We start from the raw sequence: 115,343 nt of genomic DNA on the forward strand, positions 1-115,343 counted from the left end.
CGGTTTGTGTTAGTTGCCAATGAAGGTGAACCCAACAACTACAATGCCGGCAACATCGATCCTGAGGGCTCTGTGAGCATCATTGAAATTCCAAGTGCGGGGGCGCAAGCTATTACGCAAGCAAACGTGCGTACTGTAGATTTCCGATCACTCAACGGACAAGAAACGGCACTGCGCGCTCGTGGCGTACGCATCTTTGGACCACGTGCGACCGTTGCGCAAGACTTAGAGCCTGAATACATCACCGTGCAAGGTGACACGGCTTATGTGGTCTGCCAAGAAAATAATGCTATCGCACTGGTGCGCATCAGCACAGCGTCGCTTATTGGTATTCGTGGTTTAGGCTTGAAGAACCATAACTTAGCAGGCTTTGGTCTCGACCCTAGCGACCGTGATGGCGCAGGCGGTACAGGTGCAATCAACATCGCACCGCGTCCTGTGTTCGGCATCTATCAACCTGATGGTATTGCATCCTATGTGGTCGGTGGACAAACCTTTGTTGTAACGGCAAATGAAGGTGATGCGCGCGATGGATACGCAGGTACAAATGAACCAGAGATACGTGGCGGTGCGGCAAGTGTCCGTTTAGACCCTGCAGTGTTTGGTGACACCTCACGCACGACAGGCATTCGCCGTGATTCACTGTTAGGGCGATTGCAGATTTCTATTGCTTTGCCTGACACTACGCCAGCAGGACTCTACCGCAGCCTGCAATGCTTTGGTGGACGCTCATTTTCTATCTTCCGCGTCGAGCGTGATTCACTGGTGCGCGTCTATGACAGCGGCGATGACTTTGAGCGCATCACCGCAGCGCGTTTCCCAGCGAACTTCAATGCTACAAACACCAGCAATGCACTCGACAACCGTAGTGATGACAAAGGACCAGAGCCTGAAGATGTCAAAATTGCACGCATTGGCGATAGCACCTATGCGTTCATTGGCTTGGAGCGTATCGGCGGTGTGATGATTTACAACATTACATCACCAACAGCGCCGCGCTTTGTTGCCTACATCAATAATCGCAATTTCAGTGTAACGCCGGGGGCAAGCACAGTGCTCTCGGGTGCAGTCGCAGGTCCAGTAGCAGCTGATCGTGTCGGTGATTTGGGCGCAGAAGGCTTGCTCATCATTCCGGGCAATCTTAGTCCAAACAGCCGGCCGCTGCTCGTGGTCGCAAATGAAGTGAGCGGTACAGTAACAACCATTCAACTAAGTGCAACAGCATCGGTGGAACAGCTTGCAGAGGTGATGCCGAAAGGTTTCGCGCTGGAACAAAACTATCCCAATCCTTTCAACCCAACGACAACGATTAGGTATTCCTTGCCACAAGCGGCACAAGTGAGTTTGAAAGTCTATGACATTCTCGGTCGAGAAGTAGCCCAGCTGGTAAATATGCGTCAAGCTGCAGGGGTCTATGTTGCGCAGTTTAATGCTGCAAATTTACCCAGTGGAATGTATTTCTACCGCTTAGAAGCAGGTTCATACAGAGAGACGCGAAAGATGATGCTCGTGAAGTAGCTCAAAATGCGCAGAATGCCCTGTTTGTTTGTCATTTGCGATAAGCATCGTATTGCTGTTTGAGCTCGCTGGCATTGGCGCCGAAGATGTAGCGCGCAACAAGGTAGGCATTGAAGAGTTGCTGCGAAAAAAATCCATTTTTCTTGAATCGACGTGCAGAGGTAGTAAGCGAAGCGGTTTTGATAAGCGTAGGTTCGGCAAGTGTGCGTGCGCGAAAGAGAAACTCGAGGTCTTCCATCAACTCTTGCTCTGGAAATTTGCCTAATGCCTCAAAAAAAGTCCGACGCGCAAAAATGCCAGAGTCGCCGTAGTGTGTCAGAATTGAGTTGATGCGTGTAGCAGCGCTGTAGAGTCGTGCAAGTGGATGCGCATCGTCGAAGTCCATTGCAAAGTAGCCATACTGAACACTTGGATTTTGCAGTGCGCGTGCAAGTTCAGCCAAAGCATTTTGAGACAGCACAGTATCGGCGTGAAGAAAAAGCAAAGCCTCACCCGTAGCAAAATTCGCCCCGCAATTGAGTTGAAAGGCTCTACCTGTGATGCTGCGGAATATACGCACAGGCAAAGTGTCGTTGGTGTCAAAAAATCTGGTGATCACTTCAACTGTCGCATCACAGCTGCCCCCATCGACAATAAGCAATTCGAAGGAGACGTCGCTCGGCAAGTCTTGCGCTGCAAGGCTTTGTAAGGTCTTGGCAATGAAGCGCTCTTCGTTCAGTGTGGGAATAACAACAGAGAGTTTCACAGTCGATGCGCAAATTAGAATGAAACGATGTTTTCGAAGATAATGTCAAGCAAGCCACGATTGTTCCACGCAAAATCCACGCGAGCTGCTAAACGATATCCACCCACCAGTACAAGTCCAGCACCATAGCCATACTGTGTGTTTTTCCAGTCAAATGTCGTTGGACGGTTGCCGAAAAAAGAGGTATGTGAGTTATACCAGATATTGCCTGCATCAAAGAAGAGTGTAGCGTAAAGCGCCCACTGCATTACTTTGAACTGCTCAATAGGTATAAAGTCAAAGCGCAGCGTACTAAGTGGCACAATAGGGTAGCGCAGTTCTGCTGTATTGAGTTGCAAATTGTCACCTTCAAAGATATCGCGTGTATAGCCACGTACTACGACGCGAGTGTAGCCAAAGAAAAGCCGTTCATGATTTGGTACGGGAGTATTGAGCGAAATTGCAGTGTAGTTGCGCAGTGCAAGTGACAGTTCGCCAAGGATTTTTCATAGAAGCGAATGTCAAAAATGCCACGCGTGATATTGATTTTATCTGTCCATGTCGGTAAGCCCATCTGGTACAGATTTAGCGAGAGAAACCAGCCTTTGGTTGGACATTGGTTCAAGTCGACTTGCGAGTAGATATAGTTGAGATGCAGCCAAGGATAGTAGTCGCGTCCATCAGCAGCGACGGTGGCGCTTGGATAAGCGGCTTTGATATCTTCAAACACAGAGACACGATTAAACCCAAAGTTAATATTCAGAAAGGCAAATGGTGAAAGCCGCTGACTAATTGCGCCTGAGATAATAAAAGTTTTTTGGATGTAACGAGGAATGACATCGGTCTTGGTGTCGTAAGCGAGATTGTTGAGGTCTCGCCAGGTAAGGGCAAAGCCTGCGCCGGTGCGTGAGGTGCCCAGCAAATACGGTGTGTAATACGACAGGCGAATGTAGGGATCGAAGCCAACGCCGAAGGCAAATGAGAACGGATCACTCAGACCCGTCAGATTTTGGTGCGTGGTAATCACGCCGATGTTAAGGTTAGCGATAGTTGGGTTGCGTATCCAGTTTGCTAAACTCATCCCGCGCAAATCGAAACGTGGCTGTGGGAAAAGATACCAGCGCTCATGAACTGAAATCAAGACAACGGTTAAAGGGGCTTGACGTGCATGAGCTTCTTCATAGCACTGCTGTGAGAATGCCGCAAAAAGTGAATCTTGTTCATCATTGATACTAATAGGCTCTGGCAACTGATCGGGCATAAATCGCTTGGCGGAGACAAAGACGACATTAAAAAGCTGCAGGTTGTAAATAAGCTGTTGTGCCGTCTGCAGGTCTTGCATCCTGAGTGTATCGCCTTCAGCAAATGGCAGTTCTTGACGCATCACAAACGGCTTCGTGGTGTAATTGCCTGTAATGATAATTTTATCGACAATAGTGCCACAAGCCTCCTCAGTTTCTTTAAGCGAAAACGCAAAACCATAGCGACGGTCAGGCTTATCTTCGTCAAGCGCCATCGCATACACTGGTAGCATAGACAAGCTAAGCGTCAGCAGTATCAATTTGATGTCAGGCACAAATCTTGGAGTCTTCATGGAATAGAAGCGTATGACTGCAAGTCCTCTAAGAGATTAAGCTAAATAAAGTCTGTGGTCAACCGCAATGCAATGATTTTGAACAACAATCAAGCCAGCAGCTTCAGCTTTTTGGCGTGCAGCTTCGTTAGTGATGCCCAGTTGCATCCAGATAACTTTTGCACCAATTGCAATTGCCTCATCAACAATAGGCTGTACACTGTCAGGTTTGCGAAAAATATTGACAATCTCAATTGTGTGTTGTATCTCGCTTGGCAAATCTAAGAGGCTCGGGTAACACGGTTGGTTGAACACTTTTGTCAAATTTGGATTGATAGGCACCACGCGGTAGCCGTGCGCAAGCATATAGCGCGAAACGGAATAACTGGGCCTATCAGGCTTGTCAGACTGCCCAACTACAGCAAGGGTCTTATATGCCTTGAGAATTTCCGGGATTGTCATCTCTTGGAGAGCAAATTTAGGTATTTCAAAACAACTCTAAAATGTACGAGAAAATTTTCTTGATTGATTCAGGTGCAAAGCGCGGACACTTCCAGATGTGGCTGGATGAGACACTGGCGATAAACTTCGACAGCCTTACGCATACTTTTGGGGAAAACGTGGCACTGCTGCGTTTCTATGCATGGCAGCCGTTTTGCATCTCACTTGGCTATCACCAAAAGGAAGAGATGTTTGACCGCGCACGACTGGCACAAGATGGTATTGAACTTGTGCGCCGACCTACAGGTGGCAGGGCAGTTTTTCATGCTGAAGAACTGACTTATGCGATAGTCGCCAATACAGAAGCATCTAATGCAACATGCTATGCGCAGATTGCCCGAGCATTACAAGCGGGACTAGCGGTCTTAGGGATTGAAGCAAATTTTCAGCGTCAGCAACCTGACTTTCGCAACCGATACACCCGTGCAGAAAGTCTGCCGTGTTTTACCGCATCGGCAAGAGATGAATTAGAAGTGCAGGGCAAAAAGATCATTGGTTCTGCGCAGCGGCGCTATGGCAAGACACTGTTGCAGCATGGTTCAATCTTGCTTTCTCCAAAACACCGTGAGATGACACGCTATCTATCTACCACCGACGATGTCAAGGCGCGCATTGCAAAAGATTTGGAAGAAAAAACCACATCAATCTCAGAAGTGATAGGCAAAACGATTCGCTATGATGAGGTGACACAAGCGTTTCGCAAGGGCTTTGAGCAAGCCTGGCAGCGTGTGCTTGAACCACTCTGCGAAACCGATTTGCTAGCTCTGCTGCCTGATTATAGCAGCACTGTAGCTTTAGACACCGCACCACATCAGTAGGAAAGTCCCTCACCAAACTTAAAGAGCGGTTCCGTTTTACCTTCCCCAACATTAATTGGGATTTGTTCCAAAGTGCGCGGGAAAGAGTGTGAGAGCTTTGCGGTAGGCTTAGCTTCACCAAAAAGCAGGTCCACAATACCGCGAATTTCTGTGCCCGGTAGCCACGCCACTAAGAACGCGCTGGACTTTGCAAGTGCTTCTCCTAAGACTAACGGTCTACCTGTTAGCAGCACGACGACAACGGGCACTTTTGCACTAGCAATGTTGCGAATAGGAATGAGGTCTTCTTCGCTGATGACAGGATTCGGTGAATCGCCATCCGTTTCAGTGTAGGGCGTTTCACCAATGACGACAATGCCCACTGATGCGCCGGCAGCACCAGAACCATCTGGCGAGTAGCTCAACATAGTATTTTTCCCAATCGTCCGACGCAGCGCTTGATAGAAAGTCTCACCAAAGGCTATACTATCTGGTGTTTTGGTAAAGTCATTGAAATCTACGGTCCAGCCACCGCATTGATTTGCTAAGCTGTTTGCACTTTTCCCAGCAAGGTGAATACGTGTAAGTGTATTAGGCAGAGGCAAAAGTTTGTCATCGTTTTTGAGCAAGACGGCGGTCTTTTGAACAATACTCCGAGCTATGTTACGGTGTGTTTCGCTACCAACTTTCTCTAAGAGGTCTGCTCTGGCGTAGGGCTTCTCAAACAAGCCTAAGGCGAGTTTCGCACGTAGCACACGTCTGACTGCGTCATCAATGCGCTGAGGCGGAATTTTTTGCTGACGCACTAGCGTGCGTAAAATTGTCATGAACTCCTTGTAATTTGCAGGCAGCATGATAACATCAATCCCAGCGGTAACTGCTCTTTCAATGCAGTCAATTGTATCGCCAGCGATATCATAGATTCCGCCCCAATCCGAGAGCACGATTCCCTCAAATTTCAACTCGTTCTTGAGCACAGATTGAATTAAGTATTTTTGACCATGGATTTTCTCTCCGTTGAAGCGGCTGTATGAGAGCATCACGGAGCCTACACCAGATTGCACAGCGGCAATGTAGGGCGGAAAGTGAATTGCACGCAGGGTTTTCCCATCAATTTCGATGTCGCCTTCGTTGATACCCTTGAGTGTTGCGCCATCGCCGACAAAATGCTTAGCACAGGCTAACACACCATCCTCACTAAGACGATCACCTTGATAGCCCTTGATAGCAGCCGACACACATTTTGCAACCAGTTCAGGAAACTCGGAATACGACTCATAGGTTCTGCCCCAGCGCTCATCGCGGGCGACAGCTGCACAAGGTGCTAAGTTCCATGTAAAGCCAGCCGCACGCATTTCCACCTTCGTGATTTCTGCAGCTTGACGAATGGCGCTTTCATCAGTACTGCAGCCCATTCCAATGTTGTGCGGCAACACCACAGAGCCAAAGACCAAGGCATTGCCATGCACGGCATCAATAGCAGAAAGGAGCGGGATTTTTAGACGGGTGCGCAAGGCATAACTTTGCAACGTATCGTTCAGTGCAGCCCAACTGCGTGCATCACTCGAGTTGGGTTTGGGGTAAAAGCCTACGCTGGCTACCACACTACCAATGAAATACTTCTGAATATCTTCAGGGCTTTCCAAATACTGAACACCCACCATCATCATCTGCCCGATTTTTTCATCGAGCGTCATCTTTGACATGATTGCCGTAACACGCTCATTGAGGGTTGGCGCATTGCCCTGACACGAAAAGCAAGACACAGAAGCTAAAAACGCAAGGAAAAGAAAACGCTGGCAGCGATATTGCATAGTGGTTTTTGTGCGGACGATTAAAAATGCCCTGAACGCTTCTTGCAAAGGCGTCATTAAAAATAGCAAAGAATTTTCTAAGTTAAAGAAACTGGATTTTTCAACGCAGAATGCAACTTGGCATTGATATTGTCGAAATCCCGCGCATCGAGACAGCGGTCGCACGATATGGTGAGAAATTTTTGCGCCGCATTTTGACAGAAAAAGAAATTCAGTACTGCTACTCCAAAGCTAATCCATTTGAGAGTATTGCCGTGCGTTTTGCTTGCAAAGAAGCGATTGCAAAAGCGCTGGGCAGCGGCATCTCCAAGAAATTTCATTGGCAATCCGTAGAAATTTTGCGCGATAAGCACGGCAAACCAAAAGTCAAACTTTGCCAAAAAGTGAAGGGACTATCAGCAAAAAAGATATCCGTCTCCATGTCGCACACCCATCACCACGCGGTTGCAATTGCTATCATCTCCCCCTAAAGCTATCATGACGCACGCTGAAAAAGTCGCCGCTGCCAGAGCATTTCTTGCTCAGAAAACTTCTGGTGTGCCTGAAGTTGCAATTGTCTTGGGCTCTGGGCTTGGCGATTTTGCCGACCACATCAGCATTCATCACACCATTGATGCCAATGATATTCCGCATTATCCTGTGCCGGGCGTGGCAGGGCATCATGGCAAAGTAATTTTAGGTAGCAGCGCAGGTAAATCGCTGGTGCTCATCAAAGGACGTGTGCACTGCTATGAAGGCTACTTGCCTGACGAGGTTACCTTTTATGTACATCTTCTTGCTGCATTAGGCACAAAAACGCTGATTCTAACCAATGCTGCTGGCGGCGTCAACTTCAATTTTGAGCCCGGCGACCTGTGCCTTATCACCGATCAGCTAAATTTCACACATGCACGACTCTCAGCTAATGCGACAACTGCCCGAAAGCGAGAAATCTATGACGCTGAACTGATTCGTCTTATCAAGAAAGTCGCACTGCAAAAAGGTATAGCCTTGCATCAGGGCGTGTATGCAGGTGTATTGGGACCGAGCTACGAAACACGCGCTGAAATCAGAATGCTGGCACGATTAGGCGCAGATGCAGTGGGAATGTCAACAGTTATAGAAGCCTGCGCCGCTGTATCGCTTGGACTGCGCGTTGCTGCAATTTCACTCATCACGAACAAAGCAGCTGGACTTGGTGCAGAGAAACTTTCTCACGATGAAGTTCAACGGATAGCAAATCAATCCAAAGAAAGATTTTCCACACTAATGTCAGCTATCATAGATGCGCTCTAAGTCAACCACTCAAGGCACTCCGAAAAAATTAAAGACAATGCGCACACCAGCACTGAACCACAAAGGCAATCGTGTTTGTCCGCCGATGCCATTGCCAATCGTGCCATCGATTTGCAAATCATCGCTAAAAAAAGTGCCGAAAGCCTACTTGATACGACACACCAGAACCGGGCACATACGGATCGCCAGAGAAAATTTCGCCCACAAGATGAAACCCACCAATCGTGCGAATCTGCGTACCAAGACCCCATGTGCTAATCAGTTCATCTCTGCTGCCAACGTGCAGGTAATTTGCTCCGATATTGCCATGAATTAAAACTGCATCACCTTCGCCGAAAGATTGCGAGACAATGAAAAACCCAAATGTACCATAGCCCGGCGGTTGCAAAACGCCACGACCATACGGCAAAAAATGTGCCAACGACCACACTCACGCCGGGCAGTGCATTGGCTTCATAGCCTTTGAAGAGAATCTTGGCTTGCACAAGCGGCAGACCAAATGCAAAGCCTTTCGTAGATTCATCAACAAACGGAAATTCCTCGAGTTCGCCGGCAACTAATCCAACCCCAAACACGCCGCCTAAAGTGAGTTCTAACCACTCCGTAGGTCCATAAGCAGCTAAAAACCACTGTTGAAGGGTCTCTTTATCCTGACGATACCACGACTCTAATTGTGCCAAGCGGTTGCCTACGACACGCGCATCATCGGTGATGAAGGGACGCACATGTTGTGTTGTACTTGAAAGCGCACTTTGCGCAAAACCTTGCGTAGATGCATCCAGCAGGAAAAGACCTAAACTTACAATTGCAGTCAAGCAAAATAGAGCACCGTCTTTCTTCAAGCCCAAAGACATCAAGATGTTGCTGTTATGTCTGTTGTCTATGACTTTTTATCCAGCTCAATGTTGCAAACAAAATTGACGTCTTCGCCGACGAGCAGACCGCCATTGTCCAGAGTTTTGTTCCACTTCAAGCCAAAGTCTGTGCGATTGATTTTGCCCACGACTTTGAAGCCGGCTTTTATGACCCCACTGGGTGATTTTGCCATGCCGTTGTAGATGACATCTAATGCAACTTCTTTTGTAACGCCATGCATCGTCAGGTCGCCAATGAGTTTGTAGTTCTTCTCATCAATTTTCTTGAAGGATTTGCTCTTGAAAGTGATTTTCGGATACTTTTCTACATCGAAGAAATCTGGGGATTTGAGGTGTCCATCGCGCTTTTCATCTTCAGTGTTGATGCTGCTGGCGTCAATAGTAAACTCAATCTCGCTGTCGACAAAGTCATCGCTTTTGGCGATAATTTTCCCATCAAAGAACTTGAATTTCCCTGCTGTTTCTGAAACCACCATATGCGAGACAGTAAAGTTGATATTTGAGTGGCTTTTGTCGATCTGCCATGTGGTTTGTGCAAGGGCATGTGAGCTGAAAACAAGAAGCGCCAGAAAGGATGCGAAGAGTTTCATGGTATTTATGGTTTAAGAGATTGCTTAGGATTTAGGATGGGTCTGCGATACGATGCATGCAAATATATGTTACAGCGCTAATTCTGCAAAACATGGTGAGCGCTAGGGAAAGCGCAGTGATGGAGAAAGCCAACGATCGAGGCGCAAGCCACGTTTGAGCAGCAAGAGCCAATTTCTAGGATTTTGTCGCAGCTCAGGGCTATGGTAAAGCGCGCGAAGTGAAAGGTGCCAGCCGTGCCACAGATCGCCATGGCGTAGGGCGGCACTGCCGATTTCAAAGTCAAAAAATGGTTGATAGTGTCGTGGAATTTTTGCGCGATAGGTCTCCAATATGCGCAGCGAGGCGTGGTAGTATCTCGGGTTTGCGGTGCTGCTGCGCCTGTGATGCTCACGCACGCGGACAGTATCGCTGTCGCAAGGTGCAATTTTTAGATCAGAGAGAAAGGCACGTAGCACCAGCTCCCAATCTTCTCGGAAACGAAAGGCGTCATCGTATTGCAAAAACTTTTCCTTTCTAAATGCAACGCCGGGTGTGCCACCGATGAGTGCAGAACACGCTAAGATACCAACGTCATCAGGCAGCACTTTGCGTGAGGTGTAAATAAGTTTCCCAGTTGTATCGACTTTTGAGCGCAAAATTGCGCAAACCATATCGGCTTGTGTGCGTTGAAAGGTGCGGAGCATAGTGGCAATATGGTCAGGAGTCCAAAGGTCATCGTGGTCAAGAAAAAAGAGATATTCAGCGCGGGCACAACTTGCGCCACGATTGCGTGAATGACAGCGTTCGAGATTGGTTTCATTGCGTAAATAGACAGCAGGAATTGGTGCAGCTTGTAAGAGTTTTTGCACAAGCTCTGGTGTCTGATCGGTAGAAGCATCATCGACTACAATGAGCTCAAGATCCTGTTCTGTTTGAGCAAAAACAGAATGCACCGCATCGGTAATAAACGCTGCGCCATTATGTGCAGCAATGATAACACTGGCTTTTGGCATAGTGTGAAAATACGAAGATGGGCTTGGTGAAAGTCAAATCGCTGTGTGAAGGCTTGAGGCGCATTGATTTTCTGCAAGTTCCTAAAAACAGTCTCATGATTTGCCATGCCTCAATGCCACAGATGCTTGACAGCGATGCCTGATGCACATGTTATATCTCTGCGGCTTGGCTATATTTACTATTTTATACAACTGTAAGCCATGTTTATTGACAGCGCAAAAATTTTCGTCAAAGCGGGCGATGGCGGTAATGGCGTAGTAAGTTTTCGGCGAGAAAAGTACGTGCCCAAAGGCGGTCCAGATGGCGGTGATGGTGGGAATGGTGGCAGTATTATTCTTCAAGCTGATCGTAACCTGAGTACACTCTTGGACTTTCGCTATAGAGCACACTACAAAGCGGAACGCGGGCGGCACGGGCAAGGGGCACGCAAGACAGGTTTGTCGGGAAAAGATGTCATCATCAAGGTGCCCTGCGGTACAATCGTCAAAGATGCGGAGACGAATCATGTACTGGGCGATTTAACACAACACGGCGAGACACTCGTTGTCGCAAAAGGTGGGCGAGGTGGACGAGGTAATCAGCATTTTGCAACGCCTACTAACCGCGCACCACGATACGCTGAACCAGGTCAAAGTGGTGAAGCACGCACCTTGATTTTGGAACTCAAACTGCTGGCGGATGTGGGACTGGTCGGTTTTCCAAATGCGGGGAAGTCAACGCTGATTTCTGTCATTAGCGCTGCAAAGCCGAAAATCGCTGATTATCCATTCACCACGCTGGAGCCAAACTTGGGCATTGTGCCGTATCGTGACTATCAGTCGTTTGTGGTGGCTGATATTCCCGGCATCATTGAAGGTGCCTCAGAAGGCAAAGGATTAGGACTGCGATTTCTCAAGCATATTGAACGCACGAAAGTCTTGGCGATTCTCATTCCGTGCACTTCGCCCGATATCAAACGCGAATATCAGATTTTAACGAATGAACTGAGGAAATTCAGCGAAGGGCTTGCAACCAAGCCCAAAGTGATTGTGATTTCCAAGATGGATCTAGCGCCTGAGGATTTTACGGTGCCGCGTTTTCGCGGTCTGAAGGTCGTGCCGATTTCTGCTGCAACAGGTGAAAACATCGAAGCACTCAAGGATGCACTTTGGGAGCACTTGCAAGCTGCTCTGCCAGAAGAAGTTTGATGCTGACCGCTGGATATGATTGAAAAAGAAGTCATTATCAAAAACAAAGCAGGACTGCACACGCGTCCAGCAGCCGCTATTGTCAAACTTGCTGCAAAATTCAAATCCGATTTTTTCATTGAAAAAGACGGTATTGAAATCAATGCAAAGTCTATCATTAGCGTGATGATGTTAGCTGCCCCAAAAGGCTCAAAATTGAAACTCAAATTCAAGGGTAGTGATGAAGTGCAAGCAGCAGAAGCGATGGTGCAACTGTTTGAAGAGGGCTTCGGCGAGGTCTGAGAGAGGATGACTAAGAAATGAAAATACTCATTGGAGGCTTTTGCTGAAAACTTTGAGCAGCGTGCATGTAAACCTTATGCCATCAACGACCTGAGCTGCATTGAAAAGTAGCGTCTGCAGCAGCAGAGACACGGTTTTTATTCAAAGTTCGTGCCGAAGTAGGTTTGCACTTTGCCAAGTAGCCAGCCATGAATTTTACCGTTGGTAGCGATAATGTTGCCAGATTTGAGATAATCGTTATCGCCTTTGAAGTCTGTAACAATACCACCTGCCTCCTTGACGATGAGCGCGCCAGCTGCGATATCCCACGCATTGAGTCCATATTCCCAGAAGCCATCGAAGCGTCCGCAAGCCGTGTAGGCAAGGTCGATTGCGGCAGAGCCGGGGCGACGAATGCCAGCTGTGCTAACTAGCACATCTTTGAAAAGCGCAAGGTAGGCATCCAGATGCTCATAGACTTTGTAGGGGAAGCCTGTCGCCAGCAGCAGCCGCTCGCTGCGAAAATTGCGTGTTACACGAATGCGACGATTGTTCAAATAAGCCCCATGCCCACGTTCGGCAGTAAAAAGCTCTTTGGTCATCGGTTGGTAAATTGCGCCGACAAGCAATTCACCTTTTTCATCAATCAAGCCAATGCTAATGCAGAAAATGGCAAGTGAGTGAATGAAATTGAGTGTGCCGTCGAGCGGGTCAATAATCCAGCGTCGCCCCGATGAGCCTTTTTCCAGTGTGCCTTCTTCGCCGACAATTTCGTCGTAAGGAAAGCGTTTGCGAATAACAGCGGCAGCTAAGGCTTCGGATTCTTTATCAACCTTCGTAACAAAGTCGTTGCGGTCTTTGAGACTAATATGCGCAGTTGAGAGTTGACCGAAATTTTTTCGCGCAAATTTGCCCGACGCTTTAACAGCGCTAATTGCCGTGATAAGTTCTCTAGTCATAGTGTTTCAATGGGTTTTTTGTGGAACAAACGGCATTGCAGAAATGTTCAAGCAAAAGTTACCACGGTTGTCGCATATCAAGAGCAAAAGTCTTAAAACCAGAAATCTTAAACTACTTTTACGCGGTATTGCCTGTGTCGAGTTCTGAGAAACCGCTCATTGAGGTTCGGAGCGTCAGTCGTATCTACAATCCGAATGCATTGCCTGTAACTGCGCTACGGAGCGTGAGTTTTAGAGTTGCAAAAGGCGAGTTTGTTGCTATTGTGGGCAAATCAGGGAGCGGCAAATCTACACTGCTCAATCTGATTGGCGGTATGGATCGTCCGACATCAGGTGAAATCGTTGTAGCAGGCAAAATCATTTCGCAGATGAGCCGCGATGAACTGGCGCGCTATCGGCGTAATGCGGTCGGCATGATTTTTCAGGCGTTTAATCTTATTCCCTCAATGACGGCATGGGAAAATGTCGCAATGCCAATGCTCTTTGCTGGCAAATCGGAGTCGGAGCGGCAGGCGCATGCAAAAAAGTTGCTTGCGTGCGTAGGGCTAGCACACCGATACAACCATCGACCTGTCGAACTCTCTGGTGGTGAGCAGCAGCGAGTGGCAATTGCACGTGCGCTGGTCAATGAGCCTTACTTTTTGCTAGCCGATGAGCCAACGGGTAACTTGGACTCGCGCACATCGGAAGAAATTATTAGCCTGCTACAAGACATCCACGCGCAAGGCAAGACAGTGCTGATGATTACGCACGATCTCTGGCTAGCAGAGCGCCTCTCTACGCGCATCATTGCACTCAAAGATGGTGAAATTGTGCGCGACGACTTACATAAACCTGCCTCAACGAGTGTGCAACAATGACATTCAGCGACCTTATCCAGTTCGCATTAGGCAACTTACGACGCGAAAAACTGCGCTCATTGCTCACAGTGCTCGGTGTCTCCATCGGTGTGGCAGCCCTGATGGCGATGGTCTCTTTCGGCAGTGGTCTGCAAAAGATCTTCTCTGATGAGTTCAACGACCTTGAGTTGTTTAACACCGTGCGCATTACGCCAACACGCGTAGATCTCTCCACGATTTTCTCGCTCTCCAAACGCAGTGTTAAAAATCTGGCACAGCCCGAGACAAAAAATCCAATCGTCTTAACAGACTCGGTCTTACAAGAGATCAAAAAAACAGTACGCGCAATTTCACCAAACGCACTGATTTATCCGGAAGTGATCTTCCCGACGCGAGTAACAATTGACACAATGGAGACGATTGTGATGACCGAAGCCTTGCCAGCTGCCATTGCCAACGTAGCGGGCTATAGAGAGATTCATGTCGGCAAATTCTTTGAGAGCGATAGCAGTCATGAAGTGGTAGTCTCTGAGATTTTGCTCACACGCATTGGCATTTGCAAGCCTGAAGAGGCACTTGGTAAGCAAATTAAAGTAGCTACGATTTCGCTAGACCCCGAGAAAATGATGCGATTAGCAGCACTGCCTCAAATAGGCTTCGGATTGCCGATTGCTGAAAAGAGTTATGACTTTCGCATTGTAGGTGTATTGAGTAGCGATATTCAGAAACTCTCTAGTGGCTTTCGGCTAATTATGCCAATTGAAACCTCTGAAAAAATTAGCCGCCTGAATTTTCTCTCGACCATTGAGCTTTTGCGCAAGAATGAGCAAAGTGAAGGTTATCAAGCTATTATCGTGCGTGCAAATAGTCAAAAAGAATGCGAAGCTATCAAATCAGCAATGGATGCAGTAGGATTGAATGCCACGAGTTTTACCGATCAATTTGAGGAGTTCAAAAAATTGTTCATTGTCTTTGAGTTTGCGCTTGCTGTGATTGGTGCAGTGGCGCTTGTGGTTGCCACGTTAGGCATTACGAACACCATGGTGATGTCGATCATGGAGCGCTACCGTGAAATCGGGATTATGAAAGCCACAGGGGCAAGCGACAGCGATGTGCGCAAAATTTTCTTTGTTGAGAGTGCAGTGATTGGATTTTTGGGTGGGATGGGTGGTATTGCACTGGGGAAAGTGGCAACAGCAGGGATCAATGCACTCGTGAATCTTTACATTGTCTCACAAACTGGTGCGCGCATTGATTTCTTTCATTTTCCGCTTTGGCTTGTGCTCAGTGCAGTGGCTTTCTCAATTGTGGTCAGCCTCATTGCAGGATTTTATCCAGCCAACCGTGCTGCACAAATTGACCCTGTGGAAGCCTTGCGCTACCAATAGTTGGAATGATAGTTATGAACTTATTATTTTACATTTTACGAAATGCTACAACAAAACCAACAAAACAACAATAAACTATGACACGCAACTTTTTGCTCATTATGCTGTGTGCATTGCTGCTGGCATCGTGCGGTGGCAGCACACAACAAGGTGGTACTACGGCAACTGCACCAACACAAACATATCGCTGGAAACTTGTAACCTCTTGGGCGCCAAAATTCCCCGTCTTAGGCGAAGGAGTAGAGCGCTTTGCACAGTATGTCGATAGTGCATCCAATGGCAGAATGAAGATTCAAGTCTACGGTGCAGGAGAACTTGTCCCCGGTCTGGAAGTCTTTAATGCGGTCAGTCAAGGTACTGCTGAAATGGGGCACAGTGCAGCGTACTACTGGGTAGGAAAAGTGCCAGCGGCGCCGATGTTTGCATCTATTCCTTTCGGGATGAATGCACAACAATTTAATGCCTGGTATTATTCAGGCGGTGGAAAAGAGCTCTGGGAAGAAGCCTATGCACCGCAGGGTGTCGTGCCGTTTCTATGTGGCAACACAGGCGTACAAATGGCAGGGTGGTTCAACAAAGAAATCAAATCTATGGCTGACCTCAAAGGCCTGAAGATGCGCATTCCGGGTTGGGGCGGCAAAGTCATCACCAAAGCTGGCGGCTCATCGGTAACCTTAGCTGCAAATGAGATCTACACAAGTCTGGAGCGCGGCGTAATCGATGCAGCTGAATGGATTGGACCATACCACGATTACAAACTTGGTTTGCACAAAGCAGCAAAATACTACTACTATCCTGGCTGGCATGAACCTGGCACCGCTTTTGAGCTGATTGTCAACAAGAAAGCCTATGATGCTTTGCCAAATGACCTCAAGCAAATTATCAGTGATGCCGCAGCACATGTGAATATAAGCATACTCTCAGAGTTCGAGGCGCAGAACAATTCCTACCTGCAAAAGCTCATCAATGAGGAAAAAGTACAACTGCGCGAATTGCCAAAAGATGTGCTTGCCGAACTGAAAAAACTTGCCAAAGAAGTTGCCGAAGAAGAAACTGCAAAAGACACGATGGCAAAGCGTGTGTATGAGAGCATGATGGCGTTCAAGAAGAACATTTTGGAGTGGAATAAAAAGTCTGAGGACGCAATTCGCCCATACTTGGACGTGCAATAGCATTAGGTCCTTTCCTACGGTGGATGATGAAACCTATATTCATTTGGTTAGGCGATTAAATGAAGCTATAGGCAAGTTTGCTGCTCTGCTGAACGTATTGCTGATTGCGCTCGTCTGCTTCGATGTGCTGGTACGCTATGTATTCAAGCAAACGAGCGCATTTTTTTATGAAATGGAGTGGCATCTTTTTTCAGCAGTATTCTTGCTAGCAGCTGGCTGGACACTGCTCAATGACAGACATGTGCGCGTCGATATCTTTTACGCTCGCCTCTCTGAGCGCAATAGGGCTATAGCAGATATCATCGGTACTCTGGTCTTTCTGTTACCGTTTTGCATCGTAATTCTTGCCACAGCAATACCCTACACGCTCAATGCCTTCACCTCAGGTGAAGGCTCTCCAGATGCAGGTGGTTTACCATATCGCTGGATTATTAAATCTACCATAGTGATAGGAGCGTTGCTCTTGCTGCTGCAAGGCATTGCACTGATGATGGAGAAGTTGATGTTAATCGTAAACAAAAAACTTGAAGAGTGATGTCAAGCGAAGCGCTTACGTTGATACTGTTTCTCCTGCTGTTTTCAATGTTGCTCACAGGCTTCCCTGTTGCCTTCACGCTCGGTGGACTTTCAATTCTATTTGGTCTCATCGCCTTCGGCTTTGATTTTTTTAATCTCTTGCCGCTGCGCATCTACGGCATCATGAATAACTATGTGCTCATTGCAGTACCCCTGTTTGTGTTTATGGGCGTGATGCTCGAAAAGTCAGGGATTGCCGAGCGGCTCCTTGACACAATGTCGTTGCTCTTAGGGCGATTGAAAGGCGGACTGGCACTCTCTGTTGTTATTGTAGGCGCACTATTGGGTGCAACCACAGGCGTGGTTGGGGCAACTGTAACCACGATGGGATTGCTAAGCTTGCCGACCATGTTACGACGTGGGTTCAGTAAAAGTTTGGCGACAGGCACAATTGCCGCAGCAGGCACCTTAGGGCAACTTGTGCCACCAAGCGTGGTGATGGTCTTACTTGGTAGTGTGATGAACATTTCAGTAGGCGACCTCTTTGCCGCTGCGCTGATTCCAAGTGCAATACTGGTAGCAGGCTATTTAATCTACATTTTTATAGTCGCACTCTTCAATCCAAAACAAGCCCCACCGATTGCCACTGAAGAACTGCGTACATTTTGGAGCGAAGGCGTTGCTATGCGTGTCTTACGCGCCTTCGTATTGCCGGCATTGCTCGTGCTAGCAGTCTTGGGCTCTATCTATGCCGGGATTGCAACCCCAACTGAAGCGGCTGCGGTGGGCGCTGCTGTGGCAATGCTGCTCACAGCGCTCGAAGGCAAACTGACTTGGGAGGTCATCTTTGATACCTGCAAACAGACGACCTTTCTTACTTCAATGGTCTTTATCATCTTAGTCGGTGCAACCGCCTTCGGATTAGTGTTCAGAGGCATCGGCGGCGACACGGTGATGATCAACCTCATTGAACATGCCAAACTCAGTCCCATGCTCTTTCTAGCGTTTGTCTTAACGGGCATTTTCATCGCAGGCTGTTTTATTGACTTCATTGAAATCATTTTCATCTTTATCCCTGTGATTACACCGCTGCTAGTAAAGTACGAAATGAATTTGGTCTGGGTAGCCATTCTTATTACAGTGATGCTGCAAACCTCCTTTTTAACACCACCTTTCGGCTTTACACTATTTTATCTCAAAGGTGTTACCCCACCAGAGGTTCAAACAGTGGACATCTACAAAGGTGTGGTGCCTTTTATCGTGATTCAAGTCGTGGTGATTGCGGTGATTTTCGCTGTGCCTGAGTTAGGCACATTTGTGCCGAAAGCGACACGTGCTGCCTTGCCATAAGCAAGCAATACGCTAACTTCACGAACCACTGCAACACAGTGCAGCAAATGCAACCCAACTGACTCAATGGGGTTTTCATTTAGTGTAACAAACTTTTGGCTTTTTCTGCTCTTTGCAGCCTTAGCACTTGCGCTAGCAATTTTTACTTATCGCAGTTCAAACCTGTCGTCTCCCCTAAAATAGCGCTGACTGCACTGCGCGCACTCAGCGTCTTTCTGACGCTCTCTTTGTTTATTGAGCCTGCTTTCACACGCACCGACACACGCTCTGAACGCCCAACGCTGGCTGTCATCATCGATAACTCCGAAAGCATGACAATTCAAGATGGAGCAGTAAAGCGCGACAGTGCCGTCAAAATCATACTCGGACAATATGCTGATGAACTGCGTGCAATCGGTAACATCAAATTCTATCGCTTCGGCGCAGCGCTCAAAGCCTCGCTGCCTGAATCGCTTACCTTTGCAGAAAAGCAGACCAATCTCTCACAAGCCATTGAAGAGATTTCGCGCCTAAAATCTATTGAGAAATTCAGTGCAGCACTCATCATCTCTGATGGACAATTTAACGCAGGCGAAACACCTACCTACGCTGCTGAACGTGCGCCATTGCCAATTTACACAGCGCTCGTCGGCGATACTGCAATCAAGCGAGATATCGCCCTACGGCGCGTGATTGCCCCTGAAATGACCGTTGTCGGTGCAAAGACCCCGATTTCCGCCGTGATCACGCAAGAAGGCTTTCGCGGTGCCTCGTTGGTAGCAACACTGCGCAGCGATAAAGAGGTGCTGGAGCGAAAAACACTCACGCTCACTTCACCTGAACAAACGCTCGCCTTCGAACTTGTGCCAAAGCAAGTCGGAGAGACAAAATTTCAACTCACACTCTCTACACTTGCAGGGGAATTTTCTACACGCAATAACACGCAAAGTTTTTTCATCAAAGTTCAAAAACAGAAAAAAAAGGTCATAGTTATTGCAGGATTGCCAGATCCAGAAATCTCTGCCGTCCGCAATGCACTTGCAACCAGCAATGCCATAGAGACGGTGTTTTTTACGCAGCGCGGCAGTAGCGACTTCATTGAAGGGGCACTGAACTTAGAACAGCACAAAGATGCGGATGCGCTCGTGCTGATTGGATTTCCAAATGCCATCGTGAGTGAAGGAAGTGTGGCACGCCTCAAAACTTTTTTGGAAAGCACAAAACTGCCTGTGCTCTCACTCATGACCTTTCAAAGTTCAGCATTGCGCCTGAAAGCCTTTGAGCCCTTTCTTGCCGTAAGAATCGGACGAACAACAGGTGAGCTGTTAGATAATCTGGCGACAATAAAGCTGACAGCGCAAGCAATGCAGTCCTCTATTTTCCGACCGCTTGCTGCAACACTTGAAAATAGTGTGCGTCTTGCACCGCCCATAAGTTACCTTGATTTCGACTTCCAACTCAAAGCAAATGCGACACCACTCTGGACACTGGGCATTCAAACGCGAGCGACCGACAAAATTCTCTTGGCAATTGCTAAATCCACAGAACGCAAGACCGCAACAGTGACGGCTATTCAACTCTGGAAACTCTGGCTCTCACCCGAGAGCGATGTGCGCGAACTCTATCGACAAACCTTGCTCGGTATAATTGAATGGCTCACGGCAAACGAGGACTTGCGGCGCTTTCGTGTAGAACCTGCATCAAAACTCTTCGATGAAGCAGAACGCATACTTTTTTCGGCAACACTGCAAGATGAAGCGTTGCAGCCTATTTCTTCAGCTGCAATTATACTCAATGTCAAAAATAAAGCCACTCAGGAGACATACTCGACCGTCTTTGAACCCGGCAGTGAAGCAGGTCTCTACAATGCAGGCTTTGACCGATTACCTGCTGGCGACTATACTTTTTTTGCCGAGGCACGCGAAGGTGAACGTAGCCTTGGCACAGCCACCGGCAGTTTCTCAGTAGCACAAACTGGTGCGGAGTTTCGAACCTTACATGCTGATGCAGCAACGATGCGCAGTATCGCCGCTCAAAGCGGAGGTAAATTTTACATGATCAATGATTTTGCCGCTCTGCTTGCTGACCTAAAACGCGATGCAGCATTCCAGCCACTTGAAACACAGATTGTACAGAGCTTTGAACTGGCAAATCTTGCGCCAACCTTGATTCTGATTATTCTTTTGCTTTCTACCGAATGGCTCATCCGTAAACTCCACGCCTTGCCGTAGCCATAAGAGATAAACAATTGATGACTTACACGGCTGGCCTCTTACTGCTTGCAAGCAATGTGTTTCTTATTTTTCGCACTGTTCAGTGTAGCACACTGTTTGTCGTGCAGAGTGTGCAATAACGCACAGGCTGATCCAGTGCACTGGATTATGTTCGCCCAAATTCTTACCACAAGCACAGCTATGGAAAACAACACTGACCAAAAACACGTGCAAGAGAACGTGTTTTATCGCATCTATCACTCGCCTATTTTCGAGCGCTTTATGATCGGCATAATTTTGCTTGCCGGCATAATTGTAGGCTTAGAGACTTCGCCGACTTTGGAGAAAGACTATGGCACATGGCTACACCTGCTCGATAAAATTGTCTTAGCTGCCTTTATCACCGAACTCATCTTGGGCATTGGCAGTTATGGCAGAGCGGCACTTAACTTTTTCAAAGACGGCTGGAATATCTTCGACACCGTGATTGTCATAGCGTGTGCGCTGCCATACATTTTACCAGAGAATGCTATGCATGCGCACTTCTTTGCAGTCTTGCGCCTTGTGCGCGTACTGCGCATTCTGAAACTTGCTGAACAACTGCAAGAGCTACAAATCATCATCAATGCACTGTTTAATAGCCTGCCAAGTCTTTTCTACGTGTTCCTGCTAATTTTCATATACTTTTACATCTATGCCGTCATCGGCACGGATTTTTTCAGAGAAGATGGCGAAGAGTTTGAGTCAATCCCTACTGCGCTGCTGACGCTCTTTCGCATTGTAACCTTCGATGATTGGGCGGTCTTGATGAAAGACTTGATGAAGCACCATAACGCAATTGGCGTGGCATTCTACTTTGTGAGCTTCATCTTTTTTGGCGCGATGATCTTCCTCAATCTGTTCATCGGCATTATTACAAGCGAACTAGCTGAACTACGCAAGGCGCGCGCAGTTGCTGAACTCAAAAAGCATACTAGGACATCCGCTGGTGCTACCGACAAAGAAATTCGCACAATAGAAGAAGAGCTTGCTAAGCAGTTGATGCAGACACAACTGATGCAGATGCAACTTGCCCAGCTACGCGCCAAATTGCACTATGAAAGTTCAGCTACATCTGAGACTGTGCGACAAGAATCGAATTATCAGAAAGTGTAGACAATGCCAACGCCAAGCACGCTTTTAAATTGTGTAGCGGGTCCTGTTGTGCCATCGTTGCGCAAGACTTCAACACGGTCATCATAGAAAATCTGCGCATCCCATGTTACATTGATATACTTGTTGACTTTCAAGACAAGCAAATTTTCCCATGAGACAACCATTCTATCCAGTTCACGGTAGGGTGCAAAGACCCCTAAGCGCGATTGATAGGTTACATTTTCAAGGAGTTCTTTTTTGAAGGCGATGTTAAGTGCCACGCCAAGATCGAATCGAGCCCGCTCATTTTGTGCTACACCGAACGCACCTGCGCCAGAGAGCTGTTCATCGAGCACGAGAATGGTTCTACCTGAAAGCGGTGCAAAAAACAGCGAAAAGAACTCAACGGGATGGTAGTCCAAGCCAAGCGATGTGACAAGGTAGCCCGGAGCAAAAGCCCGCGAAATAATTGGAAAGTTGCCGTTTGGCAAGCGCTTCTCAAAGTTGAAGCCGTCCAAAAATTGCGTGCGAAAGTCTACCAAAAAGGCGTAACTCAGCACGGAACTTGCGTTGAGCCCGAGCTTAGAGACAAAAATGATTTTATCGTCGCTTTTACGGAAGTCTGGCGATGTTTGTCCCGAAACACTGATTGCACCTAAGCCAAGTTCCAGCGAGGTGTTCCAAAAGAAATTGTCTTGTGTGAAATCCGCAAACCCATTGAAGATACCGACAATAGAGAGTGAGTTTTGTCCTCCGCCTGCCCAATTAGAGAGTGCTGTTTGAGAGAAATTGAGTCCTGCCGTCCCACCAAATTTCCAGCCTTTGAGTGAATCAGGCAGTGAAGTGTTGGCGCCAACGGGGTTTTGCATAGCAGGTTGCGCAAAGAGCAGTGAAGCAAAGACAAGCAGCATCACCGTCAAGAAAACAAAAGAGCGTAGCATGTTAGGCATAATCGGGTAGATTGATGTGAAAAAGAAGACCGCAGCAGAATGTGCGCGTCTAACTATGATTTGGCTTGTGATTTGAGCAGGTCGCGAATCTCCATCAAGAGTTGCTCTTGTGTAGAGAGCTTAGGAGGTGCAGCAGGCATAGCTGCAATGTCTTGCTGCTGTTTGCGCTTGAAGGCATTGACGGCTTTGACAATCAAGAACACGACAAATCCAATGATGAGAAAATCAACCACGGTTTGAATAAATTTTCCGTAGTCAATTGTAACTGCAGCTTTGCCATCCAACGGTTGCATAGAGATACTTAATTCGCTAAACTCTATTCCGCCCAAAATGAAACCAATTGGGGGCATGATAATATCTTGCACGAGCGATGAGGTGTTTTACCAAACGCACTGCCCATGATAACCCCAATGGCTAAATCAATCACATTGCCACGTTGAATAAACTCGCGGTATTCGTCAAAGAATTTTTTGAACATAAGTGGTATGCGCTTCAGAGTTTTTAGTAAAAGCTACAGCTGGATGATAGTTGAGATATAAAAGAAGATAATACACACAGGCGTTATGGTACAAACTTGATTATCTAGATGGTATGCGCATTTTGGAATCGGAATCGCTCTAAGGCAGATACCAAAAGAGAAGGCAAAGTCAAGTGCATTGTGTGTGTGCGCTCGTATGACGCGTGGCTAAGTTGCGCGATGTTTAGTTGCAAAGCGATGTTGGCATTGCAGCGGTGATGTATTAGATTCGCTTCTCTTTAACACAACCAATTCAACTATGCTCATTGAGAAGCACGAGATTGAACTTGCCGCAAAACGCATTGAGCTTTACCTTTTGCCCACGCCTGTAATTTCCTCACGATATTTCACAGCCAAACTTCATGCGAACCTTTATCTCAAACTCGAGACACTTCAGCCAACGAACTCGTTCAAAGTACGCGGTGCGACAAATGCCATTCTATCACTTTCGGAAACACAGCGCAAAAAGGCGTCGTCTCAGCATCAGCAGGCAATCACGGTATGGCTGTTGCCTTAGCGGCAATGAAATTGGGAATTCCAGCTATCATCTATCTGCCTGAAAAACGCCGAAGGTTAAGCTCGAGCGCATTGCTCGCTTGGGTGCAAAAATTGTCTTGCACGGCGATTCATGGGACGACGCCAACGAGCTTGCCATGCAAGTGGCTCAGAACGAAGGACGCGCCTACATTCCAGCTTTCGATCATCTGCAAGTCATGGCAGGACAAGGCACGATGGTCTTGGAACTTATTAAGCAACTGCCACGCGTTGACGCAATTGTGGTCTCAATTGGCGGCGGTGGGTTAATTTCAGGTATTATCTCGGCAGTCAAGCATTTTTCACCAGCAACGAGAGTCTATGGCGTAGAAACTGAAGGTGCCAATAGATTGTATTTGAGCCGCGCTGCAAACAAAATTGTTGAGTTACCAGCTATTACATCCGTGGCCGAAAGTTTGGGTGCAAAAAAAACAGGCATAAGGCAGTTTGAAATTATCACGAAGTATGTCGATGATCTGGTCGTCGTCTCAGATGATGAAGCCATTCAGGCGCTTTTAGAACTGCTGCAAGAGGAAAAGTTGCTTGTCGAACCTGCAGCATCGTGTTGCATTGCGGCTTTGACCACAGGAAAAATTCCAGTAGCTAAGAATGAGACCATTGTAGCGATTATGTGTGGTGCAAATGTGGCATTGGAGCGTGTTGTAGAATGGTATGAGGCAGAGAAATGTAAAGTCTCTTAACTAAAAACAGTGTTCAGATGTCGTCGTGTTCCGTGCAAGCGTTGGGTCAAGCTGCAGAGTCGCAGTTTGAGCGTAGGTGTCCCACTTGTGGCTTTAAGGTGGTTAATCCATTCATTACAAAATGCCCACGCTGCGCAACAAAACTCTCACTTGCAGAGTTATGCAGAGGGTGCTTCCAAAACAGTGCATGTCATGGCGAAAGCCACGAGACAGACAAGAAAACGACTGTGGTGCCACTGACGCTGCCTGCAACAGACTTGTAAGCGCGAGATTTTAGTGTATATTTGCAGTCCTAAGCAGTAAGCCCAGCGGGCTTTTTCGGAGGAATCGCCTAATGGTATGGCAGCAGTCTTGAAAACTGCCGGGCGCAAGCCTGTGGGGGTTCGAGTCCCTCTTCCTCCGCTACTCTTGCCAGTGTGCCTCTACCTACTGTGTAACTGCTCTTGCTGCAAAACCTTCAAAATTCGCTTGAAAATGCCGATTTTTATCCCCATCAATCCTGTGCTACTAAGTGCAAGGCACTTGTGAAAGAAAATCGTCATATACCGATGCCTGCCAAAAGTCGTCCAGAAATGCCAGTGAAAACACTGACAGTGAAAGTCGTGCCGAATGCCAAGAAAGAAAGCGTAATTGAAGAGGCAGGACGGCTAAAAATCTATGTGCATGCGCCAGCCTTAGATGGCAAAGCAAATAAAGCGGTAATTGAAATCCTAGCGAAACATTTGGGCGTCAAAAAAAGCAAAGTGCGTATTGTGCGCGGTGAGACCTCGCGAGAAAAAGTCGTTGAGATTCTTTCTCTGGAGGATTAAGAAAGGCAGAAGAAGTAGCAAAATGAACACACCGTTGCGCGCATGTGTCAGCGCGCGTGTGTGGTAACGGTAGCTAAGCGAAGCAGAAAGAGCAGAACAGGGTTGCTACTACCTTTACTATCTTTTGCCACGAAAGAACTAAGGAGACATTTCAATGCAAGCCAGTCTGCAGCAAATGTTGAAGTCATTGCGCAAATCCAAGACGGCCTTGATTGCCGTGATTGCCACAGGAGGTTTTGTGCTTGCTACGCTGCTACAACTGTCGGGTGCACTTGAAGTAGTGGAGTTAAAACTCTTGGATGTGCGATTTCTCAACAGCTATAACGCGCATCGAAAAGATAGCACTGTTGTCATTGTCGCCATTGACCAAAGTAGCCTAAGCTATTTCCAAAAACAAGGACAGAGTTGGCCTTGGCCAAGAGAGTTTTATGCTGTGCTGACACGCTACCTTACACAGGCGGGTGCAAAAGTAATTGCCTTTGACATTGAATTTTCGCAACCTGATTTTGACCGCCTTAGTGTTGATGGGGTAGAATCAGACAGCGCGTTTGCAAAAGCTCTCAAAGAAAGCCAAAGAAGCGTGCTGGCAATATATCTCTCAGAAGGCGATAGCACATCAAGCGAACAGGGCGTGATGCCAAAACACTTTTTGCCAACTATCCACGCCCCTCATCTCTATGTTCCAACTTATCGACAGACAGAAGCCCCAATCCCTATGTTTCAAGACGCAGCTACAAGGCTCGGCGTCGTGAATTTTCAGAGTGACCAAGACGGTATTGCGCGCCGCGTCCCACTCCTATGCAAGCTCGGTGAGAGAGCCCTACCTTACTTTGGGCTAAGCTGTTTTCTTATCTCAAAAGGCATTGAAAACATAGATTCACTTCTGCAGGCTGTGCCCACTTCAAACGATGGTAATTTTTTGCTCTACTGGTATGGCAAAGGTGGATCACAAGGTGCGTTCAAATACTATCCTGCGGCGGCATTAATTACTTCTGCAATCCAACTCGAGCAGGGTGAGACGCCCGACATTTCGCCCAATGAATTTCAAGGCAAACATGTCATCATCGGCGCTTCAGCAGCAGGTCTGTTAGATTTCAAACCAACACCGTTCACCACGCTGGAGCCTTATCCCGGAATGGAAATTCACGCCACGATGCTGGCGAACTTGCTCAATGAAGACTTTCTGCGTGAACCACCACGCTGGGTCGATTACGTGATGGCGTTTTTGCTGGCTGTTATGGCAGGCACAAGTTTTTTCCGCTTGAATCGTGTAAGCCTTGGTGTGGCACTCATCAGTTTTTTGGTAATCCTCTATCTTGCAGGAGCGTATTTTGCTTTTGCGAGCTTGCGCTGGTGGATACCTGTAGCATTTCCTCTGACAGTGCTACTGATAACATTTGCTTTGGCAGCCGTGGTCAGTTACGCCACAGAAGGCAGAGAAAAGCGCGAGTTGCGAAAAGTCTTCAACCGCTACCTTAGTCCACGCGTCATTGATAGCATTGTGGAAAACCCTGATGAAATTGAACTCGGTGGCAAGGAAGTTGAGGCCACCGTCTTTTTCTCTGACATCGAGGGCTTTACAAGCATTTCCGAAAAACTGACGCCAAAAGAATTAGTGATATTTCTCAATGAATACTTCACGCTAGCAAGCCGCATCATTTTAGATCATGACGCCATGGTCGATAAATACATCGGCGATGCAATTATGGCGATTTTCGGTGCACCAATTCCGAAAGACATGCATGCAGCATCGGCATGTCTGACCGCACTTGAGATTCACCGTCAACTCAAAGCATTTTATGAAAAGAAAAGTGCAGAACTGCCGCACTTTCAAACTCGAATTGGACTCAACACCGGCAAAATGGTTATCGGCAACATCGGTTCAGATATGCATATGGATTACACCGTCATTGGCGATGCAGTCAATTTGGCTTCACGCTTAGAAGGCGTAAATAAGGAATACGGTACAAACATCATCATCAGCGAAAGCACGTATCAGCAAGCCAAGGACTTTATTGAAGCGCGCGAGCTTGATTATCTGCGCGTCAAAGGGAAAGCGATTCCGATTCGTATCTATGAAGTGCTTGCCGAAAAAGGAGGACTTTCCGCAATGGAGCGTGAAAAAGTAGAACGCTTTGCAGAAGCCCTTGCACTTTACCGCCGGCAAGATTGGGCCGGCGCAATCCGCCACTTCGAAGAAATTCTGAAACTCTCGCCCAACGATGGACCAACCAAAACGTATATTCGCCGCTGTCAGATGCTCGCAGAAGAAGTACTTCCCGAAAATTGGGACGGGGTTTATGTGATGAAAACAAAATAGCTGATACCTTGCCAAAAAGCACCTTTTGAGCAAAACAGTCGAGCAGATAAACTTGCAAACGCCCACGCTTGTATCGGCAAAAAGAAACATCATGCGCAAGACCGCAAGCCGTGCATTACAAATCAGCGTATTATTAAGGTAATAACGATTAGACCTGAAATATGAGCCTTACGATGACAGCAATCATGCACAGCACTAACTTTTTTCAAACTGACATCAAGTTTCTCAAAGGCGTTGGACCACAGCGTGCCGATGCGCTCTACCGCGCCGGTGTGCGCACGTTTGAGGATTTTCTCAATTTTTTCCCACGCCGCCATCTTGATAGGACACTTATCAAAAGCATTGCAGCGCTGCGTGAAGGCGAAATTGCAACGGTTGTGGGTGAAATCAAATCTGTGCGCCTTGAAGGTACAAGTTGGAAAAACCGGCGACTCGTGGTACAGCTCTTCGACAGAACAGGGCAACTGGAGTTGACCTGGTTTCAAGGAGCACAGTATCTGCTAAAAGTCTTCAAAGCAGGCGAAGTGCTTGCAGTATCGGGCAAGGTGGGTTTCTTCGGCATGCGTGCGCAAATGCTGCACCCCGATTTTGATAAACTCTCTGCGCCTGAATCTACAGACCCCGAAGCCAATGACGAGCAAAGCGATTACGAGCGTTTCAACACAGGCAAAATCATTTCGCTCTACCCTGCAACCGAAGCGATGAAAAAAGTGGGACTGAGCACACGAACCCTGCGCCGCTTGATGCGCGAGTTGCTGCACAAAGCCAAGCCGTACATCGTGGAAAATTTGCCGCTATCAATACGCTCACAATATGGCTTGATGCCACTGCAAGAAGCCTACGAGCAAATTCATTTTCCCGACTCTCTTGAAGCGTTAGAGCGCGCCAAGTTTCGTTTGAAGTGGACTGAACTTTTTTTCATGCAATTGCTCTTTGCGCTACGCAAAGAAGAAACTGCAAGCACAATTCATGCAACGCCATTTGAGAAAGTGGGCGACTACACCCATCGGCTCTATCACTCTCTACCTTACGAAATGACCAATGCGCAAAAGCGTGTCATCAAAGAAATTCGTGCAGATATGCACAGTGGTAGTCAGATGAACCGCTTGGTGCAAGGTGATGTAGGCAGTGGCAAAACACTGGTCGCAATGTTTGCCATGATGATAGCACTCGATAACGGTGCGCAGTGTGCGTTTATGGCACCGACAGAAATTTTGGCAACGCAGCATTATCTGACGCTTAAGTCCATGCTCTCAGCACTGGGCATCACAATTGAGTTGCTTGTAGGCAAACAGCGCAAAAAACTGCGCGAAGAGTTGCTTGAAGCGATTGCGACAGGCAAAACGCAAATCGTGGTGGGTACGCATGCTATCATTCAAGAAAAAGTGCAGTTTCATAATCTTGGCTTGGCAATCATTGATGAGCAACACCGTTTCGGAGTTTTGCAGCGCAAGGCATTGCAGGACAAAGCACTCAATCCACACATTCTTTTGATGACCGCCACACCCATTCCACGCACTCTTTCTATGACGCTCTACGGCGATTTAGATGTTTCCATCATTGATGAAATGCCCAAGCATCGTAAGCCGATTATCACGTATTTGCGCCATGAATCGGAGCGTGAGAAAGTCTATGAAGCGGTCAAAGAAGAAATCCGTAAAGGTCGACAAGCCTACATTGTCTATCCGCTGGTCGAAGAATCAGAGAAAGTTGATTTAGCGGCTGCGGTGGAAAGCTATGAGCATTTGAAGAACGAAGTTTTTACCGAGTGCCGCGTAGGACTAATTCATGGGCGAATGTTTCCTTACGAAAAAGAGGAAGAGATGGAAATGTTCCGCGTGGGCAAAACACGTGTGCTGGTAGGCACAACAGTGATTGAAGTAGGCGTGGATGTGCCGAATGCCACGATTATGGTAATTGAACACGCTGAACGCTTTGGGCTTGCACAGTTGCATCAGTTGCGCGGACGTGTAGGCAGAGGAACGGAACAGTCGTATTGTTATCTGATTTACGGCAAAATGAGCGTTGATGCAAAGACGCGCCTTTACACCATGGAAGAAACCAACGATGGGTTCAAGATTGCCGAAGTCGATGCACAATTGCGTGGCACAGGTAACATTATGGGCACAGAGCAATCAGGCAATATCACGAATCTCAAAATTGCAAATCTGAGTGAAGACGGTGAAATTTTACAATCTGCTCGCGAAGCAGCGTTTGCTCTTGTTGCAAAGGACCCGCACTTGCGCCAAGCTGAACATCAAGCTACGCGCGATTACTACATTCGGCACTTCCGTCATAAGTATGGGCTTTCGGATGTCGGATAAAGTCGAAACAGGTCAGAGCGGTAAGCATAAGCTGAACGAGATGAGCGTGCAGTATTGAAAAAAGTCAAGCAGCAAAGTCTTGATAAGCTGCTTTAAGCACGGGTAAAATTTTGGCGTATTGCTCAATGCGTGCAAAGTCTCTGGGCGTGGGCTGCGCAATGCGTTCAAGTCGCATATTGTCTGTAATGTCCGCAATTTTGACGCGTAAAGCTAAGCGGTTCGACATCACACGTGCAAGATAACTTTCTGTGCTCTCACCAGCACGCTTGCTAATGGCGTCAATTGCAGCAAGAATATCATCGGGGAAGCCTTCGCGTTCAAGATCGGCAAGTGTCAGCGGAGTGTCTTCTATCGCATCGTGCAGCACCGCCACAATTTTCTCCGCTACGGTCTCCACTTGATTCATCACGCTGATAGGGTGAGTGATATACGGCGCACCGGCTTTGTCAAGCTGGCCATCATGCATCTTGGTTGCAATCTCAATTGCTCTTTGCAGTAAATCTGTCATGGTGTCCTAAGCCCTGTCATGTTGTTCAAATCTTTAGTCAACTTTACGGAGCGTGCGCAAAATCAACAAATTCCCAGCAAATTCTTTGTATGTTTGTGTCGGATAGAAATCTATCCGCCTCAACTTAAACTTGACAAAGTATGCCCAAAAAGATCGTTCTCTTTGCCGCTCTATTCTGCATCTTCAGTGTGTTTTACAGTTGCAGCAACTCGTCAGGACCAAGTGTTACCCGTGCCAAAGTGATTGCCACGCATGCTTCTCCAAATGCACCTGCAGTGAATCTGGTCGTTGATAACGATGTGGTGGGCGGCAGCACCCCAACACGATTGACTTTCACGCAAAGCGTCAGAGTAGAAGTAGAACCGGGTACGCGCCGAGTACGCATTCGTCTCGATAACGTCAGTCCTCCTGTTGATCTCATTGACATTCCAAGCGTAACTTTCAGCGATGGCGGCAATTTTTCCTTCTTCGTGATTGACACACTGCGAGGAACAAGTAATCTCAAAACGCTGCTCATCACTGATAATCTTGCGGCACCACCTTCTGGACAAGCCGGTGTGCGTTTTCTGCATCTTTCGCCAGATGCACCTGCTGTGGATATCGTAACCTTCACAGGCACGCCCGGACTGCCGCAAAACGTGCAAGTGCTAAGCAACGGCGCAAATCGTACATTCAATACAAACGTTGCGGCGGCACAGTCGGCATTTGTCAATGTGCCTGCTAATACACAACTCGGCGTGAGACTTGCGGGCACAACAGGATCGCTGATTGGCGCATTCCCAATGCCGGGCGGTGGCAGTACAGTCGCCGCAGGACGTCTCTATACACTGTGCGTGATGGGATTAGCGCGCGCCGATGCACCGCAAGGACAAGGTCTGGTGCTGGTAACCATACCAAATAATTGACACGACTGAAAAAAGATGGAAGAGTTAGTGTGAGCAATTACCAAAGGGATACGACGATATACAGCCGAGAGATGATGACAAAATATAGCGCCGACAAAGGGTTGCGCAGAACAGTGCAGGTCATACTTTCTGTGTGCACAATAGCCATGGCAGGTACGCTGGCAATGCTGTGCAGTTGCACTGTCAATCCGTTTGCGCCACGCTTGGAGCTGTCTGAACGCAGCGGGATAGGGCTGGGCGACCAAAGAACGATTGATGGCTTCTTTCGCAATTTTGAATTTGCTTACCTGACCAAAGATACGGCTTTATACAGCCAACTGCTAGCAGAGCGATTCACGTTTGTCTATCGTGATTTCGATAACGGCATAGATGTTACATGGCCTCGCGATGTAGAGCTGGTAACGACACTGGGGCTATTTCGTAGCGCAGAAATTTTAGACCTACGCTGGAATACAATTGTCTTTCAAGATGGCGATGCTTTTCAGAAGCAGGTAGTAAGAAGTTTTCGTTTGCGTGTCGGATTTCGCATCAATGAAGTCGTGGAAATTACGGGCAATGCCAACTTTACACTGGCAAGAGATGACACAAGTGCAGTATGGAAAATGAGTCGCTGGCGCGACGAATCAAATTTTTAGACGGCAGCGGGCGCAATTTGACGATGCGCCTCAATGATGCCCTCTAAGGTGCGCTTGGCACGACCGCTTTCAAGTTCTGCACGAGCGCGCAAGATACCTTGTTCAAGCGAGCTTTCTACGCCGCTGACATAAATGGCAAAGCCACCAGCGTAGATTGCGGCATCACGCTTGGCTTCAGGGGCAACACCATCGAGAATCTGCCAAATCAGTTGTGCATTTTCCTCTACCGTGCCGCCGCGCAAATCGTCGAGGGAACGGCGTTTGATACCAAAATCTTCTGGATAGACCGTGTAATTAGAAATCGTGCCATTTTTGAGTTCGGAGATAAATGTAGCCCCGCAGACACTGGGTTCATCTAAAGCAAGACCTTCTTTGGTTTCTCCGTAGACGACAAGGCAATGCTCTGCGCCCTGTTGGCGCAAAACTTGTGCAAACATGCCCGTCAGTTCACGATCATAGACACCAACGACTTGACGCAAGATACCAGCAGGATTGACCAGGGGACCAAGCATATTGAAAATGGTGCGCACGCCCAAATCACGGCGCACACTGGCAACACGCTTGACCGCTTTGTGATAGAGTGGCGCATAAAGAAATGCAAATCGGGTTTGATTGAAAATCTCAATCGTCTTTTCCTTGGGCAATTCAATGTGTAGACCGAGAACTTCCAACACGTCCGCACTGCCACATTTGCTGGAGACAGAGCGGTTGCCGTGTTTGGCAATTTTTGCGCCAGCACTGCAGGCAAGAATTGCAGCCATCGTGGAGATGTTAAATGTGCCTGCAGCATCGCCGCCAGTGCCACAGGTATCAATGGCTTGCGGGTCAAGAGAAATTTTGTCTACAAACTTCATGATCGCCTGCACCGCACCATAGATTTCTTCAATGGTTTCACCTTTCTGACGCAGCAGCACCAGCAGAGCGGCAATAACAGCGTCAGGTATGTCGCCTTGCATGACAGCACTAACAACACTCTGCATATTAGCAGCAGAAAGTGAGGCACCAGACAAAAGCGCGATGATGGCTTCTCTCGGGGTCATAGTTGGATCTGTTTTTTTTGAAGAATCGTTTTGAGTGTGCTCATGAAAAATTCAAGCTCCTCAATGGTGTTGTAAAAATGCGGTGAGATGCGCAACAAGCCTTCTCGCGTAGAGACTTCAATCTTTGCCTGCAGCAATTGCTTTTGAATTTCTGACGGATGAGGCAAGCCTTTGATTGAGACAATGCCAGAGCAATTTTCTTTGCCTGCTACGAACGCTGGCGTGAAACCTTCCTCACACAAGCGCTCACAAAGGTAAGAAGAGAGTGCAAGCAGTTTTTCAGCAATCGTCTCAGAGCCAAGTTCGTGAAAGATAGCGAAGGCTTCGTTTAAGCCAACAAGACCAATCCAGTTTTGTGTGCCAAGTTCATGCCGACGTGCGTCATCGAGCAAGTCTTGTTCGTAATTAAAAAAATCCCAACCATCTTCCACGCTAAGCCAGCCAACAAACGGTGCACCAATCTCATCAAGCAGGGCGTCGGTCATCACCATAATCCCAATGCCCATAGGCGACATAGCCCACTTGTGGCAGCCAGCTGCAAGAAAATCAATGCCGGAGCCTTTGAAATCAATCGGCATAGCGCCTAAGCCTTGAATAGCATCGATCGAAACAAGCGTTCCATTCTGGTGACAAAGTTCTGCAAGTGCAGCAAGATCAATGCGAAAGCCCGTGAGAAATTGCACATAGCTCATTGAGACAAGACGCGTGCGCGCTGTAAGTTTGGCGGCAATATCATCAAGCAAAATTTGACCGTCTCGTGAGGAGACAAAATCAATTTCAACGCCGTGCTTCTTGAGATTGAGAAAAGGATAGACATTTGAAGGAAATTCTTGGTCGTAGAGCAAAATGCGATCGCCGCTGTGCCACTTTAAGCCTTGAGCAAGGATATTAAATGCGTAGCTCGTGTTTGGCACAAACGCCAATTGATGTAAATCGCAGTCAATAAATGATGCAACACGCCGTCGAGCAGATTCCAACGTCGGTATTAAGCGAGACCAATAATTTTCAATGTCATGCTCGCTGCGCTCCGAGAGATAATTCTCAATTGCCTGCACAACGCGTAGAGAGAGTGGACTGACTGCAGCATGATTCAAGTAAAGTTGATGCTGAAGGTGCGGAAAAATCGTGCGATACGATTCCGTTTTTGAAAAAGCGAGCGTGGCGCTATAGTTTGGTTTTTCCATTGAGCTTTAACTTCGTTTGAGCCGTAGCTGGTTTGAACTTTCTGCTGAACTTGGAGCCGTCAGAGCGCCTATGCACTCTGCCTGTGCTCAATAAACCTTAAAGCAAAAGTGATGTGGAGATGCTAAATAAACATCTTAAGACATGATTTTCAAAGCTACAGCAACAGAAAATAAATTTTTGCACTTCGTCAAAAACTGTGCCGTTTTTTAGAGAAAAACCGTGGTGCTGACGGGTATCAAATTGCATTAAAAGAATTTTCTGCATATTCTACTCTTTGGTAAAAAAGAGCGTATCTCCAAATAACGCATCACAATTTTTTATGAGAAAGGCAGCTGTTAAACCGAGTCAAAAGGCTGAAAAGATACAAGTGTATGACCTTGTAGGATTACCCGTTGTGGTTGTCCAAGATGGACTCAAAATAATGCAGCCGATTTACGACTACCACTCTACAGTTCATAGTCGGGCTATCATTGAGCATGCTAACATTTTACCAGATGAGGATGTGGTGTTGTTGTCCGATGCAGCTACAGCACACCGCACCAAACGCATTCTCGAAAAGTACGCAAAACGTCGATTTGCCATCGTAGTGATTGCAACACAGGAAGAACTTGCAAATCTGCCCAATCCAACTGAACTGCTCGACCCGACTATTATCGATATCATTGAGACGCCGATAAGTTCGACACAGTTTGCCATCTTGTTGCGTCGTGTACAGTTCTTTTTCGAGAACTGCAATAAGTTTGATTTGCTCAAGCATGAGCTCCAAGAACAGCATGATGAATTGCGTAAGCTCAACGACATTGGCATTGCCCTCTCCAGCGAAAGAGATGTAACGAAACTCTTGGAGATGATTCTTGCCATTTGCATGGACATTACGGGTGCCGATGCAGGCAGTGTCTATGTGGTGGAAGATAAGCCCGGTGTGCCAGCTGATCCCTCAAACTACTTTGCCAACAAACAACTACGGTTTCGGCATACCAAAAACTTCTCGAAGCGCATTCCCTTCAAAGAATTCACGATGCCGATTAGTCGCAGCAGTATTGTGGGTGCTGCAACGCTTTCGGGAGTGCCGCTCAATATCCCTGATGTCTACGAAATTCCGCCAGGAGCAACATACAGTTTCAATCGAGGCTTCGATATGACAAGCGGCTACCGCACGAAATCCATGCTAACCGTACCGATGTTAAACCGCAACAAAGAAACCATTGGTGCCATTCAGCTGCTAAACAAAAAGACTGTCCCCACAGCACTGCTCACAAACGAAGAAGCCACAACAAAGTATGTTATTGCATTTGACAAGAACGACGAAGATTTTATTTATTCCTTAGCTTCGCAAGCGGCAGTGGCTCTCGAAAATCAAATTCTCTTTGAGGCGCATCGCAAGTTGCTGGAAGCCTTTATCCGTCTTATTGCTGAAGCCATTGATAGAAAATCGCCTTACACGGGCGGGCATTGCAACCGCGTGCCTGTGCTGACGGAAATGCTGGCTAAAGCGGCTTGCGAGTCGCAAGATGAGCCGTTCCAAGATTTCAACCTAACTGATGAACAGTGGTATGAATTGCATATTGCGGCGTGGTTGCACGATTGCGGTAAAATCGTTACCCCGGTCAATGTGATGGACAAAGCTACGAAACTGGAAAAAATCTATGACCGCATTGAGACGATTAAGACACGCTTTGAAATTTTGCGACGCGATCTTGAGCTGGAGTATCTGCGCGCACGAACGGCGCCTAACGCAAAACCGCTTGATGAACTCGAAGCTGACTACCAGCGCAAACTGGCTGAACTTGACGACGAACAAAAATTCATTGAGAAAGTCAACATCGGCGGCGAATACTTAGACGATGCAAGTGTTGAGCGTATCAAGCGCATAGGTAATCGCAAACTTAGAATAAATGGCGAAGAGACACGTTTGCTCACGGACGAGGAAATCTACAACCTAAGTATCCGACGTGGCACACTCACTGCAGAAGAGCGCAAAATTATCAACGATCATATTGTCATTACGATTGAGATGCTTGAGAAATTGCCGTTCCCACGCAACCTGATGCGTGTGCCTGAATACGCTGGTGGTCATCACGAGAAAATGGATGGCACAGGATATCCAAAAGGGCTAACGCGTGAGCAAATGTCCATCCCAGCACGAATTATGGCAATTGCTGATGTGTTTGAAGCCCTCACAGCAGTTGATAGACCTTACAAGCGCGGCAAAACGCTCAGCGAAGCCATGGCAATTATGGGAAAGATGAAGGCTGAACATCATCTTGACCCTGACCTCTTTGATTTATTTGTCAAGTCAGGCGTCTATAAAGAGTATGCCAAAATGTACATGAGCCCCAATTTAATCGACGAAGTCGATGAAGAAGCGCTGCTTCAGATTCAGCCGCGCCCCAAAGGACCTATTGAAGTGACAACGCCCGTTGCGGCAATGGCGAGTGCATCATCATAGCCCAGTGTGTGCTCACGCATTGACCTCGATATAGCTGGAGCGATATCGAGGGCGTGGGATTGGAAGCCCATCTTTGGCAAGCCAATAGAGATGAGTTTGGATAGCATGCTGCATATTGCGTTTGGCTTCATCGGGTGTGGCACCAAGGGCAGTGCAGCCGTCTAAGTCGGGCGAGAACGCTAGGTAACCGTGCTTTGTGCGTTCAATGAGAATCAAATACTTTTTCAAATTGGCTTTCATATCTGCGCGTGTTTTCTTGTCTTTCTTCTGAACATGGTCTTATGCAGGTGTCGGCTCCCTGAACGCGTCAATTGCGCGTCTCTTTTCAATACGCCGGAGCGTGACAACTCAAGCCTCAAAGTAAAGAAACGTGAGTACCCCAAATTGTCCTAAGCGCATAGATTGCTCAATGCAGACGGCATCGCGCAGCGTGGAATCGCGTAGTGCTGGAAACCAAGTGCGAGCAGTTGTTTGGGCAGCAAAAAATCCTTGAGCAGGTGGTTTTGCATTCATGAGTGCCCAGAGTGTCGGTGAGTTTTCAGGCAGTTGTGTGGCTGTAGAAATTGGCGATGGGAAGTGAGCGATAAAGTTGTCTTCAGAGGCGCGTTTCCAGAGCAAGCCCCGCTGCAAATCCCATTTCATGACAAGGCAGGAGACAAGCCCGATTTGAGCGTAGCGTAAAGCGGTGCTCGTGATAGAAGTCTGAAAGTAGCGTTGCAGCGACAAAATGCCAGACATACCAAGCGGAAAATCTTTAGCGCGCTGTAAAAAATAGGTGCGTGGCATCAAAAGATTTGAGGCAAACCAATCAGCTTCGCGCTCGACGAGATTATCCGATTCATATTCGCAGATAGAAAGATGCGCAGGGGCAAAACCAGATTGCAGGGCATTACGATGTTCGTCAATAAAGTAGTGCCCTAACTCATGAGCGAGCGTAAAGCGTGCACGTGGAGAATCATGGCGCTCGACACGGCTGAGATTGCAATAGATGTGAAAGCGTTTGTCATAATACTCGAGCATACCATCAAAGGCATTTTTGTAGTAGCCGAAGCTGTACGTAATATTTTTTTGCGCACAATGCTCAGGGGCTCGACTCTGCCATTGCTGCCGTATTCTTCGGCGATAAATTCTGCAAGATCTGCGATTTCATCAGCACGTGAAAGCGCACTATCAACTAAAGAGATCTTCATAGTCTTTTCCCTTTTGGTGTCTAGTCTCAGCGGCTTGGCGGTCGCGCCGCATTTTTTCTTCGACATCGGGTGGAATGACACCACCTTCACGTGCAGCGCGTGCCATCTGCTCCTGAATGGCGCTATCAAGCGATATCGCTCTGTCTTGGCGCTCGTTCAGTTTAGCAAAAATCGCATCAGGCGATTCCAGTGTTTTCGGCAGATGCAAGTGACCTGATGCTAAGGCTCGCTCAACTTCTACCTCAATGGCTTGCAGCGATGCCTCATCAAGCGGCTCAATCCACCCAAGCGAGAGCATCGTGTGCCATATCTGTGCATCAAGCAAGTCATCGAGTCGCAAGCGAGAACGATGTTGGCTCATAGCTCTGAGAGTTAAGTTTAAGTTCTAGATGCAAAGTGCATTTTGAGAGCCGTTTCAATTTTCTCAATAGCGCAGTGTGCAATTTCTACAATCTCTTCTGGCGTAATTTGATATTCCGCCACGAGTGCGTCTGCGACAGAGTCTGGCAAAGCGTTGTTTTGCTCACAGAAACAATACCATGCAAAGAGAATCCTTTGCTCACGTTTCGGCAGACTCTGCAGCATGCGAATAAAAGCCTGCACTTTAGAGCGTATCTTATCGAGAAAATCTTTCATATCCGCAGCTTCGACCTGATGCTGCATAGCCAGCTGCTGAATTGCCGTATCAGAAAGCTCGCCGTGAGACTCACAAAGCAAATGCGCATCGCAGAAAGTAGTGCGCTCGGGTTCTGATAACCACATCAAAGCAACAATTGTATGCTCGATTTTTTTGCGTGCGCGGCTCAAAATTTTCCTAATGTTCTCACGCGTCGTCTGATGCTGTGCGGTCAGATCATCGATCACGGAAGAAGGCAATTTTTTACTAGGCTCATACCACTGATAGATGACACGCAAAATGTCTTGCTCGCGCTCTGGGAGCAACTGCAAGGCGACTTTCACAAGGCGCATGCGAATAGAGTTTGGCAAGGACGCATCGCTTAACTCACTAGCAACACTACTTGCATCAACGAGCTGTGCTTCCTCGCCTTCGGAAAATCGCTCCGCGTTCAGACTTATGTTACGGCGCAAGCGATCTTTGAAGAGGTTTTCAGCAATACGGTAGAGCCAAGCACGCGTTTGCTTGTGGTGTGCCTCACACGCTGAGGCAGCAGCATCTGAGACATCATCAACAAACGTATGCGCTTTTTCAAATACGCGCAGAAAAGTCTCTTGCACAAGGTCAGTAATACTTTCTTCCAGGTCTGTGCTAGCAAGTGCAGGGTTTGTAAAGCGACTCTTGCAGAAATAAAACACATGATGAATATGCCGCTCATAAAATACTTTGAATGCAGCGTCAGCAAGAGAAGCGTTATGCTTGCGCTGTGCAACGAGTGCAAGCAATTCGCCATCAGTTTTGTGGCTCAAATCTAGGTGCAGGTTTGGCATCGCCAGCAGCTCTATCTTCAAAAGTTTTGAGAGACGGATGTACGCACTCCCTTTCGCTTTCAGTCCTAACACACGCAAAGATATATTTCGTTGCCATGAATTGATGCATGGTGCTGGCATATGCTCAATCTGGATAACGGCGTGATACATAACTTTATAGCGATATAATGTCATAAGCCCCCTTTGACGCCACATCTCGGTATCGCCATCACCCTTTGACTTACAGTTTGCTTGCCCAAAGGTAATGAGCGTGGAGCTATTGGCTTTACTTAAAGCAGTACGCCAAAGCGTGACGAAACACGACACAAGCGCAGTGCTACTGCAGCAAAAGTATGGAATCAGGCATGTTGGAAGGTCTGGTGCGGCGCAGAAAAAGTAGCCGCAAGGGCTTTATCCATCTCGAGTTGGGCTTTGAGTGCATCGAGACTGGGGAACTTTTGCTCATCACGCAGACGCGAAAGCAGTTGTATTGTCAGCAACTGTCCGTAAAGATTACCGCTGAAATTCAAAATGTGCGCTTCAATGCTGAGGTGCGTGCCAGTTGAGACCGTTGGACGATAGCCGATATTAACCATGGCGCGATACTTGGCATTGTTCATCAGAGCATCGGCAACATAGACGCCTGGACTTGGCACAAGTTTGAGTGGGTCGAGCAGGTCTAAATTAGCCGTTGGAAAGCCAATCAGGCGACCGCGCTGCTCACCTTCAACAACCTTGCCAGTCAGCCGATAGGGGCTACCTAAGAGCGTATTGGCGTCACGAAGTTGCCCGCTGCTTAAAAGCGAGCGAATTTGTGTGCTAGAAACAGCTCGTCCATTGAGCATAAATTCTTCTACCACCTCAACCGAGAACGAGTGTTTCACTGAAAGCTGGCTTAAGGTTTGCAGTGTGCCACTGCGATCTCTGCCAAAGCCATGGTCGTACCCAATGACCATCGCAGCTAACCCAAACTCCTTGAGTAAAATTTGCTCGACAAAATCCTCAGGCGAAAGTGCTGCGAAGGCTTTCGTAAATTCGATGACAATAACGCTATCCAAGCCAAGTTCAGACAGCAGGGCGAGCTTTTCTTCTGTTGTGGTCAAAAGACGCACAGGCGCAGCATCTTTCTTGCTGACAACTGTGCGTGGATGAGGTGCAAAGGTCAAAAGGGTACTGCGCAATCCTGTTGTGTGCGCCTTAGCAAGAAGAGCGGCAATAATTTTGCGATGACCAAGATGCACGCCATCAAATGTACCCAGTGTGATGACGCCTGTGCGCGGAGCAAAGGGCAGAGCAGGTTCGCCGTGGGGCGTAAGAAGTTGAGAATGCTTATAGTAAAAAATCTGCATCGTTAAGACTCATTGGATTGCGCAAGGGCGATACCCTGTTTAGCAATGTCGCTGAGGATCTCTTCAAGGCGCTTGGCATCAGCAACGTCGAAGTTGCCAATGCGCTCACGCCGAAGCGCGTAAAGATAAGCACCGACACCTAAGGCTTCGCCAAAGTCATGCGCCAAAGTACGAATATAAGTACCTTTGGAGACACGACTGCAAAACCACACAAACGGTAACTCAATGCGCATAATTGTAAACTCAAAAATTTCTACTTCGCGCCGTGCTCTATCGGCAATGACTTTTCCAGCACGTGCAAAATCGTAGAGACGCTTACCATGGTACCAGACTGCAGAATGCATCGGGGGCTGTTGCAACAGTTTTCCCCTAAAGCGCATCGCGGTCTCCAAAATGTCTTGATGAGAAAGATTGGTAAGCGGTTTAAGGTCATATTCTTCTGTCTCGCTGTCGTAACTTGGCGTTTTAGCGCCAAGTTTCATGCAGCCAGAATAGGTTTTGTCTAGAGTTTCGAGATAGGCGAGCTCTTTGGTTTTTTGCCAACGGCAAGCAGCAAGAGACCTGTGGCTTTGGGGTCAAGTGTGCCGCTGTGCCCGACTTTGCAGCGAAAGCCTGCACGCGTGTAAGCATTGCGTACTTTGGCAACCACGTCGAAAGAGGTCCAATCAAGTGGCTTATCAATCAGCAAAAGCTGGGAAGGGCACTCGCGCAAGGCAATATGCTTCTTTGCAAACCACATGTATGAAAGACTACACGATGGGTTTATTTGTGCCTTGGTTAGCTTCTCTGATAAGGCTCTCCAAGCGAGCTGCTTTTTCGGCAACTTCATCTAAGTGAAATTCCAATTCAGGCATGCGACGAAACTGGTTGCGAATGCGCGATGACAATTCTTTGCGGAAAAACTTGCTTTCCTTGCGGATATGTGCCAAGACTGATTGCGCCATTTCTTTACTGCCAAGCACTGAAATATAGACATGCGCAATGCTCAAGTCCGGTGAGATTTTCACACCTTGAATAGTTGTAAGGACACCATTGCGTGGGAGCTCTTTCTGAAAGATGGTGCTCAGTTCGCGTTGCAGCAGCTCAGCGACTCGTTCCGTTCTAAGCGACATGATAAGATTCCTTCCTTAGTTATCGAGTTTGAAAAAGCACATCAGAATTGACCGCATGGTGCAAGGGAATACAAAGAGGCAATAGATTAGCCATGATTAACTGCCTTGAAGTTAAGGCTGATTTTGTGTGCAAATCTACTGCAGCTTTTATTCTGCTGTAAGTTTGCGTTTGGTTTCTACAGTTTCATAAGACTCAATGACATCGCCGACTTTGATATCGTCGTAGCCAGCTAGTGTAAGACCGCAGTCAAAGCCACTATCGACTTCCTTGACATCATCTTTGAAGCGTTTGAGTGAAGAAAGCTCGCCTTCGTAGATTTGTACACCATCGCGTAGCAGGCGCACTTTGGCATCACGGCGAATTTTGCCTTCAATGACATGACAGCCTGCAACATTGCCAACTTTTGAAATGCGGAAGACTTCGCGTACTTCAGCGGTGCCGATAGTATTCTCGGAGAGCGTAGGCGAGAGCATGCCTTCGAGCGCATCTTTGATTTCCTCGAGTGCGTGGTAGATGACGCTGTAGAAGCGAATATCGATATTTTCTTTTTCAGCAAGCCGTTTCGCATTGATATTCGGGCGGACACGAAAGCCGATGATAATCGCATCAGAAGCTGCAGCCAGCAAGACATCACTTTCAGTAATTTGTCCCACGCCCTTATGGATAATATCAACCTTGACTTCATTGGTACTCGTTTTCATGAGCCCATCAGCAAGCGCTTCAATAGAGCCACCGACATCCGCTTTAAGCACAATGCGCAGTTCTTTAATTGCGCCGCTTTGAGCTTGTTTGGAGATTTCATTGAGTTTGACGCGTGCAGTCTGGCGCATCATCTGCTCGCGTCGGATAAGTTGACGGCGGAGAGCTACTTCTCGTGCTTCACGGTCGGAAGGCATCACATTAAACACATCGCCGGCTTCGGGCAAGGCTTCAAAGCCAAGAACGCGCACAGGTTGCGAAGGATGCGCTTCTTCAACGCGCCGACCTCGTTCATCAAGCATGGCGCGTACACGACCGTAAGCAATCCCCGCCACGAAAGGCGCACCGACTCTCAACAGCCCAGTTTGAACAAGAACGGTAGCAACTGCACCTTTGCCTTTGTCGAGTTCTGCTTCAATGATAATCCCTTTCGGTAAACGCTTCGGATTGTAATTGGCAGTCAAGTTCATCAAATCAGCTTGTGCAAGCACTTTATCCAAAAGTTGGCGCACCCCAAGACCTTTCTTTGCGGAAATTTCTTGACACTGCACATCGCCGCCCCACTCCTCAACCGTAACACCATTCTCGGCAAGTTGGGCACGAATCTTATCAGGATTGGCTTCAGGCTTATCGATTTTATTGATGGCAACGACAATTGGCACACCGGCAGCTTTGGCATGATTGATCGCTTCAATCGTTTGAGGCATCACACTATCGTCGGCTGCAACAACGAGAATGACGATATCAGTAACTTGGACACCACGGGCGCGCATCGCTGTGAAAGCCTCGTGTCCGGGCGTGTCCAAAAAGGTGATTTTCTCTCCATTTTCCAGCGTAACTTCATAGGCACCAATATGCTGCGTAATACCACCCGCTTCGCCAGCCACAACATTACTACGCCGAATGTAATCCAAGAGCGAGGTCTTGCCATGATCGACATGCCCCATAATCGTTACGACAGGTGGACGCTTGGCTAAGTCTTCGGGATTATCCTCTTCAGTTTGAATTTGCGTGGCTTCCACATCGGAGATGAACTGAATTTCACGACCGAATTCCAACGCCAAAAGCTCCATGGTTTCACGGTCAAGGCGCTGGTTGATGGTAATGAACTTGCCCATTCGGAAGCACTTTTCAATGACTTCTTTTGGCGTGATGCCCATGAGGTCGGCAAACTCATGGGTGGTAGCAAACTCTGTAATCTTGATGATTTTGTCTTCAGCTTCGCGCTGCGCCGCAGCCAGTTCCATTTTTTCTTCACGCTCGCGCTTACGTTGCTTACGAAACTTCTGTCGAGAAGAAACTTCACCAAGTTCGCTTAGCATCGTTTCGCGAATGTTACGCTCAATAATTTTTTCATCAATTTCGTGTCGCTTACTTTTTTTCTTTGCTTTACTGCTCTGTCTACTGCCTTCTACTTTGTCATCGAGAGCCTCTTTCTTGGTTGAGGTCTCTGGCTCTGTCGTGAAGAACTCTTGCTTAGGCGATTCCACAGCAGGTTGAGCCTTTTTTGCTTCAGTGGCTTGAGGCTGTACCTGCGGCACTTTAGGTGATGCAGGTGCAGCATGACGCTCTGTGGTAGCTTGTTCGGTAAGGTCGCGCGCTTGTTCGCCGAACCGCTTTTTCTTTTCTTTCTTCTTTTTCTTCTTGAAAAGATCAATCTCGCCCAGCACACGCAAGCCACCGACATTCTCGGAAGTGTTAAACTTGCTGGAAATTTCAGCTTGCTGACGCTCGATTTCGCGCTGCAGATCGGTCTTTTCTTCGACGGGCTCAACACGGTCAAGCGCCACTTTTGCTTCCTCTGCAGATGTAGGCGCAACTTCATCAGGAGGAGAAATCGGCGGGGCTTGAGCCGCCACATTGTCAAATGAAACCTCATCAGAGGCTAAAGTCGAAGTCACATCTGGCGCAAGAGCAGGTTCTAATTCCTCAGCAACACTGCTGGATTCATCAGTGGGCGGGTGCGAGTGTGTCTCTGAAAGAAGTGAATCATCGGACTGACTTGACGCAGCGGGTGTGTCCGTTGCTGGTGCAGGTTCGGGCAAGGTAACTTCAAGATCCTGAACAAGATCTTGAGTTTCAGCCTCAAGTTCTGCGACCTCAGGCTGATAGGGGGTGCTTTGAAGTACAGGTGTTGTAGCAACAAAAGGTGCTGGTTCAACAGACAGGGAAGTCGCAGCAGCTTCGCTCGCAACGGCATTAGCAGCTATCGCAACATCGGAGCCAGAATGTTCTTCTTTGCTTGGAGAACTAAGACGCTTGGGTTTTGTGGCTTTGAGCGTCGGTTCTGCTTTGGTATCAAGGGCTTTCTTTTTGCGCTCTTTTTCGGCTTTGAGTTTGCGATGAATATCGCTGAGTTTCTTGGCATCACTGAAGTTTTCGAAAATCATCTCGCGCACACTTTCTGCGACCTTCGTGGAAGGTGAGGCAACCTTTACATTGTTTTCGCGCAGAAAGTCAAGCAGGTCTTTAGCAGAAACAGCTAATTCTTCTGCGATGTCCGCAATCTTATACTTCTTTTCTTCGCTCATGTCAATCCTTCCTTTCAGCGATGGCAGTTATGATACTCAGACTGTGGCGTCATCTGGTTTTGGTTGTGCTTGACTGGATGCAGTGTCCGCAGCAGTCGTTTCAGTTTCAGTCTCAGAATCGGTTGTTGCGTGATGCGCTGTCTCCGCTCTCTCTTGATGTTGCTCAAGATGTGCGTCGCCGGCTTCATGCTCAAATTCATCTTTAAGCGTTTTGTAGATGTTCTCCGCAATGCGTCGCCAATACTTACGCTCTTCTTCGCTAATGATGCGGGTATTGGCTTTTGTACGCTTTGAGTCAGCGAAAAGATCATCACGCTTCGGAGAAAGAAGCAAGGCACGCTCAATAGCATCAACACCAGCCTCGAGGGCTTTGCGAGCGGTATCCAAATTATTGTCTAACAGTTGATAAATCATGTCATCGCCAAATTCTTCTCGGAATGCAATAATATCAATATCGTCAGAATCTTGAAGTGCCTTATCGAGTTCGCGGTAAATTTCTATCTCAAAACCCGTGAGTTTCTCTGCAAGATGTATATTATTGCCGTTTTTACCAATCGCATACTTAATCTGGTCGGGCTTGAGCATCACGCGCGCCTTTTTGTTTTTGAAATCTGCAAAGACACTCATCGGGTCAATTTTGGCAGGCTGCAGCGCACGTGCAATATAAATTTGTGGTTCATCGCTATAGCTGACAACATCGATATTTTCATTGCCAAGCTCACGCACAATGTTTTGAATGCGCTTGCCTTTGTGCCCCACACAGGCGCCTACGGGGTCAATGCGGTTGCTGGTGGATTCAACAGCAACCTTAGCGCGCTCGCCGGGGACGCGCGCAATGCCTTTGATGATAATAAGCCCTTCGGAAATCTCTGGCACTTCAGCTCGAAGAGTCTGCGCAAGAAATTATCATCGGTGCGTGAGACGATAACACGGATGGGACCATCTTCGCGCTCTTTCTCAATTTCTGTGCCATCAGGCTGACGCACACGGATTTTTTCGCGCTCTACTTTCTTGACATAGAGTTTCATTCTCGGGGTCTTGCGCGGATTGTCCTTCGGCATCTTCTCACTCATCGGCAAGATGAGATCGACCTTCTGGTTCTTTGAGGTGTTGTAAGTGAAGATGATTTCTTTCGGACGAATTTGATAAACTTCTGCCGAGACGATCTTGCCGACCTTTTCACGGCATTCTTCAAAAATTGCATCACGCTCCGCATCACGCACTTTTTTCTGAACCGCCTGCTTGATGATTTGGATGGATTTGCGTGTCAGGTATTTCTTCAAATCAATTGGACCCTCTTCGTAAAAGTCTCCCAACTCAAGTGAATCATCGATTTGGCGTGCCTCTTCATAACTAATCTGAATCGTAGGCAAATCCACTTCTTCGACCACTTCACGCATGATATAGACCTCAAAGTCGCCTCGCTCTGGATTAACAATGACACGCGCATTGACTTCAGGGTCATAATCTTTACGAAGCTGTTTCTGAATCACCTCCTTGAGCAAATCTGCAATATCCATCTTCATACTGCTGACTTCTGCAGCCTTGCGGTCGCGCAGCTTATCGGATTCCTCAATGGCATTGAACGCCGATTTAATCTGCGTCTTTCTATCCTCAACAGTAGGCTCTTGTTTGCGTTTTGGCATAGCTATTTAAGTTTTCAGATGCAAGAGTTTTACAGAGCGCGCTAAAAGTCTACTTGCACGATAGCTCTTTGACTGAGGTAAGAGGCAAAACTAATCGTGTGTGCGTTGCAGCTTCTTCATTGCGTTTCTTTGCATCATGCGTTTTTACTTTTGATGATTTCTTGGATGCAATCTCAAGCTCAATTTCAGTAGTACCGTTGTCCAGAGTTCTTACAGCTAAAAGCGTACCTTCAACGACTTGCATCATAGATGAGGCATCGACAAATTGAATGCGCAAGCGTCGTCCGATGTTCTTCTTATACTGACGCGCTAAGACAAGCGGGCGCGAGATACCGGGCGAGGAAATTTCTAATCGCAAATTCTTACCAAAAATTTCCCGTGCCTCTGTGTCCGTCTCCAGCGCCTCTAACATTGCCCGTGTGAGTCGAGCACAGTCATCTATTGTGATACCTGTGTCTGTGTCTACATAAAGCTCCACGATTTCGCGTCCGTTGACATTACGCATCACAAACTCCACGAGATACACTTCCGCAAGCAACTGATTGGCAGAAGCTCTCAGAAACGCTTCAACCCATGCCTCGGCTCGCTTTCGACGCTGCTCTGATATCACGCCAGTCTTTTGCTGTTTATGAAGACCATAAAGATGAAGAACAAAAAAAGTGGGATGGTGCCCACTTTTCGTTAAGCCATAAAGAAAACAAAATATAATGCTTTGTTCGCCTTTTTCAAAGAAGCACTTGGTGTACGCAAAAAACAAGTAAAGTTAAAAAGAAAAACTCTATGTCTATTTAGTGCTGCTGTCGTAGCATAGCGCTACTGCAGTTTTGAAAACCCCAATTTCACTCGTATATTTGCATTCAACTTGACAGACGACAAATTCGTAACTTCAAGCCAAAAACAACTTGCTCTTAACCAAAACAACTCTTAATCAAAATAACCAACCTAATCGGAGAAATCCACATATGAAAAAAAATTCTGTTTGCTCTCATCGCTCTTGTTACAGTAACTGCTGTGGGCTGCGGTCCAAGTAAAGAAGAGTTAGCCAAGAAAGCTGAGAAGGCGCGGCAAGATTCAATTGCAAGAGCAGATTCTATTGCAAAAGCCGAAGCAGAGAAGAAAGCTGCCGAAGAAGCAGCAAAGAAAAAGAATATCGTGGAAACAGCCGCTGCAGCGGGTTCTTTCACCAAACTGGTGGAAGCTGTCAAAGCGGCAGGTTTAGATAGCACGCTTGCAGCAGGTGGTCCTTTCACGGTGTTTGCGCCAACAGATGAAGCCTTCTCAAAGGTAAAAGACCTTGACAAAATTTTGAAAGATAAGAAAAAGCTGACCGAGATTCTCACCTATCATGTTGTATCTGGCAAAGTAATGGCAGCGGATGTCAAGCCAGGTAAGGTAGAAACACTCGCAAAGAAAGCCTTTGAAGTGAAAGTAGCGGATGGCAAAGTGTCAGTCGATAATGCGAATGTGATCCAAACAGATATCGAGTGCACGAATGGTGTCATCCATGTTATCGATGCGGTCATTGTACCAAAGAAGTAATCTCAATGAGCAATCGATTTTAGACTTTAGAAAGCCCTGACACAATCAGGGCTTTTTTGTTTGTCAGGGTTTGTAAGCAGTGCAGAGAGACGGCGTCAATCAATGAAAAACAGTTTCTTCACGGTGTGGACCAACGGAAATGAACGTGATTTTAGTTTGCAGCATATCTTCAATAAACTCGATGTATGCTCGCGTATTAGGATGCAGGTCAGAGAAGGTTTTGGCATGACGGTTTGAGCATTGCCAGCCTTTAAGGGTTTCGTACTGAGGCTCGACCTTGCTCAGCGTATGATGATCAGTAGGAAAATCTTTTAGGACTTTATTGCCGACTTTATATGCAGTGCAAACCTTGATTTCCTCAAAGGTATCCAGCACATCAAGTTTGGTGAGAGCCAGTTCGCTGACGCCATTGATGAGATTAGAGTAGCGCAGCAAAACTAAATCAAGCCAGCCACAGCGTCGTGGTCTGCCCGTTGTGGCGCCAAATTCGTGTCCAAGCTCACGCATGCGCTCACCTGTGGCGTCGTGCAACTCTGTTGGAAAAGCCCCATTGCCCACACGCGTCATGTATGCTTTGGCAACACCAATAACCTTGCCAATACGTGTCGGGGAGAGCCCCGACCCTGTGCAGGCGCCACCTGCTGTCGGATTAGAAGACGTAACAAACGGATAGGTGCCATGATCGACATCTAAAAGGCTACCTTGCGCACCTTCAAGCAAGATGCGCTTGCCTTGTGCAAGTTGCTCATTGAGATAGACTTGCGTGTTCTTCACAAAGCTATCAATTGTGCGGTCGAACGCTGTGTAGTGGCGCACAAGTTCTTCCACATTAAATTCCTCTTTGTCGTAGATTTTTTTGAGCAGGGCATTTTTTTGCTCGAGATTCATTCTCAGCTTTTCTTCCAAAATTTCAGGCGAGAGCAGATCAACAAGGCGAATACCAATGCGGCTAAATTTGTCGACATAGCTTGGTCCAATGCCGCGCATGGTGGTGCCGATACGCTCGCCACGTGTCTGCTCAGAGAGCGCATCAAGCAGTTTATGATACGGCATAATCAAATGGGCGGTGTGGCTAATAAAAAGGCGGTTCTGCACGCTAAAACCTAATTCTTGTATGGTCTGAATTTCTTTCATCAAGGCATCGGGATCGATGACCACACCATTGCCGATAACACAGACACAGTTTTCATGAAAAATGCCTGACGGAATCAGATGTAAGACCACGGTTTTATTGTCGAAGCAAATCGTATGTCCAGCGTTTGCACCGCCTTGATAGCGCACCACAATATCATACTGCGCAGACAGGTAATCGACGAGTTTGCCTTTGCCTTCATCGCCGAATTGAGACCCGACTAGTACTGTGGCTGTTTTTTGCTCGGCATGTGTCATAGTGGAATACTTAAAAGTTAAGCTTCAAGATAAGGTTTAAGTTTAGCAAGCAATTCTTGCTGACCGATGCGTTTTGTGGCGGAGACATCAGCCGTAAAGTCGTAGTCAGAGAAAAAGATTCAGATGCGCAGCGTGCCGCATCAAGTTCAGCTTTGCTAAGTTTATCCACTTTGGTTCGAATTAGAGCGTAGCGTCGTCCGTAGAACGCTAAAAATTCTTGCATTTGCTTGTCAATCGCCATGGTCGTATGGCGTGCATCAATCAAGAGCAGTACGAGTTTGAGTTGCGTGCGTGCTCTCAGATACCACTCCAAAAGTACTTTCCACTCTTCTTGCAGCGATTTCTGCACTTTGGCGTAGCCATATCCCGGTAAATCTACAAAATAAAATTTGCGATTAATGAGAAAGAAATTGAGTTCGCGCGTTTTGCCCGGTGTGGCGCTGGTGCGTGCAAGTTTGCGCCCCATGAGCAGGTTAAGTAGCGAGGATTTGCCGACATTAGAGCGCCCAACAAAGGCAATTTCAGGTAAGCCATCCTTAGGCAGGGCATCAGGTGAGCTGACACTTTTGATGAACTCAGCGGAACGAATTTTCATGATTACACAAGGGAACTGCGTTCTCCGAAGATAGCTGTGCCCACGCGCACCATCGTGGCGCCTGCTGCAATAGCATCTTCAAAGTCGCCGCTCATCCCCATTGAAAGTTCGCTAAATGTCTCTGGGCAGGGCGAGAGGCGTTTTAATTCTTCAAAGAGTACTTTCATGGCTTTGAATTCATCTCTTGCTTTCTCGTGATCGGCTGACCCAATCGTCATCAAGCCTCTTAGTTCAAGATACGGTAACTCAAAAATTTTTCTGGCTGCGCTGTATGCATCCTCTGGCTTGAAGCCGTGCTTGCTCTTTTCACCAGAGATGTTGATTTCAAGCAAAATCGGCACACGTTGTGCTGACTGGGCAGCTCGCCGTGAGAGTGCCTCTGCTAAGTGAAGACTGTCAAGGGTTTGAATCATCGCCACCTTGCCAACCACGTGTTTGACTTTGTTGGATTGCAAGTGTCCGATAAAATGCCATTCAATATCGAGCGCGCAGAGCAAGGGGTGCGACTGTTTGTCCAAAAGCTCTTGGACATAATTTTCGCCGAACACGCGCTGTCCTGCCTCATAGGCTTGCAAAATTTGTGCAGCAGACTGTGTTTTTGAGACTGCAACGAGCCTCACACTCTCTGGCGTGCGCCCGCTTTGCTTGCAAGCGCGCTGAATCTTCTGGCGAATTTGCCGTAAGTTTTCCAAAACACTCATGGGTACAAAAATGCAAAATTTGCTCGGATCGAGCGCAGCATCTGCCACAAGAATTTGGCGTAAGTTTGTATCTTATAGCAAACAAGTTTCATTCACCTAAACTTTTTTTGCTTTGAATAATACGATCACAATGCTCAGCGCCACCGAACAAGAAATGACGCTGACCTTAGAGCCCGCAGAATTTGTGCCCGTCTTTGATGAGCGCTTCAAAGAAGTTCAAGCTAATGCACAGATTAAAGGCTTTCGCAAAGGCAAGGTGCCCATGGAAATGGTGCGTCGCCTCATGGGCAAAGAAATTGAAGCCGAAGCCATTGAGTTTCTTGCTAGCAAATTTTTCAGCGAAGCAGCTGAAGAAAAAAAGTTGAAAATTGTCGGCAAGGCTCGCTTGCGGCATTTTGAATATGAGCCGAATCGAAAGCTGACGATGTATGTTCAGTATGAAGTCCAGCCTGAATTTGAACTCAAACCGTTTGAGGACTACACGTTTACGAAAATCAAATACGAAATTACTGAAGCCGATATTGAGGATGAAATAAAAGCGCTGCTTGCACAGCAGGGGGTTTGGGTTAGCAAGGACAGTGAAGCGACAGGCGAGGATTTGGTTATTGCCGATATGCAAAAATTAGATGAAGCAGGCATGGCAATCATCGGAGCACGCTATGAGCAACAGGAATTTCTGCTCAATGAACTGGCTGACGACAGCACACTCAAAAAGGCTTTGCTCGGTGTCAAAGCTGGCGATGAGCGGCTGGTGGATGTAGAGTTGCGCAAAGACAACGGTGCGGTAGAACTGACGCGCTTTCGTGTGTCGGTCAAAGAAGTCAAGCAACTCGATCTGCCTGAACTGAGCGATGAACTTGCCAAAGAATTTTCAGAAGGCAAATGTCAGACCGTGCAGGAATTGCGTGAGGATATTCGTGTAACGCTGGAAAAATACTACGAAATGAAAGCTGAAGATGATTTGCTTGAAGAGATTGCACAGCGCTTTGTGAAAGACAACCCGATTGAAGTGCCAAGTTCTATGACACGGCTGTTTGAAAATCTGCTTGTCGATAATGCGCGTCAGCGCATCGGTGGCAATTTCCCACGCGGGTTTAATGAAGAAGCCTTTCGGCGCGAGATTCGTCCAAGCGCAGAGCAGCAAGCCCGCTGGATGCTGATTCGCAACAAAATTGCCGATATGCACGGCATCAAGGTAGAAGAAGCGGATATTTTCGCTGAAGCTGAAAAGGAAGCAAAAGCAACAGGTTTAGATCCAAATCAACTCAAACAAGCCTATTTGAGTGATCAGGTACGCGACTATGTGGTTGACCGCATCATACGTCAGAAGGTGTATGATCTGCTCAAAAGCAAAGTGAAAATCAACATAGAAACAAAGCCAGTGCCAAGCCGACGCCAGGTGCAGCGTTCTGCTTAAAATCGTGCGCGCAGACCAAGACTAAGTGTGCTGGGGCTATTGCTTGGAAATTGTTCATTGCCGCTGCCAATTGTAGCTACATCAGCACGAAACACGTTGGCATAACGCGCAGCAAGTTCTACCTGTGGAAAAATCTGATAACGTAGATTGATAAACACACGCTGACCCTTGCCATTGTGGGCATAAATCGTGAAGGTCAGAGGTAAGTCGTTTTCAAACGCATAGACGGCTGCGTCAAATGAATCTGTCTGAAAAAAAGCAAGTCTGGCATCAAGAGAAAGGCGCGCCTCAAAGAGATCAAGATTTACATCTTGCGCAATAAGCCAGCCTAAATTACGCTGCGTCTCATTGACAAGCTCGCGTGTAAAATGTCGTGCTTCTACGCGCGTGCGCAGTCGTAAGCGTGCAGAGAGTTGGTAGATGAAATCCGTGCGTATGCGTTCTGTGCGCTGCGGTGTGGCAATCCGATATTCTCGACCTAAGACATCGAGTTGTGTGAGTGCTTCTTCACGCGTTTTGAGTTGCAGCAGTGTTTCAATAAGCAGGTCACGGCGAGGCTTGTAAGAGATTTGAAGCAGCATGTCATTGCCCGATGAGGGCAGAACTGTGTTTGAGGCAATAAAAGGAAACTCGTAGTAATCGTAATACGCGCGCACTTTCAGGGTAGGCGAAAGTCGAATGTCCGCCCCGAGATAAACCCCGCGCTCATTGCGACCCTGTGCGCCACCGCTGGTTTCAGAAAATGCATTCGCTCTTGGCGAAAAGTAGGATGGCGAATAATTGCGCACATGAATCACACCTCTGATGCCTCTTGCAAATTCAGTCTGTACCCCGAAAAGCCATGAGAGGGCATGTTGCTCCACTGAGTATGCCGCTTCACCAAAGAAGTTGAATTGATAGAACAAGTAGTCAAAATCCAATGCTGCAATATTGGCAACATCGCCACGAAAGCGATTGCGGTTGAATAAATCATCTCTGGGAATAAATGGTCTGTCGTATCGTGTTTGGTAGAATGTGCCGCCAAGACTGAAGAGATTGTCAAAAAGTTCCGTGTTGAGTTGTGTGCGTGCGCCGAAAGCAAGTTCATCAATGTTGCGCTGGCGGGCAATTTCAGACGCTGTACGGAAAAGCCCATCAAAGTTTAAGCTCGAAAATGCGGTGTCGTTAATTGTTCCACTAATCAAATTGCGTGAATAAAATCCGATAAAGGTCAGCGCGCCAAATTCGACTTCGGCAGCAAGCCCGCGAAAAAAGTTTTGCTCTGCTGTCGAGGTGTATGGACGCACTTGCCGAAGTGAGCGCTTGACAGTTGCAACTGCTTCTGGGCTTTTGAAGAAAGCGCGTCCAGTTTGCATTGCTAAGCCTTGACCGAAGGCAAGATTAAAATCGCCAATCACGAGAGATTTAAGGTTGTAAAGATCGCGTGCGTACAGCGTTGCCGATGTGAAATCAAAGAGAGAGACTTCACCGACGTCTTTTTCGGCAAGTGCAGAGATGAGGAAATTGTCGGACAAAAAACCTTGAACGCGATTATAGACGCGCGGCGCAGAGCCTTGATACGCTCCGTTTTGAAACCCTGCGCGCAAAGGCGTCTCGACAAGTGTGCGACCAATGTATTCAAGTGAGGCGCGCTGCCAGAGCACCCCGCGCTCTAAGTCATCTAGAAAAGAGGGTTTGGCGAGGTCTTGCGTTTTGATGCGTCCGACTGTAAGAAAATCTTCTATGAGATCATAAGTGTCTTCATCGATCAGCGCGCGCAGTTCTGCAACCGACTTGAAGCCATTTTTTTCTTTGCGATACTTTAAGATACGCTCGACATCGGGCGCAGTAAGAAAGGGAATAGAGAGTAACTTTGCAAAGCCAGAGGTGTTAATGTTGATTTTTTGCAAACGCAAAAGATTAAACTGCTCTAGAATTTCGCTGTTGCCACTTTGTTCATCGGAGAGATCAAGCAAACGATCTAAAGTCTGCCGGCGGAGTGTTTCCACACTGTCGGGTAGCGTGGAAAGAGAGTCGGTCTTTTGCGCCAAACCGAGCTTGTAGAACAACAGCAAGAGCATCATGCACAAAAGCCACTTCATCGGTCAAGCTGTTCATTCTTTGAGCAGTTTTCACAAACATACAAAATAGCTATAGTTTCTGGCAGGCAAAAGCGTATTAGAAAGTAACATGCTTTGTAGCGCGCCTGTTCCGTGCATAAAACGATAAACTATTCTCAGTATGCGATATACCTCACAAGCTATTGAAACCTTAGTAGAAGAATTTGCAAAGTTGCCGGGCATTGGTAGGAAAACTGCACAGCGACTTGCGCTGCATATTTTGCGAGAAAAAAAAGAAGAAGCGCAACTGCTGGCTAAGGCAATTCTCGATGCAAAAGAGCAAGTGATTTATTGCAGTATCTGTCAAAATATGACTGATGTGCATCAAGATCCTTGCCCAATTTGCACGAGCCCGAAACGTAACCGTACCATCATTTGCGTCGTGGAATCACCAAGTGATGTGATTGCCTTTGAGAAAACTAATCAGTACAATGGTCTCTATCATGTCTTGCACGGCGTGATTTCTCCGCTTGATGGTATTGGACCTGATGATCTTAAAATCAAAGAATTGCTTGTGCGCCTTCATGCAGAGGGCAAAGACGCCGTGCAAGAAGTTATTCTGGCGCTAAATCCGACCGTGGAGGGCGAAACAACTGTGCTCTATCTTGCCCGACTGCTCAAGCCACTTGGCATCAAAATCTCGCGAATTGCACGTGGCATTCCAGTAGGCAGCGAATTAGAATACACTGATGAAGCGACTTTGACACGCGCGCTGGAAGGACGCGCTACACTTTGAGCAAGCGTACAGATGAGCTTAGCCAGGGCTTGTTGAAAAAAATCCTGAAACTTTCTGCCATGTGTTGCGCATGTTTTACTTTGATCTTAACGCCTTCTTGACGAATATCTATGAAACGATTGTACCGCTCTTCACAGGATTGCCTTATTGCTGGTGTCGCATCCGGGCTCGGTGAATACTTCGATATCGACCCCGTCTTGATTCGTGTACTCTTTATTGCAGGTCTCTTTTTAAGCGGGATTAGCGCAGTGGTGTACCTGACACTGTGGATAACTATGCCGCAAAGAAAGCCTTCACTGCTGGCTAATGCGCCTGAAAGTGCGACAGCAATAACGCCAGAGTTTCAACAAGAAGACGCATATTCTACTCAAGCGCGCAAAAGACGCACGTTGTCATTTGTTGGTGTGGCGCTTATTGTGCTCGGTAGCATCATTTTGTTTGAGCAATTTTTTCCAGAATACACTATCAAGTACATCTGGAAGTACATCTGGCGATATATCTGGCAGTATGTCTTACCGCTTACACTTATCGGTGTTGGAGCATTTTTGATTTGGAAAATGCGGGCGCAGTCAGAGAGCAAAGCATAAAATTTCTGACACCATCTTGGTACAATATCCTGCCATGAATACCACGTAATTGCCGTTGCGATTTTAGAATGACTAATCTTTCATTTTCCAGATTTTGAACTCTAACGGCTCTAAGGTCAGTTTGAGATTGCCGTCTTTTGTCTGCAGTTGTTTTTCTGCGTTCCAAACCTCGATAAGGGTTTTGTTGGGTTCGGTTTTCACAAACCCGTTGAATGGGGTTTTGCTAAGATTTGCAGCAACAATCACGCGGCTATCTTGATGCTGGCGCTCGAAGGCGAAAACGGCTTCATCGTTAGAGGTCCGCAATTTCGTCATGGTGCCGCGTGTAAGGGCAGGCTCAGTTTGGCGTAGTGCAATGAGCCGTTTGTAGAACTGCTTCCACTCTCCTGCGTCTGGGGTATTCCAATCAATTGGGGTCTTTTCAAACAGGCTAATGCGTGTCGGGCTGCCAACTTCATCGCCATTGTAGAGCATGGGCACACTGCGAATTGTGCCATAACCGCCAAGAGTAAAAACCAGAGCAGCAGTCAGCTGAGCAGCTGTCTTGCTGCCAAAGTGTACCTGCGGAGTTCCATCATAAGCATTTTTATCGTGGTTCGTGTTGAAGCGCATGCGCAGTGAGTTTTTGGGAAAGACTTTTTCTTCTTTTTCTAAAAGGTCGTGCAACAAGAGAGCGTTGTCTTTGCCTTTGAGAATTTTAGTGAGGGCATCGTAAATCGTCCAAGAGTAAGTCAGATCGAAGCCGGCGACATGGTGTTCGGGCAAGGTGCCTTCGGAGAGCAGCATCAGCGAGGGCTTGACCCGACGCAATTCTCTCAAACTCTCGGTCCAAAATTCGGTTGGAATAAGTTCAGCAACATCGCAGCGAAAACCATCGACATCATATTCCAAAATCCAATAGAGCATCACATTTTTCATATACTGGCGCACTTCGGGATTATTGTAGTTAATATCAGCAACATCAGTCCAATCATCATTAGGTGAGACAATTTCCCCATTTTTATTGCGCCGATAAAAATCGGGGTGAGTGCTGATGAGTTCATTATCCCAAGCGGTGTGGTTGAGCACCATATCAAGAATAATTTTCATGCCTTGCGCATGAACTGCGGCTACAAGCGATTTGAAGTCTTCCTTTGTGCCATAGAGAGAATCAAGTGCAAGGTAGTCTTGAACGGAATAAGGGCTGCCGAAAGTGCCTTTGCGTTTGATCTTTCCGATGGGGTGAATGGGCATCAGCCAAATGACGGAAACGCCGAGGTCGCGCAGTTCGGGCAAGCGCGCTTCTAAGGCTTTGAATGTGCCTTCAGCGGAGAAATTACGAACAAAGACTTCGTAAATGATAGCGTCTTTGACCCAGTCAGGTGAAGGCAGTGCGGTTTCATTGGGCAACGCTTTGGGCAATTTGGCATAGCCGCGAATAAAGAACAGAATCGTGCCAATGAAAGCGACGGCAAGAATGAAGAGCACAAAGAAAAGTCGCATTTGAGGATGGTGAATTTTGTTAGCAGAGCGTTGGATGATGAATGGATGTTGCGGTAACGATAACATCACAATGCATATTCAAGAAATATAAGCGTAGAAATATAAGCGTACGATTAGTGTTTATGGTTCAACATAGCAAAGAGCGGATTGAGCCTTCAAGCCAACGCACATTGAAAAAACAGCTTTCACTTGAACAAAGGCTCTACTTTGTGAGGTAAATCCCAAAAGTGTTATTCGGGTTCGCCAAACGATGTTCCAACGGATCGGGCTGCACGAATCAGATCATGATCGAGCGGCACAAATTTGTTTTTGCCTGCAACTTCAGCGATGGGAACAGAGACGATTTCATTCCCACGCAAAGCGGACATGCGTGCAAATTCACCGCGCATGACCATGTGGGCAGCATGCACACCAAAGCGTGTAGAAAGCAAGCGGTCGAAGGCAATAGGCGAGCCGCCACGCTGTAAATGCCCAAGCACAGTTACGCGCACTTCAAGGTGCGGAATGAGTTGCTCAAGTTGGTTGGCAAGCCGCATACTGACTCCGCCCAAGCGAATTTGGTCAAAACTATCCTTGACAATTTTCTGAACAGTTAACTCACCGCCAATCGGCTTTGCCCCTTCCGCAATGACGATAATGGTAAAGCCTTTACCCTGCTGATTGCGTCGTCTGCACACTTTAGCAACGGTTTCAATTGAGTAAGGAATTTCAGGAATGAGAATGACATCAGCACCGCCAGCGACTCCTCCATAGAGTGCAATCCAGCCAGCATAGCGTCCCATAGCTTCAATGATCATCACGCGGTGATGCGACATTGCTGTCGTGTTGATGCGATCAATAGATTCACAGACAATTTGAACCGCTGAATGAAATCCGAACGTAAGGTCAGTTGCCATCAGGTCATTATCAATGGTCTTTGGAATCCCAACGGTGGGCAATCCCATATCGGTAAAGCGCGCCGCCATAGACATGGTGCCATCGCCACCGATAGCGACAAGTGCATCAATGCCAAGTTTTTTGGCATCGGCGATAACTTTCTTTGAGACATCTTTGAACTCGCCGGTCTTAGGCTGATACTGACGAAACGGATTGGCTTTGTTGGAGGTGCCTAAAATCGTGCCACCTTTATCGATAATGCCCGACACACTTTTGTAATCTAGCTCGACATAATCATTCTCAATCATGCCTCTAAATCCATCGCGGTAGCCAATCACTTTCACCCCGTAGTCATTGATTAGAGTTTTGACCAAAGCACGCAGTGTAGGATTTAAGCCAGAGCAATCGCCGCCGCTGGTGAGCACACCGACCGTTTTCACTTTCTTTGCAACACCATTAGAAGAGCGAGCGGAGCGTTTTGCGCTTGAGGGTGCAGAAGACGTTTCGGAAGACGCCGTTGATTTCATAGTTACTCCCCGATTAGATTATCAAATTATCATATCACGAATTATCAAGATACGAAAGAATGCGCTGTACTGAAAACAATCAAGCGCGTGTGAGTTGCAATTCAAATGCAATTGAACAAGATTGAATCATCAGAAGACTTGAAGAGAGAGCGTCAGAAACAAGCGCAAGAGCAGCATTTAGCGGTAGAGTTCGCCATATCGCCACTTGCCTTGTTCAACGAGTGTGAGTTCAATAACATCACGTACGCAGCCTTTACCGCCTTCGAAAGCGGAGACATAGCCGACATTGTAACGCAGGGCATCGATACCGTTAAGTGGTGTGGCTGAAAAGCCAACCTTTTTGAGAATCTCTAAGTCGTCGTAATCATCGCCGATGTAGAGACACTCTTCATCTTTCAACCCATAAAGTGTCTTGATTTCTTCGTAGGTTTCAATTTTGCTTCTGATGCCAAGATAAACATCGGTTACGCCGAGCTCGATCATTCGGCGCATAGTGGCTTTTGAAGGACGCGTGGAGATAACGATGATGCGTAAGCCTTGTGCAAGGGCTTCTTTGATTGCAAAGCCATCACGTGCAAAGAATGTGCGGATTTCGTCGCCTGATTCTGTGTAGTTGATTTGTCCATCGGTCAGCACGCCATCGACGGAGAGAATGATGACGCGAATGTGTTTGAGCGCTTCTTTATAGCGTTTGAAACGCTCTTCTTCGCTAATCGCGGAAGTTGGTATTCCCATGAAGTCCATTGACGTCAGTCAAGTTTGGTTTTGAAGGTGCTGGAAAGCTCGAAGAGTGCCTTGAGCTCACGTGCAAGTCGCTCAAAGTGCTTGAGCGGAACTTGCGTGGCGGCATCAGATTTAGCACGGCTTGGGTCGGGGTGCACTTCCATAAAGATGCCCGAGATGCCGACGGCAACAGCAGCACGTGCAAGCGCTGGGATGAAGCGGCGCTCGCCTGACGAGACCCCATTACCAGCACTTGGCAATTGAACACTATGCGTTGCATCGAAGACGACAGGCAGGCCTGTCTCTGACATAATAGGCAAAGCTCGATAATCCACCACGAGATTATGATACCCAAAACTTGTACCACGCTCAGTGAGCATCACTCTTGAATTGCCCGTCTCCAGAACCTTTGCGGCAGCTTTGCTCATATCGCTTGGCGCCATAAACTGCCCTTTCTTGATGTTGACGGCTTTACCGGTTTTGCCCGCAGCTTGCAAAAGTTCTGTTTGGCGTGAAAGAAAAGCAGGAATTTGCAGAACATCGACATACTCAGCTGCAAGTTCAGCTTCGACGGGCAAATGCACATCGGTGAGCACAGGCACATCAAGTCTCTCTTTGACTTCACGCAGAATTTTCAGCGCTCGCTCATCGCCGATGCCCGTAAAGGAGGCGGACGAAGTACGATTGGCTTTTTTGTAGGATGATTTGAAAATTAAGCCTACGCCGACACGCATGGCGGCGTGCTTGAGTTTTTCAGCAGTGCGTAACACCAGCTCGCGGCTTTCCACGACACACGGACCTGCAATGAAAAACAAGTGCTTTGGGTCGCCGACCTTTAGGGCGTCAATGTAAAACGGCGTGATTTTCACAGGCTAACTGCGTTCTCAAAACTGCAAAGATAACAATTTGCTTGTAAATCTCAATATGGAGATACTGTAAGCAAGAAGCCAATAGCACGAACAAAACAAGCTATTCAATCGCGCTCTGAGTAGTCACGCTCAATGATGGTATGCAAAGCAGGCAGGAGCGATGTCTTTTTGTCTTGATAGCGCTGCATTGATTCCAAAATGCGTTCCAGCATCTGAATAGTATCGAGAATGTGTGCGCCTTTATTGAGCATGACGCCTTCAGCGCGCTCTGCTAGCGCGACATCGGAAATTTCGGCGCGTGATGGACGCCCTTTCTTGGCTAGTGTCTCTAAGACCTGGGTTGCCCAGATGATGGGAATATGAGCTGCTTCACCTAAACGCAGCAACTCTTCTTGGATATGTGCCAAATTTTCCCAGCCAACTTCCAGCGCTAAATCGCCACGCGCAATCATCACGCCGATAGGGTAGTGGCGCATAGCCGTAAGCAAAATATCAGGAAAATGATGAAAGGCCTTTTGCGTCTCGATTTTCAAAATTAAGCCTAAGTGCAAGGCATTAAGACGAGCTAGCTCATCGAGCAAAAGTGAGACATCATGCGGTGTATTAATGAATGATGCACTAACTAAATCGGCATGTTCAGCAATAAAAGGCAAGTCAGCGAGGTCTTTGCTGGTAAGTCCGCTTAGATTCAAATCGGTCTGCGGCAAGTTGATGCCTTTATCGCTGCGCAATTTGCCAATCTCACTGGTCGTATGTGTAATCTCAATTGCCAGTTCTTCACAGGAAGCATGGCGAACGACACCTTCGATTGCACCGTCATCGAACAAGATGGGGTCGCCGATTTTTACATGTGAAAAGACTTGCGGCAGAGTGCAAGCAATGTGTGCCGCTTTAATGCATTCGCCATTGGCATTGTATTCAGCAGGCTCGCCCGGAATATCTGCTTTGTGCAAGAGGAGTGTATCGCCAACACGCAAGATGATTTTTTCTTCGCGTGGCGGTAGAGCAAGAACTGGTGAAGAAGCCTGCGTACGTTCTACGGTCAGCACCACGCCCGTAGCAAAATATGCGGAGTCATAACATTTGGCGCGCCAAAGGTGTTTTTCAAGCTGACGCTCCAGTTTAAGCATGCCATGTTTGCCGCGCGTATCGACAAAAGTGATTTTATCATCCTCATGCAATCCAGCAAGCCACTGCGCATCGACAGGCAAGGTATCGGGCGGTAAAATTGGTGTAGGTGCAGAAAGATAGACGACCGCAGGAGCAACAGCTCTGCCATAGAGGTCACGCTCTGGTGAAAGATGCAAAACTTGTTCACCTTGCTTCATTGCCCCAGTGCGAAGTTTAGGCCCTGCAAGGTCCATGCAAATTTTGCATGAAGTATCAAGTTCATGTGCTGCTGCGCGAATGTGCTTAATCATGTTTAGCCAAGTTTGTTCATCGTCATGCGCACAGTTAATTCGCGCGCAGGTCATGCCAGCAGCAATAAGGTTTCTAATCAGAACAGGATTATCTGCAGCATCGCTGGGCAGTGTAACCATCACAGCCACGTGGCTACCACGCTGCTTTTTGCCAAGCAGGGCAACCGTATGACGTTTGAGCAGCGTCTTGCCTTCCTTGACTGAAATTGGCGGGTGAATAGCTCGAGGTGTTTTGCCTAAAATAAGTGAGCGCAGCACAGTACGCAAGGTCAAGAGTGTCGCGCGCACATGCCGCTCAGACCGACCTAAGCTCGAAAGACCATACAGGCTCAAACGACTTTGTAGTGCGCGTACATCTGATTCACGCAGCGCAAGGTAATGCACCAAGTTTTTGCACTTGCTAAATTGCTCAAATGAACGTCTTCCAAAACAGACTTGTACTTTTTCTCTAGTGTTTTCGTTCGCTCCACAAGCGCTTCAATTTCTGAGAGCATCCATTTCAGGTCGCTTTTCTTGAACTTCATGATGCACTACAGGTTAGCTGAAGAAAAAGGATGCCGAAAAATACAGTTTTACGCAAAAAAGTAAATCCACACAGGGTAAGAAAAACCTCTGCATATTTTTCTTTCTTAAGAAAGAGTGTGAACTTTGTGCAATTTGCGCCAGCGCACAGACGTACTGTCGTCATTGTAACGATTGCACAGCAAGGTGCGAAAAAAAGTGTTGTCTCAACCTAAAAACTATGTTGTAAGGAGAAACTATGAAAGGATTTACTGTACCACTTGTGCTCCTACTGCTGTTCGTAGTAGTAGGTCGTGCAGTGTATGCGCAAGTACCTAAATCGCAAGAGGCGACGTTCGTGGAAAGCTACTCACCGACGGAAGTGACACTCAAAGCCAAAGGTATTGGCTTCAATGTAGATGAAGCTGAACGTGATGCACGCAAATGTGCAGTCTATTTCCTGCTCTACTCTGCCAACGATGCCATTTTGCAAACTCCCGCTGAAAAAGAAGCCTTCAAAGCCATTGAGCAGGAATTCTTCACCGACGCCAATATCAACAACTACATCACGTTCATGAGCAACTCGATTTTAAGCAAAGTAAAGTTGCAAGACGGGAGCGTCAAAGTAGAAAAGCTCATCCGAGTCAATCGTGAAAAGCTGAAAGAAGACCTGGTTGCCAAAGGTGCGATTGCAGGCACAAAAGACTTAGCGGCAATTGCAGGCAATCCGTTTATCATGGTTTTGCCTGAAGTGCCGAAGGGACAGAGTCCGATTGCAGCCTTACAGCGCGATCCCAACATCAAGAAAGGCGCCGAAGTGATTGAATCATATTTGACCGCGCGGCGCTACGAAGTCAGAGTACCTGAACAACAAGATGCAGTAAATGATCTGGTAAGCGCAAAAAAAGCTGTCGCTGGCATTCAAGACGATATTGCCTACAAACTGGCACTCTCAATTGGAGCAGATATTTACATCAGTTACAATGTGAAGATTGAGCAGGGTTCAATTGGCAAAAAAGCCTCAGTAGGGTGCCGTGCCTATGAGACTACCACTGCACGATTGCTCGGCACAGAAACAGGATACAGTCCCGAGCGCCCAGATGTGCCTGAGGCAGCATTGATTGAAGAAGCTATGAACTTTGCCATCGACCGCGTGCTTAGCCGCATCAATGCGTATTGGAAAGAAGATATTGCATCAGGGCGGCAGTATAAGGTCATTTTCCGCATCACCGGCAAGTTTGATGACCCCGACGACTTGACCGACGCACTTGAAGATGTGCTTAAAGAAGTAACAACAAAGCGCAAGAATAATGCAACGACAAAAGAAACTGTGGATTGGATCTTGTGGCAAAACAGCTACGAGAGTGAGCGCGATTTCTTCAAAGCCATAAGCAAAGCATTTGAAGCCAACAAAAACATCAAAAAGTTGGGTGCAAAACTCAAACGCGTCAATGTCAATCGCAAACTGATGTTGTTAGAAATTATCAATTCTTAGTTGAAAAGGAGAGTGAGTATGAAATTCATCATCAGTTATCTCGTGCTCTGGTGTGTTACGCTAAGCATTGCGCTGGCGCAAGCGCAGCCTACATGGGTCAGCACGGGCAAAAGTCCGAAGTATCCGCAAGAGCTGTATTGGGTAGGCGTAGGGCAAGGCATGGGAGCAAAAGCGCTGGACGAAGCCAAAGCCAAAGCCAAAGCAGAAATTGCTAAACAGTTCAAAGTGACGGTCTCGACCAAATCAAAACTCGTGCAGACAGAAAAAATCGTTGGAAGTAGTGCATTAATTACCAGCGACTTAACTGACCGCATTGAGACCGAAGTTGAAAAAATGCCGCTCATTGGGGTTGAAATTGCAGAAACCTTTGAGTCAAAAGTAACAGGCAAAGCATTCGCACTTGCTGTGCTGAACCGTGAAGAATTTACCAATACCTTGAAAACAGAACTTGATGGTGAGATTGCAAAGATTCGAGAAAAAATTGCCTCTGGTGCAGCGCTTTCAAGCAAAGGTGACATCGGCTCTGCAATTAACGCTTACATGGAAGCCTTGGCAATTGCAGAAGAAGTTGGTCCGAAGGTGGTTTTCTTCAACATTGTAGCAAAAGGTTATACGCTGCCCGAAGATGTTCGACCGGAGTTTATTGAGTCGCAGGTGCGCGATGAACTCTCCATGATTGTGCTAAAGAAAGCTGGCGGCGACAATCAAAAAGGCAAAATCGGTGATGTGTTGCCTGAACCTTTGACCGTGCAAGCCCTCTGCAATGGTCAACCCATTCGCGGTGTGCCGATTACCTTCAAAGCTGGCGATGAAGTCGTCGAAAAAGTTATCACAGGCGAAGATGGGCTTGCAAAGTTGAACTATGTTGTGCAAGCCTTAGGCATCAAAGGCAACAAAGCTAAAGTTACAGCGACGCTTGATCTTTCGCGCCTCTCAGCAACACTGCGCTCCGAACTGCGAAACATCACCACGCTGTCTTTTGATATTGCTGTGGAAGGTATTGGCAGTTTTGCCTGCGATGTGGAAGTTGCCGATAATGACATCACCGATGGACAAAACGCAATGCTTGCCAAAATGGTAGTGCAAGCCTTAGAAAAAAATGGTGTAACCGTGCAACGTAACGCGCCTATCGTTGCGCGTGGCTCTTTTACGGCAAAAGAGGCGGGTACGGTTCAAACGATGAATGGACCGCTCGTACTGCAAGACATTACATTTGAGGTCTTTTTCATCAATCGTAATACGCAAAGTGTGCTCAGTTCCGTTGCCGTCAATACAAAAGGTTTAGGGCGCGACAGCGAAGAAGCCTTACAAAAGGGACTGAACGCCTTGCGGTTGCCACCTGCAAAACTTTCGGAAGCAATTGGTAAAGCTCGATTAGCAAGCGCGGGTGGAGGTAGTGCAACGAAACGATAAGCCGCGTACCATCAGATAAATTCTGAAAGCAAAAGCCACGCTGAAGGCAATCAACGTGGCTTTTTTGATGTGGACGCCTAAAAACACAGTCAGATTAGAACAAGCCAACGATATTGCCATGCTCATCAATGTCAATGGTTTCAGCGGCAGGGACTTCAGGCAAGCCGGGCATACGCACCATTTCTCCTGTGATTGGCACAAGAAAACCTGCCCCAGAGGCAATTTCAATTTCACGCACACTAAGTGTAAAGCCTGTGGGTCTGCCAATAAGTGCGGGATTGTCGGAGAGCGACTTTTGCGTTTTAGCGATGCAAATTGGGAGCTTATCAAATCCAAGTGCTTCAATTGTTTTGAGGTCGTTTTGAGCCTGCGCTTGGAAGACGACTTTTTCGGCGCCATAAATTTTTGTTGCAATTGTCTCAATTTTTTTCTCAACGCCCCACGACCAATCATAAAGTGGTGTAAAACCTGTGCTGCTTTGTGTGGCTTGCAGCACATATTCTGCAAGTTCTAATGCGCCGCCACCGCCATGTGCCCACACTTCTGAAACGGCAGCCTTCACGCCGAGCGATGCACAATGCTTGACCACCAAGTCTAATTCTTCTTGTGTGTCTGTATAGAACTTATTGACCGCAACGACGGGCTGCAAGCCAAACTGCTTTGCATTTTCAAGATGCTTATCGAGGTTGGCAAGCCCCATGCTAAGTGCAGCAAGATTGGGGTGCTTGAGCGTATCGAGTGCTGCACCGCCGTGGTATTTCAGGGCACGCACGGTGGCGACAATAACAATCGCTTTGGGTGAGAAATTGCCATATCCGCACTTGATGTGAAGAAACTTTTCGCCCCCTAAATCAAAACCGAAGCCAGCTTCCGTGACGGCGTAATCAGCAAGCGATAAACCCATGCGTGTGGCAATGATGGTATTTGTGCCTTGAGCGATATTAGCAAATGGACCGGCATGAATAAGCGCGGGATTGCCTTCAAGGGTCTGTACAAGGTTGGGTTTGATAGCATCTTTCATTAGCGCAGCCATAGCACCATGTACTTTAAGGTCACGCGCAAAGACAGGTACTTTGTCGCGTGTGTAGCCCACGAAGATATTCCCAAGTTTTTCTTTAAGGTGGAAAAGATCGTTCGACATGCAAAGAATTGCCATGACTTCAGAAGCTGCAGTGATATCGAAGCCAGTTTCGCGTGGAATGCCGTAACCTTTGCCACCAAGTCCTACGATAATTTTGCGCAATGCACGGTCATTCATATCCATGACGCGCTTCCAGCGCACCGAGCGCGGCTCGAGGTTAATGGTATTCTTGCGGTTTTGAATGTTGTTATCAATGACCGCTGCAAGCAAGTTGTGTGCTTTTTCCACAGCAGGAAAGTCGCCTGTAAAATGCAAATTGATCTCATCCATAGGCACAACTTGTGAATAGCCACCACCTGTAGCACCGCCTTTGATACCGAAAACAGGACCAAGTGAAGGTTCACGCAGCACGGCAACGGCTTTCTTGCCCAAACGATTGAGCGCTTCGGTCAAGCCAATCGTGGTCGTGGTTTTACCTTCGCCAGCGGGTGTGGGTGTAATGGCGGAGACTAAAATCAGTGTGCTTTTCTGTGCTTTTGCCAGGTCAATGAGAGAAAGCGGCAGTTTAGCTTTGTATTTGCCATAAAGTTCAAGATGCTCGCCGTCGACACCGAGTTTTTCTGCGACTTCTACAATCGGGCGCAGTTTGGCTGCACGAGCAATTTCAAGATCAGTTTTCGGTGTGGAGGAAAGCGAGGTCGTTGCCATAGTAATGAATAATTTTGTTATTAATTGGAAAAAAGTTGCTGAAGTTAAGCTCTTTGCTTATTTGTACAAAGTAGCGCCGAATCAGATGCATGCCCACCAAGTGTAGTGACCATCACACGGAAGTTTGAGGATTTGCAGCAAAGGCTCTATCTTGAACGGATTTTTGAAATTGACCAATCCAATCACTATGGCTTCAAAATACGCCGCGAGCGACGATGCCTCTTCGTTCAGCGATGTTGGACTTAAGTTAGACCCGCAAAAAGAGCAAGAGTTTCGCGAGATTGTGCAAAAAAATACAATGGTGATTTGCACGCTGCCCTGCGCCAAGCTATTGAGTATTTTCTCATCTATGAAAAATCGCGTAACCTCAAGCAGGTCTCAGAGACGCTGCGCGAAATTCAAGGCAAAATTTCGCGCATTCGTGAAATGAGTTCGCAAATTTCCGATACGATGAAAGTAATCAATGAAACTAATGCACGCATTAAGGAAGCGCAAGAAGCAAGAGAAGCTAGAAACGGTGCTCCGCCTAAGTCGGCTAACACCTGAATCTAGTCGATTCGCTCATCAGAACTGGAAATAGATAAACGGCTGCATGTCGGCTGAGATGGCTTGATAGACCACAAACACGACCGCAGCAGTTGCTACGGCTTTAGCATATATCGGTGATTCCACAAACACAGCCTTGCCATATTCTTTCCAGGCAGCAGGCATCCACTGCCAGAAGAAGCCCAATGCCAAGATTGCAAACACACCAGCATATCCTGCAACAATGTTTGGAATGAGCGCAAGTTCAATGCCGCCAGAGAGTTTTTGAATCATTTCAAGAGCAAGGTCAAACGACTCTGCACGGAAAAAAATGCGCGTGAAGGTGATAAAAGAAAAAGTGATAAAGACAGAAGTCATCATAATCCACCAGCGTTGATCGTCTTTGAACGGGCTAACACGCCGCCAGTAGCGATAGAAGAGCAGAGCTAGACCGTTGAGCCCGCCCCAGATTACGAAATTCCAACTTGCCCCATGCCACAAGCCACCTAGGAGCATCGTTGCCATAATGTTGAAGTTGGTGCGCCACTCCCCATGGCGATTACCACCAAGTGGAATATAAAGATAATCGCGTAGCCAGTTGGAGAGCGAAATATGCCAGCGTCGCCAAAACTCAGCGACATTTTCGGCTTTGTGCGGTTCGTTAAAATTCGGTGCAAGCCTAAAGCCCATCATGAGCGAAAGTCCAATCGCAATATCGGTGTAGCCTGAAAAATCGCAATAGACTTGCAAGGAGTAGGCATAGCAAGCCATCAAGGCTTCAAAGCCAGTGTATGCGCTGGGATGCGCAAAAATGCGATCAACGAAATTGACGGAGATATAATCGGAAATCAGCATTTTTTTGAGCAGTCCTTTTAGCACAAGAAAAAGGGCGCTGCCAAACTCGGCTTCACTCAAACGATAGGGCTGATACATCTGCGGAATAAAAACTTGCGGCGCGCACAATAGGACCAGCAACAAGCTGCGGAAAGAACGTAACGAAGAAACCAAAATCCAAAAAGTTCTTAACAGGCTCAAGCTCTTTGCGATAAACATCAATCACATAACTCAATTTCTGGAACGTGTAGAAAGAAATACCTATCGGCAAGATGATGGTATCAATATCGAAGTGTGTACCAACAAAGCCGTTTGACCAGTGCGCCAGAAAGTTGAGCGGTTTCAGGTTGGTTTGAAAGAGCGCATTATACGACTCTGTAAAGAAGTACGCATACTTGAAATAGCCAAGTACGCCCAGATTTAGCGCAATACTTGTCCAGAGCCATGTTGCACGCACTTTACCTGCTGTGCGATGCATGACAAGACCGATGGCGTAATCAGCAACGGTAGAAAAGAGCAGAAGCAAGAAGAAAAGTCCAGCAGTCTTGTAGTAGAAAAAAACGCTGACAAGAAAGAGATAAGCGTTGCGCCAATTTGATTTGTCATAGACAAGGGTGTAGCCAGCGAGGACAACGGCAAAGAACCACCAGAATGCGCCACGCGTGAATATCATGGGCATGTCAGGGTTATAGGCAAAGATGGCGTAAAGCCACTCAAGCATCTCGGTCATTGCTTATTTGTCGCAAACTCTTCTTCGCGATACGTGTTGTAAGCCTCAATGAGTGCGTCAAAGAAAAGATCGCCAAGCAAGGTATAGCCACTGTGATTGAAATGCACTTTATCGCGCTTGGCAAGCTTGGCTTGTTGCCAATAGGCAAAAGATCTCAGTCCACCCATCACTTCGAACAAGTCCCAAACAGCAGCGTTATGCTTTTGAGCTAAGCGGAAAAGTACTTCGCGTGCGGCAAGTGTGTTAAGATTTGGCGCACGCGAGCGTCGGAGATTGTCGCTATTGGTAACAAAAAGAATCGCAGCGTTAGGTGCAACTGATTTGACCGTGCGCAAGAGATTTTCGTAATCCTCTTCGAATTTTTTAGCGTCAAAATATTTGCCACGTGTGTCATTGACGCCGATTGAAAACACGATTAAATCAGGGTTCAAAAGCGCAAGTTCTTTGCTCAGCAATTCGCAGCGCAGGTAAGAGCGTACGGTTGCGCCGTTGATACCGATAGCGCTGTAAGAAAATCCAGCGCCATTGCGCTCCAGAAGCAGACCGCGCAAGACAAACTCACTTTCAGCGGTGCCAACTTTGACAAACGAAAGTCGCACACTGCGTAAGGGGTGCTCAAACTCAAAAGCGGTATAGCCAGCGGCACGATTGATAAAGCATTGATGCGGCAGTGTCGTATCTGAAAGTCGTACAAGGTAGCCCTCGTCTTCGATATTGTGGAATACTTTTACTTGTGTGAAGGTGTATTGTGGATAAGGGTAGTCGAGCCAGCCATCGCCTGTAAGAATAATTTCTAGCTCAGCCAGACTGTCGTGTGTGGTAGCTGCCACGCCTGCAACACCAATAGGCAGTTCATCTTTACGTTTGACATTGCGATGGGCGCGCCAATGTCCATGATAATTTACCCTAAAGTTAGGCGAACCGTTTGAATGTGCCAGTTTTTGTGGGAAAATGAAACCGCGTTCGCCCTCACACTCGGGCTGCCATTCACGCAGCCGGCGCCGCACTTGTCCTGTCCATACATCAGCTTGCACATGTGAGCCGCCAAAGTGCACGATGCGCACTTTGCCTGACGCATGGTGTTTTAGGCTATCCATCTTCTCAAAAAATCTGCGAAAGGGCTCAGAGGTTTTGGCTTTGCCTAGAAAAGTCAGTTGATTGGCGCTGTATCGGATAAAGTCGTATCGTTTGCTCGCGGGCTTTCTTTTGAGCGCGGGTGTATAGTGCGTGCTGTTTACAGCTGGAACGCCGCTGAAAGTGAGAGCAGAGCGTAAAGCTAAGGCGTCGGCTCGCGCAGCAGGCAAGAGGAAAAGAAAGAAAAAAAGCACTAGCCAGAGCTTAGTTTTGCAAAAAGGCACGATCACCCGGTTTTGCATCGGCAGTGTAAGTTTTGCGTTGCATAACTTGCTGATACTCACTGTAATCTTTCAGAAAAGATTGGATAAACATTTGCGCAACTTTTTCTGCGCCGTTTCGGGTGAAGTGGGTATAATCTTCAATTGCTAACTTTTGCTTAACCCATTTCGGCATGGAATTTTTTCCGCCCATCGCTGCATACATATCCCAATAGACGCCCTCAAAAGAGTGCGTCAAGCGAAGCATCATATCACGCAATTCAGGTAAATAAGCATAAGTTACAAATTTGTCTTTCCATTTCGTCGACATATCTGATGGACCAATCACAATCAAGTGCAGGCCAAGAGATTTGAAGAGACGAAATTGCTTTGTCAGATGTGTCTCATACCACTCGAGTTCTTTTTGACTTTTGATGTAAGGCACTGCGTTGCCGCCAAATTGAAAAATCACTGCCTTGACATTCATCGCCTTAATGTTTTCTGCAAAAAGTGCTGAATCCATCTTAACGAATTCAACGCCTGAGGAGCCACGAATAGGAATATTGTCCACGGCAACACCATTTTTGCCATCGAGCGCGATAGCATACACTTCTGGACTCTGACCAGTAAATCTCAATCGCAAGGGTTCTTCAGGTTGAGCAAGTGTCCATTCCAGTTTGGCAAGTCGTTTGCCTTTTTGGAGTGTTTTTTCGCCGTGTGATGTCGTGCCACTTAGACTAACCTTTGTACCTGCTTTGGCATTGCCGTATAGCATGCTGATACGCGTTGCTCCAAGCATGGGCGAAGCAGAAGTCTTTTTCTTGAAAGAAAGCAGGGCTTGTGTCTCTTGATAGTCGCAGTAAGCCGCCATAATGCCAAATCGGTTATGCTTGGGCTTTGAACTGTCTCCAAACACAGCGTAGCGCTGCCAATTCTCTGACCAACTGTGTGAAAGCGATAGGGAATTAGTAAGTGGTTTCGGCGAGATAAGACCGACGCCTGAACCGCCGAAGCGGCTTTGTAGCACTTGCCGAATGGTGCTGGTCATGCGATCTTCTTCGATTTGAGAATCGCCGTAGTGCAAGATGCGTATGGGCTGCGAGGCTTGTGAGGATTTCTCAAGTTCAGCAAAGAGGGGATAGAGCACACTTTTGTCGTCGTTCGGGTAAATAAGGCGTGTGGAATCGTTAGGGTCAATATGATATTTGGCACGGTTTGTAAGGGCAGCTTTTGTGCTGGGCAGGGGTGCGGCAGATGCAGCAGCAAACTCTGGTGGCTCGAGCTCATCCATGCCGATAAGGGCACGCACGCTAAAGAATCGGAGCGAAAATTTTTCGGAAAGTGCGATGCCTTGTTCAGGAAAGAAGGCAGCCAGCACACCAAGCATCAAAAAAACGCTAAGGAGAAAAAAAAGAATTCGTGCTGGCTGCATAGATTCATTCTAGTTCGTTTCAGTATCTACTGCAATTAACTCTGACGGCTTACTGTGCTAAGCAATCAATCAAAACAACCCTGAATAGAGACGAGCATATTGCTGCAGCTGGTTGTAGCAAGCTATACCGAAGGGTAGTAGTGCTACAACTCAAAGTTTTGCTCGGATGCACGTTTCTGAGTGTGCGTGCTGTGGGTTGCATGGCGTGCTGTGAACGTTGTGCCAAAGACATAATCCCAGAGCGGTGAGCTTACGCCATAACCTTGATTCGGTGATTGAAAGTGATGGCGCATATGATGCTCACGCAAGTAGCCCCAAATACCACCCTTAATCGGGAAATGGTGCACGGCATAGTGTCCAATATCATAGACAAGATAGCCGGCAACAAATCCTGCCATAAAGGCTGGCGTAAGAACTTTGCCAAGTGTAAAATAAAATAGTGCATAGAAGATGGCGGCAAGGGGCAAGCTGATTGGCAAAGGCATGACTAAACGCCATGCATCGCTGGGATAGTCGTGATGCACGCCATGCAAAATCCAATGCAAGCGCTGTGCCCAAGCACGCTTCGGTTGATAATGAAAAACAAAGCGGTGCAAGACATACTCAGCAAAGGTCCAGGCAAATGCACCAGCTGCAAAGAGTCCTGCTGTCAGAGCAAGGCTAACTTCAAATTTTGCTATCGAGAGATAGAGCAGAAAAAGTACCATGGGCACATAAGCCCAAAGCGGTGAAGTCCAATGCCAACGTGAGCAGGCATCGACAAAGTCGTTTTCGAACATGCGAGGGGATTCATTCTTATTTGAGACATAGAGTTTCATTTTCTGCACAAAATTTAGGTTGCTTTTCTAATTTGCTATGGCGCAAGCGCGTTAAGCCAAAACTCCCTTACGCCAAAAGAAAAACAAGGGTTTCGTGCACCGCAGTGAGGCAGTGCATAACGCAACTGCAAATATACGAAAACGCAACGCGGATTGTGTGCTAAATACCTAAAACGAGCTTAGCGACGGTAAAGTAGATCACAAGACCCGTGGCATCGACAAGTGTCGTGATAAGCGGTGCAGAAAGCACTGTGGGGTCGTAGCCCAAGCGTTCGGCGGTAATTGGGATAAGTGCCCCAATGATATTTGCCCATGTGCAGATGGCAATCACGCTGAGACCGACCGTGAGCGCAAGGTGCCAATCGCCGACGCGAAACAGGGCAAAGACACTTGCAATTATGCAAAGCAGTAAGCCTAAGGCAAGCCCAGTGGAAAGTTCTTTGAAGAGGACCTTAAACCAGTCATTTGGCTTGATTTCACCGATGGTCAAGCTACGAATGATGGTTGAGACGGTTTGCGACCCAGCGTTACCGCCAGTGCCAATCAGCAACGGAATAAAAATTGTCAGCACCACAACCTGTTCAATAGCATCTTTGAAGCCTTCGAGGACATTGGCGGTGAGTGTGCCACCCACGAAGAGCAAAAGCAACCATATTAAGCGCTTGCGGACATTGGTCCATATCGGTGTTTCGAAGTAGGGCTTATCGGTTGCACTGGTTTGCACGCCACCGAGTTTGAGATAGTCGCGTGTTTCTTCTTGAACAATCACATCGACGATATCATCTACGGTAACGATGCCAAGCATGCGGTTGTCGTGCGTAACCACAGGCAGAGACAGCAAGTTATACTTTGAGACGAGAACTGTAGCTTCCCAGCGTTCTTCGGTAGGTAAAATGCTAATAGGGTCGCGCTGCATAATATCCTCGACACGGTCTTGGTCGTCGGCAAGTAGAAGGTCGCGCAGGCTAACCACGCCAACCAGGCGCTTCTCTCCATCGTCGCGCTCTAAGACATAGACATCATAGATTTCGCGCTTGCGTCCTAATTTCTGTTGGCGCAAGACCAGTTTCTTTGCCATCTCGACGGACATATCGGCATAGACAGCGGTGAATTCTGTGGTCATCATAGAGGCGATGCTGGTGAGCGGATAGCGCAGAAAATTCTGCAACTCCGTCTGCATATCCTCAGGCAGTTGTGAGAAAAGCTTTTGATTGAGTTGCTCGGCTTTCTCACCTTTTGCCAAGTGAAGTTGTCGGAAGAGATAGACACGCTCATCGGTGCGCAAATTGCGGATGATTTCAACGGCGCGGTCGTTGGGTAGCGCCAGAAAAAGGTCTTGCAAGTTGGGGAAAAGTCGTGTTGCAACTGTTTCTTGTGCAACCTCAATCGGTAACTGAGTCAGTACCTTCGCTGCCTTTTCTATCGGCAGTTCACTAAGATACTCTGCAATATCAACTGGCTGAAGTTCAGCAAGCTCCTCAATAGAGATTTCCTCGGGGAGCGTAGCTGTATCGAGACCATTATTGCTATTAAGTTCAGGCATTGCCGTCGCTATGTTTTAGCAAAGAGTTACACGGTTCTGCATAAATCTGACATATGGTATGAGCGGCAAAAGCGGCACTTGCATGCAACTCTGCGGAATCCAACTAATTCAAGCAAACTGTGCCAATAGAGCGCTGCCTAAATGTGATAGGGAAACACACAAGTTTCTACCTTGGTTATGATGAACGGAGTAAGATTTAGTAAAGAACGCGCTAAGTGATTTGCGTTGCTCAAAAAGAGCGTCGGCGCAAATGGTAACGTCTTGTTGGATTAAAGATGCCCGCACCACGAGAAGTGCACAAACGGCCGCTACGTTTTGCTAATTAACACTCTCTCGGCTAAATTGGAAGTCTTGTTAGCAGTTTTTTGAGTTCCGTCGGCGGTTTTCTAAATTTGCAGCCCAAAATTCTAACGCAAATCATGGCAGAAGAGACGATTCAGAAGACAACCAAATCCGCAGCGTCTTCAAAGGCAGCATCAAAACAGAAAGGGTCAAACGACCTAGCGAATTTGGAGGTCTGGTATTATCAACTTGTCAGTTTCTATGAACGCAATCAAAAGGTGGTGATAGGCGCTGGGGTTGGTGTTGTTTTACTTGTTGCAGGCTTGCTGTTTTGGAATCAGCGCAGTGCCATGCTTGAGCTTGAAGCAAATGAAAAGTTGGCTCAAATACTGCGTGCCCACAAGGAGGGAGATTGGAGCGCAGCGATTGAGGCAGATAGCACGCACATGGGGTTAAAGATGTTTGTGCAGCGTTATGCGGGTACAGCATCAGGTGAAATCGCCAAGTTTTACTTAGGCAATGCGCTCTATGAGCGTGGCGCAATTGATTCGGCGCTGGCGCTCTACAAGAGTGTCTCTACGAAATCTCCGCTTCTGAAAGCAGCGGCAATGGCAGGTGAAGCAGCTTGCTATGAACAAAAGCAGCAGTATAAACAAGCTGGGGAACGCTATCGCAGTGCTGCGAACAGTGTGCAAAATCAAGCTTACGAAGCCTACTATCTCAGTGATGCTGGACGCGCCTTCGAACTTGCCGGTGAAAAAAAGCAAGCACTTGAAATTTTTGAGCAGGTCAAAAAGAAATTCCCGCTTACACTTCAAGGACGTGAAGCTGAAAAAGCAATTGCACGTCTAAAAATCTGAACCTAATTTCCCCTGCTGATGATGCGGTGGATGGCTTACGCAATGCTTTTGCTCCCAACATGGCTCTTGCTAGGATGCGTCAAACAAAGCCTCTCCGATAAAGCACAGGAGGATACAAAAGGCACATCAAATCGCGCAAAGTACCGTGTCGAGACCCCAAAAGGTGAATTTATCATTGAGCTTTTTGATGATACGCCGCTGCACAAGCGTAATTTCGAAAACTTGGTAGCACGCGGCTACTACAACGACCTTGCATTTCAGCGCATTGTGCCTGAACTGATTGTGCAAGCAGGAGACCCAAAATTTCGTTCAAAACCAAATCCTGAGTTGGATTCTCTGGGCAATCTGACGTTGCCTGCTGAAATCAAGCACTCGCATTTTCGTGGCACGCTGGCTGCAGCACGCAAAGACGACAAAGAAAACCCACAGCGTGCATCTTCGGCGACACAGTTTTATATTAACCTCAATGACAATCGCTTCTACGATGGCAGTTACACGGTCTTCGGACGTGTAGTTGCAGGAATGGAAACGATTGATAAAATTGCAAAAGTTGAGCGCGATGGCTACAATGTACCCTATGAGCGGATCTGGATAAAAATTTATCCGCTCGCCGAAAAATAGAAGTGTTGTGCCAGTTGCCGTAATCATATCATTCATACAAAACTATACTTTCTATGCCACTCCAGTTTTTGATTGAAACCACGTTAGGCAACATCACCGTTGAGCTGTTCGATGATACTCCACTGCACCGCGATAATTTTGCCAAGCTTGTTGCTGAGAAGTATTATGATGGCGTGCGCTTTCACCGTGTTATCAAAGATTTTATGATTCAAGGCGGAGATCCGCTCTCACGCGATGAAAGCAAGCGAGCGATGCACGGCACAGGCGGTCCAAACTACCGCATTCCCGCTGAAATCAAACATCCCAACAAACGCGGCACGCTTGCTGCTGCACGTGATGGCAATCCGCAAAAAGCCTCATCGGGTAGCCAGTTCTACATCAACGTTCGAGATAACCTATTCTTAGACGATCCTGTGCGCGCTGGCTATACCGTATTTGGAAAAGTCATCAGCGGAATGGACGTGGCAGATAAAATTTCAGTTGTACCAAAAGATGCGCGCGATAACCCACTGACACCAATCACCATGACGATTCGCGCCATTCCACCGACTGCATAAGTAAAACAGTTGACTTTAACCGCGAAACTCGAAAGGATTGTGCTGTATGAATATCCTTGTGCTCAATTGCGGCAGTTCAAGTGTAAAGTTCCAAGTCTTCTGCACCGACTGGGAGATGATTAACCACAACACGGACTATCCTATAGCCTCTGGCGTGATTGAGCGCATCGGTTCAGAAGCCCTGCTTACGTTTCGCACCTACCAGCGTGGAAAACCCGACAAGCTTATTCGTGCCACTTCGCCGCTGCGCGACCACCAAGCGGCAATTTCAAAAATCATTCAGTGGCTTACCTCTGGTGAAAACCCGCTCGAAGGACTTCACTCTTTAGCCGATATTCATGCCGTGGGGCATCGCATTGTGCACGGCGGCGAAAAACTTACAGCCTCGACACTCATTGACGAGCAAGTAATCTCGAAAATTGAAGACTGCATTGAGCTTGCTCCGCTGCACAATCCACAAAATCTTAAAGGTATTTATGCTGCACGCCAGCTCTTTGGCAACGCCATTCCACAAGTGGCAGTCTTCGATACCGCATTTCACCACACGATGCCAGATGTGGCATACCTTTACGCTATTCCATATCAATTCTATCGGCGACACAAAATTCGACGATATGGATTTCATGGCATTTCGCATCGCTATGTGAGTTTTCGCTATCGCACTTTGATGGGCATTGAGCGCAATAAGGTGCAGATTATTTCGTTGCATTTAGGCAATGGCAGTTCGGCTTGCGCAATTCGTGGCGGCTGTTCTGTTGATACCTCAATGGGGATGACGCCGCTGGAAGGTTTAGTCATGGGCACGCGCTCTGGTGATATTGATCCAGCAATTATCAACTACTTGGAACACAAAGAAAACTATTCGTCCGATGCCGTAGATGCATTACTCAATCGCCAATCAGGATTGCTGGGCATTTCGGGCTTAACGAACGATATGCGCGATTTAATTGAAGAAGCAAAAGAAAATGATGATCGACGCGCTAAACTGGCAATTGAAATCTACTGCTACCGTGTAAAGAAATACATCGGTGCTTATTTGGCAGCATTAGGCGGGGCACAAGCCATTACATTTACAGGCGGGATTGGCGAAAATTCAGATTACATTCGCGCTAAAATCTGCTCACATCTGGAGTGGTTTGGCTTAGAATTAGATGAAGCGAAAAACAGCGAAATGGTAGGAGGCAAAGAGGGCATAATCTCTAAGCCTGAAAGTCGCCTTGCAGCATGGGTAATTCCAACCAATGAGGAACTCATTATTGCGCGTGATACTTACCGTGCTATCGTGCCTGAGCCTGTGGCGTAGCATCGTCCATGGTGCGTGTGGAGATAATGCTCAGCCGACCATCTTTAGAAATCTCCACTTTGAAGACATCAAAGACAATTTCTCGGTTGCCAGGCGGGAATTTCCAACTGCGAATGGCTTCGGCGAACTGCTCTTCTGTAAATTCTGAGTATGCATTTTCGTCGAGCGTGGAGACCAGCAAGCGCACTTTTTCCACATAGCCACGCGTACCGACAACAATTTCATAGTAGATTTTGCCGCTCAGCGTGGTGTCTTGCTTGCGTACTTCTTTAAGAATATCAATCAATTCCTGTGAGCGCTCATCTAAGACATCCATCACTCTACGATTGCGTACACGCTCGCTCTTGGAATAGGTGAGTGGATCGTACATACCCAGCGCTTCATCAATGATATAGGGAATGCGGAAGCGTCGACTAAGCTCAACTTTTGCCCCAGCTGTTAGACGCCATGGCGCATAATTTAAGCCAACCAGCGATACAGGACGCGTGCCAAGGTTAGTCAGGTAATTCGTCTCATCATTACTGCCAAGAATGAGAAATTGACCCATCGCTTCGACCCAAAGCCAGTCGAGCACTTGATACTTTGCACCAGCACCAACGTAGGCGAAATTTTCTCTTCCATAGACATACTCCGGCAGTGATGATGAGGCATAAAATTCTCCTGAAAGTTCTGCAAAGGCAATCAGATTTTGACCACGAATTGACAGTGGGGTATCAAAGCCCAGTGCATATCGAAGTGTTAAGATATCATTACCAACTTTCACAAGGGGACTTACATTGCGCGTGATGATAGTGCCACTTGAAAGGTAATTGCGTAAGCCAAGATTGAGGTGAATCCCACCTGAAGTCTCAGGGAAAACATTGTCGAAGTAATATGAGCCAGCAAGGTGCAGACCGGCACTGATCTCGTTGGTAATAAAGGGCATGAGCGGTGGGTTAGGCTCACGTGAGAAAGGGACGTTGAAATCGAGCCAGCCGCCCAACTGAATACGATTGTTTGCAACATCAATAGAACCAACCTTCAGCGCAATACGCACGCCACTAAAAAGCAAAGTTCCAGTGGGGATAATATCCAAGCGGTTTTCAATGCGAAGCGTGTTAATTGTGGCAGCAATAGCAAGGTTGCGCGTCAAGACATAATCCACATTGATGTCTGCATTGGTTTGAAGAATGTCGTCGGGTACGCCGCCACCAGCAATGTAATCGACTGGGCGGATGAAAAAAGAGCCGCTAAGTCCTGCACTTAGCGTTCCAATTCGGGGAAGCAAGGCTTTCTGCGTATGGAAGATTCTTCCATCAGCTGTAATTGGCGCCTGTGCCAATGCAGACGAGGGAGAGGCAGCAAGTAATAGAAAGAAAAGAGTTACTGTAGCAAGGGTTACTTTCATCCGCTCACTGAATTTATGGTTACTTGTTTTTGCAGTTTTTGCAGGCATTGATTGCGGTGCAATATACAACGCGCACGAATTGCAAAAAAAACTATACACTTGTTAAGAAAATGATAAGTTTTTCCTGCAAACTGGTTTGCCCAATCAGCGAGGCGACTTTAACTAGGTGCTGCACATTTCTTTCAATCGTGAAAGACAACGCAGGTACTTCTTAGCATAAGCGGATTTGTAAAACTCTTTCGGAAAAAGTTCTTCAATTGGGACGGTTGCAGAGGCAAAGAGCTTGCTTTGATTGTCGTAGAGTTTATCTATGAAATACACGAAGCGTAGGGCGTCAAATTGGTCATGAAGTTGCGAAAGATGTTCAATGAAGACAGCGCCAAGTGTCTCAGCAAGTTCAAGGTAGTGCATAGGGTGAAAGGCACGCAGGGCATGCAAGAGCTCCTTAGCATCAAAGTAGGCTTTTTTGCGCCCATGCTCCACATGGTAATCCGAAAAAAACTTACGCAAGCCTGACAAATGCCAAGTGGAGTGAGAAGCGCTAGCACTTTCGACATGACGCTGACGATAGTCTCTGCCGTCGATGCGTAGGACATAAAACTGAGAGGACAGCGCAGAAATTTCACGCTGAAAATCTTGCACTGCAAAGCGTCCTTCCCCTAAGCGTGAGGGAGGCGTGTTCGAGGTTGTGATGACGGCAATGTTGCGAGCAAAGATGCGCTGCAAAAAGCCAATTGCCATGGTGGTATTGCCAGGGTCGTCGAGTTCAAATTCATCAATTGCGATAAGTTTTGCCGTGCTAAGTTCTGCTGCAGTGCGCTCAAGCCCGAGATAACCAATGAGATACATCAGTTCCGTGAAAGAAAGATAGTATTTTTGCCTTCGAAGGCGGAATGTACTGCAGCAAGCAGATGCGTTTTGCCCACGCCGAACGCACCATCAAGATAAATGCCCAAGATGGGCGAGGCACCAAAGGATTTAAGAAGTTTGCCCAAGCCATTGCGCTGTCGATTGAGTCGATGAACAAACTCTCGCAGATACTCTTTTGCAGCCTGTTGTGAAGGATGTGCATGGTCAGCAATGTAGCTTTCGAGTGTAGCTGTAGCAAAGCGCGGCGGTGGCACAAGTCTTTGGGAGAGAGAACTGACATGAATCTGCGGTTTGAAATCGTAAATAGAAAAAATCTCGTGCATTAAAGTGCGACGATAGTTCAGCAATTAACGAAGCGATTTCTGTTTTTCAGCAAGATATTCATTGAGTCGTTTCAGAATCTGGCGTGCTTCAAGTAAGCGCGTGCGCATTTCAAGAGCTGAGAGAGGCATTTGTCGTGCAATGTCCATTTCACGCACAAGCGCTGTCAGTTGCAGCGCCGCATCTTTGACGACAGCATCATTAGTTTTCGCAGCTTGCTCACGCAACAGTTGAGCAATACACTGAATCGGGACCTGACTGGGGCGCCGTGTCTGAATCAAAACCCTGTTGCACTCGTTCGGCGACATCTCAATGCTGGCATTTGGCAAGACAACGGGCGCAAACCCTGCACTCAGTTGCTCTGAGGCAAACTCTGCGACGCTAATGCCACGCTGCGTAACGGAGCGTGTCTCTTTGACAAACTTCTCGAACTCGGGTGCATTTGCCTCAACGACAATTTCTCGCGTCCCGTAAATGCGCAGCGAATCTTCACGGCGTTTTTCTTCGCTCTCGCCGTAGAGTTTGAGATAGCGCTCAGCATCTTCGTAGCCTTGCGCACGAGCCATAAGAAAATCCGAGAACGCTTCGGAGCGCATGCCGACATCACGCTTGGCTAAGCCACGAGCATAGTAAAACTTTGGCTCATCTTTCTTTAGTGCAATGGCATTATCAAAATCCAGCATCGCTTCAAGCGAACGATTCAAACGAAGGCGTGCCATGCCGCGCTCATAGTAATCATCTGGGTGTGGGCGCAATCTCAAGGCTTGTGTAAAATCGGAAATCGCCAGTGTATCATTGCCCAGCAAAACATTGCAAAGCCCACGTAGTGAATAAGCCTCAGCAAAAGTAGCGTTTTGCTCAAGAGCAAAAGTAGCGTCGCTTTTCGCTTCATTGAGTTCACGAAGTTGAACTTTGGCTAAGGCGCGATAGTAAAATGCCTCGGGGAATTGAGGTTTAAGAAAAATCACGGCAGAAAAATCTGCAATAGCACGTGCATAGTCTTTCATCGCCAAATGAAGCATCGCACGATAGTAGTATGCGTCGAGGTAATTGCGGTTGCTTTTGATAACCGTGGAGTAATCTTGAAGCGCGCCTAGCGTATCGCCGAGACGCAAACGAGCAAACCCTCGCTTCACGAAAGCATCAGGCAGATTAAGTGAATCCTGTTCAATTGCACGACTGAACGCAAGAACTGCCGAAGCGTATTCTTCGCGCTCAAGATGCTTGAGCCCCTCGCTGAACCATGCCTCCGCACGCTGTGCCAGACTGCGTTGTGAGAAACATAGTACTGCAAGAATCCCTAACGCAAGAGCACGTGTGAGCTGAATCTGTCTGTGCATCTTAACACTGAAAGTTATCTGTTGAGAAAGCGCTCTGCACCTGCGCTAAGCAGCCGAATGACACCAAACGTTAGAAATAGCATAATTGCAATGACGCTTGAAAACCCAGAGCGCTGTGCTGATGGCACATTCAGAACAGGCGCAAGACCTAAGCTGTAAAGATAAAGTGCATAAATCAAACCAGCGAGTTTGAGAACAAATGAAAAAAGTGCGCCAAAAGGCAAAAGCGAGGAGAGAATTGTTGCAATCCAAATGGGTGTAGAACCATAGACAGCCACCTTTGCAGCTTGATTGCGGTCATCGCTGGCTTGAAAGCGTGGAGCAAAACTCTGAATCAACGATGTGGTAATAGCAAGCAAAAGTGAAAGCAGCGCAAAATGAACAAGGGCTGTCCAAACGAGCTTCGTCTTGATGCCTGTTAAAATACCGGAGACAATCACCTCAATGAGTGTAGCTGTAACAATCATAGGCATGGCATAGTCGCGAATAAGGTCCTGCGGGTCATAGATGGGTTCACTTGCAATCGTGCGCCACTCCGATTCAGGTGATGCTAAAATGCCATAGACACGCTGAAAAAAAACGCTGAAACATTTTTTTAGAAACGTTAAAGTTTATTGGCGCAAAGGCGTAAAATAGATTAACTTTGTTCAAGTTATTGCACAGGCATGATAATGATACAAATGCCAATCGCTTCTTTCTGCCAGATGAACGCAAGAATGGGCAGTCAACCGAAATACATTAGACCTTTAGGTTAGAACATAGCAACAGGATAACGAACTTCAGTCATCCCGTTGTTACTCTGCAACTTACGAATGAGTAAATCACAGAAGCGGGTGAAAAAAATAACATCTCTCTCTCAAACGAAATTGTCGCGACAACTCAGCAGAAAAGCTGCAACTAAACAGCAACCTGACTCACCGAGTGCCTTAGCAAGAGCGAAAGGCAAACTACAACGCACGTTCACAGATTCAGCAAGTGCAAAGAAAGCAAATAAGAAGATTAATGTAAAGGAACTCTACAGTGGGCTTTTTGAGGATAGTCCTACACCGATGTGGATCTATGACGAAGAGACACTCAAGTTTTTGGCAGTAAATAAAGCGGCAATCAAACGCTATGGCTACTCAAGGCGAGAATTTCTCTCCATGACCATTGCTCAAATTCGCCCGCCTGAAACAGTGCCCGCTATGCTCAAAGCAGCTCAGCAGATTCGCAAGAAAAAGAAAGCCTACAATGGCTTATGGAAACATCAAACTAAAAAAGGTGAAGTATTCACTACAGAAATTCACTCACATCGCATCAAGTTTGGCGGAAAACCTGCGCGACTTGTAATCGCATTTGATGTTACTGAACGCGTGAGGCTTGAAGAGCAAATTCTCCAACGAGATGAACGGCTGCAACTTTTCTTCAATCAGGCGCTTGAAGGTTTCTACTTCATGATGCTCGATGAACCAATCGACTGGCATAATGCCCAAGACAAAGAAGCCGCACTGGATTACATCTTCACACATCAACGCATGACTGAGGCTAATGACGCCATGCTGGCACAATATGGTCTGAGTCGGGAAAAATTTCTCGGAAGAACACCTGCGGATTTCTATGCACATGATCTTGAATATGGACGAAGAATCTGGCGAGAAAATCTGGATCATGGCGCTCAAATCATCGTGACCAATGAGCGACGTGCCGACGGCACACCGATCTGGATTGAAGGACACTACACGCCGCTGTTCAATAGTGAGGGGAAATTCATTGGACACTTCGGCATACAACGCGATATCACCGAGCGAAAGAAAATTGAAGATGCCCTGCGCACCAGTGAAGAGCGCTACTACATTGCGGCAAAACACACTGGGCAACTTGTCTACGACCTTGATATCGCCTCTGGAAAAATTTCTTGGGTAGGGGCGATCGAAAAAGTAACAGGATTTTCTGCAAAGGAGTTTGCCGATGTAGATTTAGAACGCTGGGCAGAGTATGTTCACCCTGACGAACGTGCTGAAGCAATAGCAAAACTAAACGAAGCGATACATGCTGCAAAACCTTATGACGCAATCTATCGCTTTCGACGCAAAGACGGCAGTTACATTTACATTGAGGATAGCGGAGATTGCCTGGCAGATGCAACAGGCAAGGCGTATCGTATGATTGGCACAATGAAAGACATCACGGAGCGCAAAAAAGCTGAAGCCTTACTTCAAGAACAAGCACTTCTCATTGACAGCGTACACGACGCTATCATTGTCCGTAGCCTTGACGACTGCGCACTGTTCTGGAACAAAAGTGCAGAGAGAGTTTATGGATATAGTGCTCATGAAGTGATAGGCAAGCCTATTGCGGAATTGATTTGGGAGCAAAACGGCGCGTCGGTAAGGCAACTTATTCAAATGGTCCTCAAAGAAGGCTATTGGAGTGGTGAGCTGCACAAGCGTCACAAGAACGGCTCAAAAGTAATTGTAGAAGCTCGCTGGACGCTCACTTACGATGAACAGGGAAAACCAAAAGCGATTGTGTCGGTCGAGACCGACATTACCGAGCAACGCCGATTGCAGTTGCAGTTCTTGCAGTCGCAGCGCTTAGATAGTCTTGGGCGGCTGGCAAGTGGTATTGCCCATGACCTCAACAATATCCTAACCCCAATGTCGCTCTCGGTAGAATTGCTGAGCTCAAAACTCACTGACGAAAAAAGCCAAAGTTGGCTGGAAGCGCTGCAGCGTAACTTAGACCGCGGGGCTGACCTTGTGCGACAAGTCTTACTTTTTGCGCGTGGCTCTGAAGCTCGAATGCGTCCGATTAGCCTAGCAGAAGTGCTGGACGACGTGAAACTTTTCATTCAGAATACTTTCCCAAAAAACATCGTGTTTGAGACCTATGTCGCACCAGACTTGCCAAGGGTTATGGCAGATGCCACACAGATATACCAAGTGCTATTAAACTTAGCCATCAATGCACGCGATGCGATGCCGAAAGGCGGCACACTGTCCTTGAGGCTTGAGCGATTTTTCATCAGAGAAAATGACACGCTGATTCACATTGATGCAAAGGTAGGCGAGTATGTCTTGATGACAATCAGCGACACAGGTATAGGAATGTCACCGGAAGTTTTGGACAAAATTTTTGAGCCCTTCTTTACCACAAAAGAAATGGGAAAAGGTACGGGGCTGGGACTATCGACGGTGTTTTCGATTGTAAAAAATCATCGTGGGTTTATTACGGTGTATAGCGAACTGGGCAAAGGCACGGTGTTCAAGGTCTATTTGCCAGCACTTGCAGAGAAAGAAGCAAAAAGCCCCACTACGACTGCACCAACAGGGCAACAAAGTGGGCAAGGTAAAGGTGTGCTTATTATTGATGATGAAGAAGCAATATGCGAGAGCGCGAAAATGGTACTAACAGCCCATGGCTACACTGTTCTGACGACACAGACAGGTCAAGCAGGTCTTGAACTGTTCAAGTCTCATCAAGATCGTGTGGCGGTAGCTATCGTGGATATGACGATGCCGGGTATCGATGGTGTAACGACTGTACAAGCCTTGCGGGCACTAAAGCCGAATCTTAAAATTATTGCGGCAAGCGGACTGATAGAAAGTGAGCGACTGACGGCACTCAAACGCGAAAACGTCGAGGCGTTTCTCTACAAGCCTTTTGAAGCTGCTAAACTGTTGCAATTGCTGTCCGAGATTTTGCCCGTAGTGTAAGAAAAACGTCCTACCCAAGAATTGAGTTTGGCAATGTAGTTCTCATAACTAATCTGAAAGGATTTCAAAGACAATATGACAGAAGAACTGATTGCGTCGCCACGTGTTCAGACGGGCGGAAATCGCGTCCTCATTCTAGGTGGCGGACTGGCTGGTCTGGCTGCCGCTAAGCGTTTAGTCGATAAAGGCTTTCAAGTTGAACTGCTTGAAAAACGCAACATTTTGGGCGGTAAAGTCTCCTCGTGGAAAGATGCCGAAGGCGATTGGATTGAGACGGGGCTGCACTGTTTCTTCGGCGCATATAAAGAAATCTACGAGTTGATGAAAGAACTTGGCACCTACCAGCATATTCTCTGGAAAAAACATGAACTGACCTACACGCTCTCTAAAGGTGAGCGATTTGTATTTCGAACATGGAAATTGCCCAGCCCCTTCCACTTAATTCCCGCTGTAACGAGCAATCATTACTTCACACTCGGTGAGATGATCACCTTTACCAAAATGCTAATGCCTATTCTCTTCGGCACTGAAAAATATTATGCGGAACAAGACAAGATGACATATGAGCAATGGCATCAAAAGCAAGGCGTCAGCAAAAGGCTCCTAAAGAAAATGTTTGTGCCAATGTCGCTTGCACTAAAATTCTTGCCGCCCGAAGATATTTCCGCCAAAATCGTCATTGATGTCGCCGGCGAATTTTTGCGCGTCCCTAAAGCCTCAATGATGGGCTTTCTAAAAGGCTCACCAGAAGAGTATCTGATTGCGCCGCTGGCTGATTACATCCGCAAGAAAGGCGGCAAAATTCATACAGATGCGAAGGTGGTGTCGTTACGCTATGACGGTGAAAAAATTTCAGGTGTGCAGATGGCAACAGGTGAAACGCTCCAAGCGGATTATTACCTCACCGCCTTGCCCGTGCATAACCTCAAAAAGGTCTTGCCTGAAGCGCTCAAAGCAAAATATCAATTCTTCCGCAACATTGATGAGTTTCAAGGCGTGCCGGTCATTACCGTGCAAATCTGGTACGATAAGCAAATTAGCTACATCGATAACATCATGTTCTCTCCCGATGGTGTCATTCCCTTCTACGCCGATATGGGCAACACCACGCCTGACTACGCCACACTGCGCGGCTTGACACATCAAGGCAAATCGCGCTTTGAGTTTGGGGTAGCGCCAGCCAAGCATTTTATGCATCTGTCTGACGAAGAAATTATCGCTAAGGTCGATGAAAGTGTGCGTGATATTTTCCCCGAGACCTCAAAAGGCGCAAAGATTCTCAAGCATACCATCGTGCGCATTCCGCAGTCTGTCTATGCCGCTGTCCCCGGTATGGATGCCAAGCGACCGACACAAAAAACACCCGTAAGAAATCTTTTCCTCTCAGGCGGATACACGCGTAACCGTTTCTATGATTCCATGGAGGGCGCTGTGGAAACCGGAAATAAAGCCGCACGCGAAATTATGGTGGCACACGGCATTCCTGTCTAAGTCTGCTAAACCTAAGAGCAACAAGCCCTCTTCAGCAAGAGGGCTTTTGTATTTGAAGACGCTCTGTCGGAAAGCAAGGGCTGGGAAAGGTGGAAACAAGGGCTTAGCTTTTATTAACAGGCATAATGTCCTGAGAATGTTCATCAATTATTTCTGATTCTGGAGGGGCTTCTGGCTTAGGCGCAGGTTTGATAAGCAGCGACGCTGTAACTGAAAGTGCTAAGATGCTGGCTACCACCGCAAGCGAAATCGGCGACGGAATCTTCCAAGCGTCGTTGATACCCACGGCAACCATCTTCACCCCAACAAACATCAGAATGAACGCTAAACCATATTTGAGATAAGTAAACCGATCAATAATATCAGCCAAGAGAAAATACATGGAGCGCAAACCCATGATAGCAAAAATGTTGGAGGTGAAAACGATAAAAGGATCGGGACTGACCGCAAGCACCGCAGGAATAGAATCTACAGCAAAAATAAGGTCTGTAATTTCAATCACGACAAGCACTAAAAACATAGGAGTCGCCATGCGCTGACCATTTTCAATGGTGAAAAACTTCTGACCATCGTAGTTGCGCGAAATTGAGAAAAAGCGCTTGACAAGGCGCACCCCTAAGTTCTCAGCAAAATCTGCTTCTTCTTGTTCATTCTCAAAGAAAAATTTGAGCCCAGTGTAAATCAGAAATCCACCGAAGACGTAGGTAATCCAGTGGAATTTGTTGATAAGCGCAACGCCTGCAAAGATAAAAATTGCCCGCATCACAATCGCGCCGAGAACACCCCAAAAGAGCACCCGATGCTGATACTTATCTTCTACCTTGAAGAAGCGGAAGACCAAGACAAAAACAAAAAGATTATCGACCGAAAGTGATTGCTCAATAAGATACGCTGTAATAAAATCTGTGCCTTTGGTAGCGCCGTAGATATACCAGACGGCACCAGCGAAGCCAAAAGCTAACGATACCCAGAGGCAGACCCAGCCAAGTGCAGCGCGGGGCGTAACACGGTGTGCTGTGCGGTTAAGCACCCCTAAGTCAAGTGCAAGAACAGCGGTAACGACTGCAAAAAAGCGATCCACATCCAAGGCGATTCTTCAAAAAACATCAGGAAAAAGAATTTTAGATTGTAATGATGAAAATTACTCTGTTAGTGTATAGCCGCCATCGGCGAGAATGGTTTGTCCATGTATCCAGCGTGAGTCATCCGTACAAAGAAACGCAATGATGTCAGCAATGTCCTTCGCTGTGCCAAGCCGACCAAGCGGTGTACGCGCAACCCATTGGGCACGTCGCACTTCAGCATTCTTAAAATCATCCAGTGCGTCCGTGTCAATCGGACCGCCAGAGACAGCATTAACACGAATGTTTTTCGGACCAAGTTCGACAGCAAGATAGCGAATCAATGTCTCAATTCCTGCTTTAGCTGTGCCAATTGCAGCATAGCCCTCTAAGCAACGAAAATTGCCGATGCTAGAGACTGCAACAATCACACCACCCTTATCACCAAAAAGTTTAGCTGCTTCTTGTGCACCTAGGAGCAGGGCTTTGGGACCCGTAGCCATCGACAAATCAAACCCGTTTGGACCAATGCGTGTAACAGGACCGAACACACCTTTTGCAGCATTGCTGACAAAAATGTTCAAACGCTGGAAATGGGCTTGTGTCTCAGCAAAAAGTCGTTTGAGCTCGTCGTGGCGCGAAGTGTCAGCTTGCACAGCAATCGCATCTTGTCCCATGGCGTTGATTTCAGCCACAGTGCGTTCGGCTTCTGCACGATTCTTTAAGTAACCGACAACAATATGGCTGCCCAGCTCAGCTAGCCTGAGTGCTGTAGCTTTACCAATGCCACGCGAAGCCCCTGTAATCAGAGCAACGTGATTCTCTAAAGGTTTCATTTAGACTTTAGACTAACATGAAGCAAACTATAAAGTTATCTTGAAAAACGTATGCAAAGCAAGCAATAAAATCAGCAGCTACTTCGACTCTAAGAACTCAAAAACGCGTCGCAGTAACTCATCGGTATCATAGGGTTTCATAATCACATCTTTGACGCCTTGACTGCGCAATCTCTGCAATACTTCATCTTCTGCATAGCCTGTCAGAATAATCACAGGGGGAAAATTGGGATACTTCGAGAGCGCTTCATAGACATGCTCACCACTCATGTTCGGCATGTTCATGTCGAGCAGCACAATATCAATGTGAGGATAGTGCTTTTGAAATTTGGCAAGACCATCTTCACCATCAATTGCACTGATGACATTGAAGTTCGACTCCATGAAAAGATCTCCAAGCAAATTGCGCAGTAGGTCCTCATCTTCAATAATGAGAACAGTGTATTTTTTATTCATCAAGGTCGTTAATGGTTGAATATCTGTACTGGTCTGGTCAAGGGTTTCAAGGTTAGTGTCTGGTGGAAAGTAGAGGTGAAATGTCGTGCCTTTGTCAGCTGAAGTTTCAAATTCTACAGCGCCATGATGACTTTTGACGGCACCAAAAACCATGGCAAGTCCTAAGCCTGTGCCTTTACTGACTGCTTTTGTTGTAAAGAAAGGTTCAAAAATACGCGAGTGAATCTCAGGTGGAATACCTGTGCCATTATCTGAAACTGAAACGCGCACGTAGGTCTGATTGGGGGCAAGTTCAAGCGCTTTGAGCTTCTCTTCAGGTAGCGATATATGCTCTGCTCGAATACTAATCACGCCTTTGTGTCCCTCTTTTAATTTTGGAGCGATAGCGTCAGCGGCATTGACCAAGAGGTTAAGAAAAACCTGCTCAATCTGGTTAGGGTCACCGACAATGCGCGGTAGCTGTGGCGCAATGTTCAAATTAAGACGAATGCGTCGGTCAATCGATTGTGAGAAAATATCCAGCACCGTGCGAATCGCTGCGCTAACATCAAAAGCGATAGATTGATATTTGCCCTTGCGTGCAAAGCCTAAAAGTTGCTGCACCAGTTTTGCTGCGCGATTGACAGAAGTTGCGATGCGTTGAAGCGGCACTGTAATTTGCTCATCACTGCCTTGCAGTCGCCGTTGCAGCAACTTGACATTACCCAAGATAGCAGCTAAGATGTTATTGAAGTCGTGTGCAACGCCGCTTGCCAGCACGCCTATGGCTTCCATTTTTTGTGACTGCCGCAAAGCTGCTTCTGTCTCTTGGAGTTTTTCTGCTGCACGCTTGCGTTCTGTAATATCTTCGACAGTGGTAACCTTAAAACGCTTGCCATCTTTGCGTACTAATCGTCCAGCAGTGACATAAATATCAAGGAGTCGACCGTCCTTGCGCTTCAATCGCCACTCGCCTGAAGAATTCGGATCACCAGCAATAAAGGCTGAATGTGTTTTGCTGGCTTTGAGCTGATCTTCATTTGGAATGACCATGCTAAAGTGCTGACCCAGAAGTTCCTCTTTACTGTAACCGTAGGTATTGCAATACGCAGGGTTGACCATCACATAGCGCCCTTCCTCATCGGTTACGCAAATACCAATCGCCGCAGTGTTGATAACTGATTCAAGAAGATCCTTGTGCTCTTGAAGGGAGTCTTCAAGACTTTTCATTGCGGTGATATCTTGAACGGTTACAATTTCGTAAAGTAATTGCCCTGCGTTATCGTAAATAGGCATTGAAGAAACTTTAATCCACAATGGACTCCCATCTTTGCGTCGACAACGCAAAGCTAAGTCATGAGCACGACGCTCGTCGGAGCGTATTTCATGCATCACAGGTTGACCAAGATCGGTATCTTCAGGCTTTACGATGTCTTTGAAGCTAAGTTCAGCAAGGTCGGCTGTGCTGTATCCAAAAAGACGTGCAAAAGCGGTATTGACCTGCAGCAAAGTGCCTTGCGGTGAGAGAATGGCAATTCCAACAGGTGCATGTTCTATGAGCGAACGAAACCGCGCCTCACTTTCTTGTAAAGCACGTTCAGCGGCTTTGAGGTCGGTAATATCTCTGACAAAACCAAAAAGTTTATACACTTTACCGTTGCTATCGCGCAAGGCGTAACTAATGCAGCTATGGATAGCTGTCTGGTTGCCAAGTTGTACGACCAGTTCGTGCTGGTAGCTTTTGCCCGTTTTAAGAGCTTCTGAGACTGAAGCCTGAAGTGCAGCGGCACTTTCTGGAGTGTAGAAGGAAAGAAGTGTCTCGTAGTCAGGTTCGGTAGCATTTGGCGGCAAATTGTATAGCTTAAATAACCCAGGCGACCATGAAATCTTGCCAGTATCAACATCATACTCCCATGTTTCTACTTGAGAAAATCGTTGCATTTCAGCCATGGGGGAGACATGTAGCCATGGAAAAGTAGATGCAGATTCTGGAAGAACTTCAAAAACTTTTAGCGTGTAGAGTTTCCAGCGCTCTTGAGGGAGCTTAGTTTGACTTTTACAAGGCAGCGCGTACCAGATTTTGTCAAGAAAGCGACTTGAAACTCCAAGGGTGTAGTGTTCAAATTATGAAGAGAGAGATGACGCGCTGCTGGATTTTCCCAGAGAGACAGTTCAAAGGCGGTTTTGCCTAAGAGTTCTTCTTGAGAATACTCTGAAAATTTCAGAAAAGCTTCATTTGCGGCAAGAATTTCACCTGTCTTGAAGTCACAGATGAGCATTGGCACAGGGCTGGCTTGAAAGACAGCGTTGAGCAAGCTCTGAATGTGTGTTTTTGAGGTAGCGTGCTCTTTACTTCTATGAAAGGTCATAGGTGACTTCTTGAGATTAATTGTGTTTTGATAATTTGATGTTAAGCAAAATGTCAAGCAAAAAAGTTGATAAGGTGAAAGCTAAAATGAACAAGATGACAAGCAGGAATGCTGCAAATATTGAAAGACAAAAGTTACGTGTCAAATACAGTTTATTAATTTCTGTAATTTGTGATGTGCATCACAAGCGAAAACGCAGTAAGGTCTGAGCTCAAACGGTATCGATATGGCGGCTTTAAATCGCTTTCCGCTTATCTATGAAGTAAATACACGCGTGTGGTTAAGGGAACTTTCGCTCAAAGCAGGTCGGGCGCTAACGCTTGCCGATATTCCTGAAGCAGAGTTTTGTAAGTGGAGAGAGTTAAAAGTGGATATTGTGTGGTTAATGGGGGTCTGGGAAGAGAGTGCAGCGGCGCGCCAGATTGCACAGACGCACCAAGGGCTATGGCAAGAGTATCAGCGTGCGCTGCCCGATGTGGAACTGAGCGATGTAGGGGCGTCACCATTTGCGGTAAAAAGTTACAGCGTGGCACAAGCCTTAGGAGGTGAGTCAGCGCTTTTTAAGTTTCGGCACAGGCTCAATGAAAAAGGCATGCGTTTGCTCCTTGACTTTGTGCCGAACCACATGGCGCGCGATTGCAAGTGGCTAAATGTGCATCCCGATTATTTTGTAGCTGTGCCGCCACATATGGTAAAGCATCTGTCTGATGGCGTTGTGCAACACAATGGCACCTATTTTGCGTGTGGCAAAGACCCCTATTTCCCAGCGTGGACTGATACGGTGCAACTCAACTACGCAAACTCTGCACTGCATGTTGCCATGCAAGAGACGCTGCGGCAAATTGCAAAGCTTTGTGATGGGGTGCGCTGCGATATGGCAATGCTCATTTTGAAGGATGTCTTCAATCGTACATGGGGAGAGTTTGGTCTGGAGATGAAAGAAGAATTTTGGAAGAAAACGATTGATGACCTCAAAAGTCAGTTCCCGAACTTTCTCTTTATCGCAGAAGCGTATTGGGACTTAGAGTGGACGCTGCAGCAGCAAGGGTTTAACTTTGTCTATGACAAGCGCCTCTATGATCGCCTCAGAGATCAAGATGTTTCGGGTGTCAAGGCGCATTTGTATGGCGATGTGCTCTATCAACAAAAGTTGATTCGGTTTATTGAAAATCATGATGAAGCGCGAGCGGCGGCGACATTTGGGGCAAATCATCGTGTGGCGGCGCTGATTACACACACGGCAATTGGTGCGCATCTATTGCATGAAGGCGAGCATGAAGGGCGACGCCTGAAAGTGCCTGTTCAATTGTTGCGACGAGCAGCAGAGGAGCCAGATACTGAACTTGCAGATTTTTATCATCGTCTCTCACATGTCTGGAATAATGCCGCAGTAACGAATGGTGACTTCCGAATGCTTGAAGGCTACAGTAGCCACAATATCATTGCCTTCGAGCGCCAGAGTGGTGGGCATACGGGACACATTTTAGTCTTTGCAAATCTCACGGCGTACCCACAAGAAAGTTATTATCCTTCACTGGCACTAAGTCATGTGCAGGATTATGAGCATATCGAGGTATTTGTAACTGACGCGCGCAAAAGTCCGCAGTTCGAGCTGTGGCTGGGCGGTTTCTCGGTACGCTTGCGCCCGCATGAAGGCTTGGTGTTTGTAGTGCGCTAAACGCTGAGCACGGTTGAGCACTGAGAGCTGGAGGGCAACTGCTGCATGGGCTGCATGGATAGTACTAAAAGCCAAATGAACGCTTTGGACGCTTTGTATGCTAACGCTTTGAAAGCAAAGGACTTGCAGGTCTCTAATTTTTCGGCGCAATCGGCTGCGGATAAGAGAGAGATATGCTGCAAATTGCGCAGATTTGAAGAGCAAGAAATTGAACCTTTAGAAAACAGAGAAAGGAACAGCAGTATGCTCACCAGAGACTTGCAAGCGCAACTTGGCAATGTCAAAATTCCTCGCGTCATCATTTATTCAGGTAAAGGAGGCACAGGTAAAACCACCGTTTCCTCAGCAACAGCAAGTGCGCTGGCGCGTCAAGGCAAGCGCGTCTTGATTATGTCAAGTGATCCTGCACACTCTATTTCTGATGTCTTCAATTTCAAAATCGGACGCTTTGAGCCTTGCGAAATTGAGCGCAATCTCTATGGCTTGGAAATTGATACGATTTATGAGCTCAAGAAAAATATGTCGGGCTTTCAAAAGTTTGTCTCCTCATCTTATCAAAGTCGTGGTGTAGATTCAGGTGTAGCATCCGAGCTAACCACGCAGCCCGGCTTAGACGAAATTTTTTCTCTGGCGCGCCTGCTCGATGAAGCGCTCTCGGGCAAGTGGGATGTGATTATTCTGGATACTTCACCGACCGGTAACACGCTTCGGCTGCTGGCTTACCCTGAAATTATTATTGGTGGCAACATGGGTAAGCAATTCTTCAAACTCTACAAAAATATGGCGTCGCTGCAACGCTCGCTGGGCGCAACCAATCAGCCTGACCCTGAATTTTTCGAAGAGGTCAATATGCTCATGAAGCAGATGGATGACATCAACAAGTTCATTCTGCGCCCTGAAGTTACTTTCCGCCTCGTGCTCAATCCCGAAAAACTCTCGATTCTGGAAACCAAGCGCGCCTATACCTTCGTGCATCTCTACGGCATCAACATCGATGCAATTGTTGTCAACAAAGTTCTGCCCACTGTTAAAACGGTCGGTGAGTATTTTGAATTTTGGTCTGATTTACACCGCAAGTATCTTCTGGAAATAGATAACTCATTTTATCCGACGCCAATTTTCCGCTGCGAAATGCAACGCACAGAGCCAATTGGCTGCGATATGCTAAACGACTTGAGTAAGCTTATTTTTGGCGAAAGATCGCCTGATGAGGTCTTCTACAGCGGCAAAAATTTCTGGATTGAAAGCAAAAAAGATGCGGTGCCAAACCTCAATCGTGAAATTCTGGCGATTCGCATTCCTTTCCTGAAAGATGCTGAAGAAGTCAAAGTCGTGCGAATGGGCACTGATTTAAGCGTAACCATTGATCGCAATCACCGCGTGATTACACTGCCGCGTGTGCTCTATACGCTCGAGATGGAAAGCTTCGTGCGCGAAGGCGATGTGCTCAAAGTGCTCTTCAAAGAGCAGCCACCCGAAAAAGAGCCGATAGAGCTTAATGTCGATAAAGGCGTACTATCAAAACTTCGGGCGACACGCAAAATCGCTTCATAGGCAAAACGCACATGGCTAAAGACGCAACGGTCTGAGGACCGAAATCAAAAAGACAGAAAAGAAAGGAAGTCATAAAGCATGAACGCTGTGGGTTCAACATCTTCGGTCGAGAAAATTGCAAAGGATTTGCAAAATAAAAATGGTCTGAACACGCATCATCGAACGCATCGGAAAATTGTCTATAAGCGGCTCGTGGTGCAAGCGACATTTATTTTGATTCATGTGGCGCTAATCAAATTTGCGATTCCAAATGTGCTGTGGGCGGTGATTGGGCTTGCCTTTTGGGGCAGTCTGGTGTATGCTGCTTCGCGCAGCGGGCGTTGGATTTGCTCGACATTTTGCTGGTTAGGCGGCATTCAAGACCTGATGTTCCCTTTCGCTAAAAAGCGCGTGAGTTTTAATCCCAAAATCTCGCAATATGCCATGCTTGTTCTGCTCGTCATCTGGGTCCCGCTAGCGTGGCTCTTTCACAGCCAAGCCATGTGGGACATGAGCGAAAACCCACTGCACAATCCTTTCAACAGCGATGAAAATCTGCTGGTACAAGGCGGGCACTTTCTCATTCTCACGATGGTCGGTCTCGGCGTAACTATCTTCGGCGCACGCGGCATGTGCCATTACTTCTGCCCCTTCGGCATTGTGGTACAATTCTTCAAAAACCGTAGACTCAAACGTCTCAACGCAGAGCGCATAAGCACTGCGCTATAAAACCACGCACCAACATAGCCTAAGTGCAAAAGAGCCTGCACTAAGCGCCGTGAAGGTTCGCACATCTTTGCGTATTTTGCAGCGCAATCAATCAAGACTATCAACTTAGCACAAACAATGTCGAAACTCTGGCTCGTGCTGCGCTCACTCTATATTTGGGTGACCGTGCTGACCATGATTGTCATTCTCAGCACCATTTCTATCATATTCTCAATTTTTGATCGTACAGGTACGGTGTATCTTTTCCTTGCGCGTCTCTGGTGTAGACTGTGGCTCTTTTTTTCGGGCGTTAAACTTCATGTCATTGGCAAAGAACATGTACAGCCAGATGCGACTTATGTCGTTGTGAGTAATCACGCAAGTTATTTCGATATTCCAGCGTTGCTGTTGGGTCTGCCTATCAAGAAAGTGCGCATCGTAGCCAAAGAGTCGCTGGGCAAAATTCCATTTTTGGTTGGTCAATGGCGATGGGCGATTTTATTCTCATCAAGCGTGGGGCAAACCGCGATGCGCTCAAAAGTCTCATGAAAGCCATTGAAAAACTGCGACAAGGCAAATCTGTGATTCTCTTTGCTGATGGAACGCGCTCGTTAGATGGACGCATTCAGCCCTTCAAGCGCGGTGCATTTGTGGTCGCAGAAAAAGCCGGTGTGCCGATTTTGCCTGTAACCATCTTGGGCAGCTACAAAATTATGCGGCGCGACACTGTGCTCATTTCACCGGGCGATATCACGCTCGTGATTGATAAGCCTATTCCAACAGAAGCCAAGTCCGCCGATGAACTGCTCAAAGCATCGTACGAAGTGATTTTGAACAACCATCAAAAGTTTGTAAATGAAGGCATAGCCGCATAATCGTGCATCAAGCACGCGCCATGAAGCGCAGGCAAGTTCAATGCTAACACCAAAAGTCTGAACATTTCAATTTAATCTGCCAAGAATGATTCGTTATCTAACCGCCGGCGAATCGCATGGACCTGCCTTATCTGCAATTATCGAGGGGGTGCCTGCTGGGCTTTCACTGACGCCAGAGCACATCAACTTTCAACTCCGCCGGCGTCAACAAGGCTATGGGCGTGGCAACCGAATGAAAATTGAGACAGATACAGTCGAGATTCTCTCTGGTGTGCGCTTTGGCAAAACCATTGGCTCACCGATTACCTTACTCATTCGCAATGCAGATTGGAAAAATTGGACTGAAAAAATGAGTCAATTTGATGTGCCTGAACGCCCAATAAAAACAGTAGATGTGCCACGCCCGGACATGCTGATTTTGCAGGCGCACTCAAATATGGCTTTGAGGACATTCGCCCCGTCATTGAGCGTGCCTCAGCAAGAGAGACCGCCGCAAGAGTAGCAGCTTGCAGCGTTGCGCGAGAGTTGTTAGCGGCGTGCGGCATCCACATTGGAAGTTACCTTTCGGCGATTGGGCAGGCAATTGAGCAAACCCCACCAGCAGAGCTGTCGACGCTGCTTGCACAAAATGCCGAAGCACTTAGCAAAAAAGCTGATGAATCACCTGTCCGCATGTTGGATAAAGCGTTGGAAGCACAAGCTATTGCACTCATTGATGGAGCAAAACAACGTGGCGATACGCTCGGCGGAATTATCGAGGTCTTTGTAACCGGCTTGCCGATTGGCTTAGGCAGCTACGCTCAATTTGACCGCAAACTCGATGGTGAGCTGGGCAAAGCCATTCTTTCTATTCAAGCCGTTAAAGGCGTCGAGATTGGTACAGCATTTCGCAATGCGGTGAGCTTTGGCTCTGAAGTGCACGATGAAATTTTCTTGGATGACAATCGCTATCCAATGCGCAAGAGCAATCGTGCGGGCGGCTTAGAAGGTGGGATGACCAATGGTGAGCCTTTGCACCTGCGCGTGGCGATGAAACCCATTTCTACACTGATGAACCCGCTGCACTCGATTAACTTAGCGAGCATGCAAGAGACACTCTCGCACATTGAGCGCTCCGATGTCTGTGCAGCGCCCGCTTGTGCAGTGATTGCTGAAGCTGTCATTGCACCTGTGCTCGCTAATGCCCTGCTTGAAAAATTTGGTGGCGACAGTATAGACGAGTTGCAAGAGCGACTGACTGCTTATCGCCAAAAACTCATGGCGGAGTTCAAACGCAGAGCAAAGGCACAATCCGAGCAAGCCTAATGCAAGTTGACCTGACTCATGCGCTAGCTCTGCATTGAAAAATAATCTATGTTAGGCGTCGCTGCCCAAGAGACTGCCGATGCCAAGCCCGCCTTCTTCTCTACCACCGTATGAAGCGCGCATAATCCGGTCAGCAAGACGTGAGAAAGGAAGACTTTGTAGATAAACAAGACCCGGACCAGTGAGTTTGGCAAAAAACAAGCCTTCACCACCGAACAGTGCATTTTTGAAGCCACCGACGAACTGAATGTCATAATCAACAGTAGGCGCAAATGCCACCAAGCAGCCTGTATCGACGCGCAGTGACTCACCAGCTGCCAGCGAGCGCTGAATGATGGTGCCGCCAGCATGAATAAAAGCTAATCCATCGCCTTTGAGGCGTTGCAAAATAAAGCCTTCACCGCCAAATAATCCTGTACCAATTTTTTTGGTAAAGGCAACATCGATATCCACACCTTTTGCGGCACAAAGAAATCCATCTTTTTGGCAAAGAAATTCACCGCCTAAGGCTTTCAAATCCAGCGGCACGATCTTTCCCGGATAAGGCGCTGCAAAAGCAACATGCTGCTTGCCTTGACCTGTATTGATATAAGAAGTAATGAAAAAGCTCTCACCAGTTACAATGCGTTTCAAACCAGCAAAGAGTTTGCTGCCAAAACTGCCGCCTTCTTGTCCCATAGAAGTTTGCATCTGAATGCCGTCTTCCATGTAGAGCATAGCACCGACTTCGGCGCGCACAGTTTCACCGGGGTCAAGTTCAATTTCTACGGCTTGCATATCATCACCGAAGATTTTGTAGTCTATGATATCGGCAGGCATAAAGAGATACGAGGTTTTAGCTTTATGAAACTTTGTGTAAAGCTGGACAGAAAAATAGCATTTCTTTCTGAATTTGGCTAAAAACAGCCGATCATAGGAGAATTTTCCACAAAAGCGCTTTGCGCATGCCTAAATTGTTAGCAAAGCAAGGGAGATAATCTTTCATTCAACTTCGCGCCAGCACATCTTTGCCCAGATGTGCTGGCGCATGCAGTTGCAAAAGACAAGGGCGCAAGCTAATTTTCAGCCCTAGGTTAAGCTGCTGCGCCTCTCATCATCACGGTTGCTGCATCTCCTCATCCGCTTTAGCGACGCTAATGCGAAGTGAAATCAAAACTTGGCACATGCTTTGGTAGATGAAATGCACAGACTTTGTAGAGAAGTCTGGCGAAGTTCTAAAAGGAGGTGGCTGATGAGTAGCTCGTTTCATTCTAATGATATATCGTGTCCCTACGATCTCCCCGCGCATAAATGCCATGAGTTTGGCTGCACCAAGCATGCTGATGCGGCGGAGTCGCTGTGCATGATTCAACTGAGCATGGCACCTGAAATGCCCGCAGATCATCCTAACGGGAGTTATTTCGTGCAAATCTGCGCTTGGTGTGGCAAGGTGTTGCATGTGCGAGCGCTCTCTCAACCGGCGCCGCAAATGTATTCTCACGGTATCTGTGAAGGTTGCCGTGATAAGATTCTCAAAGAGCGGCAAAAGCCAAATTGAACGAACGGCTAGGCATTGGCGTTAAGCAGTGCGTTCAAAAAGCCGTTGTGCCAATGCGACCTATCTCAACCCTATCGCTGGTTTTACTGCTCTTCAGCGGGCTGATAAGTTGTCAGAGCAATTCAAAAGGGAAAGTTGTCATTTACTCGCCCCACGGTAAAGAAATGCTTTCACATTTCGAAAAAAGTTTGAAGAGGCTTACCCACAGGTGGATGTTGTCTGGCTTGATATGGGATCACAGAGTGTATTCGACCGTATCCGCACTGAAAAAGACAATCCGCAAGCGGATGTGTGGTGGGGTGGACCGAAAGAACTCTTCGTGCAAGCTGAGGCTTTAGACCTGCTTTTACCTTACCAACCGTCATGGGCAAGTGCACTTTCCACAGAGTTCAAATCGCCAACACATCGGTGGTATGCGACGCACCGCACGCCCGAAGGCATTATGTATAACAAAGATTTACTTTCGCCAGAGCAAGCGCCCAAGGATTGGGACGACTTGCTCAGTGAAGCATGGCGTGGCAAGATTGTCATCAGAGACCCACTGCAATCGGGCACCATGCAAACCATCTTTGCAGCAATGATTGCCAAGGAAGAGGCGCGTACGCAGTCATTGGACTCTGGATTTTACTGGCTGGAACGGCTGCATGCCAACACAAAAAGTTATGCAGCCGACCCGACGCAACTTTTTCTCAAACTTGCACGCGGTGAAGGTGTCGTAACACTATGGAATTTCAACGATGCGCTGCTGCAAGCAAGACTGAATCAGTTCCCCTTTGGCTTTAGCATGCCTGAAAGTGGCACTGTGTTCGCTGTGGAAGGCATTGCTATTGTGAAAGGCGCAAAGCATCTGGAGCACGCAAAACGCTTCTATGAGTTTGTAACCTCACCAGAGAGCCTTAAAGAACAAGCCGAACTATTCTATCGCATTCCAGCGCGAGATGACCTTGTGCTGGAGCTTCCATGGCTCAAGAGCGTCTCACTCAAGCCACTGGACGTAGATTTGGAAAAGATAGAGCGCAACCAAAGAGCATGGATGAAGTATTGGCAAGAGCACATTCGCCCCAGAACGCCATAGCTAAATTCGAAAAAATCTCAGTAATAATCTCGATCTCGGCGATTTTACGCTCAAGCAACACCAATGTCAAAATACCCGAAGTCTGAAACGTTCGATGGCTGCTTCATTTTCTTCGGCGATGTGCGTTTTGATTCGCGCTTGCAGAACATTTTGCGCTCACTTTCCAAAAAGTACTCCCGCTTGCTGCTCTTGCAAATATCGGAGCAAGATGAGACCTTTGAGTTTGAACGCTGTCAGGTGCGGTCTTTTGCTATCTCTTCGAAGGTGCGCGGCACGGTAAAGTTTCTGAAGTTTTATCGATTACTGCTGCCGGAAGTATTCAAGGTAAGAGCAAAGTTTTTCTGCGCTGAAGATGTCTTTTCACTGCCCTTAGCCTATCAAGCGGCGCGCCGTCGAAAAGCTCGGCTTTACTACGATTCGCGAGAACTTTTCTTCGCACTTGCCCAACTTGCTAAAAAACGAATCAAACAGCGCTTCTGGGCAGGTGTGGAAGCACATTGTATCCGGCGCGCAAAAGTCTTTACCTCAGGCACGCGTGATGCCGATGCATTGGTAGCGCGTTACCGCATCAAACGACCAGAAGTCATTTTTAATTACCCACGCTACCATGCTTACAGACGCAGTCGCACACTGCACCAAAGGCTGCAACTTCCCGACGATACGGTGATCTTACTCTATCAAGGCATCATTACAGAAGGACGTGGCATCTGGAAATTGCTTAACATGCTCACTTGGCTAGAAAATCACTTTGTCGCTGTCTTTATTGGCGATGGCGATAAGCTCACAGACCTCAGGCAGGCAATTGCCGCACAAAATTATCAGCAGCGTGCATTTGCTATAGGACGCGTACCGCATGCGGAGTTGCTGCGCCTGACCGCGTCGGCTGACATCGGATTTGCGTTGATTGAACCGCTCTCTGAGAGTTACAACTTAGCCTTACCGAACAAACTTTTTGAGTATGTCATGGCAGGCGTGCCTGTCGTGGCAAGTGATTTGCCGGCAATGAAAGACGTGATAGAAGCGTATCGTGTGGGCACAGTCGTTTCAGCACATGAGGAAGAAAAACGCATCGCAGAGTGTGTGCTTGGACTATATGAAAATTTGGAAAAGTATCGCAGTTACTGCCGCAAAGCGCGGGAGGTCTTCAACTGGGAAGCACAAGAAGAGCAGTTGTTGCGTTTTTTTAGCTAATGCTAAGACATTTGGCTACTCTAAGCCAGACATTAAGGTTTGTAAGTGTTTCGGTGGCAATGTTCCAAGTTCCTTTTCAAAGGCTTCTTTGCACTGCGCGTAAATGCGGCGTGCTTCGGCATGGTCGCCGTGTTGTAAGTGAACTCGCAAGAGAATATCATAGCCTTTATCGTGTGTGCGATCGGTTTCAATGATTTGGCGACCGTGCAAAATGGCTTCTTGTTTTTCACCTTGCTTGAGCGCATGCTCAGCCAAGTACGAAAGCGTGCTAAGGTAAGTATCTTTGAGTGATTCACGCTCGAAGATTGCCCAATCTGCATACAAATCTTCTTTGAGAAAATCGCCGGTGTAGAGCGCAACTGCTTTTTTGTAGAGCGCAATACGGTCAGAGTGTTTGGCTGCCTGTGCGATGAGCGACTTAAACTCCAAGAAATCAATAAAAGCGCTTTCTCCAAGATTCAAGATGTAGGCTTTACCTTCATTGCGCAAAAATGCAGAAGGTGCTCTTGCGTCTAAGTTCGGCTCAATTGCCTTGCGAATAAATGAGATGCTATTTTTGATGACCTGTTCAACGTGGCGCTCGACTTCTCCGTTCCAGAGCAGCTCAATGAGCTCATCGGTTGTAACCGCTTTCTGGTGATTGATGAGCAAGATTTTGAAGATGTCGCGTGCTTTTTTGCGCTTCCAATCGCTTTTGGTGAGTGTGTGTGCACCAATTGTAACCACGAACTCACCAAAGGTTTTAACAAATACAGAAATAGGTTTGCTATCTGAGGCAGAGCCTGTAGTTGCATCAGAGCGGTAGCGAAGCGAGAGGCTGGAATACTTTTGCTCAATGGCTTTGCGTGCGAATTCTATGGCAGCATGGTGGTCCGACTGACTACCCAAGGCGGGATGTTTCAGAAGGCGCTGTGTCTCAAACTCAATAAGCAGGTGATGGACTGCACCATGCGCAGAGACCTCAGCGTAGAGCTGTTGTGAGACTTTGGCATGCCTTGCGCTGTGCGTGATGTCACCAAGCGATTTGTAGAGCACTGCAAGTGTGTCGTGGTATTGCTGTTGCATGACCTTTGAAGAAGCACGCTCTGAAGCTGAGAGTCCGTCTTGAAGCAAGGCCTGTGCGGCGCTGTGTTCGCCTTGTGCGATGAAAAGTTTAGCTAGCTCGAGCGAGGCTTGTGCATCCAAAGATTCATATCCATATTTTTGAGCAAGCACTCTGGCTTGAGTGAAATAGTCTTCAGCGCGCTCGCGCTCGCCAAGCGCTCGTTGGGCTTCACCTAATTTGGCAAGTGCCGTGATTTTTATCAAAATTGCGCCAAGTTGCTCACCAATACTAAGCGCTTCGCTGAAGGCAGCAATTGCAGCCAGATAATCGCCCATGCGCAAATAAATGGTGCCTAAGCGCAATTTTTGCTAGCAATTTCCTTTTGTTGCCCAGTTGTTCAGCAATAACAAGTGCTTTGATACAGAAATTGAGTGCGGTGGTGTAATCGCCGTAGTCTATGTAGACATCAGCGAGACTTTCGAGCGAGACAATTTGCATGAAGGAAAAGCCATCTGCCTCAGCAAGCTCCAAACTTTGGGTCAAGTAGCGTACGGCGTCATCGTGCTTGCCGAGGTGATAGGAAGCGTACCCCAGACCATTGAGCAATCTTGGCATCAATTCGCGCGAGATATGCTCGCGTAATGCCAGCGCGCGCAAATACCACTCGAGACTGACTTCAAATTGACCCTTGATGGCATAGATATTTCCAATGTTATGCAGAAATGACGCAATGCTGCGCTTCTGACCTATTTTCTCTTGAAGTGAAAGTGCAGCCTGAAAATGCTCCAATGCTATATCCAAGTTGCCAATGTCGTGATGACCAATGCCAAGAAGGTTATGGGCGCTGCTTTCATACTGGTTGGCGTCATAATAGCGCGCTTTCTCGAGCAAAAGTTCTGCCCACGCAATCGTTTGCGCATAATTATTTAGAACATGTGAGCAAATTGCAAGTTCTTTGAGAGTGTCAAGCAATGTGTGTGTATCGCCTTGAGCTTCAACTTGATGAAGTGCAAGTTCAAGGTCGGTGTATGCTGTGCGAGTGTCCGTGTATCGGAGGGTTTTGGCTCGCTCTAAAAGGTCGCGCGCAGAATTCGGACAAGCATGATGCACTCTTTTCTTAGCCATAAGAGCAAGCCCCTTTAGGCAAATGGCAAGTAAGACTCAATAATAAAGTTCAGTAATAGCTTCTAAAAATCAGCATCGGCTCAAAGATGGGCGGAAAAATGCACAAGTGTGTGGAGCTAAGGAGATTCGAACTCCTGACCTCTGCAGTGCGATTGCAGCGCTCTACCAACTGAGCTATAGCCCCAAGTAGTCTAAGAAATATAAGGATATAAAGATACAGGTTCAAAGATAGGTTTGCAAATCGCAAAGATAAGGGGACAAACAGGTTCTAATGTTTGTTCATGTCTCATGTTCGAGCAATAAATCCTTGCTGCAGCGCTTGCATAAGAACGCTTAGCAATACGGCAATCGCTGATTTTTTTATTACTTTGTGCAAAAATGTGGCAAGCCTTGCTTGCAAAAAAATTCATCTTGTCAATTTTACTATGACATCGGAATCCCAAAAAGACGTGCAGAAGAAGGAGAGAAAAATCCTGGTTGTGGATGACGACCCGGGTGTGCTGCAAGTTATTAGTCGCCAACTTCAAGCTAATGGATATGAAACAGTGCTTGCAAATAGTGCAGATGAAGCGGAAGCGATTTTGAACAAGTACGATTTGCCGATTGTCATCTGTGACAAGACGATGCCACACCGAAGCGGCTTGGATTTATGTCGCAGTCTGCGGCAGAATCCTAAAACGAAGGGAGTTTATTTCATCATGATTACGGCATGGGGAACACAAGATGAAAAAGTGCGTGCACTCAGCGAAGGCGTCGATGACTACCTATCCAAATCACTCAAGCCGTCTGAACTCTTAGCGCGCGTTCAAGTTGGGTTTCGCATTTTAGAGTTGCAAGAGCAGATTGTCAATCTTGAGCGTGCAGCGGCAGCAATGGCGGTGGTAGCCACGCTGGCGCATGAAATCAATAATCCGCTCACAGGACTGCTGGGGTTCTTAGAACTTGCGTTACAAAAACTAAATCGGGAATCGCTGCGGGAAGATGATGTGGAAAAAGTTAAAAAAAATGCTCGAGCGCGTGCACGAACAAGGCAAGCGAATTGAAGATGTAGTTAAAAGGTTGATGAGCTTACGCCAATACTCCACAAAAACTTATCTGGATGGTATCGAGATGGTAGACCTTACTAAAGAGACAACACCAGAGAGTGAAACGAAACCGAACGAACATCGTCCTAAATTGAACATTTGAGCAAATGCCAACCGTAGCATTTCATACAAGTAAAATTCTTGCGTTTGGTACTATTGTGCGTCCCTCCAACGTCGTCCTGTTTTTTCTTGCAATTCTGCTTGGTGCGTTTGTTACATCGGGCATAAGTGCATTTGAAGAACCAAAAGTATGGCTCGCTGCAATTTCAGGTACACTGGTCGGGGCAGCGGCAAATGTCATTAATGACGTGATGGATATGGAAATTGACCGTATCAACAAACCAAAACGTCCGCTCATCAGCGGTGCACTCACTGCGCAGGAAGCACGTTGGTATTGGCTTGCGCTAAGTGCATTAGGTATCTTGACGGCAGCTGGGATTTCTCTGCTGCATCTGATGATTGCCATAAGCTCAACTGCTGTGCTATACGCTTACAGTGCAGTGCTCAAACACATCGCCTTGTTAGGCAATATCGTGGTGTCAGCAGTTGTAAGTTTGGGACTAATTTATGCAGCATTAGCAATCGGTGACTTAAGTGCGCTGTGGTTCCCAGTTACATTTTGCTTTTTCTTCAATTTAGGACGTGAAATTCTCAAAGATCTCGAGGATACAGAAGGTGATAGAGCTGGCGGCGCAAACACACTTCCACTTAAAATTGGTACAGTAAAGACGCTTTATGTGATTTCAATCATCTACCTCTCTGTTGTCATGCTCTCACTTGTGCCTTATTTTCAGGGGCTCTATGGCAAATGGTACCTGCTGAGCGTAGTGCTCACGACCGATGCCATAATGCTTTACGTGATTGTGCGGGCATGGCGAACTCAAACAAAAGAAAATTTTTATAGACTCAATTCGCTGCTCAAATGGGCAATGCTGACTGGCATTGTAGCCATTGCACTGGGACAATTGGAGTAAAACACTCATGACACCCTTAGAACAAGCGATGCAGACTCGCCTTGACGCACTGCTTGCAACACGCTCAAAGCTCTGGATACCGTATCTAATGCCTGAATTTCCTGTGCCGGGTACGACCGTCCCGACGCTGCTGGCTTTGCAGCAAAGCGGTGCAGACCTCATTGAACTTGGCTTTCCACATAGCGATCCCCTGGCAGATGGACGCATGATTCGAGAGGCGGCTCAGCGCGCCATTCAAAATGGAGCAACACTGAAAAAATTTTTCACTTGGTTTGTGCAGCACGTACGGCGCAGTTGCCACTTACCGTGCCGCTCATCATGATGGGCTACATTAACCCAATTTTGCAGTACGGTCTCACGCATTTTTTTAGATGACGCCAAAGAGGCTGGTGTAGATGGCTTTATCGTGCCAGATTTGCCACCTGAAGAAGCCGAAGACTTTCGACAAGGCTGCTTAGAGCGCAATCTGGCGCTTGTGTTTCTGATTTCACCCACAACACCAGAAGCGCGAATCCAAAAAATCGATCACTTGGCAACGCACTTTCTCTATGCGCTCTCGGTAAATGCGACCACAGGCACAAAAAAAACTCCGTGAGCAACAAAGTGCACAACTTGAGGATTATCTCACACGTGTTCGGCGCAATGCAAAGAAGCCGTTTGTTGTGGGCTTTGGGATTGAGACGGCAGCGCAAGCTGCAAAGATTTTTAAGATAGCCGATGGTATCGTGGTAGGCTCAGCGCTGCTGCGTTACATTGCAGACGCCACATCACCTGAGGAGACGGCTGAACGTGCTGCAGCATTCTGGCAAAACTTGCGCCAAGGTGCCTATCAACCTGCTCACTGAACTTTTGCCAAGAAAGTCAATATCGACCTGCCTACTGAACTCTCACAGAAAGAATTTTGTCGCCAATCTCGATTTTATCGATCGTCTCAAACCCGTTCTTGACAAGACCAAAAGCCGTGTAGCGACCATCTAAATGTGGGTGATGCGAATGCATGATGAAAAACTGTGAGCCTTCCGTGTCCTTGCCAGCAGATGCCATACCAATAATGCCACGCTCAAAACGGCGACGGGTAAATTCAGAGCGGATTGAATACGGCGGACCGCCTGAGCCATCGCCCTTCGGATCGCCACCTTGAATAACAAAGTTGGAGACGACACGGTGAAAAGTGAGACCATCAAAAAAGTGCTGCTCAGCGAGTTTGACAAAATTCTGAACGGTGAAAGGGGCTTCTTGAATAAAAAGCTCAACCGTGATGCGCCCTTTGCTGGTTTCAATTATGGCTATTGGGTTTTTAGAGAATCGCTGAAAGAATGTCCAGTCAGGCAAGACATCTGATAGCGTGGAGATAATCGGCAGGTGCTGACCGGTCAGGCGTGCATGAAGTTCGGCAGCTTTTTTACGCACAGAAAGTTGGCTATCTGTAAGGTACTGCGCTATGGTCGGAGCTGCATCTTTGCCTTGCAGTTTAGCAAGTGCTTCCAGAAGAGCCATGACAGTTTCTGCATCGCTGTCGGAAGAAAGTTGTGTTAAGGCAGCGTGCAGTGGCGCGAAAAATCTTGGAGAGGCAAGAAGCGAATCTGAAAAAATTGCAGCTAGCGTTTGAATGGCAGAGGTGTTCTGCGGTTTTGATTGAGCATGATGTGCCAGCGCAGAAATGAGTGTGGATTCAATTGAGCGACTCAGTGCAGTGTCGGAGTGAAAATTTTTCCAAATCGTGCCCAAGGCGCCAATAGCAGCCGTAGCACGGAGCGGTTGCGAATCAACAGCATAGGTTTGCAAGGTACTTAAAAAATTGAGACGCGGACGCTGTTCGATGGTCGCTAAAATACCAATTGCATCCAGTGCCGCAGGTGTCAGCGTTTGTTGCGATAGCATTTCGTCAAGACGCAAAGAGGCTTTTTCAGGAGCAATCTGTGCCAGTGTGCGCAAGGCTTCAGTGCAGAGATCAGGCGAAGGTGAATCAAGCAAAGACTCAATAGTGGCGATGAGAGTCTCACGCTGCTCAGCAGCGTCGCGCAGCATGTTGCGTCGTGCCAGCATCTGGAGCGTTTCTTTTTGCAAGTGATAATTTGGCGAGCGCAGCAGTGCAAGTGCAGCATCATAAATCTGGCGAGCATCATCTGGGAAAAAACGACTCAAGGCGCGAATCGCATTCGTGGCAACACGCCAATCGCGATCTTGTGTAGCATTAAGGAGTGCCGTAAGCGCTTCTGGAGTGGGCAAAAACGATGCAGCAACCACAGCATAAGCACGCGTTTCTGGATTCGGGGCACGACAGGCTTCGAAAATGATAGATTGATGTGGCGTGAGCAAGTTTGTATCAGCAATGCGTGCTAAGGCATAGATAGAAAAGTTAAACATCGGCGCGCGCTTGGTCTCGTTGTAAAGTTTGGCGACTGCGGCAGTGAGTTTTGCAGAACGTACTCGGCGAATAGCAGCACGTGCAATGGCTTCAGCAACAGCATCTTTCAAGACTCGATCGTTCAGGTTCAAGTCCACGAGCTTCTCTATCGCATCAAGGCTGCCAAAATGACCCAGTGCAATGATGAGTTCATAACGCACGGCACGACTGCGCTCACGTGCAATGAAGGCAAGTACAGAATCGGCGTAATGAGCAGAATTAGAAGAGAGTCGCAAGGTCTGACCAAGTGCAAGCGCAGCATATTCGCGCACGCGAGAGGAGGGCGATGAGAGTTTGCGCAAGATCACAGGCAAGGCGCTATCGGATTGCACGCTAACGAGTGCATAAAGTGCAAAGGCATCCAGCGCATCAGATTTGTCAAAATACGACAAAAGGGCAGCAACATTGCGCCGGTCGGCAGCAGCCTTAATGGCGCGCATATCAGAGTTCTGCCAGAAAGGCTGTGCGAAGACAGTAGCAAGCTGTGCAGAAAAAAGAAGAAAGAAAAAGAGCAAAAAAAAAGAAAAACGAGTGGCACAAATCATAGTGGTTAGAAAAAAAGAAAGCCCTGACATTTGCGCAGGGCTTTGGAAGAGAAAGAATTAACTATCTTCTTTAGCAGAATTGACGCGGTTAAGTGCATCTTTGGATTCGGCATTTTTGCCGAGCAGTGCATAGAGTTTCGCCATCAAGCGCCAGTACTGCTTGGTATTTTCGCGCTCAGCAGCAGGGCGCAGAATTGCAATAGCTTGTTCATAGTAAGATGTGCCGCCTGTATATTCAGGAGTTTTGGCTTTCTTCCCTTTTTTTCTTGTCGCTCTAATACTATCCTCGTAAGCTTTGCGAAGTTTATCTACATGCTGAATGCTGTAGACGGCATAGTTGTAAGCCGCATCGGAGACAGTCGGATCTAACTGCAAAGCACGCTCTGTCTGACGCATTGCCGCTTCATATTTGCCACTGTCGGCAAGCACCTGCGCAAGGTAGCGCAAGAGCGGTACAGCAGTTTTCTTCGTGTCGGGAGTAGGATTCTCTAAGACTTTTTCCAGAACTCTCTCAGCATCGTTGATGCGATTGCCTTTGATGTAAGCTACCATCAGGCGGTTGTAAGTGTCAGGTGTTGCTTTGCCGCGCTGGACCAGGGTTTCCAATACCTCAATAGCTTCAGAAAATTTTTCCTGCTTTTCCAAGGCATAATCCAGAAGGGTATAAGCATCAACTTCATCGGGGTACTTAGCAAGGTAGCTGCGCAAAACTGGTTCAGCATTAGCATATTGACCCTCAACAATGTAGCCACGTGCCAGTGGCAGATAAACCTGCATGCTATCGGGAGCAATTTCAATGGCAAGCTGAAACTTAGCAATAGCCGTATCCATGCGCATTTTGCGTGTGTTGGCATCTTTATCTTGAACCGATTCATTGAAAGCATTGACACCATCATTGAACACAATTGCCCACATGGTGCGAATCGTGTTCTCTGATTGCAGTTGGAAGATGGCGGCTTGCTTATCGTTGGATTTCATGGTAAGTACCTTGCGGTAATTTTCAGTAGCACGGCGGTAGTCTTCAGCACGCTTGTCGTTTTGTGCCTTCTCGTAATAAACGTTGCCAAGCACATAGAAGGCTTCTATGTTATTCGGATTTTCTTTGCTCAACCGTTCAAGTTCAGCGATAGCGCGGTCATACTCCTTGCGCTGAATCATGGATTTCACAGAATTTGGCACTTGTGCCAAAGCTGTACTAACAAAGATCGCTAAAAGAGTAAGAGCGAAAGACAGTGTTCTCATGCTTTACAGGTTTAAGTTTGAAGTTATATGGCGGCTATATGCGCTGCAACACTTAGAGATTGAAACTAATAGGTAATTGAGATTTTTCAAATATCTTTGCTTGAAATTTCGATACAGAGCGATGCAACACCTGCTCGGACTATACCGTGCCTCTGAGCGCGATATTGCACTGATTTTGCAAGAAGCAGCGGTGCTCAAGCCAGCACTTCTGAGTTCCCCGCCGCAATCGTTTTCTTTTCTGAATGGCAAAACCGTGGTCTTAGCATTCTTTGAAAACTCAACGCGCACGCGTACATCGTTTGAGCTCGCTGTGCGTCGTTTAGGCGGCAGCATACTCAATTTTTCGGCAGCCACGAGTAGCCTGCAAAAAGGCGAAACGCTTCTGGATACCATTGCCAATATTGAGGCAATGCAAGTCGATGCATTCGTCATTCGTCATGGTGAATCGGGTGCAGCTGAAATCGTTGCCAAGCATACTCGGAAAGTCGTGATTAACGCCGGCGATGGGATGCATGAACATCCTACACAAGCCTTGCTTGATATGTTCACACTGCACGAGACGTTTGGACGCTTGTCTGGTCTACACATCCTAATTTTAGGCGACATTCTGCATAGCCGCGTTGCACGCTCCAATATCTTCGGATTGCGAAAGATGCGTGCAAGCGTCTCGGTGTGCGCACCGCCAACACTGTTACCTGTTGGCATTGAGCATTTCGGCGTAAAAGTCTTTGCTGACATCAGTCAGGCACTAGAGCAATGCGATGCAGCTATCGTGCTGCGCTTGCAACTCGAGCGTGAAGCCGCAGGCTTTATTCCAACCTTGCGCGAATACAACACCTTTTTTGCGCTCACCGATGAAGCCCTCTCAAAAGTATCACACAAGATTTTTGTCTTGCACCCCGGACCTGTCAATCGCGAAATTGAACTTTCCAGCGTCGTAACCGATCGTGATGACACCTCTGGAAAGTCTGAAAGCCTAATTCTGAGACAAGTAACAAATGGCGTGGCTGTGAGAATGGCTGTCTTGAAAGTGCTGCTCTATGATAGAGCTTAAATATCATCTCAGGCATAGCGCAAACAAGATGTTTGCAAAACTCATTTTGCGTGTCTGCCGTAGCGCCAGTATTTCAAAAGACCAATCACGATGTAAATCACAAGTCCGGGCACAAGTGAGATACCCCAATCTTCGAGTGTCAGTGGTGCGCTTTGAAAAGCGGTATTCATAAAAGGCACATAGGTATAAAGCAACTGCAGCAGCAACATACCTGCAACACCAGCCCAGATTAACGGATTGGAAAAGAGCCCGATTTTGAACATGGAATAGCGCAGAGAGCGGCAATTGAAGAGATAGAGCAGCTCGCCTAACACGAAAACATTAACTGCAATTGTACGTGCCTCAGCGTCAGTACGTCCTGACTGTAAGGCAAGTTCAAAAAAGAACAGTGCACCAGCACAAAGAAGTACGCCAACGATAATAATTCTCACAACGAGAGAAGTCGTTAAAATCGGTTCGTTGGCTTCACGGGGTGGACGGTTCATAATGCCCGGCTCTTTTGGCTCAAATGCAAGCATCAAGCCGAGCAAGATGGCGGTTGTCATATTAATCCAAAGCAATTGCACAGGCAAAATCGGAAGTGTTAAGCCTGCAACAACCGATGCTAGAATCACCAATCCTTCACCGAAGTTTGTGGGCAGCGTCCAAGTAATAAATTTGACAAGATTATCATAAACATTGCGCCCTTCTTCAACAGCCGCTTCAATCGTGGCGAAATTGTCATCTGTGAGAATCATATCGGCGGTTTCTTTGGCAACGTCTGTACCAGTGATGCCCATTGCAATGCCGATATTTGCTTGTCGAAGCGATGGCGCATCATTGACCCCGTCGCCTGTCATAGCCACGACCGCCCCATTTTGCTGCAATGCCTTGACCAGACGCAGTTTATCTTCTGGTGCAACCCGCGCAAAGACTGAGACACGTTTGACAAGTTCGGGCAGGCGCTCTTCAGCTAAAGCCGAGAGCGATTTCCCATTAACGACAGCATCATCCGTTGCATCCTTTGGGGCAATACCTAAGCGTTTTGCAATTGCAAGTGCAGTAAGTTCATGGTCTCCTGTAATCATCTTGACTTGCACACCTGCGCTTTGACAAGTTGCGACAGCGTCAATGGCTTCAGGACGTGGCGGGTCAATCATGGCTTGCAGACCTAAGAAAACGAGTCCCTCTGAAATGTCATCGTGTGAAAGTGAAGTCTTTGAACGATCAAAAGTTTTGTAAGCAAAGGCAAGTACACGCAGCCCCTCCGCCGCTATCGCTTCGGACTGCGAGAGCACTTGCGCTTTATCTAACACAATAATTTCGCCTCGCTCGGAGAGCATGCCAGAGGCACGTTCCAACAGCCGTTCTAGCGAACCTTTGACATAAGCGATAGACTGTTCTGTGTCCTTGCGCTGGTGCAGCGTAGCCATATATTGATAAGCTGATTCAAAGGGAATGGTGTCGATGCGCGGTAGGCTTTGAAGCAAGGTTTTGCGTGAAAGACCAGCTTTCTGTGCAGAAACCACCAAAGCGCCTTCTGTCGGGTCTCCTTCTACTTTATGTTGTCCATCGACCGTAACGATATTTGAGTCGTTGCAGAGCAGTCCGCAGGTCAGGGTCTCTTGCAGGGCAAGGTTAGATGAGATCGAGACAGTGCGTTCGCCTTGCAAAAATTCACCTTTGGAATCGTAGCCCACACCTGTAACATTGTAGAGCACGCCCCCTGCATAGACTTTCTGCACGGTCATTTGATTTTGCGTCAGTGTGCCGGTTTTGTCGGAGCAGATGACCGAAGCACTGCCGAGTGTTTCGACAGCGGGCAGCTTACGGATGATGGCATTGCGTTTTGCCATTCTCGCAACACCAATTGCCAAGGTAATTGTAACTGCAGCGGGCAAGCCTTCGGGAATAGCGCCAACTGCCAGGGCCACAGCTGCCATAAACATATCAACCCACTTTTCACCGCGCAGCAGACCAACCACAAAGGTAATTGCCGCTAAGCCCAAAATCACATAGAGCAGCACTTTGCTAAACTTTGCGATAGATTGCGTGAGCGGCGTCTCCAACACATCGGCTTCGGCAATCATCTGGTTAATTTTGCCGATTTCAGTTGCGCTGCCAATTGCAACAACAATACCAGTGCCAGTGCCATAGGTAACAAGCGTTGAAGAATACGCCATATTAGTACGGTCAGCAAGCACAGTGTCAGAGTCCAGTGCGGCAACTTGTTTGACGACAGGAACGGATTCGCCTGTCAGTGCCGATTCATCAATTTGAAGCTCGCGCGTCTGCACCAGACGCAAGTCGGCAGGTACTTTATCACCCGATTGTAACAAGACCACATCGCCAATCGTGAGCTCTGATGATGGTATGCGCTGCTTTTCACCATTGCGTATCACAGTAGCTTCGCTGGCAACGGCTTTGGCTAATGCTTCAATGGCTTTTAAGGCTTTAGACTCTTGAATAAAGCCAATAACCGCATTGACAAACACAACGCCGAAGATGACTGTTGCATCAACCCACTCCTGTAAGAGCATCGTGATAACAGTCGCAACAAGCAAAATCACAACGAGCGGCTGCGTGAATTGCTGCAAAAAAAGCTCTAAGGGTGTTTTTTGCTTTTTCTTAGGAATGATGTTCAGCCCGTATTTTGCTTGCCGTTGTCGCACTTCTTCCGAACTCAATCCCTGCGACAGCGACACACTGGCTTGCTCCAATGCTTGTTCAGCATCCAGAGTAAACCAAGCCAAAGATCGCTCAAGGTCTTTTTCTACTACCATAACTTTTGCAAAGGTTGGCTTGAGAAAGTCGCTACGTACGATGGATGTACACTTATAGCGTTAAGTTATGTAAAACATCTTACGCATTAAAGCAAAAGATGGTTGTGGGTAAACCCCTGTCCGCATGAAAATACTTTTCACTTTCAAAAATCTGCTGTATATTGCACACGAACTTTAACGCACCATTAGGTATGGACACGGCGTTAAAGGCTTTCGGCGGCGAGCGCCCGAAAGTTGCTCCGAAATGGAGTCGTGTCCAGCATCACCATCGCACGGCTGCCTTTCCAGTTCGGAGAGGCTTTTCTGTTTTTTGCCCTCGCTTGCCGAAACACCGATTTCGCAGTCCAATTTTAACCTAACGATATGTCACGGCCGACAATCTACGAGCTACTCAAAGAGCGCGTGCTTGTACTCGATGGCGCGATGGGGACGATGATTCAGCGCTACAAACTTACCGAAGAAGATTATCGAGGCGAGCGATTCAAAAACTTCAGTCCGGTCCAGCCACACAACCCTATCGCAGAAGCGATGGAGCGCAAGCTCGATGAAGTCCTTCATAGAGCACATGCGCAGTCGGGGACGGGCATTGAGCGCAATGGGCACAGCTGCGCTAACCCTGCTCATGCGTATGGTGCTGCGCCCACCAAAGGCACACTCAAAGGTAATAACGAACTGCTGTCGCTCACACAACCGCAGATCATTAAAGAAATTCACCTGCAATACCTCGAAGCCGGCGCGGATATTATTGAAACCAACACATTCAGCGCAAATCGCATCTCGCAAGCAGATTATGCTATGGAGCATCTGGTCTATGAGATGAACTTCAAATCGGCAAAGCTGGCTAAAGAAGCGGTGCGAGAAATAATGCAGAAGACGCCCGACAAACCACGCTTCGTAGCAGGGGCTATCGGACCGACAACGAAACTGGCTTCAATGTCGCCTGATGTCAATGATCCCGGCTTTCGCGCTATTACCTACGACCAACTCTTTGAGGCATACTACGAGCAAATCTGCGGTCTCATTGATGGCGGGGTAGATCTCTTGCTTATCGAAACCATTACCGATACACTCAATACCAAAGCAGCACTCTCAGCGATTCGCAAGTACTTCGACACGGTTGGACGGCGAGTGCCGGTCATGATTTCAGGCACGATTGTCGACCAGAGCGGTAGAACGCTGTCAGGACAGACGACCGAAGCCTTCTGGATTTCAATTTCACATGCGCCAAATTTGCTGAGTGTTGGCTTGAACTGCGCCTTAGGTTCAGCACAGATGCGCCCGTTTATTGAAACGCTGGCGCGTCATGCGACGTGTTATACCAGTCTCTATCCGAACGCAGGTTTGCCCAACACCTTCGGCGAGTATGATGAGACGCCGGAGTATATGGCGGCGCAGTTTGAAGACTTTTTGCGTAATGAATTTGTCAACATTATCGGCGGTTGTTGCGGCACAACACCGGAGCATATCAAAGCCTTTGCTGAGGTTGCTGCGCGCTTTAAGCCACGCAAGCCCAAGGCACGCATGAGCAACATGCAACTTGCTGGACTTGAGCCCCTTGTGATAACACCCGAGACGGGCTTCATCAACATCGGTGAGCGCACAAATGTGACAGGCTCGCCGAAGTTTGCAAAACTTATCAAAGAGCAGAAATACGAAGAAGCGCTTGCAATTGCGCGTCAGCAAGTTGAAAACGGCGCACAGATTATCGATGTCAATATGGATGAGGGCATGCTCGACTCTGAAGCGGCAATGGTGAAGTTCCTGAACCTAATTGCAGCTGAACCAGACATTGCGCGCGTGCCAATTATGATTGATTCCTCCAAGTGGTCAGTCATTGAAGCTGGTCTCAAATGCGTACAAGGTAAAGCCATTGTAAACTCTATTTCACTCAAAGAAGGTGAAGAGAAGTT

General features: G+C 47.4%; 96 protein-coding genes, 2 tRNA genes and 9 pseudogenes (2 of these 107 cut by a window edge). 49 read left to right on the forward strand and 58 right to left on the reverse strand.

Features of this window, described 5'->3' with window-relative positions; translation table 11 throughout:
• Positions 1–1,518, forward strand: partial view of an alkaline phosphatase gene (locus CMR00_00280; protein ID PIO49161.1) — the 3' portion only. Its footprint begins 456 nt before the window's first position; only the last 1,518 of its 1,974 coding nucleotides appear in the window; the start codon falls outside the window, past its left edge; the stop codon is at positions 1,516–1,518.
• Positions 1,519–1,549: 31 nt separating this feature from the next.
• Here the strand turns inward: CMR00_00280 and CMR00_00285 are convergent, their stop codons facing one another.
• From CMR00_00285 to CMR00_00300, 4 genes are read right to left on the reverse strand one after another with little or no spacing between them, the layout of a single operon-like run.
• Entirely contained in the window at positions 1,550–2,284 is a 735-nt protein-coding gene (locus tag CMR00_00285; protein PIO49162.1) for a glycosyl transferase, read from the reverse strand.
• On the reverse strand, positions 2,278–2,601 hold the full coding sequence (locus tag CMR00_00290) for a hypothetical protein (GenBank protein ID PIO49163.1): 324 nt from the start codon (positions 2,599–2,601) through the stop codon (positions 2,278–2,280). The genes CMR00_00285 and CMR00_00290 overlap by 7 nt, the downstream gene beginning before the upstream one ends.
• Positions 2,602–2,639: 38 nt before the next feature.
• Entirely contained in the window at positions 2,640–3,836 is a 1,197-nt protein-coding gene (locus tag CMR00_00295; GenBank protein ID PIO49164.1) for a hypothetical protein, read from the reverse strand.
• Between the two features lie 36 nt (positions 3,837–3,872).
• Positions 3,873–4,277, reverse strand: coding sequence for a CoA-binding protein (locus tag CMR00_00300; GenBank protein ID PIO49165.1), 405 nt, complete (start codon positions 4,275–4,277; stop codon positions 3,873–3,875).
• Between the two features lie 41 nt (positions 4,278–4,318).
• Between CMR00_00300 and CMR00_00305 the strand changes: the two genes are divergently transcribed.
• A complete protein-coding gene (locus tag CMR00_00305) occupies positions 4,319–5,134 on the forward strand; it encodes a ligase (protein ID PIO49166.1) in 816 nt (271 codons plus the stop codon).
• Here the strand turns inward: CMR00_00305 and CMR00_00310 are convergent.
• Entirely contained in the window at positions 5,128–6,984 is a 1,857-nt protein-coding gene (locus CMR00_00310) for a beta-glucosidase (protein ID PIO49167.1), read from the reverse strand. The genes CMR00_00305 and CMR00_00310 overlap by 7 nt on opposite strands.
• 53 nt (positions 6,985–7,037) lie before the next feature.
• On the opposite strand from CMR00_00310, the gene acpS reads away from it, so the two are divergent.
• Both acpS and CMR00_00320 read left to right on the forward strand, forming a co-directional pair.
• On the forward strand, positions 7,038–7,397 hold the full coding sequence (gene acpS / locus CMR00_00315; GenBank protein ID PIO49168.1) for a holo-[acyl-carrier-protein] synthase: 360 nt from the start codon (positions 7,038–7,040) through the stop codon (positions 7,395–7,397).
• Positions 7,398–7,404: 7 nt separating this feature from the next.
• Positions 7,405–8,202 (forward strand): purine-nucleoside phosphorylase, encoded by a 798-nt coding sequence (locus CMR00_00320; protein ID PIO49169.1) that lies wholly within the window; start codon positions 7,405–7,407, stop codon positions 8,200–8,202.
• A gap of 323 nt (positions 8,203–8,525) precedes the next feature.
• Here CMR00_00320 and CMR00_00325 read toward each other — a convergent pair whose 3' ends face one another.
• The 3 genes from CMR00_00325 to CMR00_00335 all read right to left on the reverse strand — a co-directional run bounded on the left by CMR00_00325 (position 8,526) and on the right by CMR00_00335 (position 10,660).
• Positions 8,526–9,056, reverse strand: a complete 531-nt coding sequence (locus tag CMR00_00325; protein ID PIO49170.1) for a hypothetical protein — start codon at positions 9,054–9,056, stop codon at positions 8,526–8,528.
• A 26-nt stretch (positions 9,057–9,082) separates the two neighbouring features.
• Entirely contained in the window at positions 9,083–9,667 is a 585-nt protein-coding gene (locus CMR00_00330; protein PIO49171.1) for a hypothetical protein, read from the reverse strand.
• A gap of 102 nt (positions 9,668–9,769) precedes the next feature.
• Positions 9,770–10,660, reverse strand: a complete 891-nt coding sequence (locus tag CMR00_00335; GenBank protein ID PIO49172.1) for a glycosyl transferase family 2 — start codon at positions 10,658–10,660, stop codon at positions 9,770–9,772.
• A 201-nt stretch (positions 10,661–10,861) separates the two neighbouring features.
• Here CMR00_00335 and CMR00_00340 point away from each other — a divergent pair, with 201 nt between their 5' ends.
• Together CMR00_00340 and CMR00_00345 are read left to right on the forward strand one after the other, a co-directional pair.
• Positions 10,862–11,848: a GTPase ObgE gene (locus CMR00_00340; protein PIO49173.1), complete on the forward strand. Its 987-nt coding sequence runs from the start codon at positions 10,862–10,864 to the stop codon at positions 11,846–11,848.
• A 15-nt stretch (positions 11,849–11,863) separates the two neighbouring features.
• On the forward strand, positions 11,864–12,130 hold the full coding sequence (locus CMR00_00345; protein ID PIO49174.1) for a phosphocarrier protein HPr: 267 nt from the start codon (positions 11,864–11,866) through the stop codon (positions 12,128–12,130).
• 137 nt (positions 12,131–12,267) lie between these two features.
• Here the strand turns inward: CMR00_00345 and CMR00_00350 are convergent, their stop codons facing one another.
• Positions 12,268–13,068: an inositol monophosphatase gene (locus CMR00_00350; protein ID PIO49175.1), complete on the reverse strand. Its 801-nt coding sequence runs from the start codon at positions 13,066–13,068 to the stop codon at positions 12,268–12,270.
• Positions 13,069–13,202: 134 nt separating this feature from the next.
• Between CMR00_00350 and CMR00_00355 the strand changes: the two genes are divergently transcribed.
• The 7 genes from CMR00_00355 to CMR00_00385 all read left to right on the forward strand — a co-directional run bounded on the left by CMR00_00355 (position 13,203) and on the right by CMR00_00385 (position 21,680).
• Complete coding sequence (locus CMR00_00355; protein PIO49301.1) at positions 13,203–13,928, forward strand: macrolide ABC transporter ATP-binding protein; 726 nt, start codon at positions 13,203–13,205, stop codon at positions 13,926–13,928.
• Positions 13,925–15,295, forward strand: coding sequence for a hypothetical protein (locus CMR00_00360; protein PIO49176.1), 1,371 nt, complete (start codon positions 13,925–13,927; stop codon positions 15,293–15,295). The genes CMR00_00355 and CMR00_00360 overlap by 4 nt, the downstream gene beginning before the upstream one ends.
• Before the next feature lie 101 nt (positions 15,296–15,396).
• Positions 15,397–16,467 (forward strand): ABC transporter substrate-binding protein, encoded by a 1,071-nt coding sequence (locus tag CMR00_00365; GenBank protein ID PIO49302.1) that lies wholly within the window; start codon positions 15,397–15,399, stop codon positions 16,465–16,467.
• Positions 16,421–17,002: a C4-dicarboxylate ABC transporter permease gene (locus CMR00_00370; GenBank protein ID PIO49177.1), complete on the forward strand. Its 582-nt coding sequence runs from the start codon at positions 16,421–16,423 to the stop codon at positions 17,000–17,002. Before CMR00_00365 ends, CMR00_00370 begins: the two co-directional genes overlap by 47 nt.
• The gene (locus CMR00_00375; GenBank protein PIO49178.1) at positions 17,002–18,333 is read left to right on the forward strand and encodes a C4-dicarboxylate ABC transporter; all 1,332 of its coding nucleotides are present in this window, start codon (positions 17,002–17,004) and stop codon (positions 18,331–18,333) included. The genes CMR00_00370 and CMR00_00375 overlap by 1 nt, the downstream gene beginning before the upstream one ends.
• A gap of 95 nt (positions 18,334–18,428) precedes the next feature.
• Complete coding sequence (locus CMR00_00380) at positions 18,429–20,543, forward strand: hypothetical protein (GenBank protein PIO49179.1); 2,115 nt, start codon at positions 18,429–18,431, stop codon at positions 20,541–20,543.
• Between the two features lie 57 nt (positions 20,544–20,600).
• Entirely contained in the window at positions 20,601–21,680 is a 1,080-nt protein-coding gene (locus tag CMR00_00385; protein ID PIO49180.1) for a hypothetical protein, read from the forward strand.
• Here CMR00_00385 and CMR00_00390 read toward each other — a convergent pair.
• Positions 21,668–22,609: a hypothetical protein gene (locus CMR00_00390; GenBank protein ID PIO49181.1), complete on the reverse strand. Its 942-nt coding sequence runs from the start codon at positions 22,607–22,609 to the stop codon at positions 21,668–21,670. The two genes, CMR00_00385 and CMR00_00390, sit on opposite strands and share 13 nt — an antisense overlap.
• A 53-nt stretch (positions 22,610–22,662) precedes the next feature.
• Positions 22,663–23,087: pseudogene (mscL, locus tag CMR00_00395) on the reverse strand (large conductance mechanosensitive channel protein MscL).
• Positions 23,088–23,385: 298 nt separating this feature from the next.
• On the opposite strand from mscL, the pseudogene CMR00_00400 reads away from it, so the two are divergent.
• The 6 genes and pseudogenes from CMR00_00400 (at position 23,386) to CMR00_00425 (ending at position 29,814) form a co-directional block, all read left to right on the forward strand.
• Positions 23,386–23,930: pseudogene (locus tag CMR00_00400) on the forward strand (hypothetical protein).
• The gene (locus CMR00_00405) at positions 23,903–24,361 is read left to right on the forward strand and encodes a hypothetical protein (protein ID PIO49182.1); all 459 of its coding nucleotides are present in this window, start codon (positions 23,903–23,905) and stop codon (positions 24,359–24,361) included. The pseudogene CMR00_00400 and the gene CMR00_00405 overlap by 28 nt, the downstream one beginning before the upstream one ends.
• A 320-nt stretch (positions 24,362–24,681) precedes the next feature.
• Positions 24,682–24,766 (forward strand) — tRNA-Ser (locus CMR00_00410).
• A 167-nt stretch (positions 24,767–24,933) separates the two neighbouring features.
• Positions 24,934–25,170: a hypothetical protein gene (locus tag CMR00_00415; protein ID PIO49303.1), complete on the forward strand. Its 237-nt coding sequence runs from the start codon at positions 24,934–24,936 to the stop codon at positions 25,168–25,170.
• 154 nt (positions 25,171–25,324) lie between these two features.
• Positions 25,325–27,490: a hypothetical protein gene (locus tag CMR00_00420; GenBank protein ID PIO49183.1), complete on the forward strand. Its 2,166-nt coding sequence runs from the start codon at positions 25,325–25,327 to the stop codon at positions 27,488–27,490.
• 185 nt (positions 27,491–27,675) lie between these two features.
• Complete coding sequence (locus CMR00_00425) at positions 27,676–29,814, forward strand: ATP-dependent DNA helicase RecG (protein PIO49304.1); 2,139 nt, start codon at positions 27,676–27,678, stop codon at positions 29,812–29,814.
• Between the two features lie 64 nt (positions 29,815–29,878).
• Here the strand turns inward: CMR00_00425 and CMR00_00430 are convergent, their stop codons facing one another.
• Positions 29,879–30,322, reverse strand: a complete 444-nt coding sequence (locus CMR00_00430) for a GTP pyrophosphokinase (GenBank protein ID PIO49184.1) — start codon at positions 30,320–30,322, stop codon at positions 29,879–29,881.
• Between the two features lie 140 nt (positions 30,323–30,462).
• Between CMR00_00430 and CMR00_00435 the strand changes: the two genes are divergently transcribed.
• Entirely contained in the window at positions 30,463–31,227 is a 765-nt protein-coding gene (locus CMR00_00435; GenBank protein ID PIO49185.1) for a hypothetical protein, read from the forward strand.
• Positions 31,228–31,298: 71 nt separating this feature from the next.
• The gene (locus CMR00_00440; GenBank protein PIO49186.1) at positions 31,299–31,862 is read left to right on the forward strand and encodes a hypothetical protein; all 564 of its coding nucleotides are present in this window, start codon (positions 31,299–31,301) and stop codon (positions 31,860–31,862) included.
• On the opposite strand, the gene trpD is transcribed toward CMR00_00440, so the two are convergent.
• Together trpD and CMR00_00450 are read right to left on the reverse strand one after the other, a co-directional pair.
• Positions 31,859–32,902 (reverse strand): anthranilate phosphoribosyltransferase, encoded by a 1,044-nt coding sequence (trpD, locus tag CMR00_00445; GenBank protein PIO49187.1) that lies wholly within the window; start codon positions 32,900–32,902, stop codon positions 31,859–31,861. The genes CMR00_00440 and trpD overlap by 4 nt on opposite strands.
• Positions 32,899–34,086, reverse strand: coding sequence for an aminotransferase (locus CMR00_00450; GenBank protein PIO49188.1), 1,188 nt, complete (start codon positions 34,084–34,086; stop codon positions 32,899–32,901). The genes trpD and CMR00_00450 overlap by 4 nt, the downstream gene beginning before the upstream one ends.
• A gap of 422 nt (positions 34,087–34,508) precedes the next feature.
• On the opposite strand from CMR00_00450, the gene CMR00_00455 reads away from it, so the two are divergent.
• Complete coding sequence (locus CMR00_00455) at positions 34,509–36,536, forward strand: phosphohydrolase (protein PIO49189.1); 2,028 nt, start codon at positions 34,509–34,511, stop codon at positions 36,534–36,536.
• Positions 36,537–36,548: 12 nt separating this feature from the next.
• Here CMR00_00455 and CMR00_00460 read toward each other — a convergent pair whose 3' ends face one another.
• From CMR00_00460 to CMR00_00505, 10 genes and pseudogenes are all read right to left on the reverse strand, one after another.
• A complete protein-coding gene (locus CMR00_00460; GenBank protein PIO49190.1) occupies positions 36,549–36,776 on the reverse strand; it encodes a hypothetical protein in 228 nt (75 codons plus the stop codon).
• A gap of 108 nt (positions 36,777–36,884) precedes the next feature.
• Positions 36,885–37,556 (reverse strand): hypothetical protein, encoded by a 672-nt coding sequence (locus CMR00_00465; protein PIO49191.1) that lies wholly within the window; start codon positions 37,554–37,556, stop codon positions 36,885–36,887.
• A 150-nt stretch (positions 37,557–37,706) separates the two neighbouring features.
• Entirely contained in the window at positions 37,707–38,087 is a 381-nt protein-coding gene (locus tag CMR00_00470; GenBank protein PIO49192.1) for a hypothetical protein, read from the reverse strand.
• A 17-nt stretch (positions 38,088–38,104) separates the two neighbouring features.
• Positions 38,105–39,367, reverse strand: coding sequence for a hypothetical protein (locus CMR00_00475; GenBank protein PIO49193.1), 1,263 nt, complete (start codon positions 39,365–39,367; stop codon positions 38,105–38,107).
• Between the two features lie 143 nt (positions 39,368–39,510).
• Positions 39,511–40,500 carry a riboflavin biosynthesis protein RibF gene (locus tag CMR00_00480; protein PIO49194.1) on the reverse strand — a complete coding sequence of 330 codons (990 nt, stop codon included), beginning with the start codon at positions 40,498–40,500 and terminating at the stop codon, positions 39,511–39,513.
• 2 nt (positions 40,501–40,502) lie between these two features.
• Positions 40,503–41,239: pseudogene (truB, locus tag CMR00_00485) on the reverse strand (tRNA pseudouridine(55) synthase TruB).
• Positions 41,240–41,249: 10 nt separating this feature from the next.
• Positions 41,250–41,612, reverse strand: coding sequence for a ribosome-binding factor A (rbfA, locus tag CMR00_00490; GenBank protein ID PIO49195.1), 363 nt, complete (start codon positions 41,610–41,612; stop codon positions 41,250–41,252).
• 147 nt (positions 41,613–41,759) lie between these two features.
• Positions 41,760–44,843, reverse strand: coding sequence for a translation initiation factor IF-2 (locus CMR00_00495; protein PIO49196.1), 3,084 nt, complete (start codon positions 44,841–44,843; stop codon positions 41,760–41,762).
• A 36-nt stretch (positions 44,844–44,879) separates the two neighbouring features.
• Positions 44,880–46,489 (reverse strand): annotated as a pseudogene (locus CMR00_00500) (transcription termination/antitermination protein NusA).
• Positions 46,490–46,538: 49 nt separating this feature from the next.
• On the reverse strand, positions 46,539–47,246 hold the full coding sequence (locus CMR00_00505) for a hypothetical protein (GenBank protein ID PIO49197.1): 708 nt from the start codon (positions 47,244–47,246) through the stop codon (positions 46,539–46,541).
• Positions 47,247–47,581: 335 nt separating this feature from the next.
• Here CMR00_00505 and CMR00_00510 point away from each other — a divergent pair, with 335 nt between their 5' ends.
• Positions 47,582–48,028 carry a hypothetical protein gene (locus tag CMR00_00510; protein ID PIO49305.1) on the forward strand — a complete coding sequence of 149 codons (447 nt, stop codon included), beginning with the start codon at positions 47,582–47,584 and terminating at the stop codon, positions 48,026–48,028.
• A 99-nt stretch (positions 48,029–48,127) separates the two neighbouring features.
• Here the strand turns inward: CMR00_00510 and CMR00_00515 are convergent, their stop codons facing one another.
• The 3 genes and pseudogenes from CMR00_00515 to CMR00_00525 all read right to left on the reverse strand — a co-directional run bounded on the left by CMR00_00515 (position 48,128) and on the right by CMR00_00525 (position 50,713).
• Positions 48,128–49,417: an adenylosuccinate synthase gene (locus CMR00_00515; GenBank protein ID PIO49198.1), complete on the reverse strand. Its 1,290-nt coding sequence runs from the start codon at positions 49,415–49,417 to the stop codon at positions 48,128–48,130.
• A gap of 17 nt (positions 49,418–49,434) precedes the next feature.
• Positions 49,435–50,012 (reverse strand): annotated as a pseudogene (locus tag CMR00_00520) (GTP-binding protein).
• Positions 50,013–50,014: 2 nt separating this feature from the next.
• Positions 50,015–50,713, reverse strand: coding sequence for a YggS family pyridoxal phosphate-dependent enzyme (locus CMR00_00525; protein PIO49306.1), 699 nt, complete (start codon positions 50,711–50,713; stop codon positions 50,015–50,017).
• Positions 50,714–50,825: 112 nt separating this feature from the next.
• On the opposite strand from CMR00_00525, the gene tig reads away from it, so the two are divergent.
• A complete protein-coding gene (gene tig, locus CMR00_00530) occupies positions 50,826–52,130 on the forward strand; it encodes a trigger factor (protein PIO49199.1) in 1,305 nt (434 codons plus the stop codon).
• On the opposite strand, the gene CMR00_00535 is transcribed toward tig, so the two are convergent.
• Positions 52,127–54,211 (reverse strand): hypothetical protein, encoded by a 2,085-nt coding sequence (locus tag CMR00_00535; protein PIO49200.1) that lies wholly within the window; start codon positions 54,209–54,211, stop codon positions 52,127–52,129. The two genes, tig and CMR00_00535, sit on opposite strands and share 4 nt — an antisense overlap.
• 139 nt (positions 54,212–54,350) lie before the next feature.
• Between CMR00_00535 and CMR00_00540 the strand changes: the two genes are divergently transcribed.
• Together CMR00_00540 and CMR00_00545 are read left to right on the forward strand one after the other, a co-directional pair.
• Positions 54,351–54,965 carry a recombination protein RecR gene (locus tag CMR00_00540; GenBank protein PIO49201.1) on the forward strand — a complete coding sequence of 205 codons (615 nt, stop codon included), beginning with the start codon at positions 54,351–54,353 and terminating at the stop codon, positions 54,963–54,965.
• A 110-nt stretch (positions 54,966–55,075) separates the two neighbouring features.
• Positions 55,076–55,552 (forward strand): hypothetical protein, encoded by a 477-nt coding sequence (locus CMR00_00545; protein PIO49202.1) that lies wholly within the window; start codon positions 55,076–55,078, stop codon positions 55,550–55,552.
• Positions 55,553–55,624: 72 nt separating this feature from the next.
• Here the strand turns inward: CMR00_00545 and CMR00_00550 are convergent, their stop codons facing one another.
• The 5 genes from CMR00_00550 to CMR00_00570 all read right to left on the reverse strand — a co-directional run bounded on the left by CMR00_00550 (position 55,625) and on the right by CMR00_00570 (position 61,837).
• Positions 55,625–57,100, reverse strand: coding sequence for a hypothetical protein (locus tag CMR00_00550; GenBank protein PIO49203.1), 1,476 nt, complete (start codon positions 57,098–57,100; stop codon positions 55,625–55,627).
• Positions 57,101–57,264: 164 nt separating this feature from the next.
• Positions 57,265–58,437: a 6-phosphofructokinase gene (locus CMR00_00555; GenBank protein ID PIO49204.1), complete on the reverse strand. Its 1,173-nt coding sequence runs from the start codon at positions 58,435–58,437 to the stop codon at positions 57,265–57,267.
• Positions 58,438–58,614: 177 nt separating this feature from the next.
• Positions 58,615–59,181 carry a 3-deoxy-D-manno-octulosonate 8-phosphate phosphatase gene (locus CMR00_00560; GenBank protein ID PIO49205.1) on the reverse strand — a complete coding sequence of 189 codons (567 nt, stop codon included), beginning with the start codon at positions 59,179–59,181 and terminating at the stop codon, positions 58,615–58,617.
• Between the two features lie 5 nt (positions 59,182–59,186).
• A complete protein-coding gene (locus CMR00_00565) occupies positions 59,187–60,023 on the reverse strand; it encodes a 3-deoxy-8-phosphooctulonate synthase (protein PIO49307.1) in 837 nt (278 codons plus the stop codon).
• A 110-nt stretch (positions 60,024–60,133) separates the two neighbouring features.
• A complete protein-coding gene (locus tag CMR00_00570) occupies positions 60,134–61,837 on the reverse strand; it encodes a hypothetical protein (protein PIO49206.1) in 1,704 nt (567 codons plus the stop codon).
• A gap of 167 nt (positions 61,838–62,004) precedes the next feature.
• Between CMR00_00570 and CMR00_00575 the strand changes: the two genes are divergently transcribed.
• Genes CMR00_00575 through CMR00_00585 form a run of 3 tightly spaced genes read left to right on the forward strand, consistent with a single transcriptional unit; the run spans position 62,005 to position 64,859 of the window.
• On the forward strand, positions 62,005–62,187 hold the full coding sequence (locus CMR00_00575; protein PIO49207.1) for a hypothetical protein: 183 nt from the start codon (positions 62,005–62,007) through the stop codon (positions 62,185–62,187).
• A gap of 23 nt (positions 62,188–62,210) precedes the next feature.
• Positions 62,211–63,446, forward strand: coding sequence for a hypothetical protein (locus CMR00_00580; GenBank protein ID PIO49208.1), 1,236 nt, complete (start codon positions 62,211–62,213; stop codon positions 63,444–63,446).
• 18 nt (positions 63,447–63,464) lie between these two features.
• Entirely contained in the window at positions 63,465–64,859 is a 1,395-nt protein-coding gene (locus CMR00_00585; GenBank protein ID PIO49209.1) for a hypothetical protein, read from the forward strand.
• 94 nt (positions 64,860–64,953) lie between these two features.
• On the opposite strand, the gene CMR00_00590 is transcribed toward CMR00_00585, so the two are convergent.
• Positions 64,954–66,648: a formate--tetrahydrofolate ligase gene (locus CMR00_00590; protein ID PIO49210.1), complete on the reverse strand. Its 1,695-nt coding sequence runs from the start codon at positions 66,646–66,648 to the stop codon at positions 64,954–64,956.
• 81 nt (positions 66,649–66,729) lie between these two features.
• Positions 66,730–66,960: a hypothetical protein gene (locus CMR00_00595; protein ID PIO49211.1), complete on the reverse strand. Its 231-nt coding sequence runs from the start codon at positions 66,958–66,960 to the stop codon at positions 66,730–66,732.
• On the opposite strand from CMR00_00595, the gene CMR00_00600 reads away from it, so the two are divergent.
• Positions 66,955–67,194, forward strand: coding sequence for a hypothetical protein (locus tag CMR00_00600; protein PIO49212.1), 240 nt, complete (start codon positions 66,955–66,957; stop codon positions 67,192–67,194). The two genes, CMR00_00595 and CMR00_00600, sit on opposite strands and share 6 nt — an antisense overlap.
• An 18-nt stretch (positions 67,195–67,212) precedes the next feature.
• Here the strand turns inward: CMR00_00600 and CMR00_00605 are convergent.
• The 5 genes and pseudogenes from CMR00_00605 to mgtE form a co-directional block, all read right to left on the reverse strand.
• Positions 67,213–68,728 (reverse strand): annotated as a pseudogene (locus tag CMR00_00605) (membrane-bound O-acyltransferase family protein).
• Positions 68,729–68,733: 5 nt separating this feature from the next.
• The gene (locus CMR00_00610; protein PIO49213.1) at positions 68,734–70,113 is read right to left on the reverse strand and encodes a hypothetical protein; all 1,380 of its coding nucleotides are present in this window, start codon (positions 70,111–70,113) and stop codon (positions 68,734–68,736) included.
• On the reverse strand, positions 70,076–71,503 hold the full coding sequence (locus CMR00_00615; GenBank protein PIO49214.1) for a hypothetical protein: 1,428 nt from the start codon (positions 71,501–71,503) through the stop codon (positions 70,076–70,078). Before CMR00_00615 ends, CMR00_00610 begins: the two co-directional genes overlap by 38 nt.
• A gap of 143 nt (positions 71,504–71,646) precedes the next feature.
• Positions 71,647–72,321 carry a fatty acid hydroxylase gene (locus CMR00_00620; GenBank protein PIO49215.1) on the reverse strand — a complete coding sequence of 225 codons (675 nt, stop codon included), beginning with the start codon at positions 72,319–72,321 and terminating at the stop codon, positions 71,647–71,649.
• Between the two features lie 160 nt (positions 72,322–72,481).
• Positions 72,482–73,864 (reverse strand): magnesium transporter, encoded by a 1,383-nt coding sequence (gene mgtE / locus CMR00_00625; GenBank protein ID PIO49216.1) that lies wholly within the window; start codon positions 73,862–73,864, stop codon positions 72,482–72,484.
• A gap of 419 nt (positions 73,865–74,283) precedes the next feature.
• On the opposite strand from mgtE, the gene CMR00_00630 reads away from it, so the two are divergent.
• The 4 genes from CMR00_00630 to CMR00_00645 are packed head-to-tail and all read left to right on the forward strand — an operon-like array spanning position 74,284 to position 77,487.
• Positions 74,284–75,006: a hypothetical protein gene (locus tag CMR00_00630; GenBank protein PIO49217.1), complete on the forward strand. Its 723-nt coding sequence runs from the start codon at positions 74,284–74,286 to the stop codon at positions 75,004–75,006.
• 18 nt (positions 75,007–75,024) lie between these two features.
• Positions 75,025–75,627, forward strand: coding sequence for a peptidylprolyl isomerase (locus tag CMR00_00635; GenBank protein PIO49218.1), 603 nt, complete (start codon positions 75,025–75,027; stop codon positions 75,625–75,627).
• A 53-nt stretch (positions 75,628–75,680) separates the two neighbouring features.
• The gene (locus tag CMR00_00640; GenBank protein ID PIO49219.1) at positions 75,681–76,184 is read left to right on the forward strand and encodes a peptidylprolyl isomerase; all 504 of its coding nucleotides are present in this window, start codon (positions 75,681–75,683) and stop codon (positions 76,182–76,184) included.
• Positions 76,185–76,230: 46 nt separating this feature from the next.
• The gene (locus tag CMR00_00645; GenBank protein ID PIO49220.1) at positions 76,231–77,487 is read left to right on the forward strand and encodes an acetate kinase; all 1,257 of its coding nucleotides are present in this window, start codon (positions 76,231–76,233) and stop codon (positions 77,485–77,487) included.
• Here the strand turns inward: CMR00_00645 and CMR00_00650 are convergent.
• From CMR00_00650 to CMR00_00670, 5 genes are all read right to left on the reverse strand, one after another.
• Positions 77,462–78,943 (reverse strand): hypothetical protein, encoded by a 1,482-nt coding sequence (locus CMR00_00650; protein PIO49221.1) that lies wholly within the window; start codon positions 78,941–78,943, stop codon positions 77,462–77,464. The genes CMR00_00645 and CMR00_00650 overlap by 26 nt on opposite strands.
• A gap of 93 nt (positions 78,944–79,036) precedes the next feature.
• Positions 79,037–79,723, reverse strand: coding sequence for a hypothetical protein (locus CMR00_00655; GenBank protein PIO49222.1), 687 nt, complete (start codon positions 79,721–79,723; stop codon positions 79,037–79,039).
• Entirely contained in the window at positions 79,723–80,091 is a 369-nt protein-coding gene (locus CMR00_00660; protein PIO49223.1) for a hypothetical protein, read from the reverse strand. Before CMR00_00660 ends, CMR00_00655 begins: the two co-directional genes overlap by 1 nt.
• Positions 80,092–81,405 (reverse strand): hypothetical protein, encoded by a 1,314-nt coding sequence (locus tag CMR00_00665; protein ID PIO49224.1) that lies wholly within the window; start codon positions 81,403–81,405, stop codon positions 80,092–80,094.
• A 14-nt stretch (positions 81,406–81,419) separates the two neighbouring features.
• Positions 81,420–81,878, reverse strand: a complete 459-nt coding sequence (locus CMR00_00670; protein PIO49225.1) for a hypothetical protein — start codon at positions 81,876–81,878, stop codon at positions 81,420–81,422.
• A gap of 339 nt (positions 81,879–82,217) precedes the next feature.
• Here CMR00_00670 and CMR00_00675 point away from each other — a divergent pair, with 339 nt between their 5' ends.
• The gene (locus CMR00_00675) at positions 82,218–85,100 is read left to right on the forward strand and encodes a hypothetical protein (protein PIO49226.1); all 2,883 of its coding nucleotides are present in this window, start codon (positions 82,218–82,220) and stop codon (positions 85,098–85,100) included.
• A gap of 75 nt (positions 85,101–85,175) precedes the next feature.
• Positions 85,176–86,591: a zeta-carotene desaturase gene (locus CMR00_00680; GenBank protein ID PIO49227.1), complete on the forward strand. Its 1,416-nt coding sequence runs from the start codon at positions 85,176–85,178 to the stop codon at positions 86,589–86,591.
• Between the two features lie 103 nt (positions 86,592–86,694).
• Here the strand turns inward: CMR00_00680 and CMR00_00685 are convergent, their stop codons facing one another.
• From CMR00_00685 to CMR00_00700, 4 genes are all read right to left on the reverse strand, one after another.
• Positions 86,695–87,684 carry a hypothetical protein gene (locus CMR00_00685; protein PIO49228.1) on the reverse strand — a complete coding sequence of 330 codons (990 nt, stop codon included), beginning with the start codon at positions 87,682–87,684 and terminating at the stop codon, positions 86,695–86,697.
• 48 nt (positions 87,685–87,732) lie between these two features.
• Positions 87,733–88,488, reverse strand: a complete 756-nt coding sequence (locus CMR00_00690; protein ID PIO49229.1) for an enoyl-[acyl-carrier-protein] reductase FabL — start codon at positions 88,486–88,488, stop codon at positions 87,733–87,735.
• 78 nt (positions 88,489–88,566) lie between these two features.
• Complete coding sequence (locus tag CMR00_00695) at positions 88,567–90,873, reverse strand: hypothetical protein (protein PIO49230.1); 2,307 nt, start codon at positions 90,871–90,873, stop codon at positions 88,567–88,569.
• Between the two features lie 59 nt (positions 90,874–90,932).
• Positions 90,933–91,292, reverse strand: a complete 360-nt coding sequence (locus tag CMR00_00700; protein PIO49231.1) for a hypothetical protein — start codon at positions 91,290–91,292, stop codon at positions 90,933–90,935.
• A gap of 226 nt (positions 91,293–91,518) precedes the next feature.
• On the opposite strand from CMR00_00700, the gene CMR00_00705 reads away from it, so the two are divergent.
• Entirely contained in the window at positions 91,519–92,970 is a 1,452-nt protein-coding gene (locus CMR00_00705) for an alpha-amylase (protein ID PIO49232.1), read from the forward strand.
• Here the strand turns inward: CMR00_00705 and CMR00_00710 are convergent.
• The gene (locus CMR00_00710; protein PIO49233.1) at positions 92,967–93,152 is read right to left on the reverse strand and encodes a hypothetical protein; all 186 of its coding nucleotides are present in this window, start codon (positions 93,150–93,152) and stop codon (positions 92,967–92,969) included. The two genes, CMR00_00705 and CMR00_00710, sit on opposite strands and share 4 nt — an antisense overlap.
• 61 nt (positions 93,153–93,213) lie before the next feature.
• Between CMR00_00710 and CMR00_00715 the strand changes: the two genes are divergently transcribed.
• From CMR00_00715 to CMR00_00730, 4 genes and pseudogenes are all read left to right on the forward strand, one after another.
• On the forward strand, positions 93,214–94,524 hold the full coding sequence (locus tag CMR00_00715; protein ID PIO49308.1) for an arsenic-transporting ATPase: 1,311 nt from the start codon (positions 93,214–93,216) through the stop codon (positions 94,522–94,524).
• A 78-nt stretch (positions 94,525–94,602) separates the two neighbouring features.
• The gene (locus CMR00_00720) at positions 94,603–95,232 is read left to right on the forward strand and encodes a hypothetical protein (GenBank protein ID PIO49234.1); all 630 of its coding nucleotides are present in this window, start codon (positions 94,603–94,605) and stop codon (positions 95,230–95,232) included.
• 174 nt (positions 95,233–95,406) lie between these two features.
• Positions 95,407–96,086 (forward strand): annotated as a pseudogene (locus tag CMR00_00725) (1-acyl-sn-glycerol-3-phosphate acyltransferase).
• An 85-nt stretch (positions 96,087–96,171) separates the two neighbouring features.
• Positions 96,172–97,391: pseudogene (locus tag CMR00_00730) on the forward strand (chorismate synthase).
• A gap of 51 nt (positions 97,392–97,442) precedes the next feature.
• On the opposite strand, the gene CMR00_00735 reads toward CMR00_00730, so the two are convergent.
• Both CMR00_00735 and CMR00_00740 read right to left on the reverse strand, forming a co-directional pair.
• Positions 97,443–98,210: a TIGR00266 family protein gene (locus CMR00_00735; protein PIO49235.1), complete on the reverse strand. Its 768-nt coding sequence runs from the start codon at positions 98,208–98,210 to the stop codon at positions 97,443–97,445.
• 277 nt (positions 98,211–98,487) lie between these two features.
• Positions 98,488–98,742: a hypothetical protein gene (locus CMR00_00740; GenBank protein PIO49236.1), complete on the reverse strand. Its 255-nt coding sequence runs from the start codon at positions 98,740–98,742 to the stop codon at positions 98,488–98,490.
• On the opposite strand from CMR00_00740, the gene CMR00_00745 reads away from it, so the two are divergent.
• The 3 genes from CMR00_00745 to CMR00_00755 all read left to right on the forward strand — a co-directional run bounded on the left by CMR00_00745 (position 98,734) and on the right by CMR00_00755 (position 101,194).
• A complete protein-coding gene (locus CMR00_00745) occupies positions 98,734–98,928 on the forward strand; it encodes a hypothetical protein (protein PIO49237.1) in 195 nt (64 codons plus the stop codon). The two genes, CMR00_00740 and CMR00_00745, sit on opposite strands and share 9 nt — an antisense overlap.
• Before the next feature lie 208 nt (positions 98,929–99,136).
• Positions 99,137–100,003 carry an iron ABC transporter substrate-binding protein gene (locus CMR00_00750; GenBank protein PIO49238.1) on the forward strand — a complete coding sequence of 289 codons (867 nt, stop codon included), beginning with the start codon at positions 99,137–99,139 and terminating at the stop codon, positions 100,001–100,003.
• 63 nt (positions 100,004–100,066) lie between these two features.
• Positions 100,067–101,194: a hypothetical protein gene (locus CMR00_00755; GenBank protein PIO49239.1), complete on the forward strand. Its 1,128-nt coding sequence runs from the start codon at positions 100,067–100,069 to the stop codon at positions 101,192–101,194.
• A 15-nt stretch (positions 101,195–101,209) separates the two neighbouring features.
• Here CMR00_00755 and CMR00_00760 read toward each other — a convergent pair whose 3' ends face one another.
• From CMR00_00760 to CMR00_00770, 3 genes are all read right to left on the reverse strand, one after another.
• Entirely contained in the window at positions 101,210–102,574 is a 1,365-nt protein-coding gene (locus CMR00_00760) for a hypothetical protein (protein PIO49240.1), read from the reverse strand.
• Complete coding sequence (locus CMR00_00765; protein ID PIO49241.1) at positions 102,528–103,364, reverse strand: hypothetical protein; 837 nt, start codon at positions 103,362–103,364, stop codon at positions 102,528–102,530. Before CMR00_00765 ends, CMR00_00760 begins: the two co-directional genes overlap by 47 nt.
• 111 nt (positions 103,365–103,475) lie before the next feature.
• Positions 103,476–103,548: transfer RNA gene (locus CMR00_00770), tRNA-Ala, on the reverse strand.
• 97 nt (positions 103,549–103,645) lie between these two features.
• On the opposite strand from CMR00_00770, the gene CMR00_00775 reads away from it, so the two are divergent.
• From CMR00_00775 to CMR00_00785, 3 genes and pseudogenes are all read left to right on the forward strand, one after another.
• Positions 103,646–104,407 (forward strand): hypothetical protein, encoded by a 762-nt coding sequence (locus CMR00_00775; GenBank protein PIO49242.1) that lies wholly within the window; start codon positions 103,646–103,648, stop codon positions 104,405–104,407.
• A gap of 149 nt (positions 104,408–104,556) precedes the next feature.
• Positions 104,557–105,423, forward strand: coding sequence for a hypothetical protein (locus CMR00_00780; GenBank protein ID PIO49243.1), 867 nt, complete (start codon positions 104,557–104,559; stop codon positions 105,421–105,423).
• Between the two features lie 28 nt (positions 105,424–105,451).
• Positions 105,452–106,268: pseudogene (locus CMR00_00785) on the forward strand (tryptophan synthase subunit alpha).
• Positions 106,269–106,299: 31 nt separating this feature from the next.
• Here the strand turns inward: CMR00_00785 and CMR00_00790 are convergent.
• Both CMR00_00790 and CMR00_00795 read right to left on the reverse strand, forming a co-directional pair.
• Positions 106,300–106,920, reverse strand: coding sequence for a hypothetical protein (locus CMR00_00790; GenBank protein ID PIO49309.1), 621 nt, complete (start codon positions 106,918–106,920; stop codon positions 106,300–106,302).
• Between the two features lie 1,512 nt (positions 106,921–108,432).
• Positions 108,433–109,617 (reverse strand): hypothetical protein, encoded by a 1,185-nt coding sequence (locus CMR00_00795; protein PIO49244.1) that lies wholly within the window; start codon positions 109,615–109,617, stop codon positions 108,433–108,435.
• Between the two features lie 121 nt (positions 109,618–109,738).
• Here CMR00_00795 and CMR00_00800 point away from each other — a divergent pair, with 121 nt between their 5' ends.
• Positions 109,739–110,671, forward strand: coding sequence for an aspartate carbamoyltransferase (locus CMR00_00800; GenBank protein ID PIO49245.1), 933 nt, complete (start codon positions 109,739–109,741; stop codon positions 110,669–110,671).
• A gap of 41 nt (positions 110,672–110,712) precedes the next feature.
• On the opposite strand, the gene CMR00_00805 is transcribed toward CMR00_00800, so the two are convergent.
• Positions 110,713–113,433, reverse strand: coding sequence for a carbonate dehydratase (locus CMR00_00805; protein ID PIO49246.1), 2,721 nt, complete (start codon positions 113,431–113,433; stop codon positions 110,713–110,715).
• A 363-nt stretch (positions 113,434–113,796) separates the two neighbouring features.
• Here CMR00_00805 and CMR00_00810 point away from each other — a divergent pair, with 363 nt between their 5' ends.
• Positions 113,797–115,343, forward strand: the 5' portion of a protein-coding gene (locus CMR00_00810) for a methionine synthase (GenBank protein PIO49247.1). 2,329 nt of this gene lie beyond the right edge of the window; 1,547 of the gene's 3,876 nt are visible here — the first part of the coding sequence; its start codon is at positions 113,797–113,799; its stop codon lies beyond the right edge, outside the window.

The organism is [Chlorobium] sp. 445 (assembly GCA_002763895.1).
GTDB lineage: Bacteria > Bacteroidota > Chlorobiia > Chlorobiales > Thermochlorobacteraceae > Thermochlorobacter.

Coding starts and splice junctions, on each gene's coding strand:
- CMR00_00385 (PIO49180.1), top strand. CDS start 20,601: ATGTGTTTCTTATTTTTCGCACTGTTCAGTGTAGCACACTGTTTGTCG.
- CMR00_00455 (PIO49189.1), top strand. CDS start 34,509: ATGCAGCCGATTTACGACTACCACTCTACAGTTCATAGTCGGGCTATC.
- CMR00_00775 (PIO49242.1), top strand. CDS start 103,646: ATGTCTCATGTTCGAGCAATAAATCCTTGCTGCAGCGCTTGCATAAGA.
- CMR00_00765 (PIO49241.1), bottom strand. CDS start 103,364: ATGGCTAAGAAAAGAGTGCATCATGCTTGTCCGAATTCTGCGCGCGAC.
- CMR00_00525 (PIO49306.1), bottom strand. CDS start 50,713: ATGAGTGTTTTGGAAAACTTACGGCAAATTCGCCAGAAGATTCAGCGC.
- CMR00_00560 (PIO49205.1), bottom strand. CDS start 59,181: ATGGACTTCATGGGAATACCAACTTCCGCGATTAGCGAAGAAGAGCGT.
- CMR00_00420 (PIO49183.1), top strand. CDS start 25,325: ATGCAAGCCAGTCTGCAGCAAATGTTGAAGTCATTGCGCAAATCCAAG.
- trpD (PIO49187.1), bottom strand. CDS start 32,902: ATGACCCCGAGAGAAGCCATCATCGCGCTTTTGTCTGGTGCCTCACTT.
- CMR00_00295 (PIO49164.1), bottom strand. CDS start 3,836: ATGAAGACTCCAAGATTTGTGCCTGACATCAAATTGATACTGCTGACG.
- CMR00_00655 (PIO49222.1), bottom strand. CDS start 79,723: ATGTATCTCATTGGTTATCTCGGGCTTGAGCGCACTGCAGCAGAACTT.
- CMR00_00555 (PIO49204.1), bottom strand. CDS start 58,437: ATGAAATCAACGGCGTCTTCCGAAACGTCTTCTGCACCCTCAAGCGCA.
- CMR00_00585 (PIO49209.1), top strand. CDS start 63,465: ATGAAATTCATCATCAGTTATCTCGTGCTCTGGTGTGTTACGCTAAGC.
- CMR00_00645 (PIO49220.1), top strand. CDS start 76,231: ATGAATATCCTTGTGCTCAATTGCGGCAGTTCAAGTGTAAAGTTCCAA.
- CMR00_00345 (PIO49174.1), top strand. CDS start 11,864: ATGATTGAAAAAGAAGTCATTATCAAAAACAAAGCAGGACTGCACACG.
- CMR00_00425 (PIO49304.1), top strand. CDS start 27,676: ATGCACAGCACTAACTTTTTTCAAACTGACATCAAGTTTCTCAAAGGC.
- CMR00_00465 (PIO49191.1), bottom strand. CDS start 37,556: ATGCTCGAGTATTATGACAAACGCTTTCACATCTATTGCAATCTCAGC.
- CMR00_00480 (PIO49194.1), bottom strand. CDS start 40,500: ATGCAGATTTTTTACTATAAGCATTCTCAACTTCTTACGCCCCACGGC.
- CMR00_00695 (PIO49230.1), bottom strand. CDS start 90,873: ATGGCTGAAATGCAACGATTTTCTCAAGTAGAAACATGGGAGTATGAT.
- CMR00_00550 (PIO49203.1), bottom strand. CDS start 57,100: ATGTTATCGTTACCGCAACATCCATTCATCATCCAACGCTCTGCTAAC.
- CMR00_00690 (PIO49229.1), bottom strand. CDS start 88,488: ATGAAACCTTTAGAGAATCACGTTGCTCTGATTACAGGGGCTTCGCGT.
- CMR00_00495 (PIO49196.1), bottom strand. CDS start 44,843: ATGAGCGAAGAAAAGAAGTATAAGATTGCGGACATCGCAGAAGAATTA.
- CMR00_00300 (PIO49165.1), bottom strand. CDS start 4,277: ATGACAATCCCGGAAATTCTCAAGGCATATAAGACCCTTGCTGTAGTT.
- CMR00_00800 (PIO49245.1), top strand. CDS start 109,739: ATGCAACACCTGCTCGGACTATACCGTGCCTCTGAGCGCGATATTGCA.
- CMR00_00340 (PIO49173.1), top strand. CDS start 10,862: ATGTTTATTGACAGCGCAAAAATTTTCGTCAAAGCGGGCGATGGCGGT.
- CMR00_00470 (PIO49192.1), bottom strand. CDS start 38,087: ATGAGCCAACATCGTTCTCGCTTGCGACTCGATGACTTGCTTGATGCA.
- CMR00_00700 (PIO49231.1), bottom strand. CDS start 91,292: ATGACCTTTCATAGAAGTAAAGAGCACGCTACCTCAAAAACACACATT.
- CMR00_00720 (PIO49234.1), top strand. CDS start 94,603: ATGAACGCTGTGGGTTCAACATCTTCGGTCGAGAAAATTGCAAAGGAT.
- CMR00_00325 (PIO49170.1), bottom strand. CDS start 9,056: ATGTCTTTGGGCTTGAAGAAAGACGGTGCTCTATTTTGCTTGACTGCA.
- CMR00_00675 (PIO49226.1), top strand. CDS start 82,218: ATGAGTAAATCACAGAAGCGGGTGAAAAAAATAACATCTCTCTCTCAA.
- CMR00_00535 (PIO49200.1), bottom strand. CDS start 54,211: ATGAAGTGGCTTTTGTGCATGATGCTCTTGCTGTTGTTCTACAAGCTC.
- CMR00_00335 (PIO49172.1), bottom strand. CDS start 10,660: ATGCCAAAAGCCAGTGTTATCATTGCTGCACATAATGGCGCAGCGTTT.
- CMR00_00635 (PIO49218.1), top strand. CDS start 75,025: ATGATGCGGTGGATGGCTTACGCAATGCTTTTGCTCCCAACATGGCTC.
- CMR00_00805 (PIO49246.1), bottom strand. CDS start 113,433: ATGGTAGTAGAAAAAGACCTTGAGCGATCTTTGGCTTGGTTTACTCTG.
- CMR00_00545 (PIO49202.1), top strand. CDS start 55,076: ATGAAACGATTGTACCGCTCTTCACAGGATTGCCTTATTGCTGGTGTC.
- CMR00_00665 (PIO49224.1), bottom strand. CDS start 81,405: ATGCACAGACAGATTCAGCTCACACGTGCTCTTGCGTTAGGGATTCTT.
- CMR00_00365 (PIO49302.1), top strand. CDS start 15,397: ATGCTGTGTGCATTGCTGCTGGCATCGTGCGGTGGCAGCACACAACAA.
- acpS (PIO49168.1), top strand. CDS start 7,038: ATGCAACTTGGCATTGATATTGTCGAAATCCCGCGCATCGAGACAGCG.
- CMR00_00310 (PIO49167.1), bottom strand. CDS start 6,984: ATGACGCCTTTGCAAGAAGCGTTCAGGGCATTTTTAATCGTCCGCACA.
- CMR00_00705 (PIO49232.1), top strand. CDS start 91,519: ATGGCGGCTTTAAATCGCTTTCCGCTTATCTATGAAGTAAATACACGC.
- CMR00_00350 (PIO49175.1), bottom strand. CDS start 13,068: ATGACTAGAGAACTTATCACGGCAATTAGCGCTGTTAAAGCGTCGGGC.
- CMR00_00735 (PIO49235.1), bottom strand. CDS start 98,210: ATGCCTGCCGATATCATAGACTACAAAATCTTCGGTGATGATATGCAA.
- CMR00_00330 (PIO49171.1), bottom strand. CDS start 9,667: ATGAAACTCTTCGCATCCTTTCTGGCGCTTCTTGTTTTCAGCTCACAT.
- CMR00_00450 (PIO49188.1), bottom strand. CDS start 34,086: ATGGAAAAACCAAACTATAGCGCCACGCTCGCTTTTTCAAAAACGGAA.
- CMR00_00630 (PIO49217.1), top strand. CDS start 74,284: ATGGCAGAAGAGACGATTCAGAAGACAACCAAATCCGCAGCGTCTTCA.
- CMR00_00475 (PIO49193.1), bottom strand. CDS start 39,367: ATGTGGCGTCAAAGGGGGCTTATGACATTATATCGCTATAAAGTTATG.
- CMR00_00540 (PIO49201.1), top strand. CDS start 54,351: ATGCGATATACCTCACAAGCTATTGAAACCTTAGTAGAAGAATTTGCA.
- CMR00_00375 (PIO49178.1), top strand. CDS start 17,002: ATGTCAAGCGAAGCGCTTACGTTGATACTGTTTCTCCTGCTGTTTTCA.
- CMR00_00795 (PIO49244.1), bottom strand. CDS start 109,617: ATGAGAACACTGTCTTTCGCTCTTACTCTTTTAGCGATCTTTGTTAGT.
- CMR00_00390 (PIO49181.1), bottom strand. CDS start 22,609: ATGCCTAACATGCTACGCTCTTTTGTTTTCTTGACGGTGATGCTGCTT.
- CMR00_00615 (PIO49214.1), bottom strand. CDS start 71,503: ATGCAGCCAGCACGAATTCTTTTTTTTCTCCTTAGCGTTTTTTTGATG.
- CMR00_00430 (PIO49184.1), bottom strand. CDS start 30,322: ATGACAGATTTACTGCAAAGAGCAATTGAGATTGCAACCAAGATGCAT.
- CMR00_00460 (PIO49190.1), bottom strand. CDS start 36,776: ATGAAAGCCAATTTGAAAAAGTATTTGATTCTCATTGAACGCACAAAG.
- mgtE (PIO49216.1), bottom strand. CDS start 73,864: ATGCCTGAACTTAATAGCAATAATGGTCTCGATACAGCTACGCTCCCC.
- CMR00_00360 (PIO49176.1), top strand. CDS start 13,925: ATGACATTCAGCGACCTTATCCAGTTCGCATTAGGCAACTTACGACGC.
- CMR00_00755 (PIO49239.1), top strand. CDS start 100,067: ATGTCAAAATACCCGAAGTCTGAAACGTTCGATGGCTGCTTCATTTTC.
- CMR00_00620 (PIO49215.1), bottom strand. CDS start 72,321: ATGAAACTCTATGTCTCAAATAAGAATGAATCCCCTCGCATGTTCGAA.
- CMR00_00305 (PIO49166.1), top strand. CDS start 4,319: ATGTACGAGAAAATTTTCTTGATTGATTCAGGTGCAAAGCGCGGACAC.
- CMR00_00680 (PIO49227.1), top strand. CDS start 85,176: ATGACAGAAGAACTGATTGCGTCGCCACGTGTTCAGACGGGCGGAAAT.
- CMR00_00745 (PIO49237.1), top strand. CDS start 98,734: ATGATTCAACTGAGCATGGCACCTGAAATGCCCGCAGATCATCCTAAC.
- CMR00_00590 (PIO49210.1), bottom strand. CDS start 66,648: ATGGCAACGACCTCGCTTTCCTCCACACCGAAAACTGATCTTGAAATT.
- CMR00_00515 (PIO49198.1), bottom strand. CDS start 49,417: ATGACACATGCCGAGCAAAAAACAGCCACAGTACTAGTCGGGTCTCAA.
- CMR00_00320 (PIO49169.1), top strand. CDS start 7,405: ATGACGCACGCTGAAAAAGTCGCCGCTGCCAGAGCATTTCTTGCTCAG.
- CMR00_00575 (PIO49207.1), top strand. CDS start 62,005: ATGCCGAAAAATACAGTTTTACGCAAAAAAGTAAATCCACACAGGGTA.
- CMR00_00640 (PIO49219.1), top strand. CDS start 75,681: ATGCCACTCCAGTTTTTGATTGAAACCACGTTAGGCAACATCACCGTT.
- CMR00_00580 (PIO49208.1), top strand. CDS start 62,211: ATGAAAGGATTTACTGTACCACTTGTGCTCCTACTGCTGTTCGTAGTA.
- CMR00_00715 (PIO49308.1), top strand. CDS start 93,214: ATGCTCACCAGAGACTTGCAAGCGCAACTTGGCAATGTCAAAATTCCT.
- rbfA (PIO49195.1), bottom strand. CDS start 41,612: ATGTCGCTTAGAACGGAACGAGTCGCTGAGCTGCTGCAACGCGAACTG.
- CMR00_00435 (PIO49185.1), top strand. CDS start 30,463: ATGCCCAAAAAGATCGTTCTCTTTGCCGCTCTATTCTGCATCTTCAGT.
- CMR00_00790 (PIO49309.1), bottom strand. CDS start 106,920: ATGGCTCTTCTGGAAGCACTTGCTAAACTGCAAGGCAAAGATGCAGCT.
- CMR00_00670 (PIO49225.1), bottom strand. CDS start 81,878: ATGCCTATGATTGTTACAGCTACACTCATTGAGGTGATTGTCTCCGGT.
- CMR00_00440 (PIO49186.1), top strand. CDS start 31,299: ATGATGACAAAATATAGCGCCGACAAAGGGTTGCGCAGAACAGTGCAG.
- CMR00_00610 (PIO49213.1), bottom strand. CDS start 70,113: ATGCAAAACCGGGTGATCGTGCCTTTTTGCAAAACTAAGCTCTGGCTA.
- CMR00_00415 (PIO49303.1), top strand. CDS start 24,934: ATGCCAGTGAAAACACTGACAGTGAAAGTCGTGCCGAATGCCAAGAAA.
- CMR00_00760 (PIO49240.1), bottom strand. CDS start 102,574: ATGGGCGATTATCTGGCTGCAATTGCTGCCTTCAGCGAAGCGCTTAGT.
- CMR00_00780 (PIO49243.1), top strand. CDS start 104,557: ATGCCAACCGTAGCATTTCATACAAGTAAAATTCTTGCGTTTGGTACT.